Raw genomic sequence first — 115343 nt, 5'->3', positions numbered from 1 at the left:
AATCCTTCCGAGATCAGCGACATCATCAAGCAGCGTATCGAAAAGCTTGACGTCGCATCCGAAGCCCGTAATCAGGGCACCATCGTCAGCGTCTCCGACGGCATCGTGCAGATCCACGGCCTCGCAGACGTCATGTTCGGTGAGATGATTGAATTCCCGGGTGGCGTCTTTGGTATGGCGCTTAACCTTGAGCGCGACAGCGTCGGTGCTGTCGTTCTGGGTGACTACCTCCAGCTCGAAGAGGGCATGACCGCGCAGTGCACCGGTCGTATCCTCGAAGTGCCGGTAGGCCCGGAAATGGTCGGCCGTGTGGTCGACGCGCTGGGTAACCCGATTGACGGCAAAGGCCCGATCGACGCCAAGCTGACTGACGCGGTTGAGAAGGTCGCTCCGGGCGTCATCGCCCGTGAGCCGGTCGACCAGCCGGTGCAGACAGGTCTGAAGTCCATCGATGCCATGGTGCCGATCGGCCGTGGTCAGCGCGAGCTGATCATCGGTGACCGTCAGATTGGTAAGTCCGCCATCGCGATTGATGCCATCATCAATCAGAAGGGCAAGGGCATTACCTGCGTCTACGTCGCCGTCGGCCAGAAGCAGTCCACCATTGCCAACGTCGTGCGCAAGCTCGAAGAGCACGGCGCGATGGAACACACCATCATCGTCGCTGCTGGCGCTTCCGATCCGGCTGCCATGCTGTTCCTGGCACCGTACGCCGGTTGCACCATGGGTGAGTACTTCCGCGACCGCGGTGAAGACGCGATGATCGTCTATGACGATCTGACCAAGCAGGCATGGGCGTATCGTCAGATCTCCCTGCTGCTCAAGCGTCCGCCGGGCCGTGAAGCCTACCCGGGTGACGTCTTCTATCTCCACTCCCGTCTGCTTGAGCGTTCCGCACGCGTCAACGCCGATTATGTCGAGCAGTTCACCAAGGGTGAAGTGAAAGGCAAGACCGGCTCCCTGACTGCGCTGCCGATCATCGAGACCCAGGGTGGCGACGTGTCTGCGTTCGTTCCGACCAACGTGATCTCCATCACCGACGGTCAGATCTTCCTCGAGACCAGCCTGTTCAACTCCGGCATCCGTCCGTCCATCAACGCGGGTCTGTCTGTTTCCCGTGTCGGTGGTGCTGCTCAGACCAAGATCATCAAGAAGTTGGGTGGTGGTGTGCGTCTGGCACTGGCTCAGTACCGTGAGCTGGCAGCTTTCTCCCAGTTCGCCTCTGATCTGGACGAAGCGACCCGCAAGCAGCTCGAGCATGGTCAGCGTGTCACCGAGCTGATGAAGCAGAAGCAGTACTCTCCGATGTCCGTGGCCGACATGGCGATCTCGCTGTTCGCGGCCAACGAAGGCTACCTGGATGACGTCGACGTCGCCAAGGTGCTGGGCTTCGAGAAGGCGCTGCTGGACTTCATGCGCTCCGAGCACGCGGATCTTCTGGACAAGATCAATCAGTCCGGCGGCTACGATGACGAGATCAAGAATGGTCTCAAGGCTGGCGTCGAGAAGTTCAAGGCGACTCAAAGCTGGTAAGTGGCATGGCCCGGCCAGTCCGGGCCCTGTCGTTTCCCTTCGGGTGGCATGAATAAGGCAGATCGCTATGGCAGCTGCAAAAGAGATTCGCTCCCAGATCGGGAGCATCAAAAATACGCAAAAGATCACCAGCGCCATGGAAATGGTGGCTGCGTCCAAGATGCGTAAAGCGCAGGATCGCATGGCGGCCAGCCAGCCTTATGCTCATCAGATCCGCAAGGTTGTAGGACACATCGCCCGGGCCAACCCGGAATATCGCCATCCGTATCTGATGGAACGCGATGTGAAGCGTGTCGGTTATATCGTGGTCTCCAGTGATCGCGGCCTGTGTGGTGGCCTGAACGCCAATCTGTTCAAGGCTGTCACCAAGCATGCGAAGAGCTGGCGCGACCAGGGTGTCGAGGTGGACTTCTGTGCCCTCGGCTCCAAGGCCGGTACCTTCTTCCGCAACTACGGTGGCAACCTGCTTGCCGCCAAGTCCGGTCTCGGGGATTCCCCGGGTACCCAGGATCTGATCGGTAGCGTCAAGGCCATGCTGGACGCATTCGACGAGGGCAGCCTCGACCGTCTGTACGTGGTGTTCAACGAGTTCGTCAACACCATGACGCAGAAGCCGGTCGTGCGTCAGCTGCTTCCTCTCGAAGCTGATCTGAATGACGAAGAAACCGGTCCCACTACATGGGACTACCTGTATGAGCCGGATGCCGTCTCGTTGCTCGACAAGCTGCTCAAGCGCTATGTCGAGGCCCAGGTCTACCAGGCCGTGGTCGAGAACATCGCCTGCGAACAGGCAGCGCGAATGATCGCAATGAAGAGTGCGACCGATAACGCCGGCGACCTGATCGACGACCTTCAGCTGGTCTACAACAAGGCCCGCCAGGCAGCGATCACTCAGGAAATCTCCGAGATCGTATCCGGTGCCGCCGCCGTCTGATGACAGCGTGGCAACAGGCAAGCAGGTTTCAATCGCAGGTTTAAGAGGAACCAGGAATGAGCGGACGTATCGTACAAATCATCGGCGCGGTGATTGACGTCGAGTTTCCGCGGGACGCAGTGCCCAAGGTCTACGACGCCCTGAACGTCGCCGATAGCGAGACCGTACTCGAAGTCCAGCAGCAGCTGGGCGACGGCGTGGTCCGTACTATCGCAATGGGTTCGACCGAAGGCCTCAAGCGCAGTCTCGCAGTTGAGAGCACCGGTGCTCCGATCTCCGTGCCGGTTGGCACGGCGACTCTGGGTCGCATCATGAACGTGCTGGGTCAGCCGATCGACGAAGCTGGCGACGTGGGTGCTGAAGAGCACATGCCGATTCACCGTGCAGCCCCGAGCTTCGCGGAACAGGCAGCGTCCAACGAGCTTCTGGAAACCGGCATCAAGGTCATCGACCTGGTCTGCCCGTTCGCCAAGGGCGGCAAGGTCGGTCTGTTCGGCGGCGCCGGTGTCGGCAAGACCGTCAACATGATGGAGCTGATCCGCAACATCGCCACCGAGCACAGCGGTTATTCCGTGTTCGCGGGCGTGGGTGAGCGTACTCGTGAAGGTAACGATTTCTTCCACGAAATGAAGGAATCCAACGTTCTCGACAAGGTTGCCCTGGTCTATGGCCAGATGAACGAGCCGCCGGGTAACCGTCTGCGCGTGGCACTGACCGGTCTGACCATCGCCGAGAAGTTCCGTGACGAAGGTCGTGACGTTCTGCTGTTCGTCGACAACATCTATCGTTACACCCTGGCGGGGACCGAAGTGTCCGCACTGCTGGGTCGTATGCCGTCCGCGGTAGGTTATCAGCCGACTCTGGCGGAAGAGATGGGCGTCCTGCAGGAACGCATCACTTCTACCAAGACTGGCTCGATCACTTCCGTGCAGGCCGTCTACGTCCCCGCGGATGACTTGACCGATCCGTCTCCGGCGACCACCTTCTCGCACCTTGACGCGACTGTCGTACTGTCCCGTCAGATTGCCGAGCTGGGTATCTATCCGGCCGTTGACCCGCTCGACTCCACCTCTCGTCAGCTCGACCCGCTGGTCGTTGGCGAAGAGCACTACAACACTGCCCGTAACGTTCAGGGTGTGTTGCAGCGCTACAAGGAGCTGAAAGACATCATCGCCATCCTCGGGATGGACGAGCTGTCTGACGAAGACAAGCAGACCGTGGCACGTGCGCGCAAGATCCAGCGCTTCCTGTCACAGCCGTTCTTCGTTGCGGAAATCTTCACCGGCGCGCCGGGCAAGTACGTGTCCCTCAAGGACACCATCCGCGGCTTCCAGGGTATCCTGGACGGCGAATATGACGCACTGCCGGAGCAGGCGTTCTACATGGTCGGCACCATCGACGAAGCTGTCGAGAAAGCCAAGGGCATGTAATTTCCCTGTTCAGGCATGAGGAAACAGGTATGGCTATGAGCGTCCATTGCGACATCGTCAGCGCTGAGAAAGGCATCTTTTCCGGCCTGGTCGAGCGTCTCGTGGCTGCCGGCAGCGAAGGTGACCTCGGCATCATGCCGGGTCACGCTCCGCTGCTGACCGAGCTGCAACCCGGCCCGATTCGCGTTCAGCGTCAGGGTGGGGCCGAGGAAATCTACTACGTCAGTGGCGGATTCCTCGAAGTGCAGCCGAACCTCGTTTCAGTCCTCGCCGACACCGCAGTACGTGCCGACGATCTGGATGAGGCGGCAGCCCAGGAAGCCAAGGAAGTGGCCTTGAAGGCCATGAACGACCAGGCTTCCGAACTGGAATACTCACGCGCCACGGCCGAACTGGCCGAGGCGATGGCCAAGCTGCGCACCGTGCAGCAGATGCGTCGTCACACGCGCTGAGATGCACTGGGCCATGACGGCCAGTGACAGGAAAGAGGCGACCTTCGGGTCGCCTTTTTTTGTGCTCATCACCCGGGAATGGACAGTCTTGCCGCTGGGGTAGCCTGGCGCGATTCAGGGCTGAGCGTGCTCATCCGTCAGCACCTTGAGCGCTGAGCCGCTTGGCTGAGAGCTCTTGCGGGAGCACTGCTACTTTCTCGGGTCTGTTCTCGGCGACAGTCCCGTGGGTAAACCTCGTCACTGGCAGGTCACGGATCAGCTGCTATCATGGCGCCACTATTTTCAGGGCTTCAGGTATGAAGACCCGCTTTCTACAGGAGTTCACCGATGAGCAGCGCAGAGCGTACCGACGTCGTCATTCTTGCCGCAGGCCAGGGCACCCGCATGCGTTCCAGATTGCCGAAGGTGCTGCACCCGCTGGCAGGCAAGGCGATGGTGTGTCATGTGGCTGACACCGCCACAGGCCTGGACGGTGCGCATCTGAATGTCGTCATCGGTCATGGTGGTGAGCGCGTCCAGCAGCAGCTGGCCGATACCGGCGCCAGCTTCGCGGTGCAGGCAGAGCAGAAGGGCACCGGTCACGCCGTGGCCCAGTCACTGGACGCCATCGGTGATGGCAAGGTGCTGATCCTGTATGGCGATGTGCCGCTGATTCGTCGCGAGACCCTCGAGGCGCTGCTGGCCGAAGTCAGTGAGCAGACCCTGGGCCTGCTGACGGTGATTCTGGAAGACCCGACAGGCTATGGCCGTATCGTGCGTGACGCCGAAGGCCGCGTCAGCGCCATCGTCGAGCACAAGGATGCCACGCCGGAGCAGCTGGCCATCCAGGAAGGCAACACCGGTATCCTCGCCACCACTGGTGCCCAGCTCAAGCGCTGGCTGCCGGCGCTGTCCGCCGACAATGCCCAGGGCGAGTACTACCTGACCGACATCATCGCCATGGCAGCTAGCGAAGGCGTCAACATCGCCACCGCCCAGCCGGCGGCGGTCGAGGAAGTGCAGGGCGTCAACAACCGCCTGCAGCTGGCCGATCTCGAGCGTGCCTTCCAGCGTCGTGAGGCCAACCGCCTGATGACCGAAGGCGCCAGCCTGGCCGACCCGTCACGCATCGACGTACGCGGCAAGCTGACCATCGGCACTGACATCAGCATCGATGTCGGCTGCATCTTCGAAGGCGACGTCACCCTGGCGGATGATGTGGTCATCGGCGCCCACTGCGTGATCCGCAATGCCACCATCGGTGCCGGCGCCAACATCGCGCCGCACAGCGTCATCGACGGCGCCGTGCTGGAAGGCGACAACAATGTCGGTCCGTTCGCGCGTCTGCGTCCGGGCACCGAGCTTGCGCGTGGCGCACGCATCGGCAACTTCGTCGAGACCAAGAATGCCCAGGTCGGTGTCGATGCCAAGATCAATCACCTGAGCTATGTCGGCGATGCCACCCTCGGTGAGGCCGTCAATGTCGGCGCCGGCACCATCACCTGCAACTACGATGGTGCCAACAAGTTCCGCACCGAAATCGGCGCCAATGCGTTCATCGGCTCCAACTCGGCGCTGGTGGCACCGCTCAAGATCGGTGCCGGTGCCACCGTGGGTGCCGGCTCTACCTTGAGCCGCGATGTCGCCGAGGGCGCGCTGAGCGTGGCGCGTGGCAAGCGCATCGACAAGCCGGAATGGCCGCGTCCGACCAAGAAGTGATCGGCAGCTGTGATCCGCAGCAGTGGTAGCGATGCTTGTCCCTGAGGGGAGATGAGCATCACCGGCGGGGAGGCACCGACAGGTGTCTCCCCGTTTTTCGTCACGGCCGGTTGTGCTGGATGACCTGCCAGGAGTGAATCTTCTCATCCTCTATCGTCTTTCACTTGATGTTTCGATTCATCTCTCTTATCTTTCGGTTCGAAACTTTATGGGGGTCCCCGATGTCAAAGCGACTGACACCACAACGGCGTCACCAGATCCTTGATCAGCTGGCGCGTGACGGTGAGGTCAGTGTCGAGGCACTGGCGCGGGAGCTTGCCACCTCGGAGGTCACCATCCGCAAGGACCTGGCCTTCCTCGAGAAGAGTGGCCTGCTGCTCAGACGCTATGGCGGCGCCGTGGCCATGCCGCGTGAGCTGCTGGTGCATGACGAGCCGGTCAGCGCCGCCAAGCAGGCCATCGCCCGTCTCGCCGCGAGCCGTATCCGCGCGCACCAGCGCATCATCATCGACAGCGGCACCACCACGGTGGTGTTGATTCCCGAGCTCAAGGGCCGGGATGACCTGATCGTGATGACCAACTCGCTGAGCGTGGCCAATGCCATCCGTGAGCTGGAAAACGAGCCGGTGCTGCTGATGACCGGTGGCACCTGGGACCCGCACTCCGATTCCTTCCAGGGTCAGGTGGCGGAGCAGGTGCTGCGCAGCTATGACTTTGATCAGGTGTTTCTCGGCGCGGATGGTCTCGATCTCGAGCGTGGCACCACCACCTTCAACGAGCTGATCGGCCTGTCGCGCGTGATGGCCGAGGTGTCGCGTGAAGTGGTGGTGATGGCGGAATCCCACAAGCTGGGCCGCCGCATTCCCAACCTGGAGCTGGCCTGGTCCAGCGTCAGTACCCTGATAACCGATGACGCGTTGCCTGATGCTGCGCGTGACCAGATTCGTGCTCATGGCGTCGAGGTGTTGATCGCCCCGCTCATCGAGCCAGCAACTGCATAAGGAGATCGCTCATGTGTGGCATCGTCGGCGCCGTCGCCAGTCGTAACGTCCAGAACATCCTGCTCGAGGGCCTGCACCGCCTCGAATACCGTGGTTATGACAGCGCGGGCATGGCCGTCCTCTCTGAAGAGGGTCGCCTGAACCGCGTGCGCGCGCTGGGCAAGGTCGGGGCGCTGCAGAGCCGCCTCGAGGAAGCCCCGCTCAAGGGTCGTGTCGGCATCGCGCACACCCGCTGGGCCACCCATGGCGCGCCGAGCGAAGCCAATGCCCACCCGCACCAGTCCGGTGATAGCTTGGCCGTGGTCCACAACGGCATCATCGAGAATTACGAGACCCTCAAGCGCGAGCTGGAAGGCCAGGGCTACGTCTTCACCTCCGAGACGGACACCGAGGTGGTCGCTCACCTGCTGGCACGGGAATATACCCTGAGTCAGGACCTTCTGACCGCGGTGCAGAAGGCTGTGGCACTGCTCGATGGCGCCTTCGCGCTGGGCGTGGTGCATCGCGCCCAGCCAGACGTGCTGATCGGCGCGCGTCAGGGCAGCCCGCTGGTGATCGGTGTCGGGATCGACGAGCACTTCCTGGCCTCCGATCAGCTGGCGCTGCTGCAGGTCACAGATCGCTTCATCTACCTGAAGGAAGGCGATCTGGTGCGCATGACCGCCGAGCAGATCGAGATCTTCGAGCAGGGCGAGCGTCTGGTCACCGAGGCCAACGAGCGTCCGGTGCAGACCTTCGAGCACGCGCAGGATGCCGCTTCCAAGGGCGATTATCGTCACTTCATGCTCAAGGAAATCCATGAGCAGTCGCGTGTGCTGGCCGCCACGCTGGAAGGCCGCCTGAACGGCGATCACGTGCTGGTGCGCAGCTTCGGCAGCGAGGCGGAAAACCTCTTCCGTCAGGTCAAGCAGGTGCAGATCGTCGCCTGTGGTACCAGCTACCACGCCGGCATGGTCGCGCGTTACTGGATCGAACGTCTGGCCGGCATTCCGGCGGCGGTCGAGGTCGCCTCCGAGTTCCGCTACCGTCCGGTGGTGGTCGCCGATGGCACCCTGTTCGTCACTCTGTCCCAGTCCGGCGAGACCGCCGATACGCTGTCCGCGCTGCGTTATGCCCAGTCGCTGGGTGGCTTCCTCGGCAGTCTGGCGATCTGCAACGTCCCGGGCAGCTCGCTGGTGCGGGAATCAGACCTCAGCCTGATGACCATGGCCGGCCCGGAAATCGGCGTCGCTTCCACCAAGGCCTTCACCACCCAGCTGGTCGGGCTGATGTTGCTGACACTGTCGCTGCGTCGTGTGCGTGGCGGTGATGAGGCCGGTGAAGCCGAGGTGGTGCGTGAGCTGCGTCAGCTGCCGTCGCTGGTCACCAAGGCACTGGCCATGGACAGCGAGATCGAGCGCCTCTCCGAGGCCTTCGCCGACAAGCACAATGCACTGTTCCTCGGGCGTGGTACCCAGTTCCCCATCGCACTGGAAGGCGCGCTCAAGCTCAAGGAAATCTCCTACATCCACGCCGAGGCCTATCCGGCGGGCGAGCTGAAACACGGCCCGCTGGCACTGGTCGATGCTGACATGCCGGTAGTGGCGGTGGCGCCGAACGACGAGCTGCTCGAGAAGCTCAAGTCGAATCTGCAGGAAGTGCGCGCGCGTGGCGGCGAGCTTTATGTGTTCGCTGACGAGAACATCAGCCTTGAAGAGAGCGAAGGCGTGCGCGTGCTGCGCATGCCGCATGTCAGTGAAGTGCTGGCGCCGATTCTCTACACCCTGCCGCTGCAGCTGTTGTCCTATCACGTCGCCGTGCTCAAGGGCACCGATGTCGATCAGCCGCGCAACCTGGCCAAGAGTGTCACGGTCGAGTAATTTGCGATGCAAGACGGCTGCGCCATATCTGGCGCAGCAGTAGATGAGCCCAGTCTCATTGTGCCAACGGCAGCCTCAGGGCTGCCGTTTTTGGTATCCTGTGCGCCTGCCTTCTTATCCCCTTCCGTCCGCTGCGCGTTCATCGCCCGGCGCACGCACGTGACCTGCCATGACTGATCGCGACGCATCGCTTACCCGCCTCAACAAGTTCATCAGCGAAACGGGCTTCTGCTCGCGACGCGAGGCGGATCGCTACATCGCCGAAGGACGAGTGACCATCAATGGTGTCGTGCCCGAGATGGGCACCAAGGTCGCGCCGGGCGATGAGGTGCTGGTCAATGGCAAGCCATTGAAAGCCAAGCAGGAAGCGGTCTATCTGGCCTTCAACAAGCCGGTGGGCATCACCTGCACCACCGAGCGCCATGTCGACGGCAACATCATCGATTACATCGGTCATCCCAAGCGTATCTTCCCGATCGGTCGCCTCGACAAGCCCTCCGATGGCCTGATCTTCCTGACCAGTGACGGCGATATCGTCAACAAGATCCTGCGTGCCGGCAACGCCCACGAGAAGGAATACGTGGTGCGGGTCGACAAGCCGATCAACGGCGACTTCCTCAAGCGCATGGCCGCTGGCGTGCCGATTCTGGACACCATCACCCAGCCGTGTCGCATCGAGCAGATCTCGACCTATGTGTTCCGCATCATCCTGACCCAGGGCCTCAACCGTCAGATCCGTCGCATGTGTGAGGCGCTGGGCTATGAGGTCTTCAAGCTCAAGCGGGTGCGCATCATGAATGTCAGCCTGGACGGGCTGGGAGTCGGCGAATGGCGGTATCTCACCCAGCGCGAGATGGCGGATATCCAGCAGATGATCGAGGGCTCCAGCGGCACTGAGGAAGCCTCGCGCCTGGCGGCGGCACCGCCTCCTTCCCAGCATGCGACGGCCGCGCGCCATCAGCGCGCCGCCCAGGATACGGATACTGGCCGGCGTAGCGGCACTCGACGCCAGGAAGGCGGCAAGAGCGGATCCGGCCAGCGCAGTCCTGATAAACGCGAGACACGTCAGCGCGGCGCTGATCAACGCCATCCGGGCCAGCGTTCAGGAGCCAAGCAGGAGGGTGCTGGGCGTCGCGAGCGTTCTGACGAGCGCACCACGGGTCGTGGCAATCAGGAAGGCAGAAGCGACGGCAGGAATTCCAGCAGGAATGCCACCAAGAGTGCGGGAGGTGCCGGCAAGCTCGCCAGCGGCCTCAAGCCGCGCACGCGTGGCAATGCCAGCGATGGCCGCAATGAGCGTGGCGCGGCCAACAGCAAGGCCTCTGTCAACAAGGGCTCCGCCAACAGCAAGACCGCTGCCAACAAGGGCGGCGGCAGCAAGAGTTACGGCAACACGAGCTCGGGGAAAAACAGCTCGGCTGGCAAGGGCGCCTCGTACAAGGGTGGCGGTTCTTCCAACGGGGGACGCGGTCGCCGCTAGTGAGCCGTCTGCACCTGCTTGTCATGCGCCGGTGAGGCAGGCTGTGCGGTCTGAGGCGTGCGGCGATGATAGCGGCCCAGCACGAAGGACAGTGTCGCGAATGCCAGCGCCGAACAGATGACCTGTGGCCAGGGGTAGACCAGTGCGGCGATCGCGATCAGCAGCAGGTCGAAGGCGAAGGTGGTGCGACCAGCATGGATGCCGAAGCGTCGCTCCAGATGCAGCGCCAGAATGTTCAGGCCGCCCAGCGAGGCGTTCTCGCGAAACAGCAGCGTGATGCCTAGGCCGATCAACAGGCCTGCGGCAATCGCCGCGACCGGCAGGCTGACGGCGCCCAGCGGCAAGCTGACCGCCAGCACATCGGACAGCACGGAGAGCAGGCTGACGCAGCCCAGCGTGCGCAGGGTGAAATTCAGCCCCAGCTGTTTCCAGGCCAGGCCGTAGAAAGGCAGGTTGATCAGGAAGAACAGGCTGCCGAAGCTCAGTGCTGTCAGGTCGGCACCCAGCAACGACATGCCGGCAGTGCCACTGACCAGCAGGCCACCGGCCTGCAGCAGGCGTACGCCGAGCGCCACCAGCAGGCAGCCCTCGATGAGCGTGATCAGGCTGCGCAGGGTGATGGCATTTGCCGCGCGAGAGCGGCTGCCGCTGGCGCGCAGAATGAGTCGTTGGAAAGCAGTCATGACAGGCTCCGGGGTATGGGCAGTCAACAAGAGTGTCTTCCGGCGCGGCTTGTGGCTGGCAGGAAGCGGAGTCAGGGCGGTGGGTGGACCGCCTGCTGACGTGTCATGCAGGATGCGGACCATAGCATGCCGTGATGACAGTTTTTATTGTGCTTACGTCGCTCTGCCAGACGATATTCTTCGGCTTGTTGGCTCTTTGACCCTTATATTCCTCTAGTTCTGGCCTCTTCATGCACCATTTTCATGCAGCCTCCGCACCGTCGGATGCCTCGCACTCGGCGGGGCATCTTCATCTCGGACTCGCGATGTGGGCCAATGATGACTGGCGCGGCAGCCTGTTGCCGGGCAGCGGCCCGCGGGAACATCTGGCGGATTACGCCCGGATCTTCGATAGCGTCGAGGGCAATACCAGCTTCTATGCCCAACCCACGCCTGCTGCCATCGCCAGCTGGGTACGTCAGGCGCCGACCCATTTTCGTTTCTGCTTCAAGTTGCCGGGCCGACTGACTCATGAATTGCGCCTGCAGGGCATCGAGCACGAGCTGGCGGAATTTCTCGATTGCCTGGCACCGATAAAGGACCGCCTCGGTCCGATCATGATTCAGCTGCCGCGTGACCTCGGGGCGGAAGTCCTGCCACGCCTCGAGCAATTCCTGCAGTCGGTGAAGGGAGCAGGGTTTGCCTGGTCGGTGGAGCCCCGCGACCCGGTATTCTTCGCCAAGGGCGAGGCGGAACGACAGTTGAATCGCTTGTTGATAACTCACGCAGTCGATCGCGTGATGCTGGATGTGCGTCCACTCTTCAGTGGCCCTACCACCGCACATCCGGGCCTTGCGGTGGCGCGCTCGGAAAAGCCTCACCGCCCATCGCATGTGTTCTCCAGCGGACAACATCCCGTGGTGCGCTTCATCGGTCATTACGATGAAGCTACCAACCGGGCACTGTTCGCTCCCTGGGTAGAGCGACTTTTCTTGTGGATAAGTCAGGGGAAAAGCCCGTTCCTCTTCGTGCATACACCGGACAACAAGGCAGCCCCCGCGCTGGCACGCCTCTTGGCCAACCAGGTGCTGGCGAAACTGGAGCGCCCCTTGATCGGGGTCTTTCCGGGAGAGGGGCAGGGCAGCCTGTTCTGACGCTCCACCTGGCCGTGAGGTTTCTCCTGTGAGGCCATGGTCTGATGGTGGCTTGCTGGCAGATGGCCACTCAATCGAGTAGCTTTAGCCACATGTTGCCGTTACCGCGGCGATATTTACCGGAGATGGGCAGTCTGCCCGTTCCGGCGTGCCTATCGGCACTTGCCTGTCATTCCCCACGACCTACCCGGTCAGCGTGAATGCCGGGAGCACCACAGCAGTGATCCTGCGACGCCATCGTGTTGGCCACGGATGATCCGTCCGCATTGGCAGCATGATGCAACAAGCACAACAAGGTGCCCGAAGTCGCTACCAGCGACTGGCACCCTCGCGACGAATCAGGGATTCACATGTCATCCAAACCGCATTCCCACGCACAGTGGTCTTCTCGCCTGGCCTTTACCCTGGCTGCCGTCGGTTCATCCGTCGGTCTGGGCAATATCTGGAAATTCCCCTACATGACAGGTGAGAGCGGCGGCGGTGCCTTCGTCCTCGTCTATCTGATCTGCATACTGCTGATCGGTCTGCCGATCCTGATGTCGGAATGGCTGCTGGGTCGCCTGGGGCAGAAGAACCCCATCTCGACCATGAGCCACATCAGTGCCCGGCTCAAACGCAGTCCCGCCTGGGTCTTGATCGGGGTGGCCGGCGTGCTCGGCGCCTACCTGATCCTGTCCTTCTACAGCGTCATCGGCGGCTGGGCGCTGGCCTTCATCGCCGACGCGGCCAGCGGCAGTTTCGAAACCCTGACCTCTGACACGGCCGGTAGCCTGTTCGGCGGTCTGCTGGGGGATCCGACCACACTGCTGGCCTGGCACAGTGCCTTCATGCTGATGGTGATCCTGGTCGTGGCCGGCGGGGTCGCCGGTGGCCTGGAGCGTGCCGCCAAGATCCTGATGCCGCTGCTGGCGGTGATGTTGATCGTGCTGGTCGGCTACGCCGCCACCACCGATGGCTTCGCTGATGCCGCCGCCTGGCTGCTGACGCCGGACTTCTCCAAGCTCGACAAGGATGGTGTGCTGGCGGCCATGGGGCATGCCTTCTTCACCCTGTCACTGGGCATGGGCATCATGATGGCCTACGGCTCCTACCTGTCCGATGACGTCAACATCGGGCGTACCGCGCTGGTCGTGGTGGTGCTGGATACCGTCATCGCCCTGCTGGCCGGTCTGGCCATCTTCCCGGTGGTGTTCTCCAACGGCCTCGACGCCGCCGCGGGCCCGGGCCTGATCTTCCAGACCCTGCCGCTGGCCTTCGGTCACATGCCGGGCGGTGAAGTCTTCGGCGTGGTGTTCTTCGTGCTGCTGGTATTCGCGGCCTGGACCTCAGGCATCTCGCTGCTGGAGCCCATCGTCGAATGGCTGGAAGAGAAGACGCCGATGTCGCGCGTCGGCTCGGCCTGGGTCGCGGGTATCGCCACCTGGCTGCTGGGCATCGCCACCATCCTGTCCTTCAACCTGTGGAGTGACGTGGCGCCGCTGGGCATGTTCGCCAAGTTCGAAGGCATGACCATCTTCGACCTGCTCGACTACGCGACCAGCAAGCTGATGCTGCCGCTGACCGGTCTGGCGACCATCGTCTTCGTCGGCTGGTTCATGGGCCGTGACGAGGTGCGCAGCCAGCTCAACATGAGCGACTCGGCCTTCTCGCTGTGGAGCTTCGTGGCGCGCTATATTGCCCCGATCGGTGTGGTCGTGGTGTTCGCGTCCAGCCTGTAGGTCAAGTGAGATCTCGAGAGATATAGAGAGATCTCGTGAAACACTTGCCATGACATGCCTCAGGTGTCATGGCAGGCAATGCGAAAGGCCCGCCATCCGGCGGGCCTTTCCTGTTTCTGAGCTTGGAGAATCTCAACCCGGTCGCGTGCTTGCCTGGCAGGCGTCATGGCCGGGTAGCACTGCGCTGCGTGGCCGTCGTCTGTCATGCGTTTGACGTAGAAGATTCATCCTTTCCGAGAGGGAAAGTCGCCATCAGGCGTGAGCCTGGTTTCAGGTATTGAGAGGCGCATGGCGGCGGATACGCACTAAAATGGTGCGTCAAGGATGATGGCGGCACGCGATAGAGGAGAAATGTGACAAACAGAAGAAGAGCGGTGGGGCGGAAAATGAGGTGAGAAAAAACGAATATTTCGGGATTGATGAGCAGGACAACGGGCATGACAGCGCAGAAGGCGTTTCTGTCAGGGGTGATGATGCTGAAATTGCGCGAGAGGGGGGTACGACCATGCTCGAAAGAGATGGTGGAAGGTGTCGCATGGAGCCCGAACCCTGGCGGACCAGAGCGTGAAAACATCACTGATCGGCGGGGAGCGTATCGCCTCCCCGCCTGGAATCAGTGGGTGTCGATATCGCTTTCAGTATCCATTTCCAGCACTTCGATGTCGCTTAAATCCTCGCTTAGGCGCTTGATTTCGTGGTGCAATTCTATTCCACGACGGGCGCGGAGATGGCGGACTGCGCTTTGTTTCTTGCGGGCCTGATGTTCGTCGGCACCGAGAGTCATGAAAATATCGAGAAGCTCTTTCTTGAGCGTATCTACCTGCTCTGAATTACGCATGATTCGACCTCCATGGCATCCAAAGGATGTGGGCTTTCACTGGCGCCACACCGTTTTACTATAGCTCACTTGACAAAATTGTGACTATAGCCTGCCTGTGCAGGCGACACCCCTGGGGGGATGACGTAAGCTCAGGCATGCCCATGAAGTCTGCAAGGAGTGTGCCGTGAGCCATGCCATCTTCGACGACCTGAGGAGCCGGATGGAGAATTTCCGCCGCTCTGAACAAAAGGTCGCACGCTATGTCCTTCGCCATCCGGAGGAAGTGATTCACATGCGGATCGTCGATCTGGCCAGCGAGTCATCGGTCAGTGAGCCGACGGTCGTGCGTTTCTGTCGGGCAATGGGCTTTGCCGGCTTCCAGGATTTCAAGCTGCAGCTGGCGCAACGCCTCGCCACCGGCACCCAGTTCGCCCAGTTCTCCATGAATGACTCCGACAGCGTGGCCGAGTTCTCGCACTCGCTGTTCGATTCCACCATCGGCACCCTGCTGTCGGTGCGTGACCGTCTGGATGCCGAAGCCGTCGCGCGCGCCATCCACTCGCTGGCCTCCGCCAGCCGGGTCGAGTTCTACGGTTATGGTGCCTCGGGCGCCGTGGCTCACGATGCCCAGCACAAGTTCTTCCGCCTGCAGATCTCCACCGCCGCCTACACCGACCCGCACATGCAGAACATGTCAGCGGTGACGCTGGGGCCGCGCGACGTGGTGGTGGCCATCTCCCAGACCGGCCGCACCAAGGCGCTGATCGCCAGCGTGCGTCTGGCGCGGGACGCCGGCGCGACCGTCATCGGGCTGTGCCCGAGTGGTTCGCCACTGGCGGATGAAGTCACGCTGCCGCTGCATATCGATGTGCACGAAGACACCGACCGAGATCTACACCCCGATGAGCTCGCGTATCGCGCACCTGGTGATCGTCGATACGCTGGCGGTCGGAGTCGCCAAGGCGCGCGGACCCAAGCTCAAGGAGCAGCTGGAGGCGGTCAAGAAGAGCCTCGCCACCCTGCGCATCGACGACCACGACTTCGATACCCACTGAGCACCGCCCGGGCATCATCTGTCTTGAAGGCAAGTGCAAGGTACGTATGTGCAAGGAAGGCCGGCGCGGGGAAGAGCAGGGCAGGCCGCTGTGATAAGGTGGATGCCTGAACAGGGGCAGCGAATCTCACGCTGCTCCGCTCCTCGACTCCTCTGCCCTGTGGTGAGCCCTGCATGTCCGAATCGCCCCTCCTCGATCACCTCAACACGCATCAGCGTGAGGCCGTGTCCGCGCCGCCGGGCAACATGCTGGTACTGGCGGGGGCCGGTTCCGGCAAGACCCGCGTGCTGGTTCACCGCATCGCCTGGTTGATGGACCAATACCAGTTCTCGCCCTACGCCATCCTGTCGGTGACCTTCACCAACAAGGCCTCGCGGGAGATGCGCACGCGTCTCGAGGCGCTCAATGGCAGCAGCCTGCGCCATATGTGGGTCGGCACCTTCCACTCCATCAGTCACCGTCTGCTGCGCACCCACTGGCAGGAGGCGCGCCTGCCCGAGCACTTCCAGATCATCGACAGCGATGACCAGCTGCGCATGGTCAAGCGGCTGCTCAAGGAGCACAACGTCGATGACGAGCGCTGGCCGCCCAAGCAGGTCCAGTACTTCATCGCCGGCTGCAAGGAGGAAGGTCTGCGCGCCCATCAGGTGCAGACCCATGGCGATGCCTACATGGGCAAGATGGTCGAGATGTATGAGCTCTATCAGCTCGCCTGTGAACGCGGCGGCCTGGTCGATTTCGGTGAGCTGCTGCTGCGCTCGCTGGAGCTGCTGCGCGATACGCCGCACCTGCTGGCGCATTACCGCGAGCGCTTCGCCCACCTGCTGGTCGACGAGTTCCAGGATACCAACACCCTGCAGTACGCCTGGCTGAAGCTGCTGGCCGGTGATCGCGAGTGCATGACCGTGGTCGGCGATGATGACCAGTCCATCTACGGCTGGCGTGGCGCGCGGGTCGAGAACATCCAGCGCTTCACCGAGGAGTTCGCCAACACCCGCGTGGTGCGTCTGGAACAGAACTACCGCTCCTCCAGCGCCATTCTGGAGGCCGCCAACGCCCTGATCAGCCACAACGGCGGGCGCATGGGCAAGGAGCTGTGGACCGACAGCGGTCGTGGCGAGCGCATTCGTGTCTATGCCGGCTTCAATGACATCGACGAGTCGCGCTACATCGCCGACACCATCCGTGAACTGGTCAATGAGCATGGCTACAGCCGCGACGAGATCGCGATCCTGTATCGCTCCAACGCCCAGTCACGCGTGCTGGAGGAGACGCTGATCCGCCAGGGCATGCCGTATCGCATCTATGGCGGCCAGCGCTTCTACGAGCGTCTCGAGATCAAGAACGCGCTCGCCTATCTGCGCCTGATGAACAACCGCGAGGACGATGCCGCCCTGGAGCGCGTGATCAACGTGCCGGCGCGTGGCATCGGCATGCGCACCGTCGAGCAGCTGCGTGAGCGCGCACGCTACGGCAACCTGACCATGTGGCAGGCGATGAGCGATGCGGTCTCCGATGGCGCCCTCAAGGGACGCGCCGCCACCGCCGTGCGAGCCTTCGCTGACATCATCGATGGCCTCGACAACGACACCGCCGGCATGGCGCTGCATGAGCTGGTCGAGCACGTCATCCACGTCTCCGGCCTGCGTGAGCATCACGCCGCCGAGAAGGGCGAGAAGGGCCAGGCGCGCCTCGAGAACCTCTCGGAGCTGGTCAACGCCTGCCGTGCCTTCAGTCAGGGCGAGCGCATGGACCCGGAAGCCCCCAGCGAAGGGGCCGAGGCGCTGGAGCCCTTCCTAGCCGAAGCCGCGCTGGATGCCGGCGATCACGAAGCCGCCGAAGGCGAGGAATGCGTGCAGATGATGACGCTGCACTCCGCCAAGGGGCTCGAATTCCCGGTGGTATTCGTCGCCGGGGTCGAGGAGGGGCTGTTCCCGCACAAGATGTCGCTGGAAGAGCCGGGGCGTCTCGAGGAAGAGCGTCGTCTGTGCTACGTCGGTGTCACCCGCGCCATGCAGCGCCTCTACCTGACCTACGCCGAGCTGCGTCGCATGCACGGCAAGGAGACCTTCCAGCGGCCGTCGCGCTTCCTGCGTGAGCTGCCGGAAGAGCTGATGGAAGAGGTGCGTCTGCGTGGCCAGGTCTCGCGTCCGGTCTCGACCCAGCGCGCCACGCCGAATCGCCGTCCTTCCGGTCCGCGTCAGGAGAGTGTCGAGGCCAATGGCGACATGCCGGCACTCTCGCTCGGCAGCCTGGTGCGGCATCCGCTGTTCGGGGAAGGCGTGGTCATCAATGCCGAAGGCCAGGGCGAGCGTGCGCGCGTGCAGATCAGCTTCGAGGGCGAAGGCGACAAGTGGCTGGTGCTGGGCTTTGCCAAGCTGGAAGTGCTGAGCTGATCCTGCATTGATGGCAGACGCAGCCATGAGGCGCTGACAGCAGGCGCTGGCAAGAGGTGTAGCGCGGGGCAGGGGGCGCGGTATTCGTTCGCCATTACGGCCTTGGTGCAGTTGTGGGCCATCCATGGGTCGCGGCATAGTGGCAGACATGCTGTCTTGATGCCGCGTCATGCATTGCCCACAACTCGAACAAGGAAAGTCCCATGCAACGCCGCCGTTTTCTCTCTGCTCTGGGGGCCGGTGCTGCCGGTCTCGCCGCCGCGCCTTTCGTGTCCACCGCCAATGCCGCCGAGGGCGAGACCATCCACTGGAAGATGGTCACCTCCTGGCCGAAGAACTTCCCGGCACTGGGCACCGGTGCCAATGAATTCGCCAGCCTGATCGGCCAGCTCTCCGGTGGTCGCCTGCAGGTCAAGGTCTATGGTGCCGGCGAGATGGTACCGGCGCTGGAAGTCTTCGATGCCGTGTCCTCCGGTACCGCCCAGATGGGCCACTCGGCCTCCTACTACTGGAAGGGCAAGGTGCCCGCGGCCCAGTTCTTCACCGCGGTGCCCTTCGGCATGAACACCACCGAGACCAACGCCTGGCTGTATCATGGCGATGGCATGAAGCTGTGGGACGAGATCTACTCGCGCCACAACCTCAAGCCGCTGGCGGTGGGCAACACCGGCACCCAGATGGCCGGCTGGTTCAACAAGGAAGTGAACAGTCTCGAGGACATGAAGGGTCTGAAGATCCGCCTGCCGGGGCTGGCGGGCGAAGTGATGAATCGCATCGGCGCCAGCGCGGTCAATCTGCCGGGCAGCGAGATCTTCACCGCGATGGAAACCGGCGTGATCGATGCCACCGACTGGGTCGGCCCCTACAATGATCTGGCCTTCGGCCTGCATCAGGTGGCCAAGTATTACTACTCGCCGGCCTGGAACGAGCCTTCCGCCATCCTCGAAGGCACCGTCAATCTCGAGGCCTGGCAGGCACTGCCGGAAGACCTGCAGCAGGTGGTGATCCAGGCGGCCAGAATCGCCAATCACGCCATGGTGGATGAATTCGCACTGCGCAACGCCACCGCGCTGACCTCGCTGGTCGAGGAGCACGGTGTGGAACTGCGTGAATTCCCCCAGGACGTCTATGCGGCGCTGTTCGATGCCTCCAACGAGGTGCTGGACGAGTTCATCGCCAAGGACGAGGACGCCAGGCGCGTCTATGAGTCCTACCGCGCCTTCCAGCAGCAGGTCGCCCCCTGGTCGCGTATCGGTGAGCAGGCCTATCTGGATGCGCGTGGTCGGGTGCTGGGCGAAGCCTGAGCGAGTCTCTTTTCGACTGCCTGCCGGACTGTCTGCCGGACTGTCTGAGCGCGTGACTGATTGTTGACGAAAAAGCCGCCCTCGAGGGCGGCTTTTTCTTGGCGTGTGGCTGACAGGAAGAGAGGCGAGGCGCCTGGCTCAGTCCTGCTTAGGATCAGTCCTGCTCCTCGATGATGGCGGTGCTGGCCTGCTCCGGTACGGCGCGGATGCGGCCATTGTCATCGAGTGCCACCATCACGTAGCAGGCTTCGGTCACCTTGGTCAGTGCGTGTTGATTGCGCTCCTGCGGCGGGCGGATCCAGACCTCGACGGCGAGCCTGATCGAACTGCGCCCGACCTCGGCCACCTGAGTGAAGATATTGACCACCGAGCCGATACGCACCGGCGACAGGAAGTCGAGGCCTTCGACGGCCACGGTGGCAGTGCGGCCGTGGGCGACGCGCCCGGCGGCCAGCTCACAGGCCTCGTCCATGCGGTGCATCAGCCAGCCGCCGCTGATGTCGCCATAGAGATTGGTGTCCTGGCGTTGGGCGATCAATTTGAGCGTCAGTGTGCCGTTCGGCGTCGGGATATCATCCAGAGCTTGCATGTCATGACTCGCTATCTTGTTGTTATAAAATGGTCATTTCATTTCTGCACCCTTGCGTCTGAAAAAGGTGCGTCTTTTGGCGCAGGGCGCTGCCTTGCATAGGGCGCCTCCTTGTACAGGGCACTGCCTTGCACAGGGGGCCTTATACAGGGCACTTCGGCAATCGCCGAAGAAAGTCACCGGGTGCCATCGATAGCATCAGCGCGACGCAGACCATGGCGGATGAGCCGCAGCGGCTTCATCATCTCCTGTATCCTACTCCGGCGGACAAAGCACTGTCCTCACTGACAAGGGACTGTGAGGAGATTTTTTGCGCTGCAGCATGGAGTATCGTTACTCAACGCAGCAATGACGGATACTCGCTGTCTTTCGCCATGCTGCACGGGCCGCCTTGTTCCACCGTCGCCTGCCCGTCACCACGGGCGTGGCAAGCAGCGGCCAGCTCCGTGTCGCATCGTCATCTTGTTCATTCTCTGGTGGGAAGTCGCCATGTCAGTTTCCGTCGGGTCGCTTGTCCGTTCAGGCTTTCGCGCCGTGTTCGCGTCGCGTCGCGGGTCATCCGTGTCCTCCTCATATGCGCCCTCCTCATGCGTGCCCTGCCTGCGCTCAGGGCTGCTGTCGTTGCGGCTGATGTCGCTTGCCTGCCTGCTGGGGCTCTCGACGCTCTCGGCTCCGGCACTGGCCGACAAGGTGCCCGAATATCGCCCGGTGTCCGGGGTGGTGGGCAACCTGACGGCGGTGGGCTCCGATACCCTGTCGGTGCTGGTGACACGCTGGGCTGCCCAGCTGCGCCGCTATCATCCGGGGGTGCGCGTGCAGCTGCAGGCCGCGGGCTCCTCGACGGCACCGCCGGCATTGATCGCCGGCACCACCCGCATCGGCCTGATGTCGCGCCCGATGAGCGACCAGGAGCGTCAGGACTTCACGCGGGAATTCGGCTATCCGCCGCTGGGCGTGCCCGTGGCACTGGATGCGATGGGCATCATCGTGCATCGCAGCAACCCGCTGGAGGAGATCAGCATCGCGCAGCTGGATGCCATCTTCTCCGCCACGCACAACTGTGGTGGCCAGGCGGCCAATCGCTGGGGCCAGCTCGGGCTGAGTGATGAGTGGAATGACCGCCAGATCACGCGCTTCGGGCGCAGTGCCACCTCGGGCACCTACGGCGCCTTCCGCCGTATCGCGCTGTGCGATGGTGACTTCCGCCTCGATGTCAGCGAACAGCCGGGCTCGGCCTCCATCATCGGTGCGGTGGGCTCCTCACCCAATGGCATCGGCTATGCCAGCTTCAGCACCTCTTCGCCGCTGGTGAAGCAGCTGTCCGTCAGCCGTGAGGCGGGTGGCCACGCCGTCTTCCCGAGCCGGGCCAGCATTCGCGATGGCCGCTATCCGCTGACCCGCGCGCTGTACATCTACGTCAATCGCGTGCCTGACGAGCCGCTCCCGGCGCTGGAGCAGGCCTTCCTGTCATTGATCATGTCGCGCCAGGGCCAGCAGGCCATCCTGCGCGGTGGCTATGTGCCGCTGCCGGAAAAGCAGCTGCTGCACTGGCGTCAGCAATTGGGGCTGGAGGATGTGGATGCCCTTTGATTCGCCTTTGTCATCTCTCTGTCATCACTTGGACATAATCTCGGTGCCATACCCGCTTCATGCGTCTGCGGAGTCGACACTCCAGGGCGCGAATCCTTTCATGGTGATATTTCATGTCGGCAGTTGATGCCTCCCGAATGCAGCGTCGTCGTCTGCGGCATGACCGTCTTGCCAGTCTGTGGCTGACAGCGGCCGGGCTGGGCGTGATGGTCATCGTCGTCGTGATGCTGGCCTATCTGGTCAGCGTGTCGTGGCCGCTGCTCAAGCCCGCCAGCGTCACGTCGCTTCCTCAGCAGGCGCTCGAACAGCAAGTGAGCGACCAGCAGATGCCTGCCGCGCAGCTGTCCGACCCTGACTGGCTGTCCGACCCTGACTGGCTGACCGATCCTGACTGGCTGAGCACCTTGCCTGATATGCCGCTTGCCGCGCGTGACGGGCTGCCTCCCGTGCTGGCCAGTGATGATTCGACGGCGGATTCGCGCACCTCGCCGCTGGCGGGTGTCTGGCTCGCGGATGATCGCCTGCAGGTGGTTCAGCAGTCCGCCGCTGGCGTTCGCCTGCGCGGCAGTGCCATCGAGTTACCCGCAGGGCTTGAGCGCCGCCAGGCAAGCCTGGTGCTCAGCCGTGACCAGCTGTGGCTGCGCATTCCGTACGAGGAGGGCGATGGCCTGTGGCTGGCGTGTCTGGCCTTGTCATCTCCACACGCCTCCGCAGGCGCGCTGGATGACGATGCAGCAAGCCAGACTCCGCACTCCGAGTGGCAGCAGCAGTGGTTGCCGGGCACGGCCAGGCTGTCTTCGCAGCAGGGGCGTCTGCTGGTCACCGCTGACCGCGATGGCTTCACCCAGTGGCAACTGAGCGAGGCCTCCACCGGGACCAAGCCGCTGGCGCGCAAGCTGGCACATCACGCTATGGCCTCTTCTGCCTCCGCGTCATCGCCGGCGATCACTGCGATCAGCGTCCTGCGTGGCGGCAGAAGCCTGATCGTCGGAGACGCCGCAGGTGGCCTGTCTCATTACCTGTTGCCGGCGCACGCGCAGCCGCTGGTCAAGGTCGGCGTCTTTGACAGTGGCCTGTCGGCGCCGGTGGTGACGATGGCGGCCGCCCATCACAGCCTCGGCTTTGCCGCGCTGGACGCCAACGGCCGCCTTGGCCTCTATCTGGCCACCAGCGAGCGTCGCCGTCAGGTGCTGGACTGGCTGGATGCCTCTCGGGTCGCGGCTGGCGTGGCGCTGGAATTTGACAATGATGACCGCCGCTTGCTGGCATCGGCGTCCCGGGAGGCAAGGCTGCCCGGCCAGCTCGCTCGGGACGCGCCGCTGGGGGCGCTCGGCAAGGCCTATGCGGGGCTTGCGATACACGACCCTCATCAGGCCGTCGGGCTCGACGCCATCTTCGGCAAGGTCTGGTATGAGGGGCGCGCTGCGCCGGAGTGGATCTGGCAGCTGGAGAGCACCGGTACCCACGAACCCCGTCTGTCGCTGGTGCCCATCATGTGGGGCACGCTCAAGGCGGCGCTGGTCGGGCTGCTGTTTGCCGTGCCGTTGGGGCTCGGCTGTGCCATCCATGTCGCCTGCTTCATGGCGCCGCGCCAGCGTTCCCGCATCAAGCCGCTGCTGGAGATGATGGAGGCGCTGCCGACCGTGGTGATCGGCTTCATCGCCGCCCTGGTGGTCGCGCCCTTCGTCGAGCGTGAGCTGATGGCGGTGTTGCTGGGGCTGGTTCTGATCCCGCTGGGCACCATGGTGGCCGGCTTCCTGTGGACCCTGTCGCCGCGCGTATGGCGCAATCTGCTGCCGGAAAACATGGCGGCCTTCGGGCTGTTGCCGCTGCTGTTCGTGCTGCTGTGGCTGGATGTGACCATCGCCGGCCAGGTCGAGCAGTGGTGGTTCGACGGCGACCTCCGTCAGTGGCTGTTCAGCCACTACGGCATCGATTACGCCCAGCGCAATACCCTGGTGACCGGCATGGCGCTGGGGCTGGCGGTGATGCCGACCCTGTTCACGCTCAGCGAGGATGCCCTCTCGTCGGTGCCGCGCGATCTGGCCGCAGGCTCCGCGGCGCTTGGCGCGACGCCATGGCAGAGTCTGCGCCGCGTCATCCTGCCTGCCGCCGCCGTCGGCCTGTTCTCGGCGATGATGATCGGCATGGGGCGCGCCGTCGGTGAAACGATGATCGTGCTGATGGTGGCCGGCAATACGCCGCTGGTGGATGCCAGCCTGTTCGAGGGCCTGCGCTCACTGGCCGCGACCCTGGCCATCGAGCTGCCGGAGGCCGAGGTCGGCAGCAGCCACTACCGCTTGCTGTTCCTCGCTGCCCTGGCATTGTTCGTCTTCACCTTCGTGGTTAATACGCTGGCGGAAGTGCTGCGACAGCGCTTCACGCCACCCAATCAGGGGAGCTGGGGATGAGTCACCCTGACACGAATCGCGCCAGCTCCTCACTACTGCGCCCGCGCGAGCCGCTGGTCGGACGCCTGCAGCGCTACTGGCGCGACGGCGGCCCGTGGGGCTGGCTGAATGCCATGGCGGTCAGTGTCTCGCTGGTGCTGGTGCTGGGCCTGCTCAGCCTGCTGGTGGTGGGCTCCTTCAGTCACTTCTGGCCCTCACGGCTGGTCGAGGTGGAGCTGACGGCACAGCCGGGCCAGAGTCCCACGGCCCTGACCACCACGCGCGGTGAGCCGGCGGCCGACAATCGCCATCTGCTCGGCGAGCTGATACACGAGGAGATGCGCCGTGTCGCCTCGGGCGAGGGGGATGACGCTCGCCAGCAATGGTGGTTGCTGCAGACATCCTCGCGTGACGGGGCCGCGGCCAGCTGGCAGTGGCTGCCGGAGACGCTGCTCGACAGGATGACCTTACCCAGCCAGGCGCTGATGCTGGAAATGCGCGACGGCCGCACTCTCTACGGCATGCCACGGGCGCTGAGTGACCCGATGACGGGGGAGATGGACCACACGCCCGATGTCGGCGACGGGCCTGCACGGCCCTTGTCCGAGGACGCCGAGCCACTGTTTTCCCGCCTGAAGATGATCGAGAGCGAGCGCCGTCAGCTGCAGGCGCTACGCCTGGACAGTGAAGTCTTGAGCAGTCGCTATCAGGCGTTGCAGCAGTCGCTCGAATCCCGGCGCAGCGCCACTGCTGACGGTGCAGCGGCGCAGACTCATGAGGATGCTGAGCTCGAGCAGGAGATGCAGGAGGAGTTGGAAGAGGTGCGCAGCGCCTTCATCGAGCGTGAAGGTCAGCTGAGTGCCCTGCGGGATGCCCTGGCGGGCGGTCAGTTGCTGCTGGGCGGCAATGGCGGCTACGAAGGCCGCATCGCGCTCGATGATATCCGCAATGCCTGGCGGCCCAATGCGATGGGCTTCAGCGGCCGGCTGATGATGACGTTCAAGCGTTTCCGCGACTTCGTGGCCGGCGCGCCTACCGAGGGCTTCGGTGGCGTCTGGCCCGCCATCTTCGGCACCGTACTGATGGTGGTGCTGATGTCGATCATGGTGATGCCCTTCGGCGTGATGGCGGCGCTCTATCTGCACGAGGTGGCCCATCAGGGGCGCCTGACGCGCCTGACGCGCATCGCGCTGCGCAACCTGGCCGGGGTGCCCTCCATCGTCTACGGCGTGTTCGGTCTCGGCTTCTTCGTCTATGGGCTGGGCGCCGGAATTGACGAGCTGTTCTATTCCGAGCGGCTGCCGACGCCGACCTTCGGGACCGGCGGCATTCTGTGGGCCTCGCTGACGCTGGCCCTGCTGACCTTGCCGGTGGTGATCGTCGCCACGGAAGAGGGGCTGGCGCGCGTGCCGCGTCGTCTGCGCGAAGGCGCGCTGGCGCTGGGTGCGACACGCCTGGAAACGCTCAAGCGCGTGGTGATTCCGGCGGCCTCGCCGGCGCTGATGACAGGGCTGATTCTGGCCGTGGCGCGTGCGGCGGGCGAAGTCGCGCCGCTGATGCTGGTCGGAGTGGTCAAGCTGGCCCCGGACCTGCCGCTGGATGACAGCTTCCCGTGGCTGCATCTGGACCGCAAATTCATGCATCTGGGGCATCAGGTCTATGATCTGGCCTTCCAGAGCAGCGACGCCTTCAGCAGTCGGCCGCTGGTCTACGCGACCGCGCTGGTGCTGGTGGTCGTGATTCTATGCCTCAACCTGAGTGCCATTCGCCTGCGTCACATGCTGGCACAACGTTACAAGGGAGCCACCGAATGAGGCGTGACTCTGAGCAGCCCAAGCCCCAGTTGTTTCTTCAGGAGACGCCTGCGCGGCCGGCTGAGGACATCTGCCTGGAAACCCGCCACCTGAGCCTCGATTATCAGGCACGTGTCGGCAAGGAGAACCAGACGCGCCGCGCCCTGAAGGACGTCAGCCTGCAGATCGCGCGCAAGCGCGTGACGGCCTTCATCGGCCCTTCCGGCTGCGGCAAGTCGAGCCTGTTGCGTACCTTCAATCGCATGACCGATCTCGACGAACAGTCACGTCTTTCCGGCAAGGTACTGCTCGAGGGCGAGGACATTCATGCGCGCGGCGTGGACGTGCCGATGCTGCGCCGCCGGATCGGCATGGTCTTCCAGACGCCCAATCCCTTTCCGATGTCGGTCTACGAGAACGTGGCCTTCGGACTGCGGCTGGTCGGTGAGAATGACAAGCGCCACCTCGATGACAAGGTCGAATCCTGTCTGCGCTCCGCGGCGCTGTGGGAAGAGGTGAAGGATCGCCTGCACGACAGCGCGCTGGGGCTCTCGGGTGGCCAGCAACAGCGGCTGGTGATCGCGCGGACGCTGGCGGTCGAGCCGGAGGTGCTGCTGCTGGATGAGCCGGCCTCGGCGCTGGACCCCATCTCGACGCTCAAGATCGAGGAGCTGATCCGATCGCTGCGCTCGCGCCTGACGCTGATCATCGTCACGCACAACATGCAGCAGGCCGCGCGGGTCTCAGACGATACCGCCTTCCTGCATGAGGGCCGCCTGGTGGAATTCGCCCCGACCGATCAGCTGTTCACCAACCCGCGGCGCCGCCAGACGGAAGACTACATCACGGGGCGTTTCGGTTAGCGCGCTCATGCGCGAACGTGCAGCCAGGTAGCCTTTTCGCCCTGATATTGCTGACGATGGCGGCCAAATAGCGCCTTTGCGCCATGAGTGAAACATAACTGCAATCAAGTGTCGGCATGCTGAGGGGGAGCCCGCTGTGTCAGTCAGTAGTGGGCCATACTTGTCACGTCATTCATGTCACGCCCCCTGACTCGGTGGGCGTCTTTCCGGGAGAGGGAAATGGATATCACCAGCGATTCGCACGGCAAGCATATCTCAGAGCAGTTCAATCACGAGCTGGATGCACTGAAGACACACCTGCTGGCCATGGGCGGACTGGTAGAGAAGCAGCTGCAGGATGCCGTCACGGCATTGCTGGAAGGCGACAGTGAAACCGCCACGCGGGTGCGCGACAACGACAAGGCTGTCAACGACATGCAGCTCAAGATCGATGACGAGTGCACCCGGGTACTGGCCCGCCGTCAGCCGGCGGCCTCCGACCTGCGCCTGGTGCTGGCCGTCATCCGCGCCACCTCCGATCTCGAGCGTATCGGTGATGAATCGAGCAAGATCGCACGCAACGCCATCTCGCTGGTCGAGAACGGCCAGAGCCCGCGCGGCATGGTCGAGGTGCGTCACCTCAGTCAGCACGTGCGCAGCATGGTGCGTGACTCCCTGACGGCCTTCGCGCGCTTCGATACCGACCTTGCCCTCAAGGTGCTGCGTGAAGATGCCTCGGTGGATCTGGAATATCAGAGCGCGATGCGCTCGCTGATGACCTTCATGATGGAAGACGCGCGCCAGATCACGCCGGTGCTCAACGTGATGTGGATTCTGCGTGCGCTGGAGCGTATCGGTGACCACGCCGACAACCTGGCCGAGTACGTCATCTTCCTGGTCAAGGGAGTGGACGTGCGTCACACCGATACCCATGACCTGAAGCCGCAGGACCTGGACAAGAAGTGAGCTGACGCGCTTCCCTGCCCCTGTGTCGCCTCTTTCGCCCCGCTCCTGCTTACCGGCAGGCCGCGGGGCGATTGCGTCGTGGGAGCGCGAGCGATGTCAGGCGGCCGACAGCTGCGCCGCACAGGCGGGAGTGCTAGGGTGTGGCTCCGGTCAGCCCGCTGGCTGGCCGGTTCTTTTGAGATGACGAGGACGTCGCATGATTGATGCCGTATCGGCGCTGGTCCGCGGGACCCGCATGGTCTATACCCCCGGGCTGCGCCGCTTCGTATTCGTACCGCTGGCGATCAACCTGGTGCTCTACAGCATCACGCTGTGGGTATTGTTCAACCAGTTCGGTGGCTGGATCGATTACTGGATGCTCAAGGTACCGGCCTGGCTGGACTGGCTCAGCTGGTTGATCTGGCCGGTGCTGGTGGTGAGTCTGTTGCTGGTGGTGTTCTTCACCTTCAGCCTGGTGACCAACCTGATCGCCGCGCCCTTCTACGGCATTCTGGCCGAGAAGGTCGAGCATCGTCTGGATGGCACCCTGATTGACGATGACCGTGGCCTGATCAAGATCGGCGTCGACTCGCTGGGGCGTGAAATGGCCAAGCTGGGCTACTTCATCCCGCGCATGATCGCGCTGTTCATCATCGGCTTCATCCCGGGCCTGAACCTGCTCTCGCCGCTGTTGTGGGGACTGTTCTCGGCCTGGAGCATGTCGATCCAGTACCTCGACTACCCGATGGACAACCATCAGGTCAGCTTCGGTGACATGAAGCAGCGCCTCAAGGCGCGCTGGTGGCCCTCACTGACCTTCGGCGCCGCGGTGTTCGTCATGACGCTGGTGCCGCTGGCCAATCTGCTGTTCATCCCGGGCGCCGTCGCCGGGGCGGTACTGATGTGGCAGAGCCACTACCGTCAGTTGCCGGCGCCGCGTCGTTGAGACAGCCTGTCGCAGAGCTGGCTTGTCGCTGAACTGACTCGTCGCTAAGTTGGCTCGTCGCTGAAATAGCCGCAGCGTCGTCTGATTGACCAAACGAAACGCCCCGCAGTCGCCTCCTTTCGAGGTGGCTGCGGGGCGTTCTGCGTTGGGCTGGCGTCCGGGTCAGATCATCACGGAATCAGCACATCACTGGGCTAGCGCACTGCTGGCCTGGGGAGTGCTTGCCTGACAGGCGCGCTCGTCGGGGAAGTGACAGCGGAAGCGCGCACCCTCGCCGGGATGGCTGTCGATCTCCAGATGGCCCTGATGGCGAATCAGCACATGCTTGACGATGGCAAGCCCGAGGCCGGTGCCTCCCGTGGCGGTGCTGCGGCCCTTGTCGATGCGGTAGAAGCGCTCGGTCAGGCGCGGCAGGTGCACCGGGTCGATGCCATCCCCGTCATCTTCCACCTCGACCAGCAGACCCTGGTCATCCGCCTTCCAGCGCAGGGTGATGTGACAGTCTTCGGGGGTGTAGCGCACCGCATTGAAGACCAGATTCGAGATCGCGCTGCGCAGCTCCTGCTCCTCACCGCGCAGTGACAGGCTGGCATCGGCCTCGATGGAGAAGGTGTGGCGCCCCTGGGACAGGCCTTCGGCGTCGTCGCGGATATGGCCGAGCAGGGCGCTCATGTCGATGCAGCGACCGTTATCGGACAGTTCGTCGGTTTCCAGGCGTGACAGGGTCAGCAGGTCCTCGACCAGATGCTGCATGCGGTCGGTCTGGCTCTGCATCTGGCCCAGTCCACGCTGCCAGCGCGGTGGCAGGTCATCGGCGTAATCGGAGTAGGTCTCTAGATAGCCGGCCAGTACCGTCAGCGGCGTGCGCAGCTCATGGGAGACATTGGCCACGAAGTCGCGGCGCATCTCTTCCAGACGATAGAGGCGGGTGACGTCACGCAGCATGACCAGACGCTCGTTGTCACCGAACAGGGTGATGGAGATCTGCAGCGTCAGGTTGTCAGACAGCGGCGACTGGAGCGTCAGCGGCTCGCGGTAGGCCAGCCGATTGAAGTAGTCGATGAAGACGGGGTCACGCAGATAGTTGGTGATGTGCTGGCCGCGGTCGTGGCTGGCCTTGAGGCCGACCAGCTGCTCGGCAGCGCTGTTCCACCATTCCATGTCACCGTGGTTGTCTAGCATCACCAGGCCGTCGCGCATGGCCTCGGAGGATTCCTGGATACGGTTGAGGATGCTGCGCAGTCGCTCCTGAGCCTGACGCTGGCCCTTCTGGTAGCGGTAGAGACGATCGAGCAGGTCTCCCCAGACGCCATCGCCGGGCGGCGGCTCTTCATGGGGATTGGTGATCAGCCAGGTGTAGAGGCTCTTCAAGTGCTTGAGATGGACGAACAGATACAGCGAAAGGCCCAGCGCCAGGCCCCAGCCCAGATGGCCCAGCAGGCCACCGATCAGGCCGAAGCCACCGGCAAGGTAGCCGAGGCGCCATAGCTCGTTGGTCCAATAGCGCATGAATCCCTCAGGCCTGAGCGCTGAAGCGGTAACCGGTGCCGCGGACGGTCTGGATCAGATGCTGATGGCCTGTGCCCAGCGCCTTGCGCAGGCGACGGATGTGCACGTCCACGGTGCGCTCCTCGACATAGACATTACCGCCCCATACCTGATCGAGCAGCTGGCTGCGCGTGTAGGCACGCTCCTGATGCGTCATGAAGAACTGCAGCAGGCGATATTCGGTCGGGCCGACATCCAGCGAGTTGCCGTGGGCGGTGACGCGGTGGCTGGCCGGGTCGAGCATCAGGCCTTCGACTTCCACCGCCTCCTCGACCCCCTTGGGAGTAGTGCGACGCAGCACGGCCTTGAGACGGGCGACCAGCTCGCGCGGCGAGAAGGGCTTGGTGATGTAGTCGTCGGCGCCGGCTTCCAGGCCTTGAATCTTGTTGTCTTCCTCGCCCTTGGCGGTCAACAGGATGATCGGCAGCTCCGAGGTGGTCTCGTCACGCTTGAGACGCCGCGCGAGCTCCAGGCCACTGGTGCCCGGCATCATCCAGTCCAGCAACAGCAGATCGGGCTTTTCATCGACGACAATGGCGTGGGCGTCCTGGGCATTGTCTGCCTCCAGCACGCGGTAATCCGCCATTTCGAGGGCAACGGCGATCATCTCGCGAATCGAGGATTCATCGTCGACAATCAGTACGGTCTTGGAGCTCATCGCTAGATCCCATGCAGCAGTCGGCGCACGCGCCAGAATGACAAGTCGATGACGATTACAACCCGCTTATATGACAACGAGATGACAACTGCCAGCATGGCAGCTTGCACGCAAGCCTGCCAGCCGCCTTGGAGGCGCGGCAGGCAGGCATGAACCGTGGGCTGGGGAGCAATAGAGGGCAGGGGTCGCTTTAAATTAAATAATACTAATGTTTATGCAGGCGTCAGCTCATCGGCCAGGTCGCCAGGGCGATTCCGGCGAAGATCAGCAGACCCGTCCAATGATTGTTGAGGAAGGCCTGGAAGCAGGGCGCACGCTCACGCTCACGGATCAGACGTTGCTGCCAGACGAAGGTGCCGGCGGCGGCAGCCAGCCCCAGCCAGTAGAAGATGCCCAGCGCCAGCTGCAGGCCGATGCTGATCAACACTACCAGCATGCCCAGCTGCAACAGACCGATCATCAGCTTGTCGGCACGTCCGAACAGCACGGCGGTGGACTTGATGCCCACCTTGAGGTCGTCGTTGCGATCGACCATCGCGTAGGCGGTGTCGTAGGCCACCGTCCACATCAGGTTGGCCGCGAACAGCCACCAGCCGTATGTCGGCACCTCCTCCAGCGTCGCGGCGAAGGCCATCGGAATCGCCCAGCCGAAGGCGGCGCCCAGCACCACCTGGGGCAGATGATGGAAGCGCTTCATGAACGGATAGCTGGCCGCCAGCAGCACGGCGACGATCGACAGCAGCACCGTGGTCAGGTTGGTGAAGCACACCAGCACGAAGGCGGCCGCGACCAGCCCCCCGAACAGCGTCAGCGCCTCGCGCTCCGAAATGCGACCCGAGGTCAGCGGCCGGTCTCGCGTGCGCTCGACATGCTTGTCCCAATGGCGGTCGGCGTAGTCGTTGATCACGCAGCCGGCGGCGCGCATCAGATAGACCCCGGCGATGAAGATCAGCAGGGTCGTGCGCTCGGGAATGCCATCTGCCGCCAGCCACAGTGCCCACAGGGTCGGCCACATCAGCAGCCAGGTGCCGATGGGGCGGTCCAGCCGTGTCAGGGCGAGGTAGTCGGCCAGTCTGGAAGGACGCGAAGCGGCGGAAGTGGATGACGCGGTCATCGGGGCTCCTGGGCGGGTGGTAGTGGGCAAGGGAAGAGAGGGAAACGAGGCCAGTCGGCCACAAGGCTCAGGCCAGCTGCAGTGCGTGCTGGAAGGCCGGCGTGAAGCCCTCCTGCACCAGCACCTTGAAGCGGCCATGCGAGAACATCGAACGGCGCATCCACAGGCTGGTGGTGCGGGCCAGCGGCCTGGGGCTCGAAAGCACCAGCGGGGCGCGGCTGACATCGATGGCGCTGCGGGTCAGATCGGGCTGGCGAAACAGCCAATGGCCCAGCGAGCGCTCGCCCAGCGTCGAGAGGCGATGACCGTGGGCCAGGTCCAGCGCCGCCAGCGAGCGTGCGATCACCCATGGCGTATCGCCATGACAGAGCGCCACTTCGCGTCGCCAGACATGCCGGCGTGGGCCGATGCCCAGCAGGCGTGCCTCATCCAGCCGCGCGGGGCCGGTGTCCTGCAGCAGCAGGCGCACGCGCAGGCCCCGGAAGGGCTGGCCATCGCGTTCATCCTGCTGCTGCATGGCGCTGGCAAGACGCTGGGTCAGCGAGTCCGTCGAGGAGAGCCACGCCCACCAGCCGGCCGGCATGACACCTTGCAGCGTGGCAGCCGGCTGCCAATGACGGCGCACCGCCGCCGAAGCAACGGGTGCGGTGCGCGAGGGCGAAGGCCAGCGAGGCGCAGGCTTGCATAGGGTCTCGGCTGACGGATGAGGCGCCTCACAGGTGGAGGACTGTGGCGTGAGCGCTGCGCGATGAGGCTCGCCTGCTGGGCATCGGACCACGGTGAATTCCCTGTCAGGATGACGAAATGGCGAGTCTAGCATGGCCGGGCGGCAAGGCCTCCCGCTCAGGCATGCCTGCACTGCTGGCGGGCTGGTATGCTGGGCGCATTCATCGGCGTTCATGACGGACGCTGCTGGCGCTCTTTCATCAGCGCTTCCCTCGGATCGATCTCAGGAGATGGTGCCATGCGCGACCCTCGCACCCTTGTCATCATTGGTACCGGCATGGCGGGCATTGGTCTGGCGCGCGCGCTGCGTGCCCGTGACAAGGACAGCCGGCTGATCCTCATCAGCCAGGACAGCGGCCACGATTACGCCAAGCCGATGCTGTCCACCGCCTTCGCCAAGAAGATGTCGGCCACCGACCTGTCGCGTCAGGCGCCGGTGGCGCTGGTGGACGAGCTGAATGCCGAGCTGCGTACCCATCAACGCGTCACTGCCATCGACGGTGATGCCCGCCAGCTATGGCTGGGCGAGGAGTGTCTGGCCTATGACGAGCTGGTGCTGGCACTCGGTGCCGCGCCGCGTCGTCCCTTCCCCGTCGCCGCGGAAGTGGCCTCACGCGTGCAGAGCATCAATGACCTCGACGACTATGCGGCCTTTTGCGCGACGCTGACGAAGGCCCGCGAGCGCGGGGAAGACGGACACGTGGTGATTGTCGGTGCCGGACTGGTCGGCTGTGAATACGCCAATGATCTGACGGCCGCCGGCCACCGCGTCACCTTGGTCGCGCCGGAAGAAACTCCGCTGGATGGGCTGCTGCCGCAAGCGCTGGGGCAGCGTCTGGGCGCGGCGCTGGATGGACTCGGTGTGACGCGTCGCCAGGGCGAGATGGTCGAGACCATCGCCGCCAGCTCGGGCGAGGAGGCCGAACGTCAGGCCGCGCCGGTCGAGGTGCGCCTGCAGAGCGGTCGTCGCCTGACGGGCTCCGTGGTTCTGCTGGCCACCGGGCTGGCGCCACGCATTCGTCTGGCGCAGGCCGCGGGCCTGAGCGCCGGTGGCGACGGCATCCGTGTCGACCGCCACCTGGCCACTTCCCAGCCGCATATCTGGGCGCTGGGCGATTGCGCCAGTGTCGAGGGCGTCAATGCCATGTATGTCCAGCCGCTGCAGATGGCCGCGCGCACCCTGGCGGCCAACCTGTGTGGCGAGCCGAGCGTGCTCGACTGGAAGGCGTGGCCGGTGCTGGTCAAGACACCGGTCTTGCCGGTGGTGGCCTATCCGCCGCGTTCGGCCGTGGCGCGCTGGGAAATCACCGGTGAAGGCGATGACCTCGAAGCGCGTGCACTGGATATGAACGAACGCTTGATTGGATATGCGTTGACAGGCGCCGCCGTTCGCAGGAAAGTCGAGCTAGCGCGGCAGGCGCCGCCGTTGCTAGGCTAGGCGATGCCATGATCGATGGTCGTAAATCCCTTGCTGCCAGCGCGGTCAGGCACGATAGTGAATGCTCCGTCAGACATGCTGCTCAGCGGGCGGAGTCTGACAGATTGCTGCCATCGACAGGTTTGATACGGCAAAGCTTGCCGGGAGCGGATTGCGTCGCCGCCATACGCCACCGCTAGCAAGTGCAAGAACAACAATGGAAACGGCGGCTTGGCCGCCCGTGCAGAATGCCAAACCAGGAGGGCTTTTCATGCGCAAGCCAGAACTCGCTGCGGCCATCGCCGAGCGTGCGGATCTATCCAAGGACAAGGCCAGTCAGGTACTGAACGTGATTCTCGACGAGATCACTCATACCGTGGCCAAAGGCAATGACGTCTCACTGATCGGTTTCGGGTCATTCACCGTGCGCCAGCGTGCGGCGCGTACCGGCAAGAACCCTCAGACAGGCAAGCCGCTGACCATCCCGGCCAGCAAGACCGTTGCCTTCAAACCCGGCAAGTCGTTGAAGGATGCAGTGACCAAGTAACCTCGGCTCGTGCTTCAGCGCAGACCCGGGGTGGCTGTCGCCATGGCTTTCAATCGTCGTCATCAAAAGCCCTGTCGGCTGTCATGCTGATGCCATCGGTTCCGCCCTGCGGGGCCGGTGGCATTTTCATATGGCCTGCGTGACCGACGCTTCGCGATTCAAGGAATGACACCATGAAGCTCAAGATATTGCTGTGGGTGCTGGGTCTGCTGCTCAAGCGGGCCTTCAAGCGTGACCCCGAATTTCGTGCCGAGCTGGAAAAGCGTCCACTGGACTGGGGTGTCGCGACCGAAGACATGAGCATCGCGCGTCACTACCGCATGTCCCACGCGGGCGTCACCACCGGCAGTGGCCTGCCGGTGGATACCGAGCTAGAGCTGCGCTTCGCCGATAGCGACAGTGCGGTGGCCTTTCTGCTCAAGCCCTCGCCGCGTGCCTTCCTGCAAGGCCTGATGGACCAGCGCGTGCGGCTGGTCGGCGATTCGGCCCAGCTCAACCGCTTGCAGTCATTGCTCAAGCGCATTCGCTGAATGACCCTGTGCCGTGCCTGCATGAACGAAAGACGCCCCGCTGAGAGAATCAGCGGGGCGTTCTGTTTTGTCACTAGCTGTTGCCACGAGCAGTTGTCGCGAGCCTTTCTTGCGAGCCTTTACTTGCGAGGGGCTGTTCGAGAAGACCCTCTCAACGCCCTCGAGGCGTCACAGCAACTGCTTGAGGCCCGGGATGCCTTCGAGCACCTGGTCGACCACGCCATCGCCGGCTTCTTCGCGCGCATAGCTCAGCGTCTCATCGGCCACGCCGCGCGCCTGGTCCATGTTCAGGTCCAGCCCCATCAGCTTCTGGCCCAGTTCCAGCGCACCGCCACCGCTGCCGCCGGTGAAGGCGCTGACGGCGCCCATCAGGCCGCCCATGAGGCCACCGCCACCGGACTCGGCGGCTTCCTCGCCTGCGCTGCCGATCAGGCCTTCCGCCCCCGGGATGGCGCCCAGCAGTGAGGCGGCCGGGCCATCCGGCCCCTGCTCACGCACGAACTTGAGAACCATGCCGACCGCCTGCTCGGCGATTTCCGGTGACAGCCCGAGGGAGCCAGTGACGCGTTCGATAAGAGGATGCATCGGTATTCTCCATGAAAGCCAATGAGGTCAGGAGTCTTCAGAGTGGCACGTCGCGGCGATTCGACATTCGACGCGCCTGCCAACGCTTGCATGCGCCATGGCTCTCGGACACGGCAGAACGGGGTGTTATGCTAGCGATATAAATCTAAAGTCTAATGCGCTGCCCGGCGCCCTGGTCACGGAACACTTCATGACACGCTCTCTCCTGGACTCCCTCATGCACTCCCTGCGTCGTCTGTGGACGCTGGATGCCTTCAGCTATTCGCTACGCATGTTGATCGCGCTGGGTGGCGTGATGGCGGTGGGGTTCTGGCTCGACGAGATGGCGGTGGTGATTCCGCTGTTTCTGGGCGTGATCGCCTCGGGGCTGGCGGAAACCGATGATCACTGGCGCGGCCGACTGCGCGCGCTGGGCATGACGCTGGCCTGCTTCAGCATCGCCGCCGTCTCGGTGGAGCTGTTGTTCGGCATGCCGCTGCCCTTCGTGATCGGGCTGGCGCTGGCCACCTTCGCGATGCCGATGCTGGGCGCCATCGATGCCCGCTACGGCGCCATCGCGCGCGCCTCGTTGATTCTGGCCGTCTACACCATGATCAGCCTCGAGCAGCAGCATGGAGATGGTCAGATCGCGGTGCTGGAGCGCAGCCTGCCCGAGTGGCTGCGGGAGCCGGGGCTGGGCATCAATCTGGTTCAGCCGTTGCTGCTGGTGGTCGGGGCGACCTGGTATGGCCTGCTCTCGGTCGTGTGGTGTGCGCTGTTCTCGCGCCAGCCGCTCAAGCACAGCATGGCGACGCTCTACCGTGAGCTGGGGCGCTACCTGATTCTCAAGGCGCAGCTGTTCGAGCCGCTGCGCAATGTCGACCAGTCCGCCCGGCGTCTGGCGCTGGCCGAGCAGAACGGCCGCGTGGTGGTGGCGCTCAACCAGACCAAGGAGATGGTCTTCCGGCGCCTCGCCGGACGACGCGATACCACCAAGCTCGACCGCTACCTGCGGCTCTACTTCATCGCCCAGGATCTCCACGAGCGCGCCAGCTCCAGCCATTATCCCTACGGCCAGCTCACGGACGCCTTCTTCCATCACGATATCCTGTTCCGCTGTCAGCGCCTGCTGGAGCAGCAGGGGCGCGCCTGTCGCGGGCTCGGCAAGGCGCTGTTGATGCGCCAGCCCTTCGATGCCAGTGACAGCCAGCAGGCGCTGGAAGACCTCAATGCCTCGCTCGTCTATCTCAAGCAACAGCAGCGGCCCGAGTGGCAACATCTGATGCAGGCGCTGGAGGCACTGGCCAGCAACCTGCGCCTGATCGAAGGTCAGATCGCGCGCCTGAATGATCTCGAAGCCGTCAGCAATGAAAGCGACAACAGCCTGCTGGACCGCTCGCCCCACGGCACGCGCGACATGTTCGAGCGTATCCGCAGCCACCTGACGCCGCGCTCGCCGATCTTCCGGCATGCGCTGCGCCTGACCGCGACGCTGGTGGCCGGCTATGGCGTGCTGCTGGCGGTACACCCGACCCAGGGCTACTGGATTCTGCTGACCGGGCTGTTCGTGTGTCGTCCCAGCTACGGCGATACGCGCCGCACGCTGGCGCAGCGAATTCTGGGCACGCTGATCGGTCTGGTCGCCGGCTGGGCGCTGATCAGTCTGTTCCCGGCGCCCACGATCCAGGCCGGTATCGCCGTGGTCGCGGGGGTGCTGTTCTTCGCCACCCGTGGCTCGCGCTATACCCTGGCCACCGCCGCCATCACGCTGATGGTGCTGGCGTGCTTCAACCAGGTCGGCGATGGCTTCGATCTCATCTGGCCGCGCCTGTTCGATACGCTGGTCGGTGGCCTGCTGGCCGGGCTTTCGGTGGTGTTGATCCTGCCGGACTGGCAGGGCCGCAAGCTCTATCGCCAGGCCGGCGTCAGCCTCAAGACCAGCGGCCGCTATCTGGGCGAGGTGCTGTCCCAGTATCGCCACGGCAAGCGCGATGATCTGGCCTACCGCCTGGCGCGGCGCAATGCCCACAACGCCGACGCGGCCTTCTCCAATCTGCTGGCCACCGCGCGCAAGGAGCCCGGCCACTTCCGTCGTGATGTCGAACCGGGCTTCGGCTTCCTGCTCCACGCGCACACCGTGCTCGGCTATCTCTCGGCGCTGGCAGCGCATCGTGGCGAACTGGAATCGACCGCCTCGGCCAGCAGCGGCATCGAGACGCTACTGCGCCATGGCGAGCGCCTGAGTCAGCAGCTGACGGCGTTGGGAGAGCAATTGGAGGCGGGCGGCGAGATCGCCGTCACGCTGGACAGCGAAGATGAGATCGCGGCACTGGAAGCCGAGGTCGAGCAGGTCGAATCCACCACCGGACGCCTGGCGCTGTCACAGCTGATTCTGGTGCTGCGGCTGTTGCAGCCGCTGGAAAGCGCCGGCACCCAGCTGATCAAGGCCAGCCGCGCCAGCTGACCTGTCCTGACTGACCTGGACTGTAAGACAAGTGCTGTAAGACAAGTGCTGTCTGAGCGACTGGCGCGGCTGGCCGAGTGATCGAGTGTCCGGGTTGACTAGGTGAGGGCGCCAGATGAGCAGCGGACGGCGCGCTCAGACGGCGCCGTATTGCCCGGCCGCCTCGCCCAGCCAGCGGCGAATCAAGGGCTCCGCGGCCTGCGGGGCCTCGCTGAGGATGGCATCGGCCAGCGTGGTGGTCGGGGCGATCAGGTCACTGTCACGCTCGAGATCGGCGATCTTCATCCCCGCCAGCCCCGTCTGACGCGTGCCCAGCACTTCGCCGGGGCCGCGTAGCTCCAGGTCCTTCTCGGCGATCTTGAAGCCGTCGGTGGTCTCGCGCATCACCGCCAGGCGCTGCTTGGAGTGCTGCGACAGCGGCGGATGATAGAGCAGCACACAGAAGCTCTCGGTGCTGCCACGCCCGACACGGCCACGCAGCTGGTGCAGCTGCGACAGGCCGAGACGCTCGGGATTGTCGATCACCATCAGGCTGGCATTCGGCACATCGACCCCGACCTCGATCACCGTGGTCGCCACCAGCAGGTCATGCTCGCCGTCCTTGAACGCCGCCATCACCTCGGCCTTCTCGGCTGCCTTCATGCGGCCATGGACCAGGCCGATGGACAGCTCCGGCAGCGCCTCGGTCAGCTCGTCACGCGTCACCTCGGCGGCCTGGCAGGTCATCACCTCGGATTCCTCGATCAGCGTACACACCCAATAGGCCTGGCGGCCCTCGGAGCAGGCGGCGCGGATGCGCTCGACCACCTCGGGGCGGCGCGGGTCGGCCACCGCGACGGTCTGCACCGGGGTGCGTCCCGGCGGCAGCTCATCGATCACCGACAGGTCGAGATCGGCGTAGGCGCTCATCGCCAGGGTACGCGGAATCGGCGTGGCGGTCATGATCAGCTGGTGCGGTGTCAGGCCACCGGCTTCCCCCTTCGCCCGCAATGCGAGGCGCTGATGCACGCCGAAGCGGTGCTGCTCATCGACGATCGCCAGCCCCAGGCGCTGGAAGGTCACATCGGCCTGAAACAGCGCATGCGTGCCGACCACCATGCGCGCCCGGCCATCGGCGATGGCGGCTTTGGCATCCAGCCGCGCCTTGCCCTTGAGCTTGCCGGCCAGCCACGCCACCTCGATGCCCAATGGCTCCAGCCATTCGCGGAAGTTGCGATAGTGCTGCTCGGCAAGAATCTCGGTGGGCGCCATCAAGGCCGCCTGACAGCCGCCGCCGATCGCGATCAGCGCCGCCAGTGCGGCGACCACCGTCTTGCCCGAGCCCACATCGCCCTGCACCAGACGCAGCATCGGCACTTCGCGCGCCAGGTCGCGGCGCACATCTTCCAGCACGCGATGCTGGGCACCGGTCAGCGAGAAGGGCAGCTGGGCGAGAAAGCGCGTGCTGAGGCCGCCACTGGCGCTCAGCGAGGGCGCGCCATCCTGCTGGATACGCGCGCGCACCTGACGCAGGCTCAGCTGGTGGGCGAGCAACTCTTCCTGAGCGAGGCGGCGCTGGCTCGGGTGCACGCCGTCGCTCATCTGGTCGACGGGCGCATCCGGCGGTGGCTCGTGCAGAAAGCGCAGGCACTCGATCACGCCGGGCAGGCGAAAGCGTGTGCGCAGCGCCTCGGGGATCAGGTCCGGCAGCTCATGGGGCGTTTCCTCGAGCTGCTTGAGCGCCTGGGCGATCAGGGCACGCAGGCGCGCCTGATTGAGGCCTTCGGTGGCCGGATAGATGGGCGTGAGGTGGTCTTCCACCGGCGCGGCACCCTGGCCGAGCAGGCGGTATTCCGGATGGTAGATCTCGAGACCGGTGGCCCCGGCGCGTGCCTCGCCGAAGCAGCGCACGCTATGGCCACGCTGGAATTGCTGCTGCTGGGCGGGGGAGAAGTGGAAGAAGCGCAGGCTGAGGATGCCGCTGCCATCGCGCAGGCGCACCAGCAGGCTGCGGCGGCGGCCCTTGACGATGTCGCAGGCCGTCACCTCGCCTTCGACCACCGCTTCCATGCCGCTCTTGAGCGTGCCGATGGGTGTGACGCGGGTGCGGTCCTGATAGCGCAGCGGCAGATGGAACAGCAGGTCTGCGACGCGCTCCAGCCCGAGGCGCGACAGCTTCTCGCTCAGCGCGGGGCCGACGCCGCTCAGGCTGTCCAGCGGTTGGGCCAGCGCGCCGGTGGCAAAGACTCCGGCGCTGGCGGGCCCGGCAGATGAGGCTTCCGTGCCCGCCCTGCTCATGCCGGTTCGTGGCTCTGGGAAGCGGAGCCCTGCATGCCGTTCTCATTGCTCTGGCGCGCACGATTGGAGCACTCGGCGATCGCCTGGCTGATCACGTCGATGGCCTTGGGGCGCGGGAAGCTGGCACGCCATGCCAGCGCCACGCTGCGGCTGGGCGCCGGGTCCTTGAAGGGACGCGTCTCGAGCACGCCGCTCTCGTAATGACCGGTACCGGTCGCCGAGTAGGGCAGCACGGTGATACCGAGGCCGGAGGCGACCATGTGGCGGATGGTTTCCAGCGAGCCGCCTTCGGCGATCAGCGTATTCTCGGGGTTGTTGATCTGATTGCCGATGGCCGGGCAGGCCTCGAGAATCTGATCACGGAAGCAGTGGCCCTCGCCGAGCATCAGCAGACGCTCGTTGATCAACTGTTCCTTGGCGATGCTGTCCTGCTCGAGCAGGGGGTGGCCGGCCGGCAGCAGGACTTCGAAGGGCTCTTCGTAGAGGATCTTGGTCAGCACGTCGGTCTCGGTGAACGGCAGCGCGACGATGATCACGTCCAGCTCGCCATTGCGCAGCTTGCGACGCAGGTCGCCGGTCATGCCTTCCTCGATGTAGAGCGGCATCTTCGGCGCACGCCGCGTCAGTTCCGGCACCAGGTGCGGGAAAAGATACGGTCCAATGGTATAGATGGCGCCGATGCGCAACGGGCTGGAGAGCTGATCCTTGCCGGAATTGGCCAGTTCCTTGATCACGCTGGACTGCTCCAGCACGCGCTGAGCCTGCTGAACGATCTTCTCGCCGAGCGGTGTGACCTGTACGGTGGACTTGGAACGCTCGAACAGTGCGACTCCCAGCTCTTCCTCAAGCTTCTTGACGGCCACCGACAGGGTGGGCTGCGAGACGAAGCAGCGCTCTGCGGCGCGTCCGAAATGACGCTCCTGGGCCAAGGTTACGATGTAGCGGAGTTCTGTTAGAGTCATGATTCCTGCCCGGAACTGGCATCCTGGGATGCGGTGGGTACCGATTCGTTTTACCAAGGAGCACGGCAAAGGTGAAGAAGACGAGTCTCATCCTCGGTTGTGGCGACGTTGGCAGCGCGCTGGCGCGCGAACTGCTCAAGGCCGGTCAGCACGTCATTGGTGTCAGGCGCGATGTGTCCAAGCTTGCGGATCTCGGCATCGAGACGCTGGCCTTGGACATCACTGCCGAAGGTGCACTGGCCAGCTTGCCAGATGCCGACACGGTGGTACATGTGCTGAGCGCCGACCGTTTCGACGAAGAGGCCTATCGCGCCGCTTACGTCGATGGCATTCGAGCGCTGGTGACGGAGCTCGAGTCGCGCGCCAAACCGCCGACCCGCGTGCTGTTCGTGTCCTCGACCTCGGTCTACGCCCAGAAGGATGGCGAGGAAGTCGACGAGCAGTCGCCCACCGATGCCACCAGCTTCTCGGGCCAGTTGATGCGCGAAGGCGAGCAGGCACTGCTCGATTCCTCGCTCAACGGCACCGTGGTGCGCTTTTCCGGCATCTACGGGCCGGGCCGCGACATGCTGATCCGCCAGGCGCGTGATGGTCGCATCGCCGCCAGCAACCCGCCACTCTACTCCAACCGCATCCACCGTGACGACTGCGCGGGCGTGCTGGCGCACCTGATCGCGCTGAGCCTCGAGGGCAAGCCGGTCGAGCCGATCTATCTGGCCACCGACTGTGACGGCGCACCGCTGCACGAAGTGATGGCCTGGCTGGCGCGTCAGCTCAAGGTCGAGTCCACCGAGGTGATCCAGTCACCGCTGCGGCGGCGTTCCAGCAAGCGCTGCGGCAATGCCCTGTTGCTCGAGAGTGGCTACACCTTCCGTTACCCGACTTTCCGCGAAGGCTATGCCGAGGTGCTCAAGGAGCACGGCGTGACGGTGCCGAAGAGCGAATTGTCGGGCCGCTGATCACCGCGGCTTCCACTTATCCACATGCGGTTGCGCCTCGAGCCGTCTGACCGGGTGTGGATAAGTTTCTCGTCGAGACAGGCTGACGTGCGGCGCAGCGGCCAGTTCTCGAGTGATGAAGCGCCTGGTCAAGTGTCCAGGCGAAGCGCCAACTGACAGTGCCCGCCCCGGAATCCCGGGGCGGGCACTGTCGTCTCTGCGTCAGCCACTCCTCGCGGGTGACCTGCCATCGTCAGTGAGCGGGTGCTCAGTCACCGATGACCATCACGCCTTCGGCTTCGAAGGCCACGCCCTTGGGCAGCGCCTTGACGCCGACCGCGGCACGCGCCGGGAAGGGCGCGGTGAAGAACTCTTCCATCACCGCGTTGACGCGCGCGAAGTCGTCCAGATCGGTCAGGTAGAGGTTGAGCTTGACGATGTCGCCCAGGCTGCCGGCGGCTTCTTCGCACACGGCATTCAGGTTGGTGAAGACCTGACGCGCCTGCGCCTCGATACCGCCTTCGACGACTTCCATCGTCTGCGGGTCCAGCGGAATCTGGCCGGACAGATAGACGGTGTTGCCCGCCTTGATCGCCTGGGAATACGGACCGATGGCAGCAGGGGCCTTGTCGGTGTTGATGATCGCGCGATTGCTCATGACATGCTCCTTCTGACTGCGCTCAAGCCTTGCCGGTTGCGAGTGTTGTGCGGTGGCGGCCTTCAGCAGCGGGTTACGATTGTGGTTATAGGGTCTCGCCGTCCACGGCGAGTTCGGTCGCGGTCAAGGTCCTGCACTGCCGTCGAGCTGACGTGCATGGCCTTGGCCGCGACACGGGTGTTCAAGAAGAACGTGTCCGATGGCCGCTCTGCGGCAGCCTTGAAAACAAAAACCGCGCCGCCCGCCAGTGGCGGACGACGCGGCCAGTACGGTAGATCAGCTGAGGACGCGGGTGATTCGCTCCACGTGCAACAGGTTGCGCATGCGCTTGATGATACGCGCCAGATGAATGCGATCACGCACGGCCAGTGTCAGATTGACGATGGCCAGATGGGCGTCGCGTTCCTCGATGCCGATGCGCTCGATATTGGCTTCGGCATCGGTGACCAGCTCTGCAAGCTCGGCGATCAGGCCGCGCTGTGTCTGTGCCTCGATACGCAGTGCCACCGTGAAGTCGCCTTCGACCTGATCGGCCCAGGTCAGCGGGAAGACGCGTTCCGGATCGCTGGCCAGCTCGGTGATGTTGCTGCATTCCTGACGATGGACCACCAGCCCCTTGCCGGCCGACAGATGGCCCATGATCGGCTCGCCGGGCAGCGGGTGACAGCAGCGCGCATAGCTGGTGACCATGCTGTTGCCACCGCTGACCTGCATCGGGCTGTTGCCGCTTTGCTCCGCCTGGACATTGCCGTCCTTGGCCGAGAACTTGGGTTGCTGCGCCGTGGTGCTGGTCGTGTCGCTCAGAAGGCTCTGGGCCACGCTGTAGGCGGCGCGGGTGCCGAGTCCGATGGACTCGAGCAGATCATCACGCCCGCCTTCCAGCTCCAGTTCCGCGGCCAGCGTATCGAGACGCCTGGCCGGCAGTTGCTCGAGGGAAGAGTCCAGCCCGGAGAGCGCCTTGTTGAGCAGACGCTGACCCAGGGTCACGGATTCGCTGCGCTGCTGATGCTTGAGGTAATGGCGCACGGCAGAGCGCGCCTTGGCCGTGGTGACGAAGTTGAGCCACGCCAGATTGGGCTTGGCGCCCGGCGCGGTGATGACTTCGACGGTCTGGCCACTCTCCAGCGGCGAGGATAGCGGCGCCAGATGACGATCGATGCGGCAGGCGATACAGCTGTTGCCGACATCGGTGTGCACCGCATAGGCAAAATCGACCGCCGTCGCGCCGCGCGGCAATTCCATGATGTCGCCCTTGGGGGTGAACACGTAGGTATCGTCGGGGAAGAGGTCGTTCTTGACGTGCTCGATGAACTCGAGCGAGTTGCCGGCATGGCGCTGCATCTCGAGCAGACCCCGTACCCATTCGCGGGCACGCGCATGGCTGCCGGCGCCGATGGGACGGTCGGTCTGGCCGGCCTTGTACAGCCAGTGCGCCGCGATGCCGTTGTTGGCCATCGCTTCCATCTCGCGGGTACGGATCTGTACCTCGATGGGCATGCCGTTCATGCCGAACAGCGTGGTGTGCAGACTCTGGTAGCCGTTGGCCTTGGGGATCGCGATGTAATCCTTGAAGCGACCCGGCACCGGCTTGTAGAGATTGTGCACCACGCCGAGGATGCGATAGCAGCTGTCCACGTCATCGGTGATGATGCGGAAGCCGAACACGTCCATCAATTCATTGAAGGGCTTCTGCTGGTCACGCATCTTGCGATAGATGGACAGCAGATGCTTCTGACGGCCGATCACCGAGCCGGGCAGCTGATCGCGCTCCAGCGCGTTCTGCAGACTGGCCTGGATCTCGCGCATCAGGGTACGACGATTGCCACGCGCGGCGGTGACGGCACGCTTGATGCGTTCGGAACGCATCGGGTGCAGCGCCTGGAAGGAGAGGTCTTCCAGCTCGACGCGAATGGTGTTGATACCGAGACGGTTGGCGACGCGGGCGTAGATCTCGAGCGTCTCACGGGCGATGCGACGCTTCTTCTCGGGGCGCAGGGCTCCGAGGGTACGCATGTTGTGGAGACGGTCGGCCAGCTTGACGATGATGACGCGGATGTCCTGGGACATCGCCAGCACCATCTTCTGGAAGTTCTCGGCCTGGGCGACGGCCTTGTCCTCGAAGGTGATCTGGGTCAGCTTCGAGACGCCATCCACCAGCAGGGCGACGGGTTCGCCGAACTGGCCTGCCAGTGCCTCGAAGGTCACGCTGGTGTCTTCGATGACATCGTGCAGCATGGCGGCCATCAGGCTCTGATGGTCCATGTGCATGTTGGCGAGAATGTTCGCCACCGCCAGCGGGTGGGTCACATAGGGCTCACCGGAACGCCGGCGCTGGCCATCGTGGGCCTGCTCGGCGTAATAGAAGGCGCGCCTAACCTGACGGATCTCTTCCTCGGGAAGATAACCGCCCAGGCGGTCTGCCAGGTCATCGATCGTGAACATTCAGCGGCCTTGGCTCAGAGTGATTCCGGGCCCGCACCCCGTGCTCCGGCCGCGAGGGCGGGAGTGGCAGAGGTGCGGAAGCACACATGCAGTCGGCAGGTTGAGCGTGGGCTCAGTCTTCGATCTGCGGCATTACCGGCTTGCGCTGGATCGGAGCTTCGACCGGCTCGTTCAGGATGTCACGACCGACCAGACCGGCCGCCACTTCGCGCAGGGCGAGGACGGTGGGCTTGTCGTTTTCCCACGGCAGTTGGGCGTTGCGGCTGCCGCGTGACAGCTGACGGGCACGACGAGTGGAGATCATCACCAGCTGGAAGCGGTTGTCGACGTTCTCGAGGCAATCTTCTACGGTTACGCGAGCCATGGCGGTGCACCTATCAATAGCGGGATATTCGGGGTTCGCTGTCGGCGTGTAATCAGCGCAGAGTGCCGCGACCGCTAGGGGTCACTTACCCTGATCATCTGACAGTATCTCGCACACGACGCAAGCACAATGCCGCTGAGCCGGCCCGCCAGGGGCGAGACGGCTCAGCGGCCAATGATTCTGAAAGGGAATTGAGTCTACTCGACGCCGTCGTTACATGACAAGTCAGGCGCGATCAACTCCTTCGCCTGGCGCGTCTGTCGGCGGCGTACGCGACCACAGCGCGCATGATCAGGACGAAAGCCGGCAAGTCCTGCCCGACTGTCAGGCTGTCCGAACTGCTGTCAGAACGGCCGGCCGCGCGGCTGAGTGAGCATCTGACCGAGCAGCCGGATTCCCGCCGCCGTCATCAGTCGGCCAGCAGGGAATCGAGCAGTGCCGCATGGCGATGCTGCACGCGCGGCAGACGCGCACGCTGGGCATTGACGAGTCCGCACAGCTCGTCGAGAGCCTGCTCGAAGTCATCATTGATGACGATCAGGTCGTATTCGTCGTAGTGGGACATCTCGCTGACCGCATCGCGCATGCGGCGCGCGATCACGTCCTCGCCATCGGTACCGCGACCGGACAGACGCTCGAGCAGCGCTTCACGCGACGGCGGCAGGATGAAGATGGAGACGGCCTCCGGCACCTGGGCGCGCACTTGCTGGGCGCCTTGCCAATCGATCTCGAGGATGACGTCCTCGCCCTTGCTCAGGCGAGCTTCGACCGCCGGACGCGAGGTGCCATAGAAGTTGTCGAAGACCTGGGCGTGCTCGAAGAAGTCGCCCTGCTCGATCATGGTCTTGAAGTGATCGACATCCACGAAGTGGTAGTTGACGGCATCCTGCTCGCCCGGGCGCTGGCCGCGGGTGGTGTGCGAGACGGACACGCCGATACCGTCCATGCGCTCCAGCAGTGCCTTGACCAGGGTGGTCTTGCCGGCGCCGGACGGCGCGGAAATGATGTAGAGCGTGCCACGTGCGTTGCTGGCCGCCGAGGAAGATGCTGAAGAAGTCGAAGACATGGAAGTGATCCGCTTGCTGTCGCTGAATCGCGGCATTATCGCATAATCCACCCCGCTTCCGCTGCACGCGCGCATGACAGTCACGTGATGCAATGTTGCAGCTCGGGCATCACAGTTGTCGTCGCGAAGTGGCTGGGTTGGCGTGGCGTTATCTGCAACAATGGTCGTATATTTCAGTTATCACTCAAGCGTCGGCCAGTTCTCGCGTCAGCCAGTTCTCGCGCCGGCCTGGGGTCTTGAAGGGACACAGGGTTTGTCGCCGCCTCGCCACGCTGGCCTGAGCTTGCGCACTCCCGTGATTCCCCTCGCGCCTTGCCAGACGAGGTTCGTGAACCGTCCTTCGCAAGCCGCGTACATAAGTCGATAGAGCAGCGCCAGACGTGCCGCAGGCCTCCGCCAGAGAGGCCGCGCACGAGCGCATCACCCGTTACCTGTCCCGCGCGCCATTCATTCCCGCCTTCCGGCTGATGATGAATGGCGCGCGGTCTTTTGCCCTGCGTAGCGCCAGCCATGCGCGGGCAATGTCAGCCGTGGCCTGCCCTGACAGCGGCGCCACGGCTGAGTACGGCCACGGGTGATACCCCCTTTTCAAGTTTCAGGAGACCCGGACATGTCTGCCTCCCCCGTTGCGCGCCATCCGCGCATCGCCGAACTGGCGCTGGCGCTCGGTGCCTTTGCCATCGGCACTACCGAATTCGTGATCATGGGCCTGATGCCCAATATCGCGGCGGACTTCAATGTGTCCTCGCAGCAGGTCGGCTACGCCATCAGTGCCTATGCGATGGGCGTGGTGGTCGGTGCACCCCTGATCTCGGCGCTGGGCGCACGCCTGCCGCGTCGCGGGCTGCTGATCGGCCTGATGCTGCTGTTCGCGGTCAGCAACGTGGCCAGCCTGCTGGCACCGTCGCTGACCAGCTTTGCCGCGCTGCGCTTCATCGCCGGCCTGCCGCATGGTGTCTATCTGGGCGTCGCGGCCCTGGTGGCGGCGGATGCTGCCCCCGCCGGCGAGCGCGGGCGGGCCGTCGGTCGCGTGATGCTGGGCCTGACGGTGGCGATTCTGATCGGGGCGCCAGCGGCGACCTGGTTCGGCAGCCTGTTCGGTTGGCATTCCGCCTTCCTCGTCGTCGGCCTGCTGGCGCTGGCCACGGCGCTGCTGGTGCGCGGCTTCGTGCCCTATCAGGCCGGCAATCAGGACGCGACCCCGCTCACCGAGCTGGCAGCGCTGATCAAGCCGCGGGTGCTCTATACCCTCGGCATCGCCTGCATCGGTTTTGGCGGCATGTTCAGTGTCTACAGCTATGCGGTGGAGACGCTCAACGTCCAGGCCGGGCTGTCCCAGAACCTGGTGCCGATGGTGCTGGCCGTCTTCGGGGTAGGCACCATCATCGGCAACCTGATCGGTAGCCGTGCCGCGGACATCGACCTGATGCGCACCATTCCTGCCGTGCTGATCTGGAGCGCGCTGGTGCAGGGCGGCTTCTACTTCGCCGCCGATGGTGTCTGGAGCGGCATCCTGTTCGTCGGGCTGGTCGGTACCGGCATCGGTCTGGCACCGGCGCTGCAGATGCGCCTGATGGATGTGGCGGAAGACGCCCAGACCATGGCGGCGACGCTCAATCATGCGGCCTTCAACATCGCCAATGCGCTGGGCGCCTGGTGTGGCGGCATGGCCTTCGCCTATGGCCCGTCGCATTCCTCCATCGGCCTGGTCGGGGTGGCGATGGCCATCGCGGGCTTGATCGTCTTCCTGCTCGGTCAGCGTCATGAGCGCCGCGAGCTGCGGACGGCTTCTGCCTGATGTGGGCCTGAAGCGGGGCAAGAACCCCCCGTGAGCACAAGCCGCAACGCAAGACGCCGCCCTTCGGGGCGGCGTCTTGCGTTTCAGTGGCGGAAAGTCTGTGGAGCGGCGCCGGCACGTCAGCGACAGGGCATCGTCAGCGCTGCTGACGCGCGCGGGTCGGCGACATGCCGAAGTAATCGCGGAAGCAGTGGCTGAAGTGGGTGGTGCTGACGAAGCCACAGGCCACGGTGACCTCGGTGATGCTGGCGTTGCCCTGTGTCAGCAGCTGGCGTGCCCGCGTCAGGCGCAGCTCCAGATAGTAGCGCGAAGGCGTGGTATCCAGATGGCGGGTGAACAGGCGCTCGATCTGGCGGCGTGACAGCGTCACGCAGTGCGAGATCTCGCTCATGCTCAAAGGCTCCTCGAGGTTGTTGCTCATCAGCTCGAGGATGGTGCGCAGTGCCTCCGGGTGCTGGCTGTCCGGCGCGGGCAGCGTCTGGTCCGGATGCCAGGGGCTGGGTGTCGCGGGGCGCTCGCAGGCGAGGATTTCCTCGACACTGCGCGCCAGGTCATCGCCGTGACGCTGGCGCATGGCTTCCAGCATCATGTTCAGCGCGCTGCCGGCATTGGTGCAGCTGAAGCGCGCCGCTTCCACCACCAGCGGGGCACGTGACAGCTCCAGCTGGGGGAATGACTCGCTGAACAGCGCCGCATTCTCGGGATGGATGGTGCAGCGATGGCCCGCCATCACGCCGGCGGCTGCCAGAAAGTAGCTGCCATTCCACAGGCTGCCGAGGCGACAGCTCTGGTGGTCGGCTCGCCGCAAGACCTCGCTCAGCAAGGGAATCTCGTCCAGCTGCACCCGGTAGCCGCCACACACGATGATCATGTCGATCTGCGCCTGCCCCAGCGACTCGAGCCCGGCGCTGGCCATGATGTCGATGCCCAGATCACTGCGTACGCTGCCCGCCGTCACCCCGAAGGTGTGAATGCGATAGAAGGGGACATCGCGGAGCAGATTGGCCGTGACCAGCACATCGAGGGCGCTGGTGAAGGCGGGCATCGAGAAGTGCTCCAGTAAAATGAAGGCGACATTGAGCGGTGCGCTCTGGGCACAGGTCACGTCCTTGAGCAGATGCTGGTTGCGACGCTTCATCGCGGGGGTGAAGTCGCGGCGACGGGGCGAGGTCATGGCTTGCGTTCGTTGCAGGGGCCGCGAGCGGCAGTGGATCGAAGGCGGCCGGGAGGGCGGCCACCGTGAGACTCCATCCTCGCAGCTGCGCGCTCCCGCGGCGAGCCTCTCGCTGGCGGTTACGGGGTGGCAGGCATGTAATGAGGCTGTTGGCTTGATGATACGTCGCGTTACATGGGTGTAAAAACAATCACTTGTGTCATATTCGGCGCTTTCTCGCCTGATAGACTGCCCCGTCACTCAGATCATGCCCCGAGGCTGACTAATGACGGATACCACCCGGACTGCCTTGTCCGGCTCCGCAACCCAAGCAGCTCCCCTTTCCGATCACGCCGCATCTCTTGCTGATCACACCACATCCTCTCCCGATCAAGCCGCATCTCTTCCTGATTCCGAGCTCACAGCGCTCAACAGCTCCCGCAGTCTGGACTGGCCGGTCTTCCTCCTCAGTGGAGGCGTGATGGCGCTGTTCGTCGCCGCCGCACTCATCGACCTGGACGGCGTGTCGGCCCTGATCAATCACGCCTTCGACTTCTCGACCACCTACTTCGGTGCCTATTGGCAGGGCTTGATGATCGTGACCTTCCTCGTCGCTGTCGGCATGACCTTCGGGCGCACGGGGCGCGTGGTCTTGGGCGGATTGTCGACGCCTGACATCTCCACGCCGCGCTGGATGGCGACCATTCTGTGCACCCTGCTGGCCGGTGGTGGCGTGTTCTGGGCCGCCGCAGAGCCCATTGCGCACTTCGCCTCGCCGCCGCCCGTCTTCGGGCCGGAGGCACCGGTCGGCAATCTCGATGCCGCCTACAATGCGCTGGCGCAGAGCTTCATGCACTGGGGCTTTCTCGGCTGGGCGGTGCTGGGCAGTCTGACGGGCGTCGTCTTCATGCACCTGCACTATGAGAAGGGCTTGCCGCTCAAGCCGCGCACCTTGCTCTATCCGCTGCTCGGAGAGCGCGTGATGCGTGGGCCGATCGGCGCGCTGGTCGATGCCTGCTGCGTACTGGCCGTCATCGCGGGCACCGTGGGGCCGGTCGGGTTCCTCGGCATCCAGGTCAGTTACGGGCTCAATGCGCTGTTCGGCATTCCCGATACCTACGCGACGCAACTGGTGCTGCTGGCCATCCTGACCCTCGTCTACACCCTGTCCGCCGTCAGTGGCGTGATGCGCGGCATCCAGTTCCTGAGCAGTGCCAACGTGCTGATCGGCGGCGCGATGCTGTTCTTCATCGTGCTCTTCGGGCCGACCGAATTCCTGCTCAAGGCCTTCCCGCTGGGCATGGTCGACTACCTGGACAATATCGTGCCGATGGCGGTCTTCCGCGGCGACAGCGGCTGGCTGGATAGCTGGACGCTGTTCTTCTGGGGCTGGTTCATCGGCTTCGGCCCGCTGATGGCGATGCTGGTCGCACGTATCTCGCGGGGGCGCACTCTGCGCCAGATGGTGCTGTTGATCACCATCCTGTCGCCGCTCGCGACCTGTGTCTGGTTCACCATTCTCGGCGGCAGCGGCCTGGCCTTCGAGCTGGAAAACCCGGGCAGCGTCTCCGGCCCGTTCAGCGGCTTCAACCTGTCGGCGGCCTTGATCGCCATCACCCAGCAGCTGCCGTTCGGCTTCATCATGTCGGTGCTGTTCCTGATTCTGTCGGCGCTGTTCGTGGCCACGACCGGGGATTCGATGACCTACGCCATCTCGATGGTGATGAGCGGGCACGACAACCCGCCACGCAGCGTGCGTGTGTTCTGGAGCCTCATCATGGGTGTCGTGGCGGCGATCCTGATCTCGATGGGCAATGGCGGCATCAATGCGCTGCAATCCTTCATCGTGGTGACCGCGGTGCCTGTCTCGCTGGTGCTGTTGCCCAGTCTGTGGAATGCCCCACGTATCGCGCGGCAGATGGCGCGTGAGCAAGGGCTGTAACTGGCTGATGTGAAAAAGGCCGCCCACTCGGGCGGCCTTTGCATGTCGTCATGCACGGATCAGTCTGGCATGGCCCGAAGAGGGCAGCCGAGGGAGGTCATGAGTTGTTATCACCGATGCCCGGATGTAAAACGGCTGTAGGCTTGGTGATACGTCGCGTTACATAGGTGTAAAAACAACGGCTTGTGTCATAGTTCAGCGTTTTACGGCTGATACACTGCACCGTCACTCAGATCATGCCCAGAGGCTGACTAATGACGGATTCTTCCCGGACTGTTTCGTCCGGCTCCGCCACACCGGTAAATCCCCCCGCTGAACCCGCCCACACCCCGCAAGGTATCGACTGGCCCGTCTTCATCATCAGTGGTGGCGTATTGGCACTCTTCGCCATCGCCGCACTGGTGGATCTCGACGCTGTCTCCGCGCTCATCCAGAGTGCCTTCGGTGTCTCGACCCAATACTTCGGTGCCTACTGGCAAGCGTTGATGCTGGCGACCTTCGTCATCGCCATCGTGCTGACCATCGGCCGTACCGGACGGGTGCGCATGGGCGGGCTGGCGGCGCCGGATATCTCGACGCTGCGCTGGATGGCCATCATCCTGTGCACGTTGCTGGCGGGCGGTGGTGTCTTCTGGGCAGCGGCAGAGCCGATCGCTCACTTCACCTCGCCGCCGCCGGTGTTCGGCGCGGACGCCCCGACAGGCAATGCCGATGCCGCCTACAACGCGCTGGCGCAGAGCTTCATGCACTGGGGCTTTCTGGCCTGGGCGATGCTCGGCAGCCTGACCGGCATCATCTTCATGTACTTGCACTACGAGAAGGGCCTGCCGCTCAAGCCGCGCACGCTGCTCTATCCGCTGTTCGGCGACCGCGTCATGCGTGGCCCCATCGGTGCGCTGGTCGATGCCTGCTGCGTGCTGGCAGTGGTGGCCGGTACCGTCGGCCCCATCGGCTTTCTCGGTCTGCAGGTCAGCTATGGCCTCAATGCGCTGTTCGGCATTCCCGATACCTACGCGACCCAGCTCACGCTGCTGCTCGTACTGACCGTCATCTATACCCTGTCCGCCGTCAGCGGCGTGACCCGTGGCATCCAGTTCCTGAGCAGCACCAACGTCCTGCTCGGCGGCGCGCTGTTGCTGTTCATCCTGATCATGGGCCCGACCGGCTTCCTGCTCGAAGCCTTCCCGCAGGGCCTGGTGCGCTACGTCGGTGACTTTGTCGCCATGTCTTCCTTCCGGGGTGACGATGGCTGGCTGAATGGCTGGACGCTGTTCTTCTGGGGCTGGTTCATCGGCTATGGTCCGCTGATGGCGATGTTCGTCGCGCGTATCTCGCGTGGCCGCACCCTGCGTCAGATGGTGCTGTTGATCGCGGTCATCTCACCGCTGGTCACCTGCCTGTGGTTCACCATCATCGGTGGCAGCGGCTTGGCCTTCGAGCTGAGCAACCCGGGCAGCGTCTCCGGCCCGTTCACCGGCTTCAACCTGCCGGCAGCGCTGATCGCCATCACCCAGCAGCTGCCGTTCGGCTTCACCATCTCGGTGCTGTTCCTGGTGCTGACCACGCTGTTCGTCGCCACCACCGGTGACTCGATGACCTACGCGGTCTCGATGGTGATGAGCGGCCACGACAATCCGCCGCGCGGCGTGCGCGTGTTCTGGAGCCTGATGATGGGCGTGGTCGCGGCGCTGCTGATCTCGATGGGTGATGGCGGCATCAACGCGCTGCAATCCTTCATCGTCGTCACCGCCGTGCCGGTGTCGCTGATTCTGCTGCCCAGCCTGTGGAACGCTCCGCTGATTGCCCGCCGCATGGCGCGCGAGCAGGGCGTCTGATCAGCCCCCACGCTCGAAAGCAATGCGCGTCTCGCACCATCAAAAACGCCGCCCCGAGGGGCGGCGTTTTCGTGTCTGGCGATCAGTCATCAGACGCTGACGTTCAGCGTCACATCGATGTTGCCACGCGTCGCGTTGGAGTACGGGCACACCTGGTGCGCCTTCTCGACCAGCGCATCCGCCTCGGCCTTGTCCATGCCCGGCAGGCTGATATCCAGCGCCACCTCGATACCGAAACCGGCCGGAATCTGGCCGATGCCCACCTTGCCGGTGATCTCCAGGCCTTCCGGCAGCGTCACGCCATCAGTGCTGGCCACGTGCTTCATGGCACCGATGAAGCAGGCAGAGTAACCCGCCGCGAACAGCTGCTCCGGGTTGGTACCTTCACCGCCACCACCACCCAGCTCCTTCGGCGTGCTCAGGGTGACATCCAGCGCCCCATCGGAAGAACGCGACTTGCCTTCACGGCCCCCAGTGGTAGTGGCTTCTGCACGGTACAGCACTTGTTCGATAGACATGCCTGACTCCTTGAGCGGAAATGCCCTCAGCTGAGGGATGCAGACAAGATGGCGCCTGTCGGGCAGAGTTTCAATTGCTAGGACACGGGAGCCAGCCATTCACAGTAGGTGTGCGCGATAGCTTTGCGGATTGAGCGTCAATCTTTGGAATAAATTTCCACTTATACAGAAAAAGCGCGGATTGATTAAGAAATCAAACACTCCATATAAATGATATTTTTTGCTATGTAGCTCAGATGTTTTTAGTTCGTGTGGTGAAATATAAAAATGACAGTTCTTATTAAATAAAGTGGTTTTCACTTCGATGAAGATTTCTCTTCCACTTAAGTCGAAAGAAGTAATATCGTAACCAAGTCCGTCCCCTTTAGTAACTGAAACATGCTCAACTTTATCTGCTAGATTTTTCAATCCGGCTGACTCTAATTTTAACTTCTCATATTTGACAATAAACTGCTCGCCAGCAAGTCCTAGATCACTATTAAGCTGCTCGCGAGCCAAGTAATCTACCTTGTTCGATGTAATGCTATATTGAGGTGTGCTGCCCCGCAAGTTATGTTCCTTGGTATCAGGGGGAGCTACTTCAACGTTTAAGCCGCGAAGATGTGGGGCGTGTGGGATAGATGCTCTAGTAGCCTCTAGTAACGCTATGTTTATTTCCTCGTCTTGTACTATGATTCTATTGACATAGTTTTCTATTTTTAGTTGATGATTAAATAATGGTTGATATCCTTTTATGTACGGGAGTCCGTGCTTACATAAAACAGCACTAATGTTTTGATGTTTTTTATCTATCGCTGAGCCAGTGCGGTTGTTTAGTAGTTCCGCAAGATAAGTGTTTAATGTTTTTTTGGTATAAGGTGTATTGCGAACTTCATCTAATAGCATATTTCTGTAAGTACTTACAGTCGCTTCTATCTCATAGTCATCCCAGACTCTATTCATATTGATGCTCCAAACAGCGATTTTGTATTATAAACTTCCTATGTCTTTTCCAGAAGGTATCTTACGCTTGTCATTCTTATAAATTATGATATAGCCGGGCAAGATTGTTATTTTCCAAGTGCTATCTAAATTGTTGTCTATAAGTTTGAGAAAATTTTTGACTGATTGTGTTTTTTGGGACAGTATTATATTCGTCTGCTCTAAGTCCTGGTGAGGGGCTCTACGCTGTGGTGCTATAGTTTCGAATCTTATATTATAGTTCAGTTTACTTTTTAGTTTTTTAAGTATGTATGCCGCTGTTACTTGATTATTTTCTGACTCTATTGTAACGTTAATGTCAATATCTATTGGGTATAAAGCATCAAAGCTGTCAGCTTTAACACTAGTAGTGTCTCTTTCTTTGCCAGGGTCATTGGAGCCAAAACCGCTATGTTGCCAATCTGGACTTAAGTTTCTGTTTTTGTAATGATTAATTAGTAGTTGTTCTAAATCCATTGCAGTGAAAACGTAAACTCTTATAGCTTTAAAAGTTATGTTTTGAGTGTTTATGTTTTTCCGACACGTGATTTTTTTGGCATGCCTCAACAAGCGTGCTTTAAGACCTAGCTTGCTATCAGCTTTTCCAATATAAACTAATTCGTTGTTGTTAAATAACTGATATACGCCTTGAGCATCTTCAACATCATCGATATTGCTCTCATTTAATTTGGCCGAAGGCATGTTGTCGAACATGTTAACTAGCTCTTCTAACAATTTTGTTGCTAGGTCAAATTCAAGGTCTTCGATATGGCTAAGTGTGGGCATAGTCAATTCCTCTTTCATGAGGATTTGACTATGCCACATTAGGGGTTGTTAAACCAATAGGGGGTTAAGCTTTACCCGATAGAGCTTCTGCTACTGAACTAGCTACTACCTCAGCCAGTTTGACGGGCACTGCATTTCCAAGCTGCCGCATAGTCTCACTCCAGGCGCCATGGAAAAAATAATCATCAGGAAAGGTTTGGAGCCTTGCAGCTTCACGAACTGTAAAGTACCTAACGCTGCCATCATCTCGGACAAGCATATTTTCTCCACCAGGTACACCATGGGCCCCTGCTTTCAAGGTTTTAGAGGGTTCATCCCAAGGACTTCCTGTATGACCCTTATATATTTTTGCGCCGGGCGTGTATACATGATTTTGAGGATCAAGAAGGGATGGGTGCTCTGGGTCAGATAGTCCGCTTAAGGCATCTCTGACAGTGACCCATGGCAATGTATTAGGGTAACGCATCCCTCGCTCTTTCTGCGATTTTATACGATTCAAGAACCTTTTAGGTGGATCGTATTTGGCTGCTTTAGAAATATTGTGTTTTTTCCAATATTCACCCGTTACCCATTTTTTATAAATTAAGGAGTCTTCAGAGTGAGTTGCACGAGGAAACTCCCAATCTACACTCAGATCACTTCGGAATCCTACAATAAATACCCTTTCTCTCTTTTGCGGTACCCCATAATCAGCAGAGTTCAATAGCTTAAATCCTACCTTATATAGAGGCTGAACTCCTTTCTCTTTAGCCTGAACTAATCGAGATAGATGTGCTTCCCATGTTTCTATGTTTTTTTTGGTTATGTTGGGATAGCTTAGTTGTAAGCAAGTATAGTTAAAGTAATCTGAAAAGGATTTACGCAGTAAGCCTTTCACGTTTTCAAATATAAAGGCTTTAGGCAGAATTTCATTGATTGACCTAACAGCTATAGGAAACATATCTCTGTCATCAAGATTACCTTTATGCTTTCCACCCATGGAGAATGGTTGACAAGGTGGGCCTCCTGAAATCAGTTCTATATTATTTTTGTATCTTGATAAGTCGAATTCTCTCGCATCGCCCTCATAAAGATCAAAATCTTCACCATGTGAATCATAATGGGATTTGTTGGCCCGAATAGTTTGACATGCATTATGATCCCATTCAACTATAGCAGTATGCTGAAACCCTGCACGGGCTACGCCCATAGCCAGGCCACCAGCACCCGCGAAAAGTTCGATACTACTCATACTGTTTACCTTTATGTTTCACTATTCATGCTCAGTGTTGTTTGCATGTAAAGTTAGAGGTCTTAATTTAATGTGGCTAGGGTTAAGTGTTGGGATCTATATGCAGAGTTCACAATTAGTTTAGGGGAGGGCTGTTATGCCGCTGATCTAAACCACAATTACTCCCAACACAATGAGTAATATTATAAAGCTAACAGGCTGTTGCATCAAGATATTTTGATACCCTAGCAAGTGTTTGCTAGGGTTATTTTGAATAGAAGGCGGGCTAAAGGAGTTTCTAATAAAATTTTATTTTCAATGTTGATATTTAGTGTTAGATTTCTAAATGTTTATCAAGTAAAAATATTTCACTCGATATTCTGAATCTGCTCGCGCATCTGTTCGATCAGCACCTTGAGCTCGACGGCGCAGCGGGTGGTGTTGGCGACGACGGATTTGGAGGAGAGGGTGTTGGCTTCGCGGTTGAGTTCCTGCATCAGGAAGTCGAGGCGGCGGCCGATGGGGCCCTTCTGGGTGAGCTGACGACGGACTTCGCTGACGTGGGTGTCGAGGCGGTCCAGCTCTTCGTCGACGTCGGCCTTCTGGGCCATCAGGGTCAGTTCGGCTTCCAGGCGTTGCGGGTCGAGGGTGGCGCGGACTTCTTCGAGGCGAGCGAGCAGGTTCTCGCGCTGACGGGCGAGGATGTCGGGCATCAGGCGGCGGACTTCGGCGACGTGGGTATCGACGCCATCGAGGCGTGCGCTGATCAGCTCGGCGAGGCGTTCGCCTTCGCGGGCGCGGCCTTCGATGTGCTCGTCCAGTGCGCGCTTGAACAGGCTGAGGGCGTCGGCCTTGATGCGTTCTTGATCGGCGCCTTCGCGCACCAGCACGCCGGGGTAGTCGAGCAGGGCGAGGCGTGAGGGCTGTGGGGCGTCCGGGCAGTGCTGGCCGACTTCGGCGAGCACGCGGCTGAGTTCGCCCAGGCGTCTGGCATCGACGGCGAGGCTGTCGGCACCGGCTTCGGCGTCAAAGCGCAGCGAGAGTTCGACCTTGCCGCGGTTGAGGCGCTTGCGCAGGCCCTCGCGGAAGGCGCTTTCGAGTTCGCGCAGGCTGTCGGGCAGGCGGAAGTGCGGTTCGAGATAGCGCTGGTTCACCGAGCGCAGCTCCAGCGTCAGGGTGCCGTAGTCGGCTTCATGGGTCTGGCGGCTGAAGGCGGTCATGCTGTGGACCATGACGTGCTCCTTGTCGGTTGGCTGTCAGAAGAGAGGCGGCGCAAGAGCGACCGCGCTGATAGCCTGAAGTGTACGCGTGCCGCTCTTGAGCGCCCAGTGATCAGGAGCAGGTCTGGCCCGCGCGGCGCGAAGGTCGTCGCCCGTGGCTGCGGCGTGTAGACTCTGGCCTCCCGAATACTGCAACAAGGAATCCCCATGAGCGAAGCCAACGTGACCCGTCCCAGTGGCCGTACCCCGGAGCAGCCGCGCGAGATCCGCCTGACCCGTGAGTTCACTCGTCACGCCGAGGGTTCGGTGCTGGTGGAGTTCGGGGAGACCCGCGTGCTGTGCACCGCCTCTGTCGTGGCGGGCGTGCCGCGCTGGCTGCGCGGTTCCGGCAAGGGCTGGCTGACCGCCGAGTACGGCATGCTGCCGCGTGCGACCCATACCCGTAATGATCGTGAAGCGGCGCGTGGTAAGCAGGGTGGCCGCACGGTGGAGATCCAGCGTCTGATCGGCCGTGCGCTGCGCGCTGCGGTAGATCTCAAGAAGCTGGGCGAATACACCATCACCATCGATTGCGATGTGCTGCAGGCCGATGGCGGCACGCGTACCGCGGCGATCACCGGTGGCTGTGTGGCACTGGTCGATGCGCTGCAGGGCCTGCAGCGTGAGCGCAAGATCAAGACCGACCCGCTGGTGAGTCTGGTCAGCGCCGTGTCGGTCGGCATCTACAAGGGTGTGCCGGTCACCGATCTCGACTACCCGGAAGACAGCAAGGCCGATACCGACATGAATGTCGTGATGGCGGAAGGCAAGGGGCTGATCGAGGTGCAGGGCACGGCCGAAGGCGCGGCCTTCGATCGCGCCGAGCTCAATGCCCTGCTGGATCTCGCAGAGCGTACCGGTGAGCAGCTGTTCGCCGCGCAGCGCGCCGCACTCGGCATGCCGGCCGACGCCTGAGTTCTGCGACACGGCGCTGTGTCATGAGTGCCATGTCATGAGTGCTGTGTCGTGAGTGTCATGTCATGAGTGCTGTGTCGTGAGTGTCATGTCATGAGCGCTTGATGCCAGACAGAAAACGCCCCCACCGCTTGCGCGATGGGGGCGTTTTCGTCAGTGCCCGAAGGCACATCATGCGACTGGCAGGGTGGCCCGAGGCCGAACGCTCAAGGGGTGACAGCGTGCATCACAGCTCGAGGTCGTACTCGACGATGACCGGTGCGAACTCGCTGAAGGTGGCATCGGTGTCGATCCAGGCGTCCTTGATGTGACGACGCAGGTTCGGGTCGATGACCTGATAGTCGAGGCGCCAGCCTTCTTGACGGGCGCGCGGCTGGTCACTGTCCAGCGCTGGCCACCAGGAGTACTGGTCGGCATCGCGGTTGACTTCGCGGAAGGCGTCGATGAAGCCGATCGGGCCGAAGACCTGATCCATCCATGCGCGTTCTTCCGGCTTGAAGCCCGGCGTCATCTGATTGTCGGACCAGTTGGCGAGGTCGACAGTCTTGTGGGCCACATGCCAGGTGCCGCAGATCATGTAATCACGACGCTTGCGGCGCAGCTTGCTGAGGTATTCCTGATACTGCTCCATGAAGGCGCCCTTGGCAGCCGGATCACTTCCGTCAGGCATCAGGAAAGAGCAGATGCTGAAGCGGTCGTAATCGGCCTGCAGGTAGCGGCCTTCGTTATCGCACTGCTCGAAGCCCAGTCCATACATGATGGCCTTGGGGATCTGGCGGCAATAGAGGCCAACCCCTGAGAAGCCGTCTTTTTCGGCGTCCAGGAAGTAGCCTTCGTACCCTTCCGGGTAGAGGATGCTGTCGTCGAGCTCGAAGCTCTTGGCCTTGAGGTTCTGGATGCAGACGACGTCGGCGTCCTGACTGGCAAGCCAGTCGAGGAAGCCGCGGCTGACCGCTTCTCGAATACCATTGACGTTAACTGTAGCGATTTTCATACGTGGTCCCTGGTTCGTCGCGCCTGTATGATACCCGAGCTTTAGACGATTTGGTAAATGGCTAACGAATTCAAAGGTGATATCGGATGCAGGACTACCAGCGGGAGTTCATTGAGTTTGCCATCGAGCAGGACGTGCTGCGGTTTGGCGAGTTTACGCTCAAGTCCGGGCGGGTGAGCCCCTACTTCTTCAATGCTGGTCTATTCCGCTCCGGACAGGCCCTGGCGCGTCTGGGACGCTTCTATGCGCGTGCCATCGTCGAATCAGGCCTGGAGGCCGATGTGCTGTTCGGCCCGGCGTACAAGGGTATCCCGCTGGGTGCCGTGACGGCCGTGGCGCTGGCTGATCATCATGATCGTGACATGCCGTTCACCTTCAATCGCAAGGAAGCCAAGACCCACGGTGAAGGGGGCTCGTTGGTCGGCGCGCCCCTCGAAGGCCGCGTGATGATCATCGACGATGTCATCACCGCCGGCACCGCCATCGGCGAAGTGATGGAGATCATCCACGTCGAGAGTGCCAAGGCGGCGGGTGTCGTGATCGCACTGGACCGTCAGGAGCGCGCTCCCGATGGTCAGGGAGGCCTGAAGGCGAACAGCGCCATTCAGGAAGTGGAGGCACGTTTCTCCATGCCCGTGGTCAGTATCGTGACGCTCGACCAGGTGCTCGAATATCTGGAACAATACGCACAGCAGGAACTGTCTGGGCATGCGGTCGCGATTCGCGACTACCGTGCGCAATACGGTCTCCAGGGCGCCTGAGAGCGTTCATGACCCGCGCAGCATTACCTTCCCAGTCACGTACAGAGGTGCATACATGACAGCTCACCGTAACATTCTCGGCCTTTCGGCAGCCATCCTCGCTGCCAGTCTGTCCGCCCCGGCCATGGCCGGCAACGCTGACCTCAACCTGAATACTGAAGCCGTTCAGGGCGAAATCAATGGCGAGATCGGCAATGGCGTCCAGCTCGGCGGCGGTATCCTGTCCAGCGATGACCACGACGACGTCACGGCCGGTCACGTCCAGCTGCTGGGCACCGAGCGCACCAGCGAATACGACGTGGGCCTCGGCGCACGCTGGAGCCAGTACGACACCGACCACGGTGACGGCGGCGGTCTGGGCCTCGGCGGCTACGGCTACTATTACCTGCCGGGCGCACCGCGCGTCTCGCTGGGTGGCTACGGCTACGTGACCCCGGACGTCGCGACCAGCAGCGACCTCGAGCACAGCTACGAATACGGCCTGCGCGCACGGTATCAGGTCATCGACAACGTCGAAGGCTATGTCGGCTACCGCAAGGTGAAGGCCGACTTCGAGAACCGTGACGAACGCACGCTGGATTCTGGCCCGCTGGTCGGCATGCGTCTGCAGTTCTGAGGCGGGTTCTCGGCAACGCGTGCTCCGCGTGAGTCACGCATTGCGGTAAGATGGCGGGCCCTTCGGGGCCCGCTTTGCGTTGTCATGGCCAGGTGAGCATCGCCGGCCAGCCCCCTGTTTTCGCCTTCTGCCGCGAGTCTGCTCATGCTCGATATCGTGCTCTATCAGCCCGAGATTCCGCCCAATACCGGCAACATCATCCGGCTGTGTGCCAATACCGGTTACCGCCTGCATCTGATCGAGCCGTTGGGGTTCGAGCTGGACGACAAGCGGCTGCGCCGTGCCGGTCTCGATTATCATGAGTGGGCACGTGTGCAGCGCCATGCCAGTCTCGATGACTTCGTGGCGAGCGTGAAACCTTCGCGGGTCTTCGCGCTCTCGACGCGCGGTCGCACCGCGCCGCATGAGGCCAGCTTCCAGGCCGGTGATGCGCTGGTATTCGGCCCCGAGACACGCGGTCTGCCACAGGCGATGCTCGACAGCCTGCCCCGCGAGCAGGTGTTGCGCCTGCCGATGCTGGCCGACAGCCGCAGCATGAACCTGTCGAATGCCGTCGCCGTGGTCGTCTATGAAAGCTGGCGTCAGCTCGATTTCGCCGGCGCCGCAATTCTCGATTGATCGGCCAGCGCTCGATTGATCGGCCAGGCCTCGATTGACCGACCATCGCCCGCGTGAGATGCATTTCCGCTCCCTTTCTTCGCCCAGCAGGACACCGTGATGACCGAGATCCGTGATCGCCTCGCCAAGCTCAACCCCCGCCAGCAGGAAGCCGTGCGCGCCATCGATGGCCCCTGTCTGGTACTGGCCGGTGCCGGATCAGGCAAGACCAGCGTGATCACGACCAAGATCGCCTATCTGGTGCAGGAGTGCGGCATGAAGGCACGCAACATCGCCGCCGTGACCTTCACCAACAAGGCGGCGCGCGAGATGAAGGAGCGTGTCGGCAAGATGCTCAAGGGCCGCGAGGGCCACGGGCTGATCGTCTCGACCTTCCACACCCTCGGCCTGACCATCATCCGCGGCGAGCTGAAGACGCTGGGCTACAAGCCGGGCTTCTCGCTCTTCGACACCGATGACGCCAAGGTGTTGATCAAGGAGCTGATGCACAAGGAAGCCGACACCGACGCCGAGCAGATCAACGCGGTGCAGAGTCAGATCTCCACCTGGAAGAATGACCTGATCCTGCCCGGGGCGGCGCTGTCGCATGCCGAGGACGAAGACGCCCAGTACGCCGCGGTGATCTACGAGGCCTACAACCGGCACCTCAAGGCCTACAACGCGGTCGACTTCGATGACCTGATCCTGCTGCCGGTGGTGCTGTTCCGTGATCACCCCGAGGTGCTGGCGCGCTGGCAGCGGCGCATCCACTACATGCTGGTCGATGAGTATCAGGACACCAACATCAGCCAGTACCTGCTGGTGAAGATGCTGATGCAGGAGCGCCAGACCTTCACGGTAGTGGGCGACGATGACCAGTCGATCTACGCCTGGCGCGGCGCGCGCCCGGAGAACCTCGTCACCCTCGGTGAGGACTTCCCGCGCCTGAACCTGATCAAGCTGGAGCAGAACTATCGCTCCACCGGCATCATCCTGCGCGCGGCGAACACCCTGATCGCCAACAATCCCCACGTCTACGACAAGACGCTGTGGTCGCAGATGGGCGATGGCGACCCGATCCGTATCATCATGAATCGCAACGAAGAGGCCGAGGCCGAGCGTGTGGCGGGCGAGATCCTCACGCGGCGCATCAAGGAAGGCGCCGAATGGCGTGACTTCGCGGTGCTCTATCGTGGCAACTTCCAGGCGCGCCTGCTGGAGCTGAAGCTGCAGCACTACCAGATTCCCTACAAGCTCTCCGGCGGCACCTCCTTCTTCGGGCGCAACGAGATCAAGGACGCGATGGCCTACCTGCGTCTGCTGATCAATCCGGCGGACGACAACGCCTTCCTGCGTATCGTCAATGTGCCGCGGCGGGAAGTCGGGCCGGGCACGCTGGAGAAGCTGGCCAACTACGCCACCGGGCGTGGCGTGTCGCTCTACGCCGCCTGCAGCGAGATGGGCCTGCGCGAGCAGCTGAGCGAGCGTGCGCTGGACCGCCTCGGCCGCTTCACCCACACGCTGGACCGTGTGCGCCGCGAGATGGATGCCGGCCAGTCGATCAGCGCGATCCGCGAGCTGTTCCGCGAGGTGGATTACGAAGGCTGGCTGTATCAGAACGCCAGTGCGCCCAAGATCGCCGAGCGGCGCATGGCCAACGTCTGGATTCTGGTCGATCAGCTCGAGAAGTCGATCAGCGGCAATCCACAGGAAGAGGTGGAGGAGCTGGAGGGCAGCGAGGCGATGATCGGCGATACCGAGACCGGCGATGTCGCGGCGGCCATCTCACGCCTGGTGCTGCGCGACATTCTCGAGCAGCAGGCCGAGGAAGATGACTCCGACCGCGTGCAGCTGCTGACGTTGCATGCCTCCAAGGGCCTGGAGTTTCCGCATGTCTACGTGCTGGGGCTGGAGGAAGACCTGCTGCCGCACCGCAACTCCATCGAGATGGACACGGTAGAGGAGGAGCGCCGCCTCGCCTACGTGGGCATCACTCGTGCCCGCCGTACATTGGTGCTGACGCTGGCGCGCCAGCGCAAGACCTACGGCGAGATGATGGACTGCGTGCCGAGCCGCTTCCTGGATGAGCTGCCGCCTGAAGACCTCGAGTGGGAAGGGCGGGCCGACAAGCCGCAGGATCAGGAGAAGAAAGTGGCCCGCGGGCGGGATGCCATCGCGGGCCTGCGTTCGCTGCTGGGCTGATGTTTATTGTCGGGTACTGTGCGCTGAGACTCAGCGCACGGAATCGAGCAGGTAATCCACCGCGGCCTTCACTTCCTCATCGGAAAGCGCCGGGTTGCCGCCCTTGGCCGGCATGGCATTGAAGCCTTCGATGGCGTGGGTGTAGAGCGTCTCGTCGCCCTTGGAGAGACGGCCTTCCCAGTCGCCGGCCTCGCCCAGGCGCGGGGCACCGGCGGCGCCAGTGGTGTGACAGGCCATGCAGATGCCACCGTAGACCTTCTCGCCGTCTATCGCGCTGGCGGCACTGGCTTGCCCGCCAGCGCCGCTGTCCGCCGGCGGCGAGCTCGCTGCCGAGCCATCACCGGCGCAGGCATCGCCCTTCACGCATAGCTCGCCCACCGGCTTGAGTCGCTCGGCAATCGCCTCGCGGGAGTTGTCTGCGGCCTGCGCGGATGCGCTGACAAGCACGCTGAACAGCATCGCGCTCAATGAGAGTGACAGGGAAGAGCGCTTGAGGGGAAAAGCAGCTGGCCGGCGAGCTTGCATGGCGTGCACCTTTTGGGGCTGTGTATCGAGCCAGTATAGCGCTCGCCGGAGGCGCAGCAACCGCGTGGCTGGCGGGATATCTCGACATCGTAGAATCAAGACGTTACCATAAGCGCGCCTCGGTTCACTGCAACCCTGGCATGCGCGCCCATAGCTCAGCTGGATAGAGTACTGCCCTCCGAAGGCAGGGGTCGCAGGTTCAAATCCTGCTGGGCGCGCCAACGAATTCCCGTCACCGGCGCCATCGCCGGTCGACACCCGAAAAGCCCTCGTACCTCACGGTGCGGGGGCTTTTTGCATCGCGGCGTGCGGCAGCGGCGCAGGCGACTTTCTTTGACGTCATCAAACGAGTGTTCTAAAACGGAGTGAGCCACGCCGGCGCTTCTGCTCGCGCCGGTCGCTGTCGCCTGGTACGCCATACTCGTGGCTGTCTGCCTTCGCTGCCGGCCTCGCCGGCCCTCACTGGATGTTCTCATGACGACTGCCGCCCCTGTTGATCCTGCTTCGCCTGAGTCTGCTACCTCAGCTGAATCTGCTACCTCGTCTAATGAGAGCAGCGAGACTGCCACTCGGGAAATCACGCGCATGCAGGCGCTGCTGGAAGACCAGCGCGCCGCCTACGGCCTGTCGCCGATGCCCAGTGCCGACGAGCGCCAGGCCTGGCTGACCTCGCTGCGTGATGCGCTCAAGTCACACGAGGAGGCCTTGATCGCGGCGATCAGCGCCGATTTCGGCCACCGCAGCGCCCATGAGACGCGTCTGGCCGAACTGGTGCCGAGCTACGAAGGCATTCGTCATGCACGCCGTCACCTGAAGGGCTGGATGAAGCCCTCCAAGCGTCATGTCAGCGCTGCCTTCCAGCCGGCCTCTGCGCGTGTCGTCTATCAGCCGCTGGGCGTGGTCGGCATCATCGTGCCCTGGAACTATCCCCTCTATCTGGCGATCGGCCCCTTGATCAGCGCCCTGAGTGCCGGCAATCGGGTGATGATCAAGATGAGCGAGTTCACCCCCGAGACCGCCGAGGCGCTGCGCGTGATGCTGCTCGATGCCTTCGATGAGGTGCAGGTGGCCGTGGTGATCGGTGAGGCCGATGTGGCGGCGGCCTTCTCGGCCTTGCCCTTCGACCATCTGCTGTTCACCGGCAGCACGGCGGTCGGCAAGCATGTGATGCGCGCCGCGGCGGACAACCTGACCCCCGTGACGCTGGAGCTGGGCGGCAAGTCGCCGGTGATCATGTCGCGTGAGCTGATGGCGGATGAGGCGCAGTGTCGTGAAGCGGCGGGGCGGCTGGCTTTCGGCAAGGGCATGAACGCCGGCCAGACCTGCGTCGCGCCGGACTACGTGCTGTGCAGTGAGGACCAGGTCCCGCTGCTGGTCACGGCACTGGGCGAGGCCTTCCAGCGCTTCTATCCGCGCTTCTGCGAGACGCAGGACTATTCGCGCATCATCAATCAGCGTCAGTACCAGCGCTTGCGAGAGGTGCTCGAGGATGCCCTGGCGAAGGGCGCGACACTCAGGCCTCTGGTCGATAGCCCCGACTGGAATGACCCGGAGCTGGTCGAGAAGCGTCTGATGCCGCCGCTGGCGTTGCTCGATGTGACGGATGAGATGCGCGTGATGCAGGAGGAAATCTTCGGCCCGCTGCTGCCGATCGTCGGCCTGGCGGACCCGGGGGCAACGGATGAGGCGGAGGGCGAGACGGGTGCGAAGGACACGCTGCTGGAGGCACCGGCGGATACGCTATCCGTCGCGATGGCCTATGTGAACGCTCGACCCCGGCCGCTGGCACTTTATTACTTCGGCCACGACAAGCATGAACAGCAGCGGGTCACCGAAGGCACGCATGCAGGCGGAATGTGCCTGAACGACACCCTGCTGCATGTGGCGCAGGATGACATGCCGTTCGGCGGTATCGGGCCGTCGGGGATGGGCCATTATCATGGCAAGGAAGGCTTCCAGACGCTCAGCAAGGCCAAGGGAATCTTCGCCAAGGGGCGCATGAATGGCGCGCGACTGATGTATCCGCCCTATGCCGACGGGCCGACAGCGCGCGCCATCCATGGTCTTATCCGCCGCCTGCTGATGCGCTAGGCGCCGTCAGCGGTGCAGGTCGCCGGCACTTTCCGGCTGGTAATGCAGCGCCTCGATACGCACCTCGTGCAGGCTGCCATCCGGCAGCCGCCACTCGATGAGGCTGCCGACCTTGAGGCCGAGCAGGGCAGCCCCCAGTGGCGCCAGCACCGACAGGCCATCCTGCTGGTCGGGCAACGCATGCGGATAGACCAGCGTACGCACCAGAGTCTGCTGGCGAGTCAGGTCCGTGAACTCCACGCGGCTGTTCATGCTGACGATATCGGCGGGCACCTCGTGAGGCTCGACGACCTCGCCGCGCTCCAGCTCATCCTCAAGCTGTTCTGCCACCTGACGGTCGGCGGCGGCAACGCGATCAATCAGGCGCTCGAGGCGTTCGGCGTCCAGACGATTGATGATGATCGAGGGAAGTGTGGCCATGAGACCTCCTGTCAGTCGTGGTGTCAGCCCCTTGCGAGCAAGGCCTTGCGGGACACCAAAAAAACAGCCCTCCGCCGGGAAGGGCGAAGGACTGTGTGCAGAAGTCATCATATAAACTTCGCTCGGCGATGGATAGCCCATTCAGGCAACTGAGGTCAGCGCGAGGACAGACCCGCTCACTCCCGCGTCAGGCGCTGGAGCTGACGAACAGCCAGTCAGTGATCTCGTCGCGATTGAGCACGACCAGCTGCTGGGCGCGCGGAGACTCTTCCAGATGGTCCGGATTGATGCCCAGCTCGCGCAGGACGTACTGCACCAGAGCGCCGCGTGTCGGCAGGTGCAGCTCGCCATCCACCATGCCGTGGTCCTGCTCTATCAGGCCGCGCTCGGCGGGCGTCAGGCGCGGGTCGGCGCCCAGTTTCAAGGTGACGCGCGTCTCCCAGCCTTCATCGCACTCGCGCTGGCTGCCCTCGAGGGCTTCACCGAACAGCTCCGGCACCGCGCGGAATCGAGACAGCACGAAGTCACGAAAAGCCCGGTTCTTCTCGCAGAAGGCGCGCACATGCCAGCGGCCAGCGGCGTAGACCAGCGTATGCGGACACAGGATGCGCTCCTCCCCCTGGGGAGAGTTGAGAGAGGCATAGGTCACCTCGAGGCGTGCGCCCTGACTGGCGGCTTCGATCAAGGCCCTGACCACCGGCGGACTGGCGCTGCGTGACGGCAGGCGCAGGGCCTCGGTGTTTGCCTGGCCTAGCCCCAACCCGGTGAAATGCGGATTCAGATTGTCGTGATTGCCCAGCAATTGCAGGTATTCATCGACCTCACCCCGCGTCAGCATGGGGCAGAAATTCGCCGACGGACGGTAGCCCTTGATGACGGGGTCATACTCGAGATTGTTCTCGGCGACCGTCTCGCGGTAGGTCTTCATGACGCGCGAGGCTTGCTGTCTGGCGATACCGAAGGCGTTGCCCAGATGGCGCGAAGTGACTCGCCCCTCCCACAAGGCGATGATCTCGATCAGGCGGTAACGCGCCAGCGTGTCCCATGGCAGGACTTCGAGGCGTTGCTTGATGCTCATTGCTGAATCCTTTCATACGGGTCTTCTGGAGCGTATTCGTGACGCATTGCACACACCGGGCTTGGCAATGGCGACACATGGCGAGTGCTCACGAGGATCGGTAAGAGGACCCTGCTCCGGGTGGCGTGTGGCGAACAAGTCTTCGTTAACTGCAGGATATGCATAAAGAAAGCTCCGGCAGAAGATACCTGCTCCGTTGCGTTGACCCTAGTGACTGCGCATCGACGTCTCGTTTTTGCGTCGTCCAAACGCGACGCATCATTAGAATTCGACGATTTATCCTCGCTCGGTGACGTGTGATTGCGCGCTATCAATAGATCAAGATATTACGTTGCGCAGGGGCGTTGGCCGCGTGTGGCATGCTCTGAATGAAGACGCTATATGCGCAACACGAATATGCCTCATATAACCCTCATTTAAGTGTTAGAGATGCCTCAGGCCAAGGTATCGCGCAAAGTTCCCTTATTCTGCGAGCCCTAATAGCGACGCACTTCCTGCAATGACATTCATAAGTATTAGAGAGATGGTCATGCTGCCCTTTGCGGCAACAGCGAAAAGTGCTCAAACGCAAAAGACCCGCCGAGTTGGCGGGTCTTTTGCGTTTGAGCACGATGCCCCCTGCCATCAGGCAGGAGGCTGGCTGGGCCAGCTTACTTGCTGGCGCGCTTGCGCTCGTTCTCTTTCAGGTACTTCTTGCGGATACGGATGTGCAGCGGAGTGACTTCCACCAGCTCATCGGAATCCAGGAACTCGATCGCCTGTTCCAGGGTGAAGCGAATCGGCGGCGTCAGCACGATGTTTTCATCGTTGCCGGTAGAACGCATGTTATCGAGCTTCTTGGCCTTGGTCGGGTTCACGACCAGGTCGTTGGCGCGGTTGTGGATACCGACCAGCATGCCTTCATAGACTTCGGTACCGTGACCGATGATCAGCTTGCCACGTTCCTGCAGAGTGTACAGGGCGTAGGACAGCGCCTTGCCCGGCACCATGGAGATCATGACGCCGTTGCGACGCTCGACACCCGCGCCTTCCTTCAGATCACCGTAGTGATCGAAGCGGCTGGTCAGGATGCCGGTACCGGAGGTCAGGGTCAGGAACTGACCACGGAAGCCGATCAGACCGCGAGACGGGATGATGAAGTCCAGACGCACACGACCCTTGCCATCCGGGTTCATGTTGGTCAGCTCGCCCTTGCGGTAGCCCAGCTCTTCCATGATGGAGCCCTGGTGCTGCTCTTCACAGTCGATGATGACTTCTTCGTACGGCTCCTGCTTCTTGCCGTCGATTTCCTTGATGATGACTTCCGGACGGCCCACGGCCAGCTCGAAGCCTTCACGACGCATGGATTCGATCAGAACGGAGAGGTGAAGCTCACCACGACCGGAGACGACGAATTTCTCCGGAGTCTCGCCCTGTTCGACGCGCAGTGCGACGTTGTGGATCAGTTCCTGGTCCAGACGCTCACGGATGTTGCGGCTAGTGACGAACTTGCCGTCCTGACCGGCGAACGGAGAGTCATTGACCTGGAAGGTCATGGAGACGGTCGGCTCATCGACGGTCAGCGGCGGCAGCGCCTCGACAGTGGCGGTGTCGCAGATGGTGTCGGAGATCGCGAGGTTCTCGATACCGGTGATGCAGACGATGTCGCCGGCAGTCGCCTTGTCGGTCTGCACGCGGTCCAGACCCATGTGAGTCATGACCTGGCCGATCTTGCCCTTACGGACAGCGCCTTCCTTGGTGATGATGGAAACCTGCTGACCCGGGCTGACGGCGCCGCGCTTGATGCGACCCAGACCGATGACGCCGACGTAGCTGTTGTAGTCCAGTGCGGAGATCTGCATCTGGAACGGACCGTCCAGCTCGACCTTCGGCGGCTCGACGATGTCGACGATGGACTGGAACATCGGATCCATGGTGTCTTTCAGGTCTTCCGGATCCATACCGGCAATGCCGTTGAGGGCAGAGCAGTAGATGATCGGGAAGTCGAGCTGCTCGTCAGTCGCGCCCAGGTTGTCGAACAGATCGAAGATCTGGTCAACGACCCAGTCAGGACGAGAGCCCGGACGGTCGATCTTGTTGACGACGACGATCGGCTTCAGGCCCTGGGCGAATGCCTTCTGGGTCACGAAGCGAGTCTGCGGCATCGGGCCATCGACGGCATCGACCAGCAGCAGCACGGAATCGACCATGGACATCACGCGCTCGACTTCGCCACCGAAGTCAGCGTGCCCAGGGGTATCCACGATGTTGATGTGGTAGTCATTCCACTGGATCGCGGTGTTCTTCGCGAGAATGGTGATGCCGCGCTCTTTTTCCTGGTCGTTGGAATCCATGATGCGTTCCTGACCCTCGGCCTTGCGGTCCAGGGTGCCAGACTGACTCAGGAGCTTGTCGACCAGGGTAGTTTTACCGTGGTCAACGTGGGCGATGATGGCTATGTTGCGAAGTTTCTCGATCACGACGGGAACCTGTGCGGAAAATGGGCGCTCGCGTACCGGGCGCTTGTGATTTGGGGCGCATTATAGGGGGCATGGCATGCCTCCTGCCAGCATCGTGCATTCACGAGGCGAGTCAGCGAGTGCCTTCAATTGGCCTGAAGTGCCCAAATGGTTGTCTCTCAAGTCTTTTCCGCGCCCTTGTCGCGGATGAAAAAAACTTGTGAGTCGAGGCAAACATGAGGATGAAAGAAAGAAATGACCGCAATGTGATGCTGACGTGATCATCGGGTGTGAGCGGAGAAATCCCCGGGATTCAGCGTTTTGCACCAATGTGGAGCAGCGGCGTTTTTTGGTGCACTCAAATGATGAATCTGCACTGCGCGGCAAGAATTTTTGCACCTTGTCGGCCCATCTTTGGTCGGGTTTTCGTGCTGCATGCATGAAGATGGTGATGTTTTTTTTCAGCATATTCATGAGCTTACTGAAATGAGCGGTGCGGCGTGCGCCATTCTGGCACGCTCGCTGCATTGTTAGAGCATCCTGTCTGATGGCTGGCATAACGACGCCGACCATGAGAGAAAAGGCTTACAAAATAGAGCAATAACCCCAGACAACGCTGACACCAACTGTAACCAGAGCCGCCGGCTCCATCGGAGAATTACCATGGCTGAGAAGACACTTGCCCTGATTGAAGAACACGAAGTCAAGTGGGTTGATCTGCGCTTCACCGACACCAAGGGCAAGGAGCAGCACGTCTCCATCCCGGCGCGTACAGTGGATGAGGAATTCTTCGAGAACGGCCAGATGTTCGATGGTTCCTCCATTGAAGGTTGGAAGGGCATCAACGAATCCGACATGATCCTGATGCCGGACGACGGCACTGCCTTCCTCGACCCGTTCACCGAAGACACCACCCTGGTGCTGCGTTGCGACGTCATCGAGCCGGCCACCATGCAGGGCTATGAGCGCGACCCGCGTTCCGTCGCCAAGCGCGCCGAGGAATTCCTGAAGTCCACCGGTCTGGGCGACACCGCCTTCTTCGGTCCGGAGCCGGAATTCTTCATCTTCGACGAAGTGCACTGGAAGAACGAGATGAACGGTTCCATGTTCAAGATCTCTTCCGAAGAAGGTGCCTGGGCGACCGATTCCACGCCGGAAGGCGGCAACCTGGGTCACCGTCCGCGTCTGAAGGGCGGCTACTTCCCGGTCCCGCCGATCGACAGCTTCCACGATATCCGTGCTGCCATGTGCAACACCCTGGAAGCCATCGGTCAGGAAGTCGAAGTTCACCACCACGAAGTGGCGAACGCCGGCCAGAACGAGATCGGTGTCAAGTTCAACACCCTGGTCAAGAAGGCCGATGAGGTTCAGGAACTCAAGTACGTGATCCACAACGTGGCTCACGCCTACGGCAAGTCCGCGACCTTCATGCCCAAGCCGCTGGTCGGTGACAACGGTTCCGGCATGCACGTTCACCAGTCCTTCTGGAAGGATGGCGACAACCAGTTCGCTGGTGACGAGTACGCGGGTCTGTCCGAAATGGCCCTCTACTACATTGGCGGCATCATCAAGCACGCTCGTGCCCTGAATGCCTTCACCAATGCGTCCACCAACTCCTACAAGCGTCTGGTGCCGGGCTTCGAAGCGCCGGTCATGCTGGCCTACTCTGCCCGCAACCGTTCCGCTTCCATCCGTATCCCGTACACCGCCAGCCCGAAAGGCAAGCGTGTCGAGGCGCGTTTCCCGGATCCGACGGCCAACCCGTACCTGGCGTTCTCCGCGATGCTGATGGCCGGTATCGACGGTATCAAGAACAAGATCCACCCGGGCGACGCGATGGACAAGAACCTCTACGACCTGCCGGCCGAAGAAGCCAAGTCCATCCCGACCGTGGCCGAGAGCCTCGAACAGGCCCTGACCGCGCTGGACGGCGATCGTGAGTTCCTGACCCAGGGCGGCGTCTTCACCGACGACATGATCGATGCCTACCTCGAGCTGAAGGGCGAAGACGTCCAGCGCCTGCGCATGGCGACTCACCCGCTCGAATTCGACATGTATTACAGTGTCTAAGTGCTACAGCGCCCAAGTACTGCAGCGTCCAAGCGCTGCAGAGGTTGAGGCAGACATTCGCTAGTCACGCCATCTGACGGAGTGCCTTCCCGGTGAAGGCCATCCACGGACGATGACGACAGCAGGGCCACACCGACAGGTGTGGCCCTGTTTTTCATTATGGCCCTGCTTCGTTCTATCTCTTTGCTCTGATCATTTGCTCTGCCCCTGATCCTTTTCCCTGAGATCGGCCATGCTGATGACAGACCTGCAGGGCGCGGTGGTAGCCTTGCGTGACAGTCAATGCACACAGGCGTCTTGTCGAAGGCCCCAAATGCTGGCATCAACGCGGTAAGCTTTGTAACTTGTTAGCCTTGTCATCAGGCAGCAGGATCGCCTGTCGATAGACCCAACCCGCTGGAGCTGCCTGCGGCTTCTGGCCTCCCATGACTCTCTTCAGGAATCTTCGGATGTGGCCCTTCGTATCCTCCCTGCGCGTCGCGAACCCCGCGACTGACTCGCGTGCACTGCCAGCAGCGCGCCCCGAGCCACTGCAGTGCCTGCTGCTGGCAGCGACGCTGATGCTGTCGAGCCTGTCGTTCGATCTACAGGCGGCCCAGGTCTATCGTCACGTCGATGCCAACGGCAACGTCGTCTTCAGTGATCAGCCTGCGGGCGGCAGCAAGGTGCAGCTGACGCCGCTCAGCGTGGTGCCGTCGACGGAATCCCTGCCGCCGCGGCGCAGCACGCCGTCGCGCGTGAGTTCTTCCTCATCCAGCGAGAGCACCCGCACCCGGGCGCCTGCGGTGGATGTGGCCTTCCGTGGCTATACCACCTTTACCATCCAGAGCCCGTCCAACGAGGAAACGCTGCAGACCGGGCAGGCGGGCAATCTGGCGGTGCGCCTGGGGATCGAGCCCAAGCTACGCCCGGAAGACAAGGTGCGCGTGACCGTGGACGGCGCACCGTCTCAATCCGCCATGCACAGCACCGTCTTCATGGTGCCGGCGCTGGAGCGTGGCAAGCATGTCATCCAGGCGGAGTTGCTGGATTCCACCGGCCGCGTGCGCCAGACCAGCGAGCCGAAGGTGGTCTATGTGCAGCGCGCCAGCGTCAATCTGCCTCGCAACCCCAACAACCCTGCCAATGCTGGCGGTGGCTAGCAGCGTCTGGGCGGCCTTTTTCTTCGCGCGTTTCTCCTTCGCTGACAGGCCGCCTTCGGGCGGCTTTTTCGTGTCTGGGACAGTCGATGTCGGGCCGCCTGGCGGTGAAGCGAGGCAACGCGAGTTCGAGCGCGATTTTTCGTCTGCACCATTTTGGTGCCAATGTGAGGGGCCAGAAATGGTTGCACAGCATCGGACGCCGTGTTCTCGGTGCCTGCACCAGACTGGCGCGGTTATTGCAGAACAGGGAGACGTACTGCAGATGGCGAACAAACCCATGCATCAACGACTGCTCGAACACCTGAACACTGCCGTGGTGGTGCTGGACTCACAGCTGCAGATGGTCTGGATGAATCCCGCCGCGGAGACGCTGCTGGCGGTGAGTTTGGTGCGTGTGAAGGGCAGTACGCCCGACAACATGACCGGGCTGGATGACACCCTGATCAATGTGCTGCGCAAGGCGCTGGAGGAACAGCACCCCTACACCCAGCGTGAGGCCGAGATCATCAACGCGGCCAATGAAGCGCTGACGGTGGATTTCACCGCGACGCCCATCAGCGCCAATGAACTGCTGGTCGAGATAGAACCGCGTGACCGCCTGATGCAGATCTCGCGCGAAGAAGCGCTGATCGCCCGTCAGGAGGCGGTCAAGGTGCTGACGCGTGGTCTGGCGCACGAGGTCAAGAATCCGCTCGGCGGCATTCGTGGCGCCGCCCAGCTGCTCGAACGTGACTTGCCCGAACCGCAGATGGTGGAGTTCACGCGCATCATCATCGAGGAGGTGGACCGTCTGCGTGATCTGGTCGATCGCATGCTTGGGCCGAACCGGCCGCCGTTGCAGGCGCCGGTCAATGTGCATGCGGTGACCGAGCGGGTGCGGGCCTTGCTGCAGGCGGAAGGCAGCGCCATCACCTTGAGCGCCGACTACGACCCGAGCCTGCCGGAGGTGATCGGCGACGAAGGTCAGCTGATCCAGGCGGTGCTCAACATCGCGCGCAATGCCACCCAGGCCCTCAATGAGCAGCCACAGCCCGATTCACCGCAGCCTGACGCCGCTCCCTACGAGATCACGTTGCGGACCCGCGCTCGCCGGCAGTTCACGCTGGGCCATGAGCGCCACCGGCTGGTCTGCGAGCTGGCGATCATCGACAACGGCCCCGGCATACCGGAGAGCCTGCGCGAGACGCTGTTCTACCCGATGGTCTCGGGGCGCGCCGAAGGCTCAGGGCTCGGGCTGTCGATCGCCCAGGGCATCCTGCACCAGCATCAGGGGTTGATCGAGTGTGACTCGCGCCCCGGCCATACCGAATTCCGATTACTCATTCCGCTAGCCGGCACTTCTGGAGATCACACATGAGCGAGACTGCCCGCGTCTGTATCGTCGATGACGACCGTGCCATTCGCTGGGTGCTGGAGCGCGCTCTGGCACAACCCGACCTCGAGGTGGAAACCTTCGAGCGTGCCGATCAGGCCGAAGCCAGCATCATGCGTCAGTGCCCGGATGTCCTGATCACCGATATCCGCATGCCCGGAACCGATGGTCTCGACCTGATGGCGCGCGTGCGCGAGAAGTACCCGGACCTGCCCGTCATCGTGATGACGGCGCATTCCGACCTCGACAGCGCCGTGGCCTCCTATCAGGGCGGCGCCTTCGAATACCTGCCCAAGCCGTTCGATGTCGATGAAGCGCTGGCATTGGTACGGCGCGCCGTGGCGCATGCCCGTGAATCCAAGGCGCCCGCCGCCGTGCCGGAAGGGCTGACCAAGGAAATCATCGGTGAAGCGCCGGCGATGCAGGAAGTCTTTCGCGCCATCGGCCGCCTGTCACAGTCGCATATCACCGTCTTGATCAACGGCGAGTCCGGTACCGGCAAGGAGCGCGTGGCCCAGGCGCTGCATCAGCACTCGCCGCGCGCCGCCAAGCCGTTCATCGCGCTCAACATGGCGGCGATTCCCAAGGACCTGATGGAATCGGAGCTGTTCGGCCACGAGAAGGGCGCCTTCACCGGCGCCACGGCGCTGCGCCGCGGGCGCTTCGAGCAGGCCGATGGCGGCACGCTGTTCCTCGATGAGATCGGTGACATGCCCGCCGAGACCCAGACCCGCCTGCTGCGCGTGCTGGCCGATGGCGAATTCTATCGTGTCGGTGGCATCACGCCGGTCAAGGTCGACGTGCGCATCATCGCCGCGACGCACCAGCACCTGGAAAAGCTGGTCGAGGATGGGCGTTTCCGTGAGGATCTCTTCCACCGCCTCAACGTGATTCGCGTGCATCTGCCGCGCCTGTCGGAGCGCCGCGAAGACATTCCGCGCCTGATGAGCCACTTCCTGGGCGAGGCCGCGCGTGAGCTGTCGACCGAGCCCAAGGTGCTGACGGAGGCCGCGGAGAAACACCTGACGCGCTTCGACTGGCCGGGCAACGTGCGCCAGCTCGAGAACACCTGTCGCTGGCTGACGGTGATGGCCTCGGGGCGTGAAGTGATGATCGAGGACCTGCCGCCGGAGCTGCGCGATGCCAGCGGCACCGAGGCAGCCTCCGGCGATTGGCGTGGTGCCTTCCGCGAGTGGGCGGACCGCGCACTCGCCGCCGGCCACACCCATCTGCTGGAAGAGGCGGTGCCCGATTTCGAGCGCATCCTGATCGAGACAGCCCTCAAGCATACCGGTGGCCGCAAGGGTGAAGCCGCCGAGCTGCTGGGCTGGGGGCGCAACACCCTGACCCGCAAGCTCAAGGTGCTGCTGCCGGCGCTGGCCGAGGACTGAGGAAGGCCTGAGCGGGCTGGAGACAAGGAGAACAGGGTGCCACAATCCCTGTTCTCTTTTTTTATGCGCGTCATTCACCTGTTATCTGCTCGCAGGCGCCAGTGCTCGGCGCCTGCCAAGGAGTTGCCTGATGTCATCGATGAGCTGGGAGCGACTGCTGGAACCGAGTCGCCTGCATGACGCACCGGGCACCGTATCGCGTGAGATGGGGCGGACTCCCTTCCACAAGGACCACGACCGCATCGTGTTCGCGGGCTCCTTCCGTCGCCTGGGGCGCAAGACCCAGGTCCACCCGCTGACCGACAACGACCACATCCACACGCGGCTGACCCACTCGCTGGAGGTCGGCTGTGTCGGTCGCTCGCTGGGCATGATGGTCGGCGAGAAGCTCAAGGAGCAGTTGCCCGACTGGATCACACCGTCGGATCTCGGCGTCATCGTCCAGACCGGCTGCCTGGGGCATGACATCGGCAACCCGCCCTTCGGCCACGCCGGGGAGTACGCCATCCGCGACTGGTTCGCCGCCGAGGCCGCCAGTGATCACGGTCGGCTGGCCGGGCTGAGCGATGCCGAGCGCGAGGACCTGCTCACCTACGAAGGCAATGCCCAGGGCTTTCGCATCGTTACCCAGATCGAATACAACCAGTTCCATGGCGGCATGCGCCTGACGGCAGCGACGCTGGGCACGCTGCTCAAGTACCCGTGGACGGTGGAGCACGCCACGGCGGGCGGCAAGTTCGGCTGCTATCAGAGCGAGCGCGTGCTGCTGGATCAGGTCGCCGAGCGCTGCGGGTTGCTGGCGCGGGCCGATGGCCGCTGGTGCCGTCACCCGCTGGCGTGGCTGGTCGAGGCCGCCGATGACATCTGTTATGCGCTGCTGGACCTGGAAGATGGCCTCGAGATGGGCATCCTGCAGTTCGAGGAAGTGTTCGAGATTCTTACCGGCATCAGCGGTGGCGAGCCGCGCGAATACCAGGAGATGGTCGCCCGCGGCACCTCCCAGCGGCGCAAGGTGGCGGCACTGAGAGGTGCCGCGATGGAGCGTGCCGTCAATGATGTCGCCGAGGCTTTCGTGCAGCGCGAGACGGAACTGCTGGCCGGCACGCTCAGTGAAGACCTGCTCGACCTGTGCCACCCCGACCTCGGCTGGGGCGTGCGGGAAGCCAAGAATCTGGCGCGCCAGAAGATCTTCCGCAACGAGCGCAAGGCCAAGCTGGAGATCGGCGCCTACACCACGCTGGGCATCCTGCTCGAGGCCTTCATCGGCGCTGCGCATGAGCTGCATACCAAGGGGCGCTCCAGCTTCAAGCATCAACGTGTGCTGGCATTGATCGGCGAGAACACGCCGACCAAGGACTGGGATCTCTACCGCAGCTATCGGCGCATGCTCGACTTCATCGGCGGCATGACGGACCACTTCGCGGTGGATCTCGCCCAGGAGATGGGCGGGCGCCTGCGCGGCGACTGAGCCCGAGGCGCCATCAGCCCGATCATCTCAAGCCTGATTACACCCACCAGGGAACGGCAACGGTGCCGTTCCCTGGTGGATGCCTGCTCTCCGGTCTGACATCTGCTGCCTTTGCTGCGCCTTCCCTGCGTCTTACCCCTCTGTGGCTGCCCACCTCTGCGCTGCCTGTTCTGGCTGTGTCTTCCCTGCTGATTTGCCTGTCGCTGCCAGCCCTGTCGTCGTGCTTCCTGCTCTTCCCTTGGCCTGAACGCCAAGGCCTGCCATGCGCTAATAAATGACTTGCTTGCGTTAAATTAACTTTACGTAGGCGCTTGGATCGTTGTACTAGGATTGTACGCAGTGGGGATGCATGTATCGCAATCACTCATGATAAGCTGTTATCATGCATAGCAATAACGATAAATGAGGCTTATATATGAGCAAGGAAACCCGAAAGGTATCCGCCAGGGCGGCGGGGGATCGGCCGGAAAAGCCCTTCGACATGATCGACAAGCCGACCTTCTTCGGCTCGATCTTCCTGCTGTTGGCAGTGACGCTGCCCCTGGTCATCTTCCCCGAGCAGGGCGCGATGTGGGTATCGGCGGCCAAGAACTTCGTCACCAGCAAGCTCGGTGTGCTCTATCTGCTGCTCGGCGTGGGGGCCGGCGGCTTCATGATCTACATCATCTTCAGCGACATCGGTCAGATAAAGCTCGGTGATGCCGAGGAGAAGCCCGAATTCTCCATCGTGTCGTGGGCGGCGATGCTGTTCTGTGCCGGGATCGGGGCCTCCATCCTGTACTGGTCGATGATCGAGTGGGTCTACTACTACCAGTCGCCCCCGTTCCATGTGGAAGGCCAGACACCGGAGGCAGCGGAATGGGCCGCGGCCTACGGCATCTTCCACTGGGGCCCGCTGGCATGGGCGATCTACCTGATTCCCGCCGTGCCGATCGCCTATTTCTACTACGTGCGTCACCACAGCGTGCTGAAGATTTCCGAGGCGCTGATGCCGGTGCTGGGTGAAAAGCTGGCACATGGCTGGCTGGGCAAGCTGATCGATATCAGCTTCATCTTCGGCATGCTGGGCGGCGGTGCGACCACCCTGGGTCTGGCGGCACCGATGATCAACGAGGGGGTGCACGAGCTGTTCGGGGTGCCCAAGTCGCTGACCACGCAGATCGTGGTGTTGCTGGTGTGTACCGCCCTGTTCGGCTACAGCGCCTACGTGGGCCTCAAGAAGGGCATCAAGCTGCTGTCAGACATCAACTTCTGGCTGGCGGTCGGCCTGTTGCTGTTCATCTTCATCGCGGGGCCGACCCTGTTCATGGCCAATACCGGCCTGGATGCGCTGGGCCGCGTGATGAGCAATCTGATCCACATGGCCACCTGGCTTGAACCGTTCGCCGAGTTCAAGGGCTTCGAGGACACGCACTTCCCGCAGGACTGGACCATCTTCTACTGGGCCTGGTGGCTGGTGTTCGCGCCCAGCGTGGGGCTGTTCATCGCGCGTATCTCGCGGGGCCGCACCATCCGCGCCATGGTCGCCGGTTCGATGTTCTTCGGCACCATGGGCTGCTTCCTGTTCTTCATGGTGATGGGCAACTACGGCCTCTACCTGCAGCTGTCCGGTGAGCTGGACGTGGTCACCATCCTCAATGACCAGAGCCCGACCGCAGCCATCTTCGCGATGCTGCACACGCTGCCGCTGGACTACGTGGTGATCTTCGCCTTCACGCTGCTGGCGCTGATCTTCACCGCGACCACCTTCGACTCCATCTCCTACATTCTGGCCGCTGTGGTCCAGAAGGAAGTCGATGAAGAGCCGATGCGCTGGAACCGCCTGTTCTGGGCCTTCGCCCTGTCGTTCATGCCCATCGTGCTGATGTTCATCGGCGGGCTGGAGACCCTGCAGACGGCCTCCATCATCGGGGGTGTGCCGCTATTGGCAGTGGCCTTGATGCTGTGCATCTCCATCGTGCGTGCCGCGCACTATGACCTGCGCTACCAGCCGGATTACACGGTCAAGGAAATCAACATCGAGGAATTCCCGGCAGATGACCCCTGGACGGAAGAGGGCTCATGGGATCTGCCGGAAGATGACATTCCCGCCGCCGGCAAGCCGGTGCAGGACCCGCCCAAGGATCATATCGAAGGCGACCCGCACAGCCGTCCCTCACGCCTTTGAGGAGATGAGCCGCCTGGCCGGTTGAACGGCCAGTACCAGACGACAAGACGCCGCCCATTGGGCGGCGTCTTGTCGTTCAGGGCAGGCAAGGGCGCAGCGCGTGGCACGCCCGCAAGATGTCAGCCGGTTTCCTCGAGTGTCGCGCGGCGCACCCGGCGCGGCGTCAGTAGCGGTGGTGTCGGGTCGTTGTCGCTGCTGTCGAGCGCCAGATGGCGGAGGATGGCGGCACCGATGCGCCGCGAGCTGTCCGGGATGCCCTGATTGCCGAACAGGCGGTTGAACTCGAACACGAGCGGATGGCCATCGATCATCGCGATATCGAAGCCGGCATGATCGACACTCAATGCCTCGGCCAGGTGCAGGGCCAGGGCGATGGCGGGCGCCGGAATATTGTCGTAGGCCGTCTCGCCGCCCTGACTGACATTGGAGCGATAGCCGCCCAGCGGCGTGACGCGCCAGTAGGCGGTGATGACTTCGCCACCCACCACCACGATGCGCAGGTCGCGGTCGATCTCCAGGCGCGGCTGGGCATACAGCACCGGATGCTCCGCCGCATGTGCTTCCAGTTCGCTACGCGACTGGATCAGCTTCACGCCGACGCCCATCGAGCTTTTGACTTCCTTGACGATCAGCGGGTAGCCGAAGCGCGCTTCGATATCGTCGATTGCCTGACGGCTGGCGCCGCGAATCTCGGTCGGTGGCACATTGTCCGGGCAGATGGCCTGAAAGACGCGTGTCTGCTCGACCTTGTCGTGGCCGATCGCGTAGCTGGGCAGGCTGGGGAAGATGCGTTTGCCGAGGCCGTAGACCAGGGTGGTGATCTGCCAGTATTCGGGAAACAGCAGGATATCGGCGGCGCGGATCTCGTCGAGGTGATCCAGCATGCGCTCCGGCTTGATATAACGAACACCGGGAATGCCGAGGGTACGAAAAGCGTCGAAGGTGATGAGTTTCATGCGGGATATGTCGCCAAGAGCGCCATCATTGCGATAGCGCGATAAGGTTGCCAAGGCTGGACCGGCGCGTATTTAACGCCGGGCGGGGCGCCTTGGCAAGCCTTTGTCTGGCGCGGCCATGCTCCGAGGGGCCGGAGCATGGCGGAGGATCAGTTGGTGGCGAGGCGCTCGGCCTGAACGCGGTCGAGAATCGCCTCGTTGATGCGCTGCTTGAGGGCGTCATCCAGGCTCGGGCAACCCTCTTCGGGGGCCATGCAATGGGTGCTCAGCCACTCGGCCAGGCCCTCGCCATTGACGACCTCGGGGTCATTCTCGCGCTGGGTTCCCTCGCGCACGATCTGCCAGCCCGGCAGTGCCAGCAGCCCCTGCACCGGCACGTCGACACCGCATTCACGTTTCAGCCAGGCGGCCGTCCAGTCGCGTGCGGTACGTGTCTCGCGCAGTGGTTTGCGCTCGCGATAGCCCGGGAAGTACAGGCGACCATCCTTGAGCTTGACCTCATCCTTGAGTGCGCCCAGCGCATCCAGCGGCCGCGAGCGCGCCTTGGTGCGAATGGCGTAGGCGCCGGCGGGGGTGACCACCAGATGATCGATATGGAAGCCATCAGCCGGCACGTCGTGATAGACCATGCTGGTCAGCTGTTCCGGGCGGATCAGCTGGTCGAGTTCCTGACCGATGGACAGCTCGCAGGCCAGCCCCAGCTTGAGCTTGCGGATGCGCTGGAAGTGACGCGTCAGGCGCAGCGCGAACACCAGCACCAGCAGCGCACAGGCCAGACCGTAGGCGGCCCACTCAAGCCAGTTCTGCTCTTCGCCGAACACCATGCGCCCCATGCCGTAGACCAGCGGACTCAAGGTGATGAGCGGCCCGAGCGCCCCGTCGAGAAACAGCGCCTGGAAGGCCTCGTCGAGACGATCGCGCAGGCTCTGGCCCGGTTCACGCAGCTGGCGGCGGGTCAGCGGCGACTGGATGCGCCGCTCATGCAGGCCGCGCATGCCCAGCACCACCAGTGCAATGGCACCCAGAGGGGTAAGGAAGAAGACAGGTAACAGGTATTCCAGCCAATCCATTGGGGTGTCCTATCGGTGAGAGACGGGCCTACTGGTCAAGTCGAGCGTACTGGTCAAGTCGAACGTACTGATCGGGCCGGGCGCACGCGCCATCAGTGGCCCAGCGCACGCGGCAGCGGCGTGAGCGGGATCTCGACCTCGCCCTGTGAGGTGCTAGTGTCACCCAGCACCGGCACCGCGCTGTCATTGATCCAATACAGGCGACCCTCGCTGCGCACATCGGCTTGCAGCGCATAGCGATGGCCTTCCTCGATGGCATTGCGGTCGTACTGCAGGCTGACCGGGAAAGGCCCTTCACGCAGGCCGCCATAGCGGGTACTGGCAATCAGCCCGGCCTCGGCGTCGGCGCGGGAGACATCCACCAGGCGCACTTCCAGCATCGCATCCGGTGGTGCGGTGAAGGTCTGCTGTGGCACCACGCGTGCCTCCAGCTGCGTGAAGTCCGGGCCGGTCATGCAGCCACCCAGCCCGAGCGTGGCCAGCAGCAGGCCAGAGAGCGAGAGCGTGCGAGCCGAAGGCCGGCGTGGCGTGATGAAGTTCAGCATGGAAATCCCTTGTGCAGCGAGATGGAAGGCAAAGGTGCGCGCAGCAGGCGTTCAGCCACCGGCCAGCTTGACGGTATAGCCCATCCGCGTGAGTTCAGCCTTGAGCGTCTCGCGGTGATCGCCCTGGATCTCCACGATACCATCCTTGAGGCTGCCGCCAGTGCCGCACCGCTGCTTGAGAGTCTTGGCCAGGGCCTTGAGTTCCTTCTCGGCGAGCGGAATCCCGCTCACGGTGGTCACGCCCTTGCCCTTGCGACCGCTGGTCTCGCGACGGATACGCACCACGCCATCGAGGCTTGCCAGGCGTTCACGCTCGGCGAGGTCGGCACATTCGCACTCGGCTTCGGCACGCCGACACTCAGGGCAGGTTGCGCCATGTTCGGTGGAATAGACAAGCCCGGACAGTTGATCCTTGAGCGAGGCCATGATGTCTCCTGCGATACGGTGATGAATGATCAATGCCAAACGGAATCTCGAAAGGATACCTGCGTGCGCGAGAGGCTGGCACCCTGAGGTGCATAAAAAAGGCGACCCCGAAGGGTCGCCTTTCTCTTCTTTCCCTGCCTGCCTGCTCGCGTGTGGGCAGGCAGGGAGACCTTGGCGGGTGCCGCCCGATCAGTTGATCTTCGGGTCCAGCTCGCCACGGTTGTAACGCTCGAACATCGCTTCGAGGTTGATCGGGTCGATCTTGCTGCCATGACCGGCGGCACCGAAGGCTTCGTAGCGGGCGATGCAGATGTCGCGCATCGCCTTCACGGATTCCTTCAGGTACTTGCGCGGGTCGAATTCAGACGGGTTCTGCGCCATGAAGCGACGGATGGAACCGGTAGAGGCCAGACGCAGATCGGTGTCGACGTTGATCTTGCGCACGCCGTGCTTGATGCCTTCGACGATCTCGTCGACCGGCACGCCGTAGGTTTCCGGAATCTTGCCGCCGTATTCGTTGATGATTTCCAGCCAGTCCTGCGGCACGGAGGAAGAGCCGTGCATCACCAGGTGAGTCTCGGGGATGCGGGCGTGGATTTCCTTGATGCGCTGGATGGACAGGGTGTCACCCGTCGGCGGCTTGGTGAACTTGTAGGCGCCGTGGGAGGTACCGATGGCGATGGCCAGGGCATCGACGTGGGTCTTCTTGACGAAGTCGGCGGCTTCTTCCGGGTCGGTCAGCATCTGGTCGTGGTCCAGCTTGCCTTCGGCACCGATGCCGTCTTCTTCACCGGCCATGCCGGTTTCCAACGAGCCGAGGCAACCCAGTTCGCCTTCGACGGACACGCCACAGGCGTGGGCCATCTCGACGGTGCGACGGGTCACATCGACATTGTATTCGTAGTTGGTCGGGGTCTTGCCGTCTTCGCCCAGCGAGCCGTCCATCATCACCGAGCTGAAGCCCAGCTGGATGGAGCGCTGGCAGACTGCCGGCGAGGTGCCGTGATCCTGGTGCATGACCACCGGGATATGCGGGAATTCTTCCACCGCAGCCAGGATGAGGTGGCGAAGGAACGGCGCGCCCGCGTATTTGCGTGCGCCGGCGGAGGCCTGGACGATCACCGGAGAATCGGTGTGATCGGCGGCTTCCATGATGGCGCGCATCTGCTCGAGGTTGTTGACGTTGAACGCCGGGATGCCGTATCCGTACTCGGCTGCGTGGTCCAACATCTGGCGCATGCTGATCAATGCCATGACATCACCTGTCTTTTTGAGGAATCGAGTGGAGAAGCGTCGGGTGCCCCCCGTCAGCTGACGGGGAGCGACCTTGTGGCCGTGACTCTAAGCCTGCGCCAATGAGGACACAGGCGGGTTCAGCTTGCTGCGGCTTCCAATGCCGCAACGGCCGGCAGTACCTTGCCTTCCACGTATTCGAGGAAGGCGCCGCCACCGGTAGAAATGTAGGAGACGCGCGACTCGACGTCGTACTTGTCGATGGCCGCCAGGGTGTCGCCACCGCCGGCGATGGAGAAGGCGTCGCTCTCGGCGATGGCCATCGCCAGCTGTTCGGTGCCGTTGGCGAACTGTTCGATCTCGAACACGCCGACCGGGCCGTTCCACAGAATGGTGCCGGCGTCCTTGAGCAGTGCACCGAAGCGCGAGGCGGTCTCCGGACCGATATCCAGGATCATCTCGTCGTCCTGGACGTCGGCGACGGCGCGCACGACGGCTTCGGCCTTGTCGGAGAACTCGGTGGCGACGACGACGTCGGTCGGCAGCGGGATCTCGACCTTGTCCATCAGTGCGCGAGCGGTATCGAGCAGGTCAGCCTCGTAGAGGGACTTGCCGACGTTGTAACCGGCCGCCGCGATGAAGGTGTTGGCGATGCCGCCACCGACGATCAGCTGATGGCACTTGTCGGACAGCGCCTTGAGCACGTCCAGCTTGGTGGAGACCTTGGAGCCACCGACGATGGCGACCATCGGCGCACGCGGTGCGGCGAGTGCCTTCTCGAGGGCTTCCAGCTCGGCGGCCAGCAGCGGGCCGGCGCAGGCGTCCGGGGCGAAGCGTGCCACGCCATGGGTCGAGGCCTGGGCACGGTGCGCGGTGCCGAAGGCATCCATCACGTAGACATCGCACAGCGCGGCGTAGGCGCGGGACAGGGATTCCTCGTCCTTCTTCTCGCCCTTGTTGAAGCGCACGTTCTCCAGCAGCACGACCTCGCCTTCGGCGACATCCGGTGCCGTGTCGAGGTAGTCGTTGATCAGGCGCACCGGGCTGCCCAGCAGCTCGCCCAGATGTGCCGCGACCGGTGCCAGCGAGAACTGGTCTTCCGGCTCACCCTCGGTGGGGCGGCCCAGATGACTCATCAGCATCACGCGTGCGCCGGCGTCGCGTGCCGCCTTGATGGTCGGCAGGCTGGCACGGATGCGCGCGTCGCTGGTCACCTGACCGTCGCGGATCGGCACGTTGAGATCTTCGCGGATCAGCACACGCTTTCCGGACAGGTCGAGGGCGGTCATCGTTTGCACGTTCATGACGGGTTCCTTGGTCGTGAATCGGTGGAGAGAGCTTCCCTCGCCAGAGGCGTTGTCATCTCGCAGGCGTGCCAATGGGTGGCGACGTCCAGCATGCGATTGGCAAAGCCCCATTCGTTGTCGAACCAGCACAGCATCTTGATCAGCCGGCCGCCGGCAACACGGGTCTGGGTCGCATCCACGATACCCGAGCGCGGATCGTGGTTGAAGTCGATGGAGGCCGTCGGCTCCTCGCTCAATCCCATCAGGCCCTGCAGTCGTTGGGCGCAGGCCTCGCGCAGCAGGTCATTGACCTCATCCGCGCTCACGTCACGCTTCACCTCGATGGACATGTCCATGCAGGATACGTTGATGGTCGGCACGCGCAGGTGCAGACATTCGAAGCGTCCTTCCAGGTGCGGCATCAGGCGGTTGATGCCCTTGGCCAGACCGGTGTCTACCGGCACGATCGAACTCATCGCCGAGCGCGTCAGGCGCAGGTCCGTCTGGTGGTAGGCGTCGATCACCGGCTGGTCGTTCATCGCCGAGTGCACCGTGGTGGTGACGCCGCGCTCCAGTCCGAAAGCCTCTTCCAGCACCGTCAGAATCGGAATCAGGCAATTGGTGGTGCACGACGCCGCCGAGACGATGCGCATGCCGCTGTCTGCCTGCCCCACCTCGGCGGGGGCCAGCGCCGACTGGTTGATGCCGCACACGATGGTGGCATCGACATCGGCGTCGGTATCGCCGGGCTGGGAGAACAGCAGCCGGCCGGCGCCTGCCGCTAGATGACGCTCGGCGGTGGCGCGGTCCTTGAAGCTGCCGGAGCACTCCAGCACCAGGTCAATCCCCAATGCCCGCCAGGGCAGGCAATCTGGATTGGCCTCGGACAGGATGCTGATCGCATGGCCGTTGACGACCAGCTGGCCGTCGCGCTGTTCCACCGTGCCGGGGAAGCGGCCGTGGGTGGTGTCGTAGCGGGTCAGATAGGTGATGGTGTCCAGGTCTGACAGCTCGTTGATCGCGACCACTTCCAGCGGCAGTGCCTCACCGCGTGCTTCACGTTCTACCAGCGCTCTCAGCACACACTGACCGATGCGTCCGTAGCCATTGATGGCCACTCGCAAGGGAGCGTTTCCCTGGCGTCGGGACGCCTTGTCTCCCTGGGGAGCATCGGCGGTGGGCAGAGGCGGCTGGTGGTTCAAGGATGTCGTGTTCCGAGTGTTTTTCAGGGGGTCCATGGTAGCGCATCGCTTTGCTGGGCGGAGGGAGCGAAAGGCGCGCAAGCGCCTGATTTCTGGTTTTTTTCGTCTAAGGACACGTAGTCACACTACCCAACTGGAGGGGTTGTGTAGTCGCCGTCTGCGCTGTCTGTCGCGGGCATGATCGCCGGAGAATGACCGCTCATGCAGGATGAATCGTGTCATCAAGCCGCGACTCGTGTGAGCCACGTCGACTACAGGCGACAGCCGGTGACGCTTGAGGGCTCCTCGAGTGTCGCACAGACGAAAACGCCGCCGCTCCCAGCGGGAGGCGGCGGCGTCGATCTGCATCCCACTCCGTCATCGACAGGGTGGGTCAGGCGGTGATCAGCCCAGCAGCTTGTTGGCGCGTTCGACCACGTTCTCGACCGTGAAGCCGAAGTGCTTGAACAGGTCGCCAGCCGGCGCGGATTCCCCGAAGGTCTCCATGCCGATGATGTCGCCGTTCAGGCCGACATACTTGAACCAGTAGTCACGATGACCGGCTTCGATCGCCACGCGTGCGGTGACGGAAGACGGCAGCACGGATTCGCGGTATTCCGCGTCCTGCGCATCGAACAGGTCGGTGGCCGGCATGGACACGACACGCACGGCGCGACCGGCGGCTTCCAGCTCGGCAGCGGCATCCATCGCCAGGCCGACTTCGGAGCCGGTGGCGATCAGGATCACTTCCGGCTGGCCGTTGGCGGCGTCCTTCAGCACGTAACCGCCACGGCTGATGTTGGCCAGCTGGGCCTTGTCGCGGTTCTGGTGCGGCAGGTTCTGACGCGACAGGATCAGCGCGGTCGGGCCGGAGTGACGCTTGATGGCCGCATCCCACGCTGCCGCTGTCTCCACGGCATCCGCCGGACGCCAGGTGGACAGGTTCGGCGTGGTGCGCAGGCTGGTCAGCTGTTCGATCGGCTGGTGCGTCGGGCCATCTTCGCCCAGACCGATGGAGTCGTGGGTGAAGACGTAGACGGCCTGCTGACCCATCAGGGCGGCCATGCGAACGGCGTTGCGCATGTATTCCATGAAGATCAGGAAGGTCGCGCCGTACGGGATGAAGCCGCCGTGCAGACCGGCGCCGTTCATGATCGCGCCCATGCCGAACTCACGCACACCGTAGTGCAGGTAGTTGCCGCTGAAGTCTTCGCGGGTGATCGCCTGGGCGCCCTTCCAGAAGGTCAGGTTGGACGGAGCCAGGTCGGCACTGCCGCCGAGCAGTTCCGGCAGCTGCGGGCCGAGCTGGTTCAGGCACTCGAAGGAGGCCTTGCGCGAGGCCGGGCTGTCGCCGGCGGCCTGAGCATCCTCGATCATCTTCTCGCTGGTCAGGGCGTGCGGCAGCTTGCCTTCCAGACGACGGGTGAACTCGGCGGCCAGTTCCGGGTGTGCTTCGGCGTAACGGGCGAAGCGTGCATCCCAGTCGCTCTCGAGCTTGGCGCCGCGCTCGCTGGCGTCCCAGCCCTGATAGATGTCTTCCGGAACGTGGAAGGGCGCGTGGGTCCAGCCCAGCTTCTCGCGGGTGGCAGCGACTTCGTCATCACCCAGCGGCGCGCCGTGGCAGGACTCGGTGCCTTCCTTGTTCGGGGAGCCGAAGCCGATCACGGTCTTGCAGATGATCAGGCTCGGCTTGTTGTCGTGGCTCTTGGCCAGGGCGATGGCAGCGTTGATCTCTTCCGGCTTGTGGCCGTCGACGTTGGAGACGACGTGCCAGCCGTAGGACTCGAAACGCTTGGCGGTGTCATCGGTGAACCAGCCTTCGACTTCGCCATCGATGGAGATGCCGTTGTCGTCATACAGGGCGATCAGCTTGCCCAGACCCAGGGTGCCGGCCAGCGAGCCGACCTCGTGGGAGATGCCTTCCATCATGCAACCGTCACCCAGGAAGCACCAGGTGGTGTGGTCGACGACGGTGTGACCCGGACGGTTGAACTGCGCCGCCAGTGTCTTCTCGGCGATCGCCATGCCGACGGCATTGGCCAGACCCTGACCCAGCGGGCCGGTGGTGGTCTCGATGCCCGGCGCGTAGCCGTATTCCGGGTGACCGGCGGTCTTGGCGTGCAGCTGGCGGAAGTTCTGCAGGTCTTCAAGGCTCAGCTGATAACCCGAGAGGTGCAACAGGGAGTAGAGCAGCATGGAGCCATGGCCGTTGGACAGCACGAAGCGGTCACGATCGGCCCAGTTCGGGTTGGCCGGGTTGTGCTTGAGGTGGTCGTTCCAGAGCACTTCAGCGATGTCGGCCATGCCCATGGGGGCGCCGGGGTGGCCAGACTTGGCCTTCTGAACGGCGTCCATGGAAAGTGCACGGATGGCGTTGGCCAGGTCAAAACGGGAAGGCATGCAGTAGCTCCTCGCCTGCGGGCGTCAAGAGTGGGGCAATGAATCACGGCGTGCTGCGCCGGACGCTCAGTGCATCCCGAGAGCCAGGGCATGCTGCTGCCTGGGTCTCCTTCAGGACTGTGCGCCTGAAACAGTGCGCCGGAAAGGACAGTGCGTCGCGTGAACCTTGTACGCGCGGACTCGCGTCCGAGCGTGATCTCCGGGCGGGTATTGTCACCGAGATGACAGGGCGCGGCAAATCGCATCCGGGATGTGCGCTCGTCCAAAGGTGGCAACGGCTTATTACCCTGTGTGCAGCGCTTGTCGCAAAAAGGTCTCGATTGGACGGCCCCATGGGCCCCATTGCGCTAGGAACTCACATAAGTGGCGTGTAAACTCGCCCCCCCGAGGCTCAACCGCCCGTGTTGAGCTTCATCGTGCGCCGCAAGCGTGTTTCTACTCGGTCGTCAACGCAGTCTGCCGTCAGTGGCCGAATCATCCCCGCATCCGAAAAGAGGGTCGAGGACCAATGAGCGAATACTCACTCTTCACATCCGAGTCCGTGTCCGAAGGGCATCCGGACAAGATTGCCGACCAGATTTCCGACGCCGTGCTCGATGCCATCATCGCGCGCGACAAGCAGGCACGCGTGGCGTGCGAAACGCTCGTCAAGACAGGCGTTGCCATCGTGGCCGGTGAGATCTCCACCAGCGCGTGGGTGGATCTCGAGGAGCTGGTACGTCGTGTCATCACCGATATCGGCTATACCTCTTCCGACGTTGGCTTCGACGGCGAGACCTGTGGTGTCCTCAACCTGATCGGCAAGCAGAGCATCGATATCGCTCAGGGCGTCGATCGCACCAAGCCGGAAGATCAGGGCGCGGGCGACCAGGGCCTGATGTTCGGTTACGCCACCAACGAGACCGACTCCTTCATGCCGGCGCCGATCCACTACGCTCACCGTCTGGTGGAGCGTCAGGCGGAACTGCGCAAGAACGGCATGCTGCCGTGGCTGCGTCCGGATGCGAAGAGCCAGGTCACCTTCCGCTACGACGAAGCCGGCAAGCCGGTCGCCGTCGAAGCCGTCGTGCTGTCGACCCAGCATGACCCGGAAGTGTCCCAGGAAGACCTGCGCGCGATGGTCAAGCGCGAGATCATCGAGCAGGTGCTGCCGGCCGAGTGGCTGTCCGAGACCACCGAATACCACATCAACCCGACCGGCAACTTCGTCATCGGCGGCCCGGTGGGTGACTGTGGTCTGACGGGTCGCAAGATCATCGTCGACACCTACGGCGGCATGGCCCGTCACGGTGGTGGTGCCTTCTCCGGCAAGGACCCGTCCAAGGTCGACCGCAGCGCCGCCTATGCCGGTCGCTACGTGGCCAAGAACGTCGTTGCCAGTGGCCTGGCCGACAAGTGCGAGATCCAGGTCTCCTACGCCATCGGCGTTGCCGAGCCAACCTCCGTCTCGATCAACACCTTCGGCACCGGCAAGATCAGCGATGCCAAGATCGTCGAGCTGGTGCGCGAGCACTTCGACCTGCGTCCGTACGCCATCACCACCATGCTGGACCTGGCGCACCCGATGTATCAGCTGACCGCTGCCTACGGCCACTTCGGTCGTGAGCCGTTCGAGCACAGCTACAGCTGGACCGACGTGAGCGGCGAGCAGAAGACCGAAACCTTCACCGCCTTCCCGTGGGAAAAGACCGACCGTGCCGCTGGCCTCAAGGCTGCCGCTGGCCTGTAAATCCGCCAGTTCGACAGGCCTGGCAGGTGGCGGACGTCTCGCCCCTCACAGCCCGGTGTCATGACAAGAAAACCCGCCTCGGCGGGTTTTCTTGTCTCTGGCCCTCCTTCGGACAGCAACAGGAGAGATGCCCAGTGGCTGATCTACGCTATCTCAAGGGCTACGCCCCCGAGATCCAACAGCAGGCGAGTGAACTGCTGGCGTCGGGCAAGACGGCAGCCTTCTTTCTCGGCAAGTATCCCGAGCCTCATCAGCTGCAGGGTGCACGGGCGCTGCATGACTACACCATGGCACTGAAGAATCAGTATCTGCGCAGTTCGGCACCGATCAGCAAGGTGATCTACGACGACCGGATTCACGTCATCGACAACGCCCTGGGGCTGCACACCTTCGTGTCGCGGGTGCAGGGCAACAAGCTCAAGGCCAAGAACGAGATCCGGATCTCGTCGCTGTTCCGGCGCCTGCCGGAGCCACTGCTCAACATGATCGTGGTGCATGAGCTGGCGCATCTGCGCGAGAAGGCCCACGACAAGGCGTTCTACCGGCTCTGCTGTCACATGCAGCCGGAGTATCATCAACGTGAGTTCGAGCTGCGTCTCTATCTCTGCCACCGTGAACGCCACGGCGATCTCTGGTAGCCGCGCTCCGTTCTGGTAGCCATGAGCCGCTCTGGGCAGCCACGATGCTTTCAGACAGCCACGCGGCCGCTCACGCGACAGAAGAACTGGAATGAATGACAAGGACGTCATGCCATCAGGGGTATCGGCGCCACTGCAAAGGACCGTTTTCGGATGCTCAATCTCGCTGCTCTGTTCATCACCATCACTGCCGTGTGCATGTGGTTCAATCATCGCGTTCTGCGCCTGCCGCCGACCATCGGCGTGATGGCCATCGGCCTGGTGCTGTCGCTGGGCGTGATCGGGCTCGATCACTTCGCGGTGACCACCGTCGTGGCCGATACCGCGGAAGACTGGCTGGGGCGCATCAATTTCAACAGCCTGCTGATGGACGGCATGCTGTCCTTCCTGCTGTTCGCCGGCGCGCTGCACGTGGACCTCTCGCGCCTCAAGGCCTACCGGCGCTCCATCGGCCTGCTGGCCACGCTGGGCGTGCTGATCTCGACGCTGGTGATCGGCTCCGCTGCCTGGTGGCTGTTCCAGTGGGCCGGTATCGAGGTGCCCTACCTGTATTGCCTGGTGTTCGGTGCGCTGATCTCGCCCACCGACCCGATCGCCGTGCTCGGCATCATGCGCAGTGCCGGCGCACCTGCCGACATGGAAATCCGCATCGTCGGCGAATCGCTGTTCAATGATGGCGTGGCGGTGGTGCTGTTCACCGCGCTGCTGAGCGCGGCGTCGGCCGGCAGCGGCGAGGTCGAACTCGGCCACATGGGGCTCTTGTTCCTCGAGGAAGCCGGCGGCGGCATTCTGCTCGGGCTGGCGCTGGGCGCGCTGGTCTACCAGCTGATGCGCAGCATCGACCAGTATCAGGTCGAGGTGATGCTGAGTCTGGCGCTGGTGCTGGGCGGCTATGCGCTGGCCTCGGCGCTGCATGTCTCCGGCCCCATCGCGATGGTGGTGGCGGGGCTGATCATCGGCAACATGGCGCGTGATGGCGCCATGTCCGACAACACCCGCCGTTATCTGGACGGCTTCTGGGAGCTGGTTGACGAGATCCTCAACGCGGTGCTGTTCGTGCTGATCGGCCTCGAACTGGTACTGATGCCGATCACGCTGACCTCGATCGGCATCGCGCTGGTGCTGGTGGCGGTGATTCTGCTCTCGCGTCTGGCGCTGATCGGTCTTCCGCTGAGCCTCTTGCGTCGCTGGTACACCTTCCGCCCCGGCACCACGCGCGTGCTCACCTGGGGCGGCCTGCGCGGCGGCATCTCGGTGGCGCTGGCACTGGCGATTCCCGAAGGCGACTTCCGCGAGCCGCTGGTGGTCACCACCTACATCATCGTGCTGTTCTCGATCCTCGTGCAGGGGTTGAGCATCGGCAAGCTGGTGACGGCGGTGGTCGGCGATCGCAGCCACTCGGGAGAGTCGAACGACAAGCACTGAGTCAGAGCCTGCCAAAGCAAACGCCCCTTCACTGGCAGTGACCAGCCCTGATGGCTAGTCGCAATGACCTGGCCGTGACCTGGTATTGCCTTGGCTTTACCTTCAGCGCCCTGCTGTCGCCACCGAGATGGATGACGACAGCAGGGCGCTTTCGTTCGTGTTGCCGGCACATTCTTGTTGCCGACACCTCTTTGCCCTTGCTTCGCCTGGCCGGCCTGATGACGCAGCACATTGTTCTATCAGGCAGACGGTAATCTTGCGTTTACTGATCAACTCTTTATTCCAGTGAGGTGTGCTCTGCGCGCGGTGTAACATTGGTTGATGCTACCGAGTGTCGAGGATGGAACATGCCGCTTCATGAACATCTGATATTGCCGGGCAGGGACGGTTCGGATATCGAAGCGCAGCACTATCGCACGCGAATCAACAATACCTTCATCATGTTCGCCATGGCGTGCTTCGCCTGCTTCCTGCTGTTTGACTATTTCCAGGTGCCGTCTGCCTGGCAGGCGTTGTGGGTGGGGCGGCTGATCATCTTCCTCTGCTGCCTGCTATGCATCCTCCAGCTGCGCCGCGGCGATGCGTACGCGGATAGAATCCTGCTGGCCGGTGCGATACCCGCCAACCTGTTCTTCTGCTTCGGTGCCGCGCTGATTCCGGATGCGCTGACACTGACGTTGTGGAACCTGAGTTTCTCGACCTGCATGCTGATCGCCATGCCCGCCTGGCTGGTGTGGGGCTGGCGCTACCAGCTGGCCAGCAGCCTGCCGCTGATACTGTGTTATGTGCCCATCTATGTGTGGCTGAGTCCCTTGTCGTTGACGACATTGGCCGGCGCTGGCGGTGCCTACATCCTGGGAACCCTCTTCATTGCGCCGGCACTGGCGCACGCCCGAGCCTCGACCTTCCATCGCACCATCCGGCTGCAGCGCACGCTGGAGGCGCGCAATCTCGAATTGCACGACATGAATCAGCGGTTGCTCACCCAGCAGAACGAGCTGGAATATCGCGCCAATCATGATCTGCTGACGGGGCTGCCCAATCGCCGTTTCGGCTTTGATTTTCTCGAGCGGATGCTGGCCGAGAGCACGAGCACTCGGCAATGCATGTCGATCCTGTTCGTGGATGTCGATCGCCTGAAGCACGTCAACGACAGCTTCGGGCACGCCGAGGGGGATCGCCTGATCCAGCTGGTGGCCCGGAGTGTCGCCCAGGCGGCCGGTGAAGACGGGCTGGCATGCCGCCTGGGCGGCGATGAATTCCTGGTCGTGATGCCCGGTGCCTGTGATATGGCCAGCCAGCAGGCGACGACCCAGCTGATGCGCCATCTTCAGGAGCAACGCCTGGAGCAGCAAATCCCCTTCCCGGTCGAGGTCAGCATCGGGCGCGTCACCCACGACCCGGTATTGCAGGGCGATGTGGATGTCGATGATCTGATCCATATCGCGGATGACCGCATGTATCGTCAGAAGCGCGCTCGGCGGCGGGCCATGGCGGGCGCCAACGACCCCCAGGCGTGAGAAAGCCCGCGATCTTCCCCTCATTCATGCTGCAAGTGATTGATGGCAATGGCTGTCATCGCTTTTTCATGTCGCTGTTACGGGTATGTCATCGCCTCCCCTCAGTCTTGCTGGGCAACGACAGGGGCCATCTGGGCCTCGCCTGTCGATTCCGCCTGGCAACCCAGAGGTGACTGACATGACCGCTCCGCAATCGGCTCCCCGTGCTGAAATGCCGCCTGCCCCCGACGCTCTCGGTCAGGTTCGCACGCTGTTCATCTCCGATGTGCATCTGGGGACCCCGGACTGCCAGGCGGCGCTGCTTGCGAAGCTGCTGCGTCGCGTGCGCCCCGAACGCCTGTATCTGGTCGGCGATATCGTCGACCTGCTGGCGATGCGCAAGCGTGCGGTGCTCGACAAGGACCAGCAGGCGCTGGTGGCGCGGGTGCTGCGTCTGGCGCGCAGCGGCTGCGAGGTCCTCTATATTCCCGGCAATCATGATGCCGCCTTCCGTCGCCTGTGCGGCCTGAAGCTGCACAACGTGAGCATCGAGCGGCGCGCGATCCATACCACCGGCAGCGGTCGTCGCCTGCTGGTCTCCCACGGCGACGAATTCGACACCCATGTGCGCATCGCGCCGTGGCTGCTCAAGCTGGGCGATGGCATGCACGGCTTCATCCTGTCACTCAATCGCTGGTGCAACCGCGCGCGTGGCATGTTCGGGCTGCCGTACTGGTCGCTGGCCAGCGCGCTCAAGCGTCGTAGCGGCACCGCCCAGCGCTATGTGGCCCAGTTCGAGGAAGCCGCCATGCGTCAGGCGCGCCTCGAAGGGCTGGATGGCTATGTCGGGGGGCACATCCACCAGGCGGGCTTTCGGGTCGAGGAAGGCGTGCTCTACTGCAACGACGGCGACTGGGTCGAGCACTGCACCGCGCTGGCGGAAGATGCCGAAGGCGCGCTGCACCTGATCGACTGGCAGGGTCAGATCCTCGAGACGGCGCCGCGCCATCTGATGCCGCGTCCGGCGCCGGCCGCGACGCCCGACGCCGTCACGCCCGAGATGGCTGGCGCCTGAGCCTCACCCCAGGCCGCTGATCGCCAGCATCCATGACAGGTACAGCGGGATGATCAGCGGCGCCGCCAGGGTGGTCAGCATCACCGCGATCGCGCCCTTGGCCGGCTGGATATTCAGCTCGATGGCCAGCACGACCACATTGGCGGCCATCGGCACCACGCCCAGCAGCAGCAACACCTGCGCCAGCACCGGGTCGAGGGCGAACAGGCTGCCCAGCAGCATCACGCTGCCCAGACTCAGCAGCGGCCACATCACGAAGCGCAGACCGGTCGCGGCCAGAATGAAGCGCGGGTCGATCTCGCGCAGGCTGACACCGCCCAGCGTCATGCCGATGATCATCATGCCCAGCACCGTGTAGCTGTACTTGAAGTAGTCGAGTCCCTCCATCACCGCCCCCGGTACCTCGAGCCCCAGCGTCCCCACCAGCAGGGCGGCCAGAAAGGCGTAGATCAGCGGCAGACGCACGATCTTGACTAGACTCTGGCGCATCGAGAACTGCCCGCGCGCACTGACGTAGAAGCCCAGCGTGAACTCATACAGCGTGATGCCGAGCAGGCAGAACAGGTACTGGGTCACGCCTTCCGGCGGCAGCAACAGCATCGCGACCGGCAGGCCGAAGTAGCCGGTATTGCCGGTGCCGGAGGAGAAGGCGAGCAGGGCGGCTTCCTGCGGCGGGAAGAACTTCGCGGCCAGCGGGCGCACCAGCAGGCAGATGCTGCTGGCCAGCGAGAACAGTCCCAGTGTCAGGCCCAGATCACTCAGCGATGGTTCGCCGAGCACCAGCCCGCGGAAGAAGGTCAGCGGCGCGATCACGTAGATCAGCAAGGTGGCGATGGGGCGCGGGTCGATCGCGAGGCGGCGTGCACAGAGGGCGCCGAGGGCGACGAAGGTGATCAGCATCCAGAGCGGTTGCTGCAGATCGATGTGGTCCATCACGGTTCCTTGTGAAGCGTCATTGTCCTTTTGGCTCATCATGCCGTGTGGCCCCTGTCAGCGTCATCCCATGAATGTCGCGCATTGCGTCTTTCCTTGATCAGGCTGCGCATCGCGTGGTTGCGCGGCTGGTGAGGGGCAGGTCTGAGGGACAGGACTGAGGGGCAGGACGCCACTGTCAGCAATGGTTATAAACACGCACTTTCTTATATGAATGGTATTGAAGTTGAGGCGAAAACCTTTCATTGGCCGGGGTCGGCGGCGGCGGTCAGAATGCTCGACATGCAGTACAGGGGCGGTGGCGTGACGCGCCGGACGTGTATTGCTGCACGCGCACCGCGAAGTGTGCGGCGATAACGACATCAATGCCGGACACGACGACCACGAGGGCCGCCCCATGAGTGCAAGCGAACATCCGTCAGGGATCAGCTTCGAATTCTTCCCGCCGAATACCGAGGCCGGGCGTGAAAAGCTCAAGGGGGTTAGCGATCAGCTGGCGGCGCTGGAGCCGGAGTTCTTCTCCGTCACCTATGGCGCGGGTGGCTCCACGCGTGAGCGCACCTTCAACACCGTGCAGTCGGTCAGCGCCAGCGGCATCTGCACTGCGCCGCACCTGTCGTGTGTCGGCAGCGACCGCGGCGAGCTGCGCGAGATCCTGGCGCAATACCGCGAGCAGGGCGTCAAGCGCCTGGTGGCGTTGCGCGGGGACCTGCCCTCCGGAATGGGCTCGCGCAGCGAGCTGCGTTACGCCAACGAGCTGGTCGAGTTCGTGCGCGAGGAGACCGGCGATCACTTCGAGATCGCGGTGGCGGCCTATCCGGAGTGCCATCCGCAGGCCGACAACTACCACAGCGATCTCGAGAACTTCGCGCGCAAGATGCAGGCCGGCGCCGATATCGCCATCACCCAGTACTTCTTCAATGCCGATGCCTACTTCCACTTCGTGGAGCGCGCGCGTGCCGCCGGTATTCAGCAGCTGATCATCCCGGGGATCATGCCGATCACCAACTACACCCGGCTGGCGCGTTTCTCCGATTCCTGCGGGGCGGACATCCCGCGCTGGCTCCGCCAGCAGCTCGAGAGCTATGGCGATGACAGCGAGAGCCTTCAGGCCTTCGGCACCGAGGTGATCTCGCGCATGAGTCAGCGTCTGCTGGATGGCGGCGCGCCGGGCCTGCACTTCTATACCCTCAATCAGGCCGAACCGTGTCTCAAGGTGCTGGAAAATCTGGGGATCTCTTCTCGTTGAGTCACGCGCGCCGGGCGTGCACGGCAAGTAATTGGAAGAGCGCCATTGAATGTGACGTCGCTCGCCCTGAGGTCTGACGGGTAGCCGCTAGTGACAGCGGCCCGCAAGCCACTCAAGGCGTCGGCAGTGACGCCGGCCTCAGTGATGGAGAGATTGCTCATGAATCACGAGACACAGCACACGGCATCCTTTACGACCTCGTCCAGAAAGCCCCTCAAGACCGCCGCGACGGTGGTGCTCGGCGCCTGGTTGTTCGGCGGTGTCGCCCAGGCCGCCACCGAGGTGGAAATGCATCGCGTCAGCAGTGATGGCGTTGGTAAGTCCGTCGGCAGTGTCATGGCCGAGGACACCGCTGATGGTCTGCTGCTGACGCCGAAGATCGAGGGGCTCGAGAGCGGCATCCACGGCTTCCACCTGCATGCCAATGCCAGCTGCGAACCGGCCGAGAAGGATGGCGAGACCGTCGCCGCCGCCGCGGCAGGTAGCCACTTCGATCCAGAAGAGACCGGTACCCACCAGGGCCCCTACGGTGATGGCCACCTCGGTGACCTTCCGGCATTGAGCGTCGATGCCGATGGCAAGATCTCGCTGCCGGTGCTGTCACCGCGCCTCAAGGAAAGCGATCTCAGCGGCCATGCGCTGATGATCCACTCCGGCGGTGACAACTATACCGATACGCCCAAGCTGGGCGGTGGCGGCTCGCGCGTCGCCTGCGGTGTGGTTGACTGATGTGTGGTCGACTGAACGGTGATCGACAGATCTGCGGTCGACTGGTCTGTGGTCAAGTGAACCACCTGCCGAGATGACATGAAAAAGCCCCGCCAATTGGCGGGGCTTTTTCATGTCACAACGATACAGCAGGTGTCAGTGTAGCTTGCCGGGGTCCAGAATGCGCACCGGCTGAACCTCATCGCTCGCCGGCGTCTCGCGGGGGTCGCTCACGCGCGTGGAAATCTCGGCGAGGGTCGGCGGTTCCTCGATGGCTTGCTGTTCGAAGAAGTCGCAGGACACGCAGTCACGGTAGCGGGTCTCGTTCTGCTCCCAGGTGCGCAGGCGGTCCATTGCTCCGCAGCGCGGGCAGACGGCACCGGCGATGAAGCGCTTGATGGTAGACATGGTGCCTCCAGTCAGGGTCAGGGTAGGTCTGGCAATCCCGCCTCGGGCGGATGATGCGCCATATGATACGCCCCCGACCGGTAAAGGTCAGGGGCGCATGGTCAGCAGCTCGTGGTCAGGCTTGCGCCATCCCGAGACGGGGCGAGATCAGGCCGCCTGGGCACCGATGCCGGAGTGACGCAGCAAGGCATCGACCTGCGGGTCACGGCCACGGAAGGCGCGGAACAGCTCGGCGACGTCACGCGAGCCACCGCGTGCCAGTACCTCGTCACGGAAGCGTTGGCCGGTGGCGGTATCGAAGACCGCGCTTTCCTCGAAGGCGCTGAAGGCGTCTGCCGACAGCACTTCGGCCCACTTGTAGCTGTAATAACCCGCGGCGTAACCGCCGGCGAAGATATGGCTGAAGCCATTCTGGAAGCGATTGAACTCGACCGCCGGCACCACGGCGACCTTGCTGCGCACCTCGTCGAGCAGCGCCTGGACATCGCTGGCCGACGGCTTGTCGAGCTCATGATGCAGGCGGAAGTCGAACAGCGAGAACTCCAGCTGGCGGACCATGGTCATCGCCGCCTGGAAGTTGCGGGCTGCCTGCAGGCGCTCGAGCATGTCATCCGGCAGGCGCTCGCCGGTGTCGACGTGACGTGCGATCAGATCCAGCCCTTCACGCTCGTAGCAGAAGTTCTCCATGAACTGGCTGGGCAGCTCGACGGCGTCCCAGGCCACGCCGTTGATGCCGGAGACTTCGGCGACTTCCTGACGGGTCAGCATGTGATGCAGGCCGTGACCGAACTCGTGGAACAGCGTGACCACTTCATCGTGGGTCAGCAGCGCCGGGCGATCGCCCACCGGGCGGGTGAAGTTGCAGGTCAGGTAGGCGACCGGCAGCTGCAGGCTGCCATCCTCGCGGCGACGACGCACGCGGCACTCATCCATCCAGGCACCGCCCCGCTTGCCTTCACGCGCGTAGAGGTCGAGATAGAAGCCGGCGATCGGGGTGTCATTCTCGATCACCTCGTAGTAGCTGACGTCCTCGTGCCATACCGGCACTTCGCGTTGCTTGAAGGTGATGCCGTAGAGGCGGTTGACGACCTCGAACAGCCCGTCGATGGCCTGCGGCGCCGGGAAGTAGGGGCGCAGCTGCTCCTGATTGATCGCGTAGCGCGACTCGCGCAGCTTCTCGCTGGCGTAGCCGACATCCCAGGGTTGCAGGTCGTCGATGCCGAGGCTCTCGGTGGCATAGGCCGCCAGCTCGTTGAACTCTTCACGCGCCTGCGGCACGGCGCGGGTGGCGAGGTCATCCAGGAAGGCGATGACCTGCGCTGGCGAGTCGGCCATCTTGGTCGCCAGCGACAGCGAGGCGTAGTCGTCGAAGCCGATCAGCGCGGCCAGCTCCTGACGCAGGGCCAGAATCTCCTCGATCACCGGACCATTGTCGAACTCACCGGCGTTGGGGCCCTTCTCCGAGGCGCGCGTGACGAATGCGGTGTAGACCTCCTCGCGCAGCTCGCGGTTGTCGGCATAGCTGAGCACCGGGAAGAAGCTCGGGAAGTCCAGGGTGATGCGATAGCCTTCCAGGCCCTTGGCTTCGGCATTGGCCTTGAGCGCTTCAAGGCCGCTTTCCGGTACGCCCGCCAGTGCCTCTTCACCGACATCCTTGTGCCAGGCCTGGGTGGCATCCAGCACATGGTTGGAGAAGGTGTTGGAGAGCTCGGACAGGCGCGCCTGGATCTCGCCGTAACGCTGCTTCTTGTCTTGCGGCAGGTCGACACCGGCGAGGCGGAAGTCGCGCAGGCTGTTGGTGATCGCCTTCTGCTGGGCTTCATCGAGGTTTGCGAACTCATCGCTGTCCGCGAGGCGCTGATAGGCCGCGGCCAGGTCGCTGTTCTGACCCACCCAGGTAGAGTAGGCCGACAGCTTGGCGAGACAGGCCTGATAGGCTTCACGCAGCTTGGGCGAGTTCATGGTCGAGTTGAGGTGCGAGACCGGCGACCAGGCTTGGCTCAGGCGATCACCCAGCGCTTCCAGCGGCGCGGCGAAGTTGTCCCAGCGCGTGTCATCGCGGGTGGCTTCGATCAGGCGCTCGATCTCCTGCTGGTTGTGCTCCAGCAGTTCGCTGATCGCGTCCTCGACATGCTCGGCCTTGAGGGTGTCGAAGGGGGGCAGGGTATTGCGTTCCATCAGGGGATTGATCGACATCATGTACCTCGCGTCATTCGGGTGGGCGGCAGCGGTGAGCGGTAAAGGAGAACTTGCGCATCGATTGCGCCGTGAAAACGGCGTCACCGCTGCCGCAGGGATACCTAGAATGTGAGGCCTCGGCGCGTGTTATTCAATCTATCGCCTCGATAGGCGGGCGTCGCCACGCGCATGTCGCATTGGCCGAGGCCGGTACGGCTGCTATCTTGCTGGCCTTGGCCCCTGAGTGGGGCCCGTATCCTTCCCCCGTACCGAGACCACGAGAGCAGACATGAGCGAAACCACCGAACGCTGGGGCAGTCGCCGAGCCTTCATTCTGGCCGTGACCGGCGCCGCCGTAGGGCTGGGCAACATCTGGCGCTTCCCCTACATGACCGGCGAGAACGGCGGTTCCGCGTTTCTGCTGCTGTATATCGGTTTCGTGCTGTTGCTGGGCCTGCCGGTGATGATGGCCGAGATCATGATCGGGCGTGCCGGACGTCGCGGGCCGATGCAGGCGCTGGCCCATCTGGCCGTCAGCGGTGGCCGCACCCCGCACTGGCGCTGGCTGGGGCTGTTCGGCGCCATCACCATGTTCTTCATCCTGTCGTTCTATTCGGTGGTGTCGGGCTGGTCGATCGAGTATCTGGTCGATTCGCTGAAGGGTGACTTCAGTGGCATGAGCCCGCCGGAGATCGGCGCTTCCTTCGGTGCCTTCCTGGAAGACCCGGTCACAATGACCTTCAACCACACCGTCTTCATGCTGATGACGATGAGTGTGGTGGCCGCCGGTATCTCTTCCGGGCTCGAGCGCCTCAACAACCTGATGATGCCGCTACTCTACGTGCTGTTGCTGGCGCTGGCGGGTTACAGCATCAGCACGCCCGGCTTCGGTCCCGCGCTGAGCTGGCTGTTCATGCCCAACCCGAGTGCCATCACGCTGGACGTGATGCTCAATGCCATGGGGCATGCCTTCTTCACTCTGGCGGTCGGCGCCTGTGCCCTGATGGCCTACGGCGCCTACATGCCGGAGCGCCAGAGTCTGCCGACGGCCGCGATCGCCGTGGCGGCGCTGGATATCGGTGTGGCGCTGCTGGCGGGTATCGCCATCTTCGCGGCGGTCTTCAGCCAGGGCATGGACCCGGCCTCCGGCCCCGGCCTGATGTTCGTCAGCCTGCCGATCGCCTTCGCCAATCTGCCGGGCGGCAGCGTGCTGCTGGCGCTGTTCTTCCTGCTGTTGCTGCTGGCGACCTGGACCAGCTCGATCAACATCGCCGAGCCCATCGTCGAGGTGCTGGAGGGTTGGGGGCTCAAGCGTCGCCACGCGGCACTGGTGGTCGGTGTCTCGGTGTGGGCGATGGGGCTGTTGTCGGTGCTGTCCTTCTCGAGCCTCAAGGATGTGCACGTGCTGGGCGAGATGAATGTCTTCGATGCGGTGACGACGATTCCGCCGGACTTCTTCCTGCCGATCGGCGGGCTGCTGATCGCCATCTTCGCGGCCTGGGTGATGCCGCAGAATCGTGCGCTGGCAGGCCTCGGCACCTCGCGTGGCTTTTTCCGCACCTGGCGTTGGGTACTGCGCTGGATCTCGATTCCGCTGGTTGTCGTCGTGCTGGGCTGGAGCTTCTTCAAGTAAGTCCGCTTGCGCCATCGGTACGTGAATCTGGCGTTGAGTCAGCGCACGGCGTGGCGCGATGCGTGGGGCATGGCGAGCCTGCAAGCGGGGCGTCGGGACGGGGTGTCGAAAACATCGCAACGCGAGTCAGGCCGTTGCGCTATTGGCATCCCGGTGTTTGGCGCAGTAGGCTGGTTGCCTAATTCAGGAGGTAAGGCATGAGCATTAGATCCTTCAAGGGCCTGACGCCGCGACTGGGCGAGCGGGTTTTCGTCGATCCGGCCAGTGTGGTGCTGGGTGATGTCGCCCTCGGGGATGACAGCTCGGTATGGCCGCTGGCGGTGATTCGCGGCGACATGCACCGTATCCGCATCGGCGCGCGTACCAGCGTGCAGGATGGCGCGGTACTGCATATCACCCACGCCAGTGATTTCAATCCGGGCGGCTATCCGCTGGAAATCGGCGATGACGTCACCATCGGTCACAAGGCCGTGTTGCATGGCTGCACCATTCACGACCGTGTGCTGGTCGGCATGGGCGCCATCGTGATGGACGGCGTGGTGGTGGAAGATGAAGTCATCATCGCGGCGGGTGCGCTGGTGCCGCCGGGCAAGCGCCTCGAGGGCGGGCATGTGTATGCCGGCAACCCGGCCAAGGCACTGCGCCCCATCAAGGACAGTGAGCGTGAGTTCTTCACCTATTCGGCGGTGAACTACGTCAAGCTGAAGGATCAGCATCTGGCCGAAGACTACGTCGACTGAACCTCCCTCGCACAGAGCGGCAGACGTAGCAATGATCACTCCCCCGTTGGCTCAGGCCGGCGGGGGAGTGCTCGTTTCAGGGCCGGATTTTCCGCAAGCCAGGGGCGGATTTTCCACAGGCCAGGATCGGTTTTTCCACGAGCTTTAGAAGGCAGATGTGGCAGTGGCGCGCACAAACCAGGACAAGCCATTGTTTTTCATGAAATGCTTGCGTCATAATCTGGACGTATATCCAGTGCCAGCGTGTGGCGTCTGGTCCAGTGACATCGTCGAGGGCTCGCGACCCGTATTTCATGGCCAATTTTCGTACCCATATCACCGTAGCGGCCTTTGCCGGCGGCATCGTCGCGGCGGCGGGCTGGCAGGGCGGCCTGTGGTCGCTGGCGGAGGGGGTTCCGCTGGCGAGTCTGACCACCTTCGGCGGTATCCTGCCGGATATCGACTCCGACAACTCGCGCGCCATCCGTATCCTGTTCACGCTGTTTGCGGTACTGGCGACCATGGCCTGCGTGCTGTTGCTGCAGGACCGTCTGCTGGCGGGGCCGCTGATGATGGCCGGCGGCGCCACCTATCTGGGCGTGCGCTATGTGGCCAGCGCCATCTTCAAGCGTTTCACCGTCCATCGCGGCATCTGGCATTCCCTGCTGGCCTCATTGCTGTGCTCGCTGGGCGTGACGGCCGCCAGTCTGCATCTGCTCGGCCAGAGTGAGGAGCAGGCCTGGTGGCAGGGCGCGGCCCTGTTGTTCGGCGCCATGATCCACCTGCTGCTCGATGAGATGTACAGCGTCGACATGGTCGGCGCACGCCTGAAGCGCAGCTTCGGCACCGCCTTCAAGCTGTTCGATTATCGTGAGCCGGGCAACTCGCTGGCGATGGTGGCGGTGATCGCCGCCATGACGCCCTGGCTACCGCCATTGTCGGTACTGGTGGACATCATGCATCTGCAGGGGCCGCTGTCCGTGTTCGGCGCAGGCCTGTCGCGGTTGATGGCCGGCGTCTGATGCCGTCTGGCTTAAGGCCGGCGCGAATCTCAGTTGCTGTTGTGATGCCTTGGTTGTGATGCATCAGGCACGATAGGGCTCGGCGCTCAGGCCGTGCTTCTTGAGCTTGTCGTAGAGCGTCTTGCGCGGCAGGCCCAGTCGTTCGCAGGCCATCACCACCTGACCTTTGCTGGCCGCCAGGGCTTCGCGAATCAGCGCGGCCTCGAACGCCTCCATGCGCTGCGGCAGCGATTGCGCCTGCGTGGCTGCCTTCACGTTGTGCTCCAGTTCCCCCAGCTCGCCTGATTCCCTCGGTGCTCCTGATGCATGCCGCTCGCCCGTGCCGGCGGTGATGCCTTCTCTGTCCGCCTCTCTTGTGGCTTCCGGGCTGTCCACGGCCGGGCCACTCGTGCCCGCAGTGAGCGGTCGCCCTTCCGCCATGCTGTCGCCGATGTTGCCCTCCAGTCCGCCCAGCAGCACATGGCGCTCCGCACAGTTTCTCAGCTCACGCACGTTGCCCGGCCAGTCATGCGCCAGCAGCGCCTGCAGGGTGGTGGCATCCAGCGGCGGGACTTCCAGACTGGTGCGTTCACTGGCCAGAATCGCGAAGTGCCGGAACAGCTGCAGGATGTCCTCGGCATGCTCGCGCAGTGGCGGCAGATACAGCGTGACCACGTTCAGGCGGTAGTAGAGGTCTTCGCGAAACTCGCCGGCGCTGGCCGCTTCGCGCAGATCCCGCTTGGTGGCGGCGATGACGCGGATATCGATGGGGCGTGGCGTATTGCTGCCGAGCCGCTCGATGCTGCGCTCCTGCAGCACCCGCAACAGTTTTATCTGCAACGACATCGGCATCGATTCGATCTCATCGAGAAACAGGGTGCCGCCGTCGGCGTGTTCCAGCTTGCCGATGCGGCGCTCGCTGGCACCGGTGAAGGCACCTTTCTCATGGCCGAACAGTTCCGACTCGATCAATGTCTCCGGCATGCCGCCACAGTTGAGTGCCACGAAGGGCTTGCTGGCGCGGGCGCTGCGCTCGTGCAGACAGCGGGCGACACGGTCCTTGCCGGCGCCGGTCTCGCCATACAGCAGGGTGTCGGCATCGACCGCCGCCAGGCGTGATACCTGGGCATCCAGGCGCTGCATGATGTCACTGCTGCCGACCAGCCTGGGGCCGGCGCTGTTGCGCTGGGTATCCAGCTGTTCGCGCAGCGAGCGGTTCTCCAGCGCCAGCCGGCGGGCGGCCACCGCACGCCGCACGCCATCGAGCATGCGCTCGCGATCGAAGGGCTTCTCGATGAAATCCCAGGCACCGGCCTGCATGGCCGCGACGGCGGTATCGATGTCGCCATGCCCCGTCATCACGATCACCGGCAGCTCGTCATCCACGGCATGCGCCGCGTGCAGCAGGCTCAGGCCATCCATGCCCGGCATGCGAATGTCCGTGACCACCACACCCTCGAAGGGCGCTTCGGCGCGCAGGATCGCCAGTGCCTGCTCGGCACTGGCCAGCGGGCGAGTGCGGTAATCGGCCAGCATCAGACTCTGGCTCAGGCTGTCGCGCAGGTGCGGTTCGTCATCCACCACCAGCACCTGCATGTCGGTATTCGTGACGTCGCTCATGACGGCTCCTGTGAATGGTTGGCGGTGGGTGGCATCGGGGATTGTGAGGGCATCGACGGCTGTGAGGGCATCGCCAGTGAGTGCATCGAGAGTGCCGGCAGCGTCAGCCGGAACAGTGCGCCACCCAGCGGCGAGGGATACGCCTCGAGGGTGCCGCCGAGGTCGGCGACGATACGCGCGCTGATCGATAACCCCAGCCCGAGTCCCTGGCCGTCGGCACGCTGGGTATAGAAGGGTTCGAACACGCGTACCAGTTGCGATGGCTCGAGGCCGGGGCCGTTGTCGTGGACTTCCAGCACGATCTGATTGCCGGCGCTGCCCGCTTGCTCATGCAGGTTGAGCTGGATGCTGGGGGGCTCCGTGCGCTCGGGGGGCATGTCGGCAAGCGCATCCAGCGCATTGCCGAGCAGGTTGACCAACACCTGCTCCAGGCGTACCGGCTCGGCGCGCACCCGGTCAAGCTTTGGACTCGCTTCGCGAATGAGGGTCACGCCGAGTGCCTCGCAGCGTGCATGCAGCAGGCGCAGGGCGTAGTCGAGGCTGGTGGTGAGGTCGATGGCCTCCAGGCGATCACCGCTCTTGCGTGAGAACTGACGCAGCTGCGCGCTTATCTCGCCCATGCGCTGGGTCAGCTCGGTGATCTGGCGCAGATTGCTCTCGACCTGGGAGGTCTGGGCGCGGGCGAGGAAGGCGGTCGCGTTCTCGGCATAGGCGCGGATGGCGGCCAATGGCTGATTGAGCTCATGATTGATGCCGGCGGCCAGTTCCCCCAGTACCGCCAGCTTGGCGGTCTGGATCAATTCATCACGCGTCTCGCGCAGCTCGCGTTCGGCGCGGGTGCGCTCCTCGACTTCGGCGCTCAGGCGCGTGTTGCTGGCGGCGAGGTCGCGGGTGCGCTCGACCACCCGTTGCTCGAAGGCATCACATGCCTGGGCGAGTTGTTCGGCCTGGGCACGGCGTTCGCTGACATCGAAGACCGTGACCAGCCAGCGCGGGCCATTGGGGCTGGGCAGCGGCGAGCAGGAAAGCTCCAGTGGCACCGCGACACCCTCGCGCAGGCCGTGCACTTCCAGTGGGCCGACGGAGCGGGGCTGGGTCAGGCGGTCCAGCAGGTGGCGCTCGGCCGGCAGGAAAAGCTCGCGCAGATCACGCCCTTCGCGCGCGCTGGGCTGGCGGGGTGAGTCTCCCGGTGAGGCATCGGCACTCAAGGGCGAGCCGAACAGCGCGATGGCCGTCGGATTGAGATACACCAGCCGCACCCGCTCATCGAGGATGCACAGGCCAGCCTGAGTGCGGTCGATGATGCCGCGCACCCGTTGCTGGCTGCTGGCGAGATTCTGGCGCTCGCGCTCGGCGAACAGGCGACGCTCACGCAGGATGCGCAGTCGCTGCCAGCCCAGCCCTGCCAGCAGACACAGCAAGGCATAACCACCGGCCGCGAGCCCGGCCGCTTGCCAGATACCGCTGCGCAGCGGTGCCAGTGGCTTGAGTACATGCAGGCGCCAGCCGATGTCCGGCAGTGGCTGGGACAGGCTCAACCAGGCGTGCTGCCAGAGATCCCCCGGTGTCAGCTGCAACAGCTCGATGGAGGTCGTGTCTCGGCGTGACTCAAAGGGCGAGCCCAGTAGCTCCGGTAGCGCCTCGCGGTGATGCAGGCGCAGCGGGCGCAGGCGCTGATTGGCATAGCGCTGGGTATCGAGCAGCCGGTTGCGTGTCTCCTCGCTGAGTGGCTCCAGCGTGCGCAGTACCCGCTGCGCCTGGCTGGCGATGAAGATCACGCCATGCGGATCAGTGACCATGATGTCGGCATTCTGGTCGAGCCACGCCGCCTCCAGCGCCTCTATCTGCACCTTGACCACGGCCACGCCACGTCGGCCCTGGGGGCTGGTGACGGCAGCGCTGAAGAAATAACCGCGCTCACCGGAGCTGGTGCCCAGCCCGTAGAAGCGCCCCTCGCCGCCGTTGATGGCGTCTTGCCAGTAGGGGCGGAAGCGGTAGTTCTGACCGATGAAGGTGTTGGCGGAGCGCCAGTTGCTGGCGGCGATGGTCGTGCCGGTGTCATCGACCAGATAGAGGTCCGAGATGCCGGCCAGCTCACGCATGCGGTCCAGGCGCTGATTGAGCGCCACTTCCGCGCTGGGGTCTTCTGGATGATCGAGAAAGTCGCGCAGCTGGTCATTCTCTGCCACCAGTCTGGGCAGATAGGCGTGGCGATTCAGCTGTCCGCGCAGGCTGGCGGCGGTCAGACGCAGTTCGTTGTCTGCCTCATGCCCCAGGCGCTCCAGGCCCTGGCTGCGCGCCATCGAGACCGCCTGCCACACGCACAGCATCAGCCCCAGCGGTAGCGCGACCGCCAGTACGAGACGCCACAGCTGGGGCAGGCGCGTGTCCTTCATCGGCAAGCCTTCATGTTCAGGCCCTCATCTCAAGCACTGCATATCCGGAACTTCATATTCACCCAGGGCGTCATGACTGAGCGTCATGAGCCATCCGGCGCCGCCTGGGCACGGCGCAAGGCGCGCTGGGCACGAGTCTCGGCACGCTCCAGTTCCAGTAGCGAATCCTCGACGAATACCAGATGCTCATGGGCGGCGTTGCGTGCATCTTCGGCGCGGCCTTCCATGATCGCCTCGAACAGGCTGCGGTGCTGCTGGATCAGGCGCGGGCGTGATTCCGGCTTCTCGAACAGGTGGCGCAGGTTGGCCACGATGCTCTTCTCCAGCAACTGGAACAGGCTGCGCATCGAGTGCAGCAGCACCACATTGTGCGCGGCCTCGGCGATGGCGAGGTGGAAGGCGGCATCGGCACCGGCCTCGCGCTCCGGGTCACGTCCCTCGAAGCTCTTCTCCAGGTCCTCGAAGCGCTGGCGCAGCATTGCCTTGTCGGCAGGTGTGGAGCGCATGGCGGCGTAGTAGGCGCTGATGCCCTCCAGCGCATCGCGAAATTCCAGCAGATCGAGGTTGAACTCGCCGTGGCGACCCAGCAGCGCGCTGAGCGGGTCCGACCAGGCGCGCGCCAGCTCTTCAGAGACATAGGTGCCGCCGCCCTGGCGTGAGGTCAGCAGTCCGCGCGCGGCCAGCTTCTGGATGGCCTCCCGCACGGAGGGGCGCGAGACCTCGAACTGCTCGGCCAGGGTGCGCTCCGGCGGCAGGCGCTCGCCAGGTTTCAGGCTGCCTTCGATGATCATGCTTTCGAGGCGCTCGGTGAGTACATCGGCGATACGGGGTTGGCGGACAGGGGCGTAACGCATGGAAGTGTCCTTGCGGCAAAGGTGAAAGGCGGCGCCGAACGCTGGAAAGCCGGTGTGCGGCATGCAAGAGAGGGGCGCTTGCGGCGCTGCCGATGATCAGTGTGGCCCGTGGGCATTCCACGCCACAGCCGACATTGGTCTTACCAATATGTGTGATAACCACGCCTCGCGTGGGAGGTTGGCGTTCTCAGTAATTGGTAAGACCAATTTTACGCAATGAGGCTGCTTTGACCAATGTCTAGATGCCTTGCACCACATGATGTTTGACCCCTTTCAAGGCGACGCCTAGATTATGCCGAAGTGCAGCAGGGTAAATTGGTATGACCAATTTATCGGAAGGCCTGACCCAAGGGTGCGCCAACCCCCGAGTCCTTCACTGCCGTGCCAGACAACAATCACAACAATTCGCCTGCGGAGTTTCCGTCATGTCCGAGCCACTGCTGGCCTTACTGGCCTTCACCCCTATCCTGCTGGCGGGCATCCTGCTCGTCGGTCTGCAATGGCCCGCGCGTCGCGCCATGCCATTGGTCTTTCTCGTCACCGCTGCCATCGGCTATTTCGTGTGGCAGATGTCGCTGACGCGCATTCTGGCCTCCACGCTGCAGGGCCTGATGGTGACCGTCTCGGTGCTGTGGATCATCTTCGGCGCCATCTTCCTGCTCAATACGCTCAAGCATTCCGGGGCGATCGCGGTGATCCGCGGCGCCTTCACCACCGTCAGTCCCGACCGTCGCGTACAGGCCATCATCATCGCCTGGCTGTTCGGCAGCTTCATCGAGGGGGCTTCCGGCTTCGGGACGCCTGCGGCCATCGCGGCGCCGTTGCTGGTCGCCATCGGCTTCCCGGCGCTGGGGGCGGTGATGGTGGGCATGATGATCCAGTCGACGCCGGTATCATTCGGGGCGGTGGGCACGCCGATCGTGATCGGCGTGAATGCGGGCCTCGACAAGGCCAATCTCGGTGAGCAGCTGCTGGCGAACCATTCCAGCTGGGAGGCCTTCATGCAGCTGATCACCTCGGAGGTCGCCATCGTGCATGGCATCGTCGGCCTGCTGATGCCGCTGTTCATGACCGTGATGATGACGCGCTTCTTCGGCGCGAAGAAAAGCTGGAGCGAGGGGCTGTCGATTGCGCCGTTCGCGCTGTTCGTCGGCCTGTGCTTCACGCTGCCCTACGTGGCGGCGGGTATCTTCCTCGGCCCGGAATTCCCGTCACTGATCGGCGCTCTGGTCGGCTTGATCCTCGTGGTGCCAGCGGCGCGTGCCGGATTTCTACTGCCGAAGGACAGCTGGGATTTTCCGCCCGAGGCCGAGTGGCCCAAGCATTGGCTGGGTGACCTGACGCTGGAGCGTGATGATGTCGAGGCCGCCGCGGCGGGCAGAAAGCCGCTGCCTCTGTGGCTGGCGTGGTTGCCCTATGGGCTGATCGCGCTGCTGCTGGTCGCCTCACGCGTATCGAGTGACTTCAAGGGCTGGCTGGTCAGCGTGCAATTCAGTGCCACTGACCTGCTGGGTGCCAGCGGTATCTCCGGCGCGATACAGCCGCTCTATCTGCCTGGCGGCATCATGGTCTTCGTGGCCCTGATCACGCTGCTGCTGCATCGCATGGCCTCTCGCCAGCTGGTGGCGGCGGCCAGCGAATCCTGGCGCACACTGGTCGGCGCCGGCTTCGTGCTGGTGTTCACCATTCCGATGGTGCGCATCCTGATCAACTCCGGCGTCAATCTGAACGACCTGGCGTCCATGCCGGTGGTGATGGCGGACGTGGTGGCAGACAGCCTCGGTCAGGCCTACCCGTTGTTCGCCTCGGGCATCGGCGCGCTGGGCGCCTTCATCGCCGGCTCCAATACGGTCTCCAACATGATGCTGTCCCAGTTCCAGTTCAACGTCGCCGCCCAGCTCGGGCTGTCGGGAGCGCTGATGGTAGCGCTGCAGGCGGTCGGGGCCGCGGCCGGCAACATGATCGCCATCCATAACGTCGTGGCGGCCTCGGCGACCGTCGGTCTGCTGGGGCGTGAGGGTCGTACCCTGCGCATGACGGCGATTCCGACCGCCTACTATCTATTGGCCTCCGGCGTGCTGGGCATGCTGGCGTTCCACCTGGTGGGTCTGAGTGATCCGCTGCTGCCGTAAGCGTGATCCGTGTTGACTGATACCCTGAAAGACATCCTGACTGACTGATAAAGAGACTGGCCATGACCGCCGCTGCTGCCCCTGACTCCACCACTCACCCTGCCATGGGCGGGCATGCCTCACCCCAGGCGCGTGCTGCTGCCTATGACGCCCTGCGCGAGGCGTTGGCGCAGCACATTCCCGGTGAGCGCCTGATCCATGATCCGCTGCGTACCCTGGCCTACGGGACGGATGCCAGCTTCTATCGGCTGGTGCCGCAACTGGTGGTGCGGGTGCATGACGAGCAGGAGCTGGGGCATGTGTTGCGCGAATGCCGGGCGCGCAAGTTGCCGGTGACCTTCCGTGCGGCAGGGACGTCACTGTCCGGCCAGGCGCTGACGGATTCGGTGCTCATCCAGCTGGGTGGTGAGTGGCGAGGGGCGCAGGTGCTGGAGCAGGGCAGCCGCATCTGCCTGCAGCCGGGGGTGATCGGGGCGCGTGCCAATCAGCTGCTGGCACCCTTCGGGCGCAAGATCGGCCCGGACCCGGCTTCGATCAACAGTTGCATGATCGGTGGTATCGCGGCCAACAATGCGTCCGGCATGTGCTGCGGTACGGCGCACAACAGTTATCGCACCGTTGAGGACCTGCGCGTCATTCTCGCCGATGGCACCTGCCTGGATACGGCCTCGCCGGAGAGCGTGCAGGCCTTTCGCGCCAGTCATGGTGGTCTGCTCGCGGAGCTGGAGCGCATGGCGGCCAGTGTGCGCGCCGCCCCTGAGCTGGCCGAGCGCATCCGCCACAAGTATCGGCTCAAGAACACCACCGGCTATAGCCTCAATGCGCTGGTCGACTATGCCGATGGTCTCGAGATCCTCAAGCATCTGATGATCGGTTCGGAAGGCACGCTGGGCTTCATCGCCTCTATTACCTATCGCACCGTGATCGAGGAGCCGCACAAGGCGGCGGCGCTGGTGTACTACCCGAACATCGATGCGGCCTGTCGCGCCACCATGCTGCTGAAGACGGCGCCGGTCGCGGCGGTAGAGCTGATGGACCGCGCGGCGCTGCGCTCCGTCGAGGACGCACCGGGCATGCCGGACGTGTTGCGCACCCTGCCGGAAGAGGCGGTCGCGCTGCTGGTGGATGTGCGGGGCGCGCATCATCAGGAGCTGGAGGCGCGCATGGCCGAGGTTGCCCGCGTGCTGGAAGGCATCGAGACCTGCGAGTCGTGGGCCTTCACTCAGGATGCGCAGCGTTATGCGCTGTACTGGAAGATCCGCAAGGGGCTGTTCCCGGCGGTCGGTGCAGTGCGTGACCTGGGGACCACCGTGATCATCGAGGATGTCGCCTTCCCCATCGAGCGGCTGGCGGAAGGCGTCGGTGCGCTGACGGAGGTCTTCCAGCGGCATGGTTACTCCCAGGCGATCCTGTTTGGCCATGCGCTGGAGGGCAATCTTCACTTCGTCTTCCCGCAGGGCTTCGAGCGCGAAGGCGAGGTGGCGCGCTATCAGGCGCTGATGGATGACGTCGCGCAGTTGGTGGGGCAGGAATATGGTGGCTCGCTCAAGGCCGAGCATGGCACCGGTCGCAACATGGCGCCTTATGTAGAGCTTGAGTGGGGCAAGGATGCCTATGCCCTGATGTGGCGTATCAAGGAGGCCTTTGATCCGGGCAACCTGCTCAATCCGGAAGTGATCCTGACGCGCAATACTCGCCTGCATCTGGAAAACCTCAAGCCATTGCCGGCGGCGGACCCGCTGGTGGACCGCTGCATCGAGTGCGGTTTCTGTGAATCGGTCTGCCCGTCGAAGAACCTGAGCCTGACGCCGCGCCAGCGCATCGTCATCCGACGGGAGATCGCACGCCTGGCTGCGCTCGAGGCACCGGATGATGCACAGCGCGACCAGCTGGCAGTGCTCAGGAAGGAATACGCCTATCAGGGCATGGAGACCTGTGCGGGCGATGGCCTGTGCGCGACTCAGTGTCCGGTCGGTATCAATACCGGTGATCTGATCCGGGGGCTGCGTCATGAGGAGAACGCCGGTGCCGATCATCCAGGCAAGATGAAGGTGGCGCATTGGGCCGGTGAGCACTTCACACGTGTCACCAGCGGCATGCGTGGCGTGCTCAGGCTGGCGGATGGGCTGCATGGTGTCGTCGGCACGCGCAACATGCGTCGCCTGACCCAGGCTGCTCGCAAGGTGTCCGGCGACAGGGTGCAGCAATGGACTCCCAGCATGCCGGCCGCCGCTCCGCGTGATTATCTCAAGCATCTCGCACAGCCACTGGGGCGCAGTGCAGCGCCCAATGGGCATGTCGTCTACTTCCCGTCCTGCGCCACGCGTGTCTTCGGGGTCGCCGCTGATGATCGCGACCCGCGCAGTGTCACGGAAATGGCGCTGGCCTTGATGGACAAGGCCGGCTTCGAGGTCGTGCTGCCGAAAGGTCTGGAGGCGCTGTGCTGTGGCATGGCCTTCCAGTCCAAGGGGCAGTTCGAGGCGGGAGATGCCAAGGCCGCCGAGCTGGCAACGGCGCTGGTGGAGGCGAGTGACGGCGGACGGCTGCCGATCTTCTGTGATACCAGTCCGTGCCTGGCACAGGCTCAGGCCTATGCGCGCGAGCACCTCGAGGTGTCGCTGGCTCTGGTCGAGCCGGTGCAGCTGGTACTCGACTATTTATTGCCCTATCTCTCGATCACACCGCTCAAGGCGAGAGTCGCGGTGCATGTCACCTGCTCCAGTGTCCGCATGGGGCTGGCAGAGCAGTTCGTGGCGCTGGCGCGGCAGTGCGCCAGTGAAGTCGTCGTGCCGGAAGAGATCACCTGCTGCGGCTTCGCCGGCGACAAGGGCTTCAGTACACCGGAGCTCAATGCTTCGGCATTGAAGGGACTGAAGGAGGTAGTCGCCGATTGCGACTACGGGGTTTCTAACTCGCGCACCTGCGAGATAGGGCTGAGTGAGCACTCCGGGCTCAGCTATCAATCGATTCTCGGTCTGGTCGATAGAGCATCGGCACCAAGGTGATGGGAGGTGTTCGAGATGCATGACACCCTGATGACAATCTCTTGAAAAAGCCCTTGCCCTCACGGCGGTTCGTGCGTAAAGTACGCATCCGCTGCCGGGGACGCATGGCGTTACCAGCGGTGAAAGAGGTTTTCAGGTGATTGTTTTGCTTGATGTTTTTGAAGCCCGCTTCGACATCATCGATTGACAATCCCGGGCGATTCGCTAGAATACGTCGCACTCCTTACGGAACAGGTGATCGGGCAGCGCTCCTCACCACTTGATGATGCTTAGAGGCAGTCGACTGACTCATCATCAAGTGCTTGACTTCTCAAGCGTTCCAGGTAAAATATGCCTCCTCGCTTAACAGCGACGCTCTTTAAAAATTTGATCAGGTAATTCGTGTGAGCGCTTGCCGATGAGTGGTGACAAGGTCACCAAATATCGGAGCAAGCCTCTCACGAGAAGTTTGACTCTGAACCAAGTTTGGT

At 63.1% G+C, this 115343-nt stretch carries 89 protein-coding genes, 1 tRNA gene and 1 pseudogene (1 of these 91 running past the window's edge); 52 read left to right on the top strand and 39 right to left on the bottom strand.

The features are described 5' to 3' along the window. From atpA to rluF, 8 genes are all read left to right on the top strand, one after another. Positions 1-1533 carry the 3' portion of a F0F1 ATP synthase subunit alpha gene (gene atpA / locus AOG28_RS10255; RefSeq protein WP_043331712.1) on the top strand. 12 nt of this gene lie to the left of the window's left edge, so the window shows 1533 of its 1545 coding nt (coding positions 13-1545); the start codon falls outside the window, past its left edge; its stop codon occupies positions 1531-1533. A gap of 67 nt (positions 1534-1600) precedes the next feature. Further along, on the top strand, positions 1601-2467 hold the full coding sequence (atpG, locus tag AOG28_RS10250) for a F0F1 ATP synthase subunit gamma (protein WP_043331714.1): 867 nt from the start codon (positions 1601-1603) through the stop codon (positions 2465-2467). Between the two features lie 56 nt (positions 2468-2523). Then, positions 2524-3897 (top strand): F0F1 ATP synthase subunit beta, encoded by a 1374-nt coding sequence (gene atpD / locus AOG28_RS10245; RefSeq protein WP_043331716.1) that lies wholly within the window; start codon positions 2524-2526, stop codon positions 3895-3897. A 29-nt stretch (positions 3898-3926) separates the two neighbouring features. Next, a complete protein-coding gene (locus AOG28_RS10240; RefSeq protein ID WP_054556360.1) occupies positions 3927-4349 on the top strand; it encodes a F0F1 ATP synthase subunit epsilon in 423 nt (140 codons plus the stop codon). Positions 4350-4676: 327 nt separating this feature from the next. Beyond that, positions 4677-6047 carry a bifunctional UDP-N-acetylglucosamine diphosphorylase/glucosamine-1-phosphate N-acetyltransferase GlmU gene (glmU, locus tag AOG28_RS10235; protein WP_054556359.1) on the top strand — a complete coding sequence of 457 codons (1371 nt, stop codon included), beginning with the start codon at positions 4677-4679 and terminating at the stop codon, positions 6045-6047. 221 nt (positions 6048-6268) lie between these two features. Then, a complete protein-coding gene (locus AOG28_RS10230) occupies positions 6269-7048 on the top strand; it encodes a DeoR/GlpR family DNA-binding transcription regulator (protein WP_043331724.1) in 780 nt (259 codons plus the stop codon). A gap of 11 nt (positions 7049-7059) precedes the next feature. Then, positions 7060-8907 (top strand): glutamine--fructose-6-phosphate transaminase (isomerizing), encoded by a 1848-nt coding sequence (gene glmS / locus AOG28_RS10225; protein WP_043331725.1) that lies wholly within the window; start codon positions 7060-7062, stop codon positions 8905-8907. Positions 8908-9076: 169 nt separating this feature from the next. Beyond that, positions 9077-10387: a 23S rRNA pseudouridine(2604) synthase RluF gene (gene rluF, locus AOG28_RS17785; protein ID WP_082388684.1), complete on the top strand. Its 1311-nt coding sequence runs from the start codon at positions 9077-9079 to the stop codon at positions 10385-10387. Here rluF and AOG28_RS10215 read toward each other — a convergent pair. Next, positions 10384-11070 carry a YitT family protein gene (locus AOG28_RS10215; protein ID WP_082388683.1) on the bottom strand — a complete coding sequence of 229 codons (687 nt, stop codon included), beginning with the start codon at positions 11068-11070 and terminating at the stop codon, positions 10384-10386. The two genes, rluF and AOG28_RS10215, sit on opposite strands and share 4 nt — an antisense overlap. 230 nt (positions 11071-11300) lie before the next feature. Here AOG28_RS10215 and AOG28_RS10210 point away from each other — a divergent pair, with 230 nt between their 5' ends. Together AOG28_RS10210 and AOG28_RS10205 are read left to right on the top strand one after the other, a co-directional pair. Beyond that, a complete protein-coding gene (locus tag AOG28_RS10210; protein WP_082388682.1) occupies positions 11301-12203 on the top strand; it encodes a DUF72 domain-containing protein in 903 nt (300 codons plus the stop codon). Positions 12204-12553: 350 nt separating this feature from the next. Next, positions 12554-13921 (top strand): sodium-dependent transporter, encoded by a 1368-nt coding sequence (locus AOG28_RS10205; protein ID WP_043331727.1) that lies wholly within the window; start codon positions 12554-12556, stop codon positions 13919-13921. A 613-nt stretch (positions 13922-14534) separates the two neighbouring features. Here AOG28_RS10205 and AOG28_RS10200 read toward each other — a convergent pair. Then, entirely contained in the window at positions 14535-14759 is a 225-nt protein-coding gene (locus tag AOG28_RS10200) for a PA3496 family putative envelope integrity protein (protein WP_054556357.1), read from the bottom strand. Between the two features lie 166 nt (positions 14760-14925). Here AOG28_RS10200 and hexR point away from each other — a divergent pair. The 3 genes and pseudogenes from hexR (at position 14926) to AOG28_RS10185 (ending at position 19496) form a co-directional block, all read left to right on the top strand. Next, positions 14926-15796 (top strand): annotated as a pseudogene (gene hexR, locus AOG28_RS10195) (transcriptional regulator HexR). 173 nt (positions 15797-15969) lie between these two features. Beyond that, positions 15970-18192: a DNA helicase II gene (uvrD, locus tag AOG28_RS10190; RefSeq protein WP_043331731.1), complete on the top strand. Its 2223-nt coding sequence runs from the start codon at positions 15970-15972 to the stop codon at positions 18190-18192. 203 nt (positions 18193-18395) lie between these two features. Beyond that, a complete protein-coding gene (locus AOG28_RS10185) occupies positions 18396-19496 on the top strand; it encodes a TRAP transporter substrate-binding protein (protein ID WP_043331733.1) in 1101 nt (366 codons plus the stop codon). A gap of 154 nt (positions 19497-19650) precedes the next feature. On the opposite strand, the gene AOG28_RS10180 is transcribed toward AOG28_RS10185, so the two are convergent. Continuing rightward, positions 19651-20085 carry an acyl-CoA thioesterase gene (locus tag AOG28_RS10180; RefSeq protein ID WP_054556356.1) on the bottom strand — a complete coding sequence of 145 codons (435 nt, stop codon included), beginning with the start codon at positions 20083-20085 and terminating at the stop codon, positions 19651-19653. Between the two features lie 561 nt (positions 20086-20646). On the opposite strand from AOG28_RS10180, the gene AOG28_RS10175 reads away from it, so the two are divergent. The 6 genes from AOG28_RS10175 to cysZ all read left to right on the top strand — a co-directional run bounded on the left by AOG28_RS10175 (position 20647) and on the right by cysZ (position 28591). Beyond that, positions 20647-21675 carry a PstS family phosphate ABC transporter substrate-binding protein gene (locus AOG28_RS10175; RefSeq protein ID WP_200906777.1) on the top strand — a complete coding sequence of 343 codons (1029 nt, stop codon included), beginning with the start codon at positions 20647-20649 and terminating at the stop codon, positions 21673-21675. Positions 21676-21788: 113 nt separating this feature from the next. Beyond that, entirely contained in the window at positions 21789-24086 is a 2298-nt protein-coding gene (locus AOG28_RS10170) for an ABC transporter permease subunit (protein ID WP_082388681.1), read from the top strand. Next, positions 24083-25879 carry a phosphate ABC transporter permease PstA gene (gene pstA, locus AOG28_RS10165; protein ID WP_054556354.1) on the top strand — a complete coding sequence of 599 codons (1797 nt, stop codon included), beginning with the start codon at positions 24083-24085 and terminating at the stop codon, positions 25877-25879. Before AOG28_RS10170 ends, pstA begins: the two co-directional genes overlap by 4 nt. Next, positions 25876-26721: a phosphate ABC transporter ATP-binding protein PstB gene (pstB, locus tag AOG28_RS10160; RefSeq protein WP_082388680.1), complete on the top strand. Its 846-nt coding sequence runs from the start codon at positions 25876-25878 to the stop codon at positions 26719-26721. The genes pstA and pstB overlap by 4 nt, the downstream gene beginning before the upstream one ends. Before the next feature lie 219 nt (positions 26722-26940). Further along, on the top strand, positions 26941-27666 hold the full coding sequence (phoU, locus tag AOG28_RS10155) for a phosphate signaling complex protein PhoU (protein ID WP_043331737.1): 726 nt from the start codon (positions 26941-26943) through the stop codon (positions 27664-27666). A 196-nt stretch (positions 27667-27862) separates the two neighbouring features. Continuing rightward, the gene (cysZ, locus tag AOG28_RS10150) at positions 27863-28591 is read left to right on the top strand and encodes a sulfate transporter CysZ (RefSeq protein ID WP_054556353.1); all 729 of its coding nucleotides are present in this window, start codon (positions 27863-27865) and stop codon (positions 28589-28591) included. Between the two features lie 186 nt (positions 28592-28777). On the opposite strand, the gene phoR is transcribed toward cysZ, so the two are convergent. From phoR to AOG28_RS10130, 4 genes are all read right to left on the bottom strand, one after another. Next, on the bottom strand, positions 28778-30100 hold the full coding sequence (gene phoR / locus AOG28_RS10145; RefSeq protein WP_054556352.1) for a phosphate regulon sensor histidine kinase PhoR: 1323 nt from the start codon (positions 30098-30100) through the stop codon (positions 28778-28780). 7 nt (positions 30101-30107) lie between these two features. After that, a complete protein-coding gene (phoB, locus tag AOG28_RS10140) occupies positions 30108-30797 on the bottom strand; it encodes a phosphate regulon transcriptional regulator PhoB (protein WP_043331741.1) in 690 nt (229 codons plus the stop codon). Positions 30798-31020: 223 nt separating this feature from the next. Then, positions 31021-31911: a 4-hydroxybenzoate octaprenyltransferase gene (gene ubiA / locus AOG28_RS10135; protein WP_054556351.1), complete on the bottom strand. Its 891-nt coding sequence runs from the start codon at positions 31909-31911 to the stop codon at positions 31021-31023. A 67-nt stretch (positions 31912-31978) separates the two neighbouring features. Continuing rightward, complete coding sequence (locus AOG28_RS10130; RefSeq protein WP_268750735.1) at positions 31979-32536, bottom strand: chorismate--pyruvate lyase family protein; 558 nt, start codon at positions 32534-32536, stop codon at positions 31979-31981. 339 nt (positions 32537-32875) lie between these two features. Here AOG28_RS10130 and AOG28_RS10125 point away from each other — a divergent pair, with 339 nt between their 5' ends. The 3 genes from AOG28_RS10125 to AOG28_RS10115 all read left to right on the top strand — a co-directional run bounded on the left by AOG28_RS10125 (position 32876) and on the right by AOG28_RS10115 (position 35131). Continuing rightward, complete coding sequence (locus AOG28_RS10125; protein WP_054556349.1) at positions 32876-34075, top strand: NAD(P)/FAD-dependent oxidoreductase; 1200 nt, start codon at positions 32876-32878, stop codon at positions 34073-34075. 250 nt (positions 34076-34325) lie between these two features. Further along, on the top strand, positions 34326-34601 hold the full coding sequence (locus AOG28_RS10120) for an HU family DNA-binding protein (protein WP_024952843.1): 276 nt from the start codon (positions 34326-34328) through the stop codon (positions 34599-34601). Between the two features lie 173 nt (positions 34602-34774). Next, on the top strand, positions 34775-35131 hold the full coding sequence (locus AOG28_RS10115) for a hypothetical protein (RefSeq protein WP_054556348.1): 357 nt from the start codon (positions 34775-34777) through the stop codon (positions 35129-35131). A 168-nt stretch (positions 35132-35299) separates the two neighbouring features. On the opposite strand, the gene AOG28_RS10110 is transcribed toward AOG28_RS10115, so the two are convergent. Next, positions 35300-35716 carry a DUF2780 domain-containing protein gene (locus AOG28_RS10110; protein ID WP_054556347.1) on the bottom strand — a complete coding sequence of 139 codons (417 nt, stop codon included), beginning with the start codon at positions 35714-35716 and terminating at the stop codon, positions 35300-35302. A 190-nt stretch (positions 35717-35906) separates the two neighbouring features. Between AOG28_RS10110 and yccS the strand changes: the two genes are divergently transcribed. Further along, positions 35907-38159, top strand: coding sequence for a YccS family putative transporter (yccS, locus tag AOG28_RS10105; protein ID WP_054556346.1), 2253 nt, complete (start codon positions 35907-35909; stop codon positions 38157-38159). Positions 38160-38294: 135 nt separating this feature from the next. Here yccS and recG read toward each other — a convergent pair whose 3' ends face one another. Both recG and AOG28_RS10095 read right to left on the bottom strand, forming a co-directional pair. After that, positions 38295-40436: an ATP-dependent DNA helicase RecG gene (gene recG / locus AOG28_RS10100; protein ID WP_082388678.1), complete on the bottom strand. Its 2142-nt coding sequence runs from the start codon at positions 40434-40436 to the stop codon at positions 38295-38297. Further along, the gene (locus AOG28_RS10095; RefSeq protein WP_052384315.1) at positions 40433-41398 is read right to left on the bottom strand and encodes a hydrogen peroxide-inducible genes activator; all 966 of its coding nucleotides are present in this window, start codon (positions 41396-41398) and stop codon (positions 40433-40435) included. The genes recG and AOG28_RS10095 overlap by 4 nt, the downstream gene beginning before the upstream one ends. Positions 41399-41469: 71 nt before the next feature. On the opposite strand from AOG28_RS10095, the gene AOG28_RS10090 reads away from it, so the two are divergent. Continuing rightward, on the top strand, positions 41470-42357 hold the full coding sequence (locus AOG28_RS10090; RefSeq protein ID WP_043331750.1) for an SDR family oxidoreductase: 888 nt from the start codon (positions 41470-41472) through the stop codon (positions 42355-42357). 247 nt (positions 42358-42604) lie between these two features. Here the strand turns inward: AOG28_RS10090 and AOG28_RS10085 are convergent, their stop codons facing one another. From AOG28_RS10085 to gmk, 4 genes are all read right to left on the bottom strand, one after another. Next, on the bottom strand, positions 42605-42994 hold the full coding sequence (locus tag AOG28_RS10085; protein ID WP_043331752.1) for a RidA family protein: 390 nt from the start codon (positions 42992-42994) through the stop codon (positions 42605-42607). Positions 42995-43270: 276 nt separating this feature from the next. Further along, a complete protein-coding gene (locus tag AOG28_RS10080) occupies positions 43271-45436 on the bottom strand; it encodes a RelA/SpoT family protein (protein ID WP_054556345.1) in 2166 nt (721 codons plus the stop codon). Positions 45437-45548: 112 nt separating this feature from the next. After that, positions 45549-45800: a DNA-directed RNA polymerase subunit omega gene (gene rpoZ / locus AOG28_RS10075; protein ID WP_043331755.1), complete on the bottom strand. Its 252-nt coding sequence runs from the start codon at positions 45798-45800 to the stop codon at positions 45549-45551. 409 nt (positions 45801-46209) lie between these two features. Then, a complete protein-coding gene (gene gmk, locus AOG28_RS10070) occupies positions 46210-46866 on the bottom strand; it encodes a guanylate kinase (protein ID WP_052384319.1) in 657 nt (218 codons plus the stop codon). Positions 46867-47476: 610 nt separating this feature from the next. Between gmk and AOG28_RS10065 the strand changes: the two genes are divergently transcribed. Then, positions 47477-48664 (top strand): MFS transporter, encoded by a 1188-nt coding sequence (locus AOG28_RS10065; protein WP_054556344.1) that lies wholly within the window; start codon positions 47477-47479, stop codon positions 48662-48664. A 136-nt stretch (positions 48665-48800) separates the two neighbouring features. On the opposite strand, the gene AOG28_RS10060 is transcribed toward AOG28_RS10065, so the two are convergent. Then, complete coding sequence (locus AOG28_RS10060; RefSeq protein WP_054556343.1) at positions 48801-49838, bottom strand: GlxA family transcriptional regulator; 1038 nt, start codon at positions 49836-49838, stop codon at positions 48801-48803. Between the two features lie 265 nt (positions 49839-50103). Between AOG28_RS10060 and AOG28_RS10055 the strand changes: the two genes are divergently transcribed. Next, positions 50104-51759 carry a BCCT family transporter gene (locus AOG28_RS10055; RefSeq protein WP_082388677.1) on the top strand — a complete coding sequence of 552 codons (1656 nt, stop codon included), beginning with the start codon at positions 50104-50106 and terminating at the stop codon, positions 51757-51759. A 254-nt stretch (positions 51760-52013) separates the two neighbouring features. Further along, on the top strand, positions 52014-53594 hold the full coding sequence (locus tag AOG28_RS10050; protein WP_054556342.1) for a BCCT family transporter: 1581 nt from the start codon (positions 52014-52016) through the stop codon (positions 53592-53594). Positions 53595-53683: 89 nt separating this feature from the next. Here the strand turns inward: AOG28_RS10050 and AOG28_RS10045 are convergent, their stop codons facing one another. From AOG28_RS10045 to AOG28_RS10040, 5 genes are all read right to left on the bottom strand, one after another. Next, positions 53684-54112: an organic hydroperoxide resistance protein gene (locus AOG28_RS10045; protein ID WP_054556341.1), complete on the bottom strand. Its 429-nt coding sequence runs from the start codon at positions 54110-54112 to the stop codon at positions 53684-53686. 99 nt (positions 54113-54211) lie between these two features. Then, the gene (locus AOG28_RS17780) at positions 54212-55054 is read right to left on the bottom strand and encodes a DUF3883 domain-containing protein (protein ID WP_082388676.1); all 843 of its coding nucleotides are present in this window, start codon (positions 55052-55054) and stop codon (positions 54212-54214) included. Positions 55055-55081: 27 nt separating this feature from the next. Then, positions 55082-55858 carry a GIY-YIG nuclease family protein gene (locus AOG28_RS18225; protein WP_160317869.1) on the bottom strand — a complete coding sequence of 259 codons (777 nt, stop codon included), beginning with the start codon at positions 55856-55858 and terminating at the stop codon, positions 55082-55084. Positions 55859-55922: 64 nt separating this feature from the next. Continuing rightward, positions 55923-57089 (bottom strand): DNA cytosine methyltransferase, encoded by a 1167-nt coding sequence (locus AOG28_RS17775; protein ID WP_082388675.1) that lies wholly within the window; start codon positions 57087-57089, stop codon positions 55923-55925. Between the two features lie 347 nt (positions 57090-57436). Then, positions 57437-58300 carry a YicC/YloC family endoribonuclease gene (locus AOG28_RS10040; protein ID WP_054556340.1) on the bottom strand — a complete coding sequence of 288 codons (864 nt, stop codon included), beginning with the start codon at positions 58298-58300 and terminating at the stop codon, positions 57437-57439. A gap of 195 nt (positions 58301-58495) precedes the next feature. Between AOG28_RS10040 and rph the strand changes: the two genes are divergently transcribed. Then, the gene (gene rph, locus AOG28_RS10035; RefSeq protein ID WP_043331764.1) at positions 58496-59242 is read left to right on the top strand and encodes a ribonuclease PH; all 747 of its coding nucleotides are present in this window, start codon (positions 58496-58498) and stop codon (positions 59240-59242) included. A gap of 226 nt (positions 59243-59468) precedes the next feature. Here the strand turns inward: rph and AOG28_RS10030 are convergent, their stop codons facing one another. Then, positions 59469-60236 (bottom strand): exodeoxyribonuclease III, encoded by a 768-nt coding sequence (locus AOG28_RS10030; protein WP_043331765.1) that lies wholly within the window; start codon positions 60234-60236, stop codon positions 59469-59471. A gap of 86 nt (positions 60237-60322) precedes the next feature. Here AOG28_RS10030 and pyrE point away from each other — a divergent pair, with 86 nt between their 5' ends. The 4 genes from pyrE to rep all read left to right on the top strand — a co-directional run bounded on the left by pyrE (position 60323) and on the right by rep (position 64412). Beyond that, positions 60323-60997, top strand: coding sequence for an orotate phosphoribosyltransferase (gene pyrE, locus AOG28_RS10025; RefSeq protein WP_054556339.1), 675 nt, complete (start codon positions 60323-60325; stop codon positions 60995-60997). A 55-nt stretch (positions 60998-61052) separates the two neighbouring features. Continuing rightward, complete coding sequence (locus tag AOG28_RS10020) at positions 61053-61613, top strand: YfaZ family outer membrane protein (RefSeq protein WP_054556338.1); 561 nt, start codon at positions 61053-61055, stop codon at positions 61611-61613. Between the two features lie 144 nt (positions 61614-61757). Further along, on the top strand, positions 61758-62231 hold the full coding sequence (gene trmL, locus AOG28_RS10015) for a tRNA (uridine(34)/cytosine(34)/5-carboxymethylaminomethyluridine(34)-2'-O)-methyltransferase TrmL (RefSeq protein ID WP_054556337.1): 474 nt from the start codon (positions 61758-61760) through the stop codon (positions 62229-62231). A gap of 99 nt (positions 62232-62330) precedes the next feature. Further along, positions 62331-64412 carry a DNA helicase Rep gene (gene rep / locus AOG28_RS10010; protein WP_054556336.1) on the top strand — a complete coding sequence of 694 codons (2082 nt, stop codon included), beginning with the start codon at positions 62331-62333 and terminating at the stop codon, positions 64410-64412. A 30-nt stretch (positions 64413-64442) separates the two neighbouring features. Here the strand turns inward: rep and AOG28_RS10005 are convergent, their stop codons facing one another. Then, entirely contained in the window at positions 64443-64937 is a 495-nt protein-coding gene (locus AOG28_RS10005; protein ID WP_082388674.1) for a c-type cytochrome, read from the bottom strand. Positions 64938-65081: 144 nt separating this feature from the next. Here AOG28_RS10005 and AOG28_RS10000 point away from each other — a divergent pair. Both AOG28_RS10000 and AOG28_RS09995 read left to right on the top strand, forming a co-directional pair. Then, positions 65082-65158, top strand: a tRNA-Arg gene (locus AOG28_RS10000). 364 nt (positions 65159-65522) lie between these two features. Then, the gene (locus tag AOG28_RS09995; protein ID WP_054556334.1) at positions 65523-67028 is read left to right on the top strand and encodes a coniferyl aldehyde dehydrogenase; all 1506 of its coding nucleotides are present in this window, start codon (positions 65523-65525) and stop codon (positions 67026-67028) included. Between the two features lie 6 nt (positions 67029-67034). Here AOG28_RS09995 and rnk read toward each other — a convergent pair whose 3' ends face one another. From rnk to typA, 3 genes are all read right to left on the bottom strand, one after another. Then, positions 67035-67448, bottom strand: coding sequence for a nucleoside diphosphate kinase regulator (rnk, locus tag AOG28_RS09990; protein WP_043331775.1), 414 nt, complete (start codon positions 67446-67448; stop codon positions 67035-67037). Positions 67449-67635: 187 nt separating this feature from the next. Next, entirely contained in the window at positions 67636-68526 is an 891-nt protein-coding gene (locus AOG28_RS09985) for a WYL domain-containing protein (RefSeq protein ID WP_043331776.1), read from the bottom strand. Positions 68527-69176: 650 nt separating this feature from the next. Further along, complete coding sequence (gene typA, locus AOG28_RS09980) at positions 69177-70985, bottom strand: translational GTPase TypA (RefSeq protein ID WP_043335760.1); 1809 nt, start codon at positions 70983-70985, stop codon at positions 69177-69179. A gap of 642 nt (positions 70986-71627) precedes the next feature. Between typA and glnA the strand changes: the two genes are divergently transcribed. The 6 genes from glnA to AOG28_RS09950 all read left to right on the top strand — a co-directional run bounded on the left by glnA (position 71628) and on the right by AOG28_RS09950 (position 80574). Beyond that, a complete protein-coding gene (glnA, locus tag AOG28_RS09975) occupies positions 71628-73034 on the top strand; it encodes a glutamate--ammonia ligase (protein WP_043335758.1) in 1407 nt (468 codons plus the stop codon). A 449-nt stretch (positions 73035-73483) separates the two neighbouring features. Further along, a complete protein-coding gene (locus tag AOG28_RS09970) occupies positions 73484-74176 on the top strand; it encodes a DUF4124 domain-containing protein (protein WP_054556333.1) in 693 nt (230 codons plus the stop codon). Positions 74177-74438: 262 nt separating this feature from the next. After that, on the top strand, positions 74439-75533 hold the full coding sequence (glnL, locus tag AOG28_RS09965; RefSeq protein WP_264158090.1) for a nitrogen regulation protein NR(II): 1095 nt from the start codon (positions 74439-74441) through the stop codon (positions 75531-75533). Next, positions 75530-76939 (top strand): nitrogen regulation protein NR(I), encoded by a 1410-nt coding sequence (gene ntrC / locus AOG28_RS09960; protein WP_043335756.1) that lies wholly within the window; start codon positions 75530-75532, stop codon positions 76937-76939. The genes glnL and ntrC overlap by 4 nt, the downstream gene beginning before the upstream one ends. A gap of 130 nt (positions 76940-77069) precedes the next feature. Next, positions 77070-78407 (top strand): deoxyguanosinetriphosphate triphosphohydrolase, encoded by a 1338-nt coding sequence (locus tag AOG28_RS09955; RefSeq protein ID WP_043335753.1) that lies wholly within the window; start codon positions 77070-77072, stop codon positions 78405-78407. A 415-nt stretch (positions 78408-78822) separates the two neighbouring features. Continuing rightward, positions 78823-80574: a BCCT family transporter gene (locus tag AOG28_RS09950; protein WP_054556332.1), complete on the top strand. Its 1752-nt coding sequence runs from the start codon at positions 78823-78825 to the stop codon at positions 80572-80574. 119 nt (positions 80575-80693) lie between these two features. Here the strand turns inward: AOG28_RS09950 and AOG28_RS09945 are convergent, their stop codons facing one another. The 8 genes from AOG28_RS09945 to tkt form a co-directional block, all read right to left on the bottom strand. After that, on the bottom strand, positions 80694-81530 hold the full coding sequence (locus AOG28_RS09945; protein WP_054556331.1) for an ATP-grasp domain-containing protein: 837 nt from the start codon (positions 81528-81530) through the stop codon (positions 80694-80696). Between the two features lie 149 nt (positions 81531-81679). Then, positions 81680-82600: a nuclease-related domain-containing protein gene (locus AOG28_RS09940; RefSeq protein ID WP_054556330.1), complete on the bottom strand. Its 921-nt coding sequence runs from the start codon at positions 82598-82600 to the stop codon at positions 81680-81682. 92 nt (positions 82601-82692) lie between these two features. Then, positions 82693-83145, bottom strand: coding sequence for a YbaY family lipoprotein (locus AOG28_RS09935; protein WP_054556329.1), 453 nt, complete (start codon positions 83143-83145; stop codon positions 82693-82695). A 51-nt stretch (positions 83146-83196) separates the two neighbouring features. Continuing rightward, entirely contained in the window at positions 83197-83571 is a 375-nt protein-coding gene (locus AOG28_RS09930) for a translation initiation factor Sui1 (protein ID WP_043335744.1), read from the bottom strand. A 189-nt stretch (positions 83572-83760) separates the two neighbouring features. Beyond that, complete coding sequence (gene fba, locus AOG28_RS09925) at positions 83761-84825, bottom strand: class II fructose-bisphosphate aldolase (protein ID WP_054556328.1); 1065 nt, start codon at positions 84823-84825, stop codon at positions 83761-83763. Positions 84826-84944: 119 nt separating this feature from the next. Further along, on the bottom strand, positions 84945-86108 hold the full coding sequence (locus AOG28_RS09920) for a phosphoglycerate kinase (RefSeq protein WP_043335739.1): 1164 nt from the start codon (positions 86106-86108) through the stop codon (positions 84945-84947). Further along, on the bottom strand, positions 86105-87214 hold the full coding sequence (locus AOG28_RS09915) for a type I glyceraldehyde-3-phosphate dehydrogenase (RefSeq protein WP_235507012.1): 1110 nt from the start codon (positions 87212-87214) through the stop codon (positions 86105-86107). The genes AOG28_RS09920 and AOG28_RS09915 overlap by 4 nt, the downstream gene beginning before the upstream one ends. A gap of 462 nt (positions 87215-87676) precedes the next feature. Further along, positions 87677-89671, bottom strand: a complete 1995-nt coding sequence (gene tkt, locus AOG28_RS09910) for a transketolase (protein ID WP_054556327.1) — start codon at positions 89669-89671, stop codon at positions 87677-87679. A gap of 508 nt (positions 89672-90179) precedes the next feature. On the opposite strand from tkt, the gene metK reads away from it, so the two are divergent. From metK to AOG28_RS09885, 5 genes are all read left to right on the top strand, one after another. Next, complete coding sequence (gene metK, locus AOG28_RS09905) at positions 90180-91400, top strand: methionine adenosyltransferase (protein ID WP_043335733.1); 1221 nt, start codon at positions 90180-90182, stop codon at positions 91398-91400. A gap of 134 nt (positions 91401-91534) precedes the next feature. After that, positions 91535-92038, top strand: coding sequence for a M48 metallopeptidase family protein (locus tag AOG28_RS09900; protein WP_043335730.1), 504 nt, complete (start codon positions 91535-91537; stop codon positions 92036-92038). Positions 92039-92191: 153 nt separating this feature from the next. After that, entirely contained in the window at positions 92192-93463 is a 1272-nt protein-coding gene (locus AOG28_RS09895; RefSeq protein ID WP_054556326.1) for a cation:proton antiporter, read from the top strand. 347 nt (positions 93464-93810) lie between these two features. After that, a complete protein-coding gene (locus AOG28_RS09890; RefSeq protein WP_054556325.1) occupies positions 93811-94983 on the top strand; it encodes a GGDEF domain-containing protein in 1173 nt (390 codons plus the stop codon). Between the two features lie 178 nt (positions 94984-95161). Further along, a complete protein-coding gene (locus AOG28_RS09885) occupies positions 95162-96037 on the top strand; it encodes a UDP-2,3-diacylglucosamine diphosphatase (protein WP_235507011.1) in 876 nt (291 codons plus the stop codon). A gap of 3 nt (positions 96038-96040) precedes the next feature. On the opposite strand, the gene AOG28_RS09880 is transcribed toward AOG28_RS09885, so the two are convergent. Further along, positions 96041-96970: an AEC family transporter gene (locus AOG28_RS09880; RefSeq protein WP_054556323.1), complete on the bottom strand. Its 930-nt coding sequence runs from the start codon at positions 96968-96970 to the stop codon at positions 96041-96043. A gap of 397 nt (positions 96971-97367) precedes the next feature. Here AOG28_RS09880 and metF point away from each other — a divergent pair, with 397 nt between their 5' ends. Next, positions 97368-98219 (top strand): methylenetetrahydrofolate reductase [NAD(P)H], encoded by an 852-nt coding sequence (metF, locus tag AOG28_RS09875; protein WP_054556465.1) that lies wholly within the window; start codon positions 97368-97370, stop codon positions 98217-98219. A 159-nt stretch (positions 98220-98378) separates the two neighbouring features. Continuing rightward, positions 98379-98948, top strand: coding sequence for a superoxide dismutase family protein (gene sodC, locus AOG28_RS09870; protein WP_082388672.1), 570 nt, complete (start codon positions 98379-98381; stop codon positions 98946-98948). A 135-nt stretch (positions 98949-99083) separates the two neighbouring features. Here sodC and AOG28_RS09865 read toward each other — a convergent pair whose 3' ends face one another. Together AOG28_RS09865 and prlC are read right to left on the bottom strand one after the other, a co-directional pair. Next, the gene (locus tag AOG28_RS09865) at positions 99084-99335 is read right to left on the bottom strand and encodes a YheV family putative zinc ribbon protein (protein WP_043335719.1); all 252 of its coding nucleotides are present in this window, start codon (positions 99333-99335) and stop codon (positions 99084-99086) included. Between the two features lie 147 nt (positions 99336-99482). Continuing rightward, positions 99483-101531: an oligopeptidase A gene (gene prlC / locus AOG28_RS09860; protein WP_054556463.1), complete on the bottom strand. Its 2049-nt coding sequence runs from the start codon at positions 101529-101531 to the stop codon at positions 99483-99485. A 271-nt stretch (positions 101532-101802) separates the two neighbouring features. On the opposite strand from prlC, the gene AOG28_RS09855 reads away from it, so the two are divergent. The 3 genes from AOG28_RS09855 to AOG28_RS09845 all read left to right on the top strand — a co-directional run bounded on the left by AOG28_RS09855 (position 101803) and on the right by AOG28_RS09845 (position 104887). Then, complete coding sequence (locus AOG28_RS09855) at positions 101803-103146, top strand: sodium-dependent transporter (RefSeq protein ID WP_054556322.1); 1344 nt, start codon at positions 101803-101805, stop codon at positions 103144-103146. Between the two features lie 197 nt (positions 103147-103343). Beyond that, entirely contained in the window at positions 103344-103886 is a 543-nt protein-coding gene (locus AOG28_RS09850) for a gamma carbonic anhydrase family protein (RefSeq protein WP_043335714.1), read from the top strand. Between the two features lie 293 nt (positions 103887-104179). Next, positions 104180-104887, top strand: coding sequence for a metal-dependent hydrolase (locus AOG28_RS09845; protein WP_054556321.1), 708 nt, complete (start codon positions 104180-104182; stop codon positions 104885-104887). Between the two features lie 63 nt (positions 104888-104950). Here AOG28_RS09845 and AOG28_RS09840 read toward each other — a convergent pair whose 3' ends face one another. The 3 genes from AOG28_RS09840 to AOG28_RS09830 all read right to left on the bottom strand — a co-directional run bounded on the left by AOG28_RS09840 (position 104951) and on the right by AOG28_RS09830 (position 109736). After that, positions 104951-106486 (bottom strand): sigma-54-dependent transcriptional regulator, encoded by a 1536-nt coding sequence (locus AOG28_RS09840; protein WP_054556320.1) that lies wholly within the window; start codon positions 106484-106486, stop codon positions 104951-104953. Then, positions 106483-108882: an ATP-binding protein gene (locus AOG28_RS09835; RefSeq protein WP_054556319.1), complete on the bottom strand. Its 2400-nt coding sequence runs from the start codon at positions 108880-108882 to the stop codon at positions 106483-106485. Before AOG28_RS09835 ends, AOG28_RS09840 begins: the two co-directional genes overlap by 4 nt. 83 nt (positions 108883-108965) lie before the next feature. Beyond that, positions 108966-109736: an FCD domain-containing protein gene (locus AOG28_RS09830; RefSeq protein ID WP_054556318.1), complete on the bottom strand. Its 771-nt coding sequence runs from the start codon at positions 109734-109736 to the stop codon at positions 108966-108968. A gap of 425 nt (positions 109737-110161) precedes the next feature. Between AOG28_RS09830 and AOG28_RS09825 the strand changes: the two genes are divergently transcribed. Both AOG28_RS09825 and AOG28_RS09820 read left to right on the top strand, forming a co-directional pair. Further along, positions 110162-111868 carry an L-lactate permease gene (locus AOG28_RS09825; RefSeq protein WP_054556317.1) on the top strand — a complete coding sequence of 569 codons (1707 nt, stop codon included), beginning with the start codon at positions 110162-110164 and terminating at the stop codon, positions 111866-111868. Between the two features lie 62 nt (positions 111869-111930). Beyond that, entirely contained in the window at positions 111931-114873 is a 2943-nt protein-coding gene (locus AOG28_RS09820) for an FAD-binding and (Fe-S)-binding domain-containing protein (protein WP_235507010.1), read from the top strand. Positions 114874-115343: the final 470 nt, after the last annotated feature.

It is taken from the genome of Cobetia sp. UCD-24C (assembly GCF_001306765.1).
GTDB classification, from domain to species: Bacteria; Pseudomonadota; Gammaproteobacteria; order Pseudomonadales; family Halomonadaceae; genus Cobetia; species Cobetia amphilecti.
This window is presented reverse-complemented; position numbering and strand designations above follow the sequence as displayed.

What these genes read in the sequence shown, in the direction of transcription:
- AOG28_RS10230 (WP_043331724.1), top strand. Translation starts at nt 6,269, where the DNA reads ATGTCAAAGCGACTGACACCACAACGGCGTCACCAGATCCTTGATCAG.
- metK (WP_043335733.1), top strand. Translation starts at nt 90,180, where the DNA reads ATGAGCGAATACTCACTCTTCACATCCGAGTCCGTGTCCGAAGGGCAT.
- phoU (WP_043331737.1), top strand. Translation starts at nt 26,941, where the DNA reads ATGGATATCACCAGCGATTCGCACGGCAAGCATATCTCAGAGCAGTTC.
- AOG28_RS10205 (WP_043331727.1), top strand. Translation starts at nt 12,554, where the DNA reads ATGTCATCCAAACCGCATTCCCACGCACAGTGGTCTTCTCGCCTGGCC.
- AOG28_RS17775 (WP_082388675.1), bottom strand. Translation starts at nt 57,089, where the DNA reads ATGAGTAGTATCGAACTTTTCGCGGGTGCTGGTGGCCTGGCTATGGGC.
- sodC (WP_082388672.1), top strand. Translation starts at nt 98,379, where the DNA reads ATGAATCACGAGACACAGCACACGGCATCCTTTACGACCTCGTCCAGA.
- uvrD (WP_043331731.1), top strand. Translation starts at nt 15,970, where the DNA reads ATGTCCGAATCGCCCCTCCTCGATCACCTCAACACGCATCAGCGTGAG.
- AOG28_RS10110 (WP_054556347.1), bottom strand. Translation starts at nt 35,716, where the DNA reads ATGCATCCTCTTATCGAACGCGTCACTGGCTCCCTCGGGCTGTCACCG.
- AOG28_RS09850 (WP_043335714.1), top strand. Translation starts at nt 103,344, where the DNA reads ATGAGCATTAGATCCTTCAAGGGCCTGACGCCGCGACTGGGCGAGCGG.
- AOG28_RS09840 (WP_054556320.1), bottom strand. Translation starts at nt 106,486, where the DNA reads ATGAGCGACGTCACGAATACCGACATGCAGGTGCTGGTGGTGGATGAC.
- yccS (WP_054556346.1), top strand. Translation starts at nt 35,907, where the DNA reads ATGACACGCTCTCTCCTGGACTCCCTCATGCACTCCCTGCGTCGTCTG.
- rnk (WP_043331775.1), bottom strand. Translation starts at nt 67,448, where the DNA reads ATGGCCACACTTCCCTCGATCATCATCAATCGTCTGGACGCCGAACGC.
- AOG28_RS10020 (WP_054556338.1), top strand. Translation starts at nt 61,053, where the DNA reads ATGACAGCTCACCGTAACATTCTCGGCCTTTCGGCAGCCATCCTCGCT.
- AOG28_RS09945 (WP_054556331.1), bottom strand. Translation starts at nt 81,530, where the DNA reads ATGAAACTCATCACCTTCGACGCTTTTCGTACCCTCGGCATTCCCGGT.
- glmU (WP_054556359.1), top strand. Translation starts at nt 4,677, where the DNA reads ATGAGCAGCGCAGAGCGTACCGACGTCGTCATTCTTGCCGCAGGCCAG.
- AOG28_RS09830 (WP_054556318.1), bottom strand. Translation starts at nt 109,736, where the DNA reads ATGCGTTACGCCCCTGTCCGCCAACCCCGTATCGCCGATGTACTCACC.
- AOG28_RS10080 (WP_054556345.1), bottom strand. Translation starts at nt 45,436, where the DNA reads ATGTTCACGATCGATGACCTGGCAGACCGCCTGGGCGGTTATCTTCCC.
- AOG28_RS09940 (WP_054556330.1), bottom strand. Translation starts at nt 82,600, where the DNA reads ATGGATTGGCTGGAATACCTGTTACCTGTCTTCTTCCTTACCCCTCTG.
- AOG28_RS09855 (WP_054556322.1), top strand. Translation starts at nt 101,803, where the DNA reads ATGAGCGAAACCACCGAACGCTGGGGCAGTCGCCGAGCCTTCATTCTG.
- AOG28_RS10185 (WP_043331733.1), top strand. Translation starts at nt 18,396, where the DNA reads ATGCAACGCCGCCGTTTTCTCTCTGCTCTGGGGGCCGGTGCTGCCGGT.
- phoR (WP_054556352.1), bottom strand. Translation starts at nt 30,100, where the DNA reads ATGCGCTATTGGACCAACGAGCTATGGCGCCTCGGCTACCTTGCCGGT.
- AOG28_RS10030 (WP_043331765.1), bottom strand. Translation starts at nt 60,236, where the DNA reads ATGAAAATCGCTACAGTTAACGTCAATGGTATTCGAGAAGCGGTCAGC.
- phoB (WP_043331741.1), bottom strand. Translation starts at nt 30,797, where the DNA reads ATGAGCTCCAAGACCGTACTGATTGTCGACGATGAATCCTCGATTCGC.
- AOG28_RS10210 (WP_082388682.1), top strand. Translation starts at nt 11,301, where the DNA reads ATGCACCATTTTCATGCAGCCTCCGCACCGTCGGATGCCTCGCACTCG.
- atpG (WP_043331714.1), top strand. Translation starts at nt 1,601, where the DNA reads ATGGCAGCTGCAAAAGAGATTCGCTCCCAGATCGGGAGCATCAAAAAT.
- recG (WP_082388678.1), bottom strand. Translation starts at nt 40,436, where the DNA reads ATGAGCAGGGCGGGCACGGAAGCCTCATCTGCCGGGCCCGCCAGCGCC.
- AOG28_RS10060 (WP_054556343.1), bottom strand. Translation starts at nt 49,838, where the DNA reads ATGACCTCGCCCCGTCGCCGCGACTTCACCCCCGCGATGAAGCGTCGC.
- AOG28_RS09950 (WP_054556332.1), top strand. Translation starts at nt 78,823, where the DNA reads ATGAGCAAGGAAACCCGAAAGGTATCCGCCAGGGCGGCGGGGGATCGG.
- ubiA (WP_054556351.1), bottom strand. Translation starts at nt 31,911, where the DNA reads ATGACCGCGTCATCCACTTCCGCCGCTTCGCGTCCTTCCAGACTGGCC.
- glnL (WP_264158090.1), top strand. Translation starts at nt 74,439, where the DNA reads ATGGCGAACAAACCCATGCATCAACGACTGCTCGAACACCTGAACACT.
- AOG28_RS10115 (WP_054556348.1), top strand. Translation starts at nt 34,775, where the DNA reads ATGAAGCTCAAGATATTGCTGTGGGTGCTGGGTCTGCTGCTCAAGCGG.
- rph (WP_043331764.1), top strand. Translation starts at nt 58,496, where the DNA reads ATGAGCGAAGCCAACGTGACCCGTCCCAGTGGCCGTACCCCGGAGCAG.
- AOG28_RS09895 (WP_054556326.1), top strand. Translation starts at nt 92,192, where the DNA reads ATGCTCAATCTCGCTGCTCTGTTCATCACCATCACTGCCGTGTGCATG.
- AOG28_RS10065 (WP_054556344.1), top strand. Translation starts at nt 47,477, where the DNA reads ATGTCTGCCTCCCCCGTTGCGCGCCATCCGCGCATCGCCGAACTGGCG.
- AOG28_RS10085 (WP_043331752.1), bottom strand. Translation starts at nt 42,994, where the DNA reads ATGAGCAATCGCGCGATCATCAACACCGACAAGGCCCCTGCTGCCATC.
- AOG28_RS09995 (WP_054556334.1), top strand. Translation starts at nt 65,523, where the DNA reads ATGCAGGCGCTGCTGGAAGACCAGCGCGCCGCCTACGGCCTGTCGCCG.
- AOG28_RS10180 (WP_054556356.1), bottom strand. Translation starts at nt 20,085, where the DNA reads ATGCAAGCTCTGGATGATATCCCGACGCCGAACGGCACACTGACGCTC.
- cysZ (WP_054556353.1), top strand. Translation starts at nt 27,863, where the DNA reads ATGATTGATGCCGTATCGGCGCTGGTCCGCGGGACCCGCATGGTCTAT.
- tkt (WP_054556327.1), bottom strand. Translation starts at nt 89,671, where the DNA reads ATGCCTTCCCGTTTTGACCTGGCCAACGCCATCCGTGCACTTTCCATG.
- AOG28_RS09970 (WP_054556333.1), top strand. Translation starts at nt 73,484, where the DNA reads ATGTGGCCCTTCGTATCCTCCCTGCGCGTCGCGAACCCCGCGACTGAC.
- rep (WP_054556336.1), top strand. Translation starts at nt 62,331, where the DNA reads ATGACCGAGATCCGTGATCGCCTCGCCAAGCTCAACCCCCGCCAGCAG.
- AOG28_RS09985 (WP_043331776.1), bottom strand. Translation starts at nt 68,526, where the DNA reads ATGAGCATCAAGCAACGCCTCGAAGTCCTGCCATGGGACACGCTGGCG.
- rluF (WP_082388684.1), top strand. Translation starts at nt 9,077, where the DNA reads ATGACTGATCGCGACGCATCGCTTACCCGCCTCAACAAGTTCATCAGC.
- AOG28_RS10050 (WP_054556342.1), top strand. Translation starts at nt 52,014, where the DNA reads ATGACGGATTCTTCCCGGACTGTTTCGTCCGGCTCCGCCACACCGGTA.
- glnA (WP_043335758.1), top strand. Translation starts at nt 71,628, where the DNA reads ATGGCTGAGAAGACACTTGCCCTGATTGAAGAACACGAAGTCAAGTGG.
- AOG28_RS09820 (WP_235507010.1), top strand. Translation starts at nt 111,931, where the DNA reads ATGACCGCCGCTGCTGCCCCTGACTCCACCACTCACCCTGCCATGGGC.
- AOG28_RS10005 (WP_082388674.1), bottom strand. Translation starts at nt 64,937, where the DNA reads ATGCAAGCTCGCCGGCCAGCTGCTTTTCCCCTCAAGCGCTCTTCCCTG.
- AOG28_RS09865 (WP_043335719.1), bottom strand. Translation starts at nt 99,335, where the DNA reads ATGTCTACCATCAAGCGCTTCATCGCCGGTGCCGTCTGCCCGCGCTGC.
- AOG28_RS09890 (WP_054556325.1), top strand. Translation starts at nt 93,811, where the DNA reads ATGCCGCTTCATGAACATCTGATATTGCCGGGCAGGGACGGTTCGGAT.
- AOG28_RS10240 (WP_054556360.1), top strand. Translation starts at nt 3,927, where the DNA reads ATGGCTATGAGCGTCCATTGCGACATCGTCAGCGCTGAGAAAGGCATC.
- AOG28_RS10095 (WP_052384315.1), bottom strand. Translation starts at nt 41,398, where the DNA reads ATGACTCTAACAGAACTCCGCTACATCGTAACCTTGGCCCAGGAGCGT.
- AOG28_RS09835 (WP_054556319.1), bottom strand. Translation starts at nt 108,882, where the DNA reads ATGAAGGACACGCGCCTGCCCCAGCTGTGGCGTCTCGTACTGGCGGTC.
- AOG28_RS09880 (WP_054556323.1), bottom strand. Translation starts at nt 96,970, where the DNA reads ATGGACCACATCGATCTGCAGCAACCGCTCTGGATGCTGATCACCTTC.
- metF (WP_054556465.1), top strand. Translation starts at nt 97,368, where the DNA reads ATGAGTGCAAGCGAACATCCGTCAGGGATCAGCTTCGAATTCTTCCCG.
- AOG28_RS10120 (WP_024952843.1), top strand. Translation starts at nt 34,326, where the DNA reads ATGCGCAAGCCAGAACTCGCTGCGGCCATCGCCGAGCGTGCGGATCTA.
- AOG28_RS09845 (WP_054556321.1), top strand. Translation starts at nt 104,180, where the DNA reads ATGGCCAATTTTCGTACCCATATCACCGTAGCGGCCTTTGCCGGCGGC.
- gmk (WP_052384319.1), bottom strand. Translation starts at nt 46,866, where the DNA reads ATGTCTTCGACTTCTTCAGCATCTTCCTCGGCGGCCAGCAACGCACGT.
- AOG28_RS09930 (WP_043335744.1), bottom strand. Translation starts at nt 83,571, where the DNA reads ATGGCCTCGCTCAAGGATCAACTGTCCGGGCTTGTCTATTCCACCGAA.
- glmS (WP_043331725.1), top strand. Translation starts at nt 7,060, where the DNA reads ATGTGTGGCATCGTCGGCGCCGTCGCCAGTCGTAACGTCCAGAACATC.
- AOG28_RS10215 (WP_082388683.1), bottom strand. Translation starts at nt 11,070, where the DNA reads ATGACTGCTTTCCAACGACTCATTCTGCGCGCCAGCGGCAGCCGCTCT.
- AOG28_RS10170 (WP_082388681.1), top strand. Translation starts at nt 21,789, where the DNA reads ATGTCGGCAGTTGATGCCTCCCGAATGCAGCGTCGTCGTCTGCGGCAT.
- AOG28_RS18225 (WP_160317869.1), bottom strand. Translation starts at nt 55,858, where the DNA reads ATGCCCACACTTAGCCATATCGAAGACCTTGAATTTGACCTAGCAACA.
- AOG28_RS09885 (WP_235507011.1), top strand. Translation starts at nt 95,162, where the DNA reads ATGACCGCTCCGCAATCGGCTCCCCGTGCTGAAATGCCGCCTGCCCCC.
- pstB (WP_082388680.1), top strand. Translation starts at nt 25,876, where the DNA reads ATGAGGCGTGACTCTGAGCAGCCCAAGCCCCAGTTGTTTCTTCAGGAG.
- AOG28_RS10055 (WP_082388677.1), top strand. Translation starts at nt 50,104, where the DNA reads ATGACGGATACCACCCGGACTGCCTTGTCCGGCTCCGCAACCCAAGCA.
- AOG28_RS09920 (WP_043335739.1), bottom strand. Translation starts at nt 86,108, where the DNA reads ATGAACGTGCAAACGATGACCGCCCTCGACCTGTCCGGAAAGCGTGTG.
- AOG28_RS10200 (WP_054556357.1), bottom strand. Translation starts at nt 14,759, where the DNA reads ATGCGTAATTCAGAGCAGGTAGATACGCTCAAGAAAGAGCTTCTCGAT.
- AOG28_RS10125 (WP_054556349.1), top strand. Translation starts at nt 32,876, where the DNA reads ATGCGCGACCCTCGCACCCTTGTCATCATTGGTACCGGCATGGCGGGC.
- AOG28_RS09935 (WP_054556329.1), bottom strand. Translation starts at nt 83,145, where the DNA reads ATGCTGAACTTCATCACGCCACGCCGGCCTTCGGCTCGCACGCTCTCG.
- AOG28_RS10045 (WP_054556341.1), bottom strand. Translation starts at nt 54,112, where the DNA reads ATGTCTATCGAACAAGTGCTGTACCGTGCAGAAGCCACTACCACTGGG.
- AOG28_RS09825 (WP_054556317.1), top strand. Translation starts at nt 110,162, where the DNA reads ATGTCCGAGCCACTGCTGGCCTTACTGGCCTTCACCCCTATCCTGCTG.
- pstA (WP_054556354.1), top strand. Translation starts at nt 24,083, where the DNA reads ATGAGTCACCCTGACACGAATCGCGCCAGCTCCTCACTACTGCGCCCG.
- pyrE (WP_054556339.1), top strand. Translation starts at nt 60,323, where the DNA reads ATGCAGGACTACCAGCGGGAGTTCATTGAGTTTGCCATCGAGCAGGAC.
- fba (WP_054556328.1), bottom strand. Translation starts at nt 84,825, where the DNA reads ATGGCATTGATCAGCATGCGCCAGATGTTGGACCACGCAGCCGAGTAC.
- rpoZ (WP_043331755.1), bottom strand. Translation starts at nt 45,800, where the DNA reads ATGGCTCGCGTAACCGTAGAAGATTGCCTCGAGAACGTCGACAACCGC.
- AOG28_RS09955 (WP_043335753.1), top strand. Translation starts at nt 77,070, where the DNA reads ATGTCATCGATGAGCTGGGAGCGACTGCTGGAACCGAGTCGCCTGCAT.
- trmL (WP_054556337.1), top strand. Translation starts at nt 61,758, where the DNA reads ATGCTCGATATCGTGCTCTATCAGCCCGAGATTCCGCCCAATACCGGC.
- AOG28_RS10040 (WP_054556340.1), bottom strand. Translation starts at nt 58,300, where the DNA reads ATGGTCCACAGCATGACCGCCTTCAGCCGCCAGACCCATGAAGCCGAC.
- prlC (WP_054556463.1), bottom strand. Translation starts at nt 101,531, where the DNA reads ATGTCGATCAATCCCCTGATGGAACGCAATACCCTGCCCCCCTTCGAC.
- atpD (WP_043331716.1), top strand. Translation starts at nt 2,524, where the DNA reads ATGAGCGGACGTATCGTACAAATCATCGGCGCGGTGATTGACGTCGAG.
- AOG28_RS17780 (WP_082388676.1), bottom strand. Translation starts at nt 55,054, where the DNA reads ATGAATAGAGTCTGGGATGACTATGAGATAGAAGCGACTGTAAGTACT.
- ntrC (WP_043335756.1), top strand. Translation starts at nt 75,530, where the DNA reads ATGAGCGAGACTGCCCGCGTCTGTATCGTCGATGACGACCGTGCCATT.